The sequence below is a fragment of the Gordonia effusa NBRC 100432 genome (assembly GCF_000241305.1).
Classification (GTDB): domain Bacteria; phylum Actinomycetota; class Actinomycetes; order Mycobacteriales; family Mycobacteriaceae; genus Gordonia; species Gordonia effusa.
In genome coordinates this window covers 57,672-139,026 of sequence record NZ_BAEH01000018.1, presented here as the reverse complement: position 1 = coordinate 139,026, position 81,355 = coordinate 57,672, and the positions used below count along the sequence as shown (strand labels likewise).

Here is an 81,355-nt window from a genome sequence, read left to right as displayed (position 1 = left end):
TGGTCGAGCGCCGTCGCGCGAGCCTGCGAGCACGCATCCCACACCGATGGCCGAGTGCGCCCGACGAGCGCTAGCGAGACGCGCGTGTATCGAGACCCCGCAACACAACACCGAAAACTCAGTCAGTGCCCCGGCAGATCGCATCGAGTAGCCAAATAGCTTGTGCGCGAAGGGTTTCCACTACCGAACCGTCGCCAGACACGTAACGGATGAGACAGTTCTCGAAGAGCCCGTCGAACATGGTGTATGCGGCGAATTCGTCGACGCCCGGTTCGGCACCGCGTAGCCCCGCGTACGTCCGCACGACCCGCCAAATCATCTCTTCCAGTTGATGATCGAGGTCAATTACAGTGGGCCGCAGCACTTCTTCGAACGCCGACTGCGTGCGCAGGTCGTACCAGAGCCGGTGCATCGCGGTATCCACCAGCAAGGTGTCCACCAACGCGTCCGCGAAGCCGGCCGCCAATTCGGCCGGGGTCGTGGCCAGCGCAATCGCCTCGTCGTACCGAGTGACGCAATGCTCCTTGTACCGCCGCACACCGAAAGTGATCAGCTCGATCTTGTCTTTGAAGTAATAGTGCAGCACGCCGTGACTGAACTCGGTCTTCTGCGCGATCTCCCGCAAGCTGGTGCGCGCATATCCGAGCTCACCGAGCGTGGCCAAAGTCGCGTCGGCCAACTCACCACGGCGACGCTCGAATTTGTCGACGCGCTCAAAGCGGGCCGGGGATTGCACGAGGTCAGTCATGCCAATCCCCCTTTCTTTCGCGGTACCGACTGGCCATTGTGCCAGACGCTGCCGTCGAATCCCAGGTCAGGATGCTTCCTTAACGAGTGTCAAGGTTTTCCTTGACAACTGTCAAGCTTTTGGCGATGCTGATTTGGCACGTGACTCACCTCACAACTCGCCACAAGTTCACTTGTCTGCGCAAAGGAGCCAACAATGACCTCGATCGATCTCACCGGCAGAAAAGCCCTCGTCACCGGCGGTGCGCAGGGCCTCGGCGAAGGAATGGCGCGCGCACTCGCTAGCGCCGGAGCGGCCGTGATGATCGCCGACATTTCCGACGCGGGCGCGGAGGTTGCGGCATCCTTCGGCGCCTCCTTCACCAAACTCGACGTCACCGACGACACGAATTGGGCAGCGGCGATCGACGACACGGTGGCAAAACTGGGCGGGCTCGACATCTTGGTCAATAACGCCGGCGTGGAGATCACCAGCCTCCTCACCGAAGTGACAACTGACGAAATTCGCACGATGCTCGACGTCAACATCCTTGGCACAACACTCGGGATCAAGAACGGCCTACGCGCGATGCGACCCGACGGCGCCGCGGGATCCGGTGGCACGATCATCAACGTCGCATCGGTAGCCGCGACGATCGCCTTCCCGGGCATCGCCGTCTACTCGGCGACCAAATCCGCCGTCGACCGATTGACTCGCGTCGCCGCGATGGAGTCCGGGAAACTTGGCTACGGCGTGCGGGTGAACTGTATTTACCCCGGTCTGGTCCCGACCGCGATGGGCGCTGGCCTCGCCAACGATGTCGCCGAACTCGGTCTCTTCGAATCTCCCGAAGCCGCAGTCGGCGGCGTTGTAGAACTAACGCCATCGGGCCGGCTCGGACAGGTTGACGACATGGCCGACGCCGTAGTCTTCCTCGCCTCCGACGCGGCCAAGTTCGTCAATGGCGCCGGCCTTCCGGTCGACGGCGGCATGGGTATGTGACCGTATCCCCTTCTGATTCAACAGATTCCGTTCAACTTTCACTCGATCCGTCCGAAAGGCTTTCCATGACCACCAAACCCGTTATCGTCTACGGCGCTTCCGGCTACACCGGCCGACTCGTCTGTGAATACCTGCGCGAGTACAACATTCCGTTCGCCGCCGTTGGCCGCAGCCAGGAAAAGCTCGAAGCCTCGATGAAATCCAATGTGCCCGGCATCGAGACGGCTGACTACGAAATCGTCGCCACCGAGCACTCCGTCGAAGCCCTGACCGAACTCTTCACCGGCGCATCGGTGGTCTGCAATATGGTCGGCCCATTCGCCACCTACGGCCACGAAGTGGTCCAGGCATGTCTGGCCGCCGGAGTCCACTACCTGGATACCACCGGCGAGCAGGACTGGCTGATTACACTCGACGAGCGCTACGGTGCCGACTTCGCCGCGAAGGGACTCCTACTTTCCCCCGGCCTCGCGCAGATGTACACGACCGGCGAGATCGCCGCCCAGATCTCTTTGGAAACACCGGGTTTGGATACTCTCGACATCGCGGTGTTCTGGGGCGGCAGCCCAACCATCGCCTCGACACAAACCATCCTGGTCAACGCCGCGATGTCGAAGGCGTACTACCTCGAACAGAACAACTACGCGGAGTGGGACCCCGAGGCGGGTCTCTACAATCTCGCGATTCCCGGTCAGCATGAGCTCGCACTCGCACTCCCCTGGGGCGGAACGTCGCATCCGGTCTGGTTCCGTAAGGATCCACGCGTCGCGAATGTCAAAGCACTTGGCGGTGTGTTCAATAAGCCGCTAATGGAGGGCGTACCGCAAATCGTCGCGGGCGCACTGGAAGCCACCAAGGACCTACCACCCGAGGAGCGACTCGCTGCCCTCCAGGCGACCGCGGCCACGGTGATGAACGAAATGCCGCCGCGGGAGTACACCCGAATCAACCGAACCGTCGACTCGGTCCACGCGACCGGTCCACTCGGACGTTCGCATACCGTGCTCTACGGCAACTCCAACTACAAGCAGACCGGTCTGCTGCAAGCATTCGGCGCGTACTCCCTGCTCCAAAAGGCTCCTAACGCAACGGGATTGGCCTCAGGATGTCAGGCATTCGGACATCGTGAGCTACTCGGTGTACTCCGTTCCTTCGGCCTGGTGCAGAAACCGATCGTCACGATCGAGGACTGAGTCGTATGCGCATCGTCGACTTTCTCGACAAGGGCGCCTCGCTAAATCGCGAGGCGCCCTGTCTCACCACCGATGGCGAATCGATGTCCTATGCCGACGTGGTGGCCTTGTCCAACACGATCGCCACTGCACTGGCAGCACACGGCGTTTCTCCGGGCGACAAAGTGGGCATCCTGTCCGCCAACGATCCGACATCATTCACCTGTGTATTCGGTATCAGTAGGGCCGGCGCGGTGTGGTGCCCGATCAATCCGCGTAACGAGGCGACCGAGAATCAACAACTCCTCGACCAATTCGATTGCAGCGTATTGATTTACCAGGCGTCCTTCGCTCCACTCGTCGCCAAAATCCGACCAGCACTGACCAAGGTGCACACGTGGGTCTGTCTCGACGGCAGCGACCACGACGCACTGAGTTGGCCGGAATTCCTCTCCGCCGCATCAGAACCCGCCGCATCAGAGTCAACGCCGGATGCCCGCACCGGTGACGACTTGGCGATGATCGCCGGGACCGGCGGCACCACCGGCACCCCGAAGGGGGTGATGCTAACCGGCACCAACCTGGAGACCATGTCAGCGATCACGTTGATGAGCTATCCATTCGCCGGACGGCCGGTCTATTTGGCGTTAGCTCCGTTGACACACGCCGCTGGCGTGCTGTGCTTCCCGATCCTGTGCCTGGGTGGTGAGGTCGTGATCATGCGCAAGCCTGATGTCGGCGACTTCCTGACACATCTGGAACGGCATCGGGTGACACACACCTTCCTACCGCCGACATTGCTCTATATGGTTCTGGCGAATCCGGCGCTAGAAACGACGGATCGCTCCGCACTGCAGTGCTTCTGGTACGGAGCGGCTCCCATGTCACCGGCCCGGCTGGAGGAGGCGCTGAGCCGCATCGGTCCGGTGATGGCTCAACTGTTCGGGCAGACCGAGGCGCCGATGATGGTATCGACGATGGCTCCGGCCGACCATTTCAGCGACGATGGTTCAGTTGCGACGCAACGACTTTCGTCGGCCGGGCGGCCATCACCGCTGGTGACTCTGACCATCATGGACGCCAAGGGCAACCAGTTGCCACGCGGCGAGCGAGGCGAAATCGTCATCCGATCATCCTTGGTGACCCCGGGCTACTATCTCAATCCGGCGGCGACCGCGGAGGCATCCGAATTCGGCTGGCATCACACCGGCGATATCGGCTACCTCGACGACGACGGTTATCTGTTCATCGTCGATCGCGCGAAGGACATGATCATCACCGGCGGCTTCAACGTGTATTCGGTTGAGGTGGAACAGGCGCTGCTGGCACATCCAGATGTTCAGGACTGTGCGGTCATCGGGCGGCCCGACGACAAGTGGGGTGAACGTGTCGAAGCGGTGGTGCAACCACGGGCCGGCCACACGGTCGACTCCGACGCTTTGACCGCCTTCGTCAAAGAGCGGATCGGCAGTGTCAAAACTCCGAAGGTCGTACACGTGTGGTCCGATCTACCCCGCTCAAAAGTCGGAAAGGTCGTTAAACCCGAAGTTAAAGCCCAACTGGCGCAATCTGATTGATAGCGGAAGCGCTGTCGTCGGATTCATTGACTCGGCCGTCGTCGGTGCCGCCGCGCGTTCCCCGCAACGCCCAGCCGCCGACGGCGGCCGATACCAGTGAGATCCCCACCGCAACCCACGTCGCCTGTTGCAGGCCGTCGATGAAGACGTCGGAGACGGCGGCGTGGACGGCATCGGCAGCCTGCTGCGGGGCGCGGATGGCCACTTCGACACCCGCCATCACGGACTGTTGCGCGATATCGCGGGCGGGCGCGGGGACACCCAGATCAGTAAGCCGCACACCGACATTCGCGGTGTAGACAGACGTGAGTACCGAACCCAGTACCGCTACACCAAGCGTGCCGCCGATTTCTCGAGTGGTGTCGTTGATCGCTGATCCGGCACCGGCCTGCTCCGGTGTCAGCGCATCCATGATGACCTGCGTGCACGGCCCGGAGATCAGCGCCAACCCAGCAGCCATCAGCATCATCGACCAGATGATGAGTCCGAAATAGGTCGAGTACCGATCCGTAAATTCGACGAGCCCAAATCCCGACGCCATCAACAGCGCGCCAATGACGGCGACGACCCGTGGACCGAAACGATGCGCGGCCATCATTGCCACTGGCGACAGGGCCGCCACCACAAGCGCGAACGGCAAGGTACGGATGCCGGCCTGTAGTGGCGTGTAGCCCATGACTGCCTGGAAGAATTGGGTGATGAGGAAGATGAACCCAAATAGCGCGAAGAATGCGACCGCGATCATGGCCGCGGCGCCGGCGAAGCGACGATTCGCGAATAGCGCGACATTGAAGATCGGATGAGCGATCCGGAGCTGATGGACCGCGAAGACAGCCAGAATCGCAACCGCCACAACAAGTCCGCCGATGGTGCGCCACGTCAGCCAACCAACCGACGGACCTTCGATCACTGAGTAGGTAAGCAGGCCAAGTCCCGCGATGGATAGGGCGACACCCACGGCGTCGAAGCGCGGCAAGGTGATTCGCCGGTCGACGGGAGCCGGGATGACCAGCAGGACGGCGCCGAGTGCGACGGCACCGAACGGAACGTTGACCCAGAACACCGACGCCCAGGAAAAGTGGTTCAACAACCAGCCGCCGAGCACCGGGCCGATCGCGACGGCCATACCCGAGGTGGCGGCCCATACGCCGACTGCCGCCGCGCGTTCCTTGGCGTCGGTGAATGTCGACACGATGAGGGCGAGCGTGGCTGGAAATACCAGTGCGGCAAACATTCCCAGTCCAGCACGAGTGGCGATCAACTGCCCCAACGTGGTGGACAGCGCCGCTGCGACGGAGACCGCCATGAACCCGACGACACCGATCGCGAGCATCTTGCGATGTCCGAACCGGTCGCCGAGATAGCCGCCGGCGAGGAGCAGACCGGCGAAGACAAGCGTGTAGGCATCGACAATCCACTGCAGACCAGAGATGCCGGCGTCGAGGTCACGCCCGAGGGTCGGCAAGGCGACGTTGATGATCGTGTTGTCGACCATCACCAATAGCTCCGCGAAGCACAGGGCCACCAGTGCGATCCATTTGTTCTTCATGAGTCCGTTCCCATCGACGTTTAATAGAACGCTGTGCTACACATATAGAACACCGTTCTATTGCGAGTGTCAAGAGTCTTGTAGAACAATGTTCTGTAAGGTGGTTGCCATGTCCGACTCCCCCATCAAACGCACGGTCTCCCGCACTCCTGCCAGCCAGGTTCGCTCGTCGCTCGTCGCGGCAGGGCGTCGAATCCTGGAAGACACGGGCCAGGCGGGGCTTACCATTCGTGCCGTCGCGGCGGCCGCCAGCGTCGCGCCGATGGGTGTCTACAACCATTTTGACGGCAAGGAAGGCCTGCTCAATGCGGTCGTCACCGATGGCTTCCGCGAGTTCGGGACGACCATCGCTGCGACCGACGACGATCCGGCACAACGGCTCGCCAACGCCGGTCGCGGCTACCGGCTCTTCGCGCTCGCCAATCCGACCCTGTACTCGTTGATGTTCATCAACGACTGTCACCCCGACGCCGAGATCGCCACCAAGGCCTTCGACACACTAACCGAAATCATCCGGTACGGGCAGAACGGCGGAATCATCCGAGACGGCGACGCCCAGTCAATCGCGCTGCAGGTGTGGTCGTGTGTACACGGCGCGATGAGTCTAGAACTCGGCGCGGGGCTGCCCGCCTTCATCGACGCCGATTCCAATTTCGAGAATGTGATCGCTTTGGTCGCGCGGGGACTGGCGCCAGAGTAGGACCAGCCGCCGAACGTTACTCGGTCACAGCGGTATTCACCTTCGTCATCCTTCGCGCACCGGACCGCACCTGCCACGACTGAGCGTGAAACCGTGCCGTGTTCCGAATGGTTCGATCGACGACGAAATACCAATCCATCTGTGCCGCACCAGGTGTCACCGTGAATATGCCATATCCGTGCGAATCGGTCTCCACCCATCGGGTGTTGCGGTTGGTAGCCACGATCGCGGCGGCGGCTGGAATACCCAGGGTATTCTCCGGCACTTTGACATCGTCGTCGAGATTATTCGACGTCACCGACGGAACGACGAATTCTGTTGCCACACTTCCGGCTCCGGGGTAGTCCGCCGGCTTGCGTGGCACTTCGCAGGCCCACGACATGTGAATATCTCCGGTGATAAACACCGTGTTGCGTTTGCCCGAGTGGTCGATCGCGTCGAGCAGCCGCTTACGGTCAGCGGCGTAACCATCCCATGCGTCGGAGTTAAACCGCGCGCCGTCGGCGGGCAATCCAATCAGCTCGGTAAGGATCCGAGTGCGATCCGGGTCCAACGGCGGCAACAGAATTGGCGAAATCATTACCGGGTTTCCGACGATCTGCCAGCGCGTCTGAGACGTCGAGATTCCGTTGGTCAACCAGTTCATCTGCGCGCGGCCGGTGATCGTCGAGCGCGGATCATCGATCTTGGGCGACAGTTTGGTCGGCGACTCGTCGCGGTAAGTCCGCAAGTCGAGCATCGACAACTCAAGTAGGGTTCCGTACCGCAGCCGTCGATACAGGTGTCGACCCGCGGCATCGGCAGCGGGACGAACCGGCATCCATTCGTAATACACCTTCTCCGAGTTGGCCTTTCGCACCGACCAGGGCCCTTGCGACGGTTTGTGATTCTCCGCGCCGCCGCGCCAGGAATCATTCGCCGACTCGTGATCATCCCAGGTACAGATGAACGGAAGCCGCCCGTGCAGGCGCTGCAGATCAGGGTCGGACTTGTACTGCGCGTGTCGAATTCGGTAGTCGGAAACACTGACGATGTCATGTCGTGGCCGATGGTCGCGAACCGGCCCATCTTTGGCCGTGTACTCCCCGACGCCGTATTCGTACAAGTAATCACCAAGGTGCACAACGGCATCCAAATTGCGCGCGTCCCCGAGATGACGGTAGGCCGCGAAGTAGCCGGCCTCCCAATTGGCGCAACTAACCACGCCGAAACGAACCTTCGCAACCGCGTCATTGTTACGCGGCGCCGTCTTGGTACGACCGACCGGCGAAACACTGCCCGCCGCGGGCCCAGGGCCGGTAACGCGAAATCGATACCAGTAGAAGGACTTCGGCGACAAGCCGGTGACATCAACCTTGACGGTGTGGTCGGATTCCGACCCTGTCGTCACTACCCCCGACGCCGCTATCGAACCGAACGACTCCGAGGTCGACAACTCCCACGCCACCGACACCGCGGCGCCGCGTCCCGAGCCGGGCGTCGCATCAGGAGTCGGAGTGATTCTGGTCCAGATGATCACGGCGTCGGGTAGCGGATCCCCCGAAGCCACACCGTGCGCGAAGACCTTATGCCCAACCGGGGCGGCGGCCGCTGCTCCGGCCAGAATGGGGCCGGCCAAACCGGCCGCGATGGCACCGGCTCCGGCGGCGCCGAGCACAGTCCGCCGATTGACCACACCACCGAAATGACTTTCTTCGAAATCAGACATCGGATAGATCCTGCACCGTCGTATTTTCGCGGGTACGAACAAGAGGTGAACAGCAGGCTTTCCGCGCGATTCGCCGACCTGACAAGATTGTTGCATGACCGAGTACCGCATCGACGATTTGGCCCGCGCCGCCGGCACCACCACCCGGAACGTGCGCGGCTATCAGGATCGCGGATTGTTGCCGCGACCGGCGCGTCGCGGGCGGATCGCCATCTACACCGACGCGCATCTCACGCGGCTGCAAGTCATCAATAACCTGCTGCGCCGGGGTTTCACCATCCGCCACATCAGCGATTTCCTCTTGGGCATACAACGCGGGGACGATCTCGCCGACGTACTCGGCCTAAATGAGGTGGTAACCGAGCCATGGTCGACCTCGACATCGACGACGATGACCGCGGCCGACTTGAAAGAACTCCTTAACACCGCCAGCCCAGTCCAGATGGAACGTCTGGTGGAGTTCGGGCTTATCGAGCCGATCGTCGACGCCGACCCGCCGGCCTACCAAGTCAACGACGCCGACACGATCTTCGCTTACTCCCGCTTGGTCAAACTTGGCATCCCACTGGCGAATATCAGCGAGATCCACGGACGCGTCGACGCCGAGATGAGCGGTATCGCGGCGACGCTGATCTCGTCGGGCCGCCGGGCGATCACCGACCAGTATTCGGACGGCTGGCTACCTCAGACCGATAGCGAATCTGATTGGGCCGCAGAACTTCTCGGCGAGTTGCGGCGCGCCGGCATGATTTCTGCACATAACATGCTGAACAGGGCGCTCGACCGCGATATGGCGCGGCAGTTGAGTCAGTATCTCGAGGCGAGTAAGAACGACGGGGCCGAATAGCCGCTACGGCAACCGGATCGGCGGCAATCCAGGAATCGGATTGGGCACCGTGCGTGGCTTCGGTGCCGAGCGCTGCGGCTGCCGCCGTGGTTCCGACGTCGTGCGTCGGCTGTTGTTTGGCGATGCAGACGTTTCTGAACGTTGGGTCGTCGTCGGCTGCGGCGCCTTGTAGGTCGCGGCGGGGCGTCGTGCGAGAGCGACGTCCTGTGCCTTCGCAGTCGGCACCGTCGTCGGGACGGTTGACGTAGCGGCGTGAGTTTGCGTCTGAGCGACGGTCTGCGCGACCGGCTCGGAATCCGGCGACCACGCGGCGATGAGCACGGTGCCAACAGCGGCGGCCAACAGTGCCGAGGCGGCACCGAACAACATCCGCGATGCCACCGTCGGCTTAGGCCGCACCCGCGGCCGACGCGGCGGCCGGACTTCACTCGGCAGCGGCTCCAGATCGGCTGGAGTAGGCATCCGTCCGCGCGGGATCGAACTGCGCGGCGTAAATTCCGGATGCGGCTGCATCAGTGCAATCGGCTGTGTCGGTGCGTCATCCGCCTCGCCGCGCGACGGTGTGCGAGGTCGCGAGCCTTGTCGGGCAGCGACAGCGATGTCGTTGCGAGTCACGCGGAACAATCGGACGAACTGCTCGCCCATCACGAAGGTTCCCTCTGAGTGAGCCAAATTGCGACGCGCCACGACGGTCAACCCGAGTAGCTCCGACCGCCAAGCGTCGCTGTCGGGTTGGGCCACTCGCCCCACGGCGACCAGGTAATTCATCAGGTCTACGTCGTCGTCAGTTGCCGCATCCAACGCCGTGCCACCGCGCCGCGCGGGCGACAGCGAGTTCGGCGAAGTTACGACGGTCATGCCCTAAACTAACATGCCGGTTGATCTCGAATCACGTGTTTGCCTCACCAAACGGCCTCGTGAACTGCTCGAAGCTGCCTCAGCAGCGGCATCCGGCTTGCTTCCGATCGCGAGATATCGCCACCCCGCGGCCCGCCACGCGTCGGAGTTGAGACAGCGGCGACCGTCGACGACGACCCGCCGCGCGACGGTCGGTGCCAGTTCTTCCGGCGTCATATGCACGAACTCGGCCCATTCAGTTGCGACGACCACCACGTCGGCTGCCTCGGCCGCCTCGGCCGCACAAGAAGCGAAACGCAACGTCGGGTACAGCTTGCGCGCGTTATCCATTGCTTTGGGATCGAAGACGCTCACTTGTGCGCCACGGAGGGCGAGTTGACCCGCGACATTGAGTGCCGGCGAATCACGCACGTCGTCGCTCTCGGGTTTGAACGCGGCGCCGAGTATCGCCACATTCGCGCCGAGAACTGTTCCACCGCAGGCCTTTTCGACGAGGTCGACCATCGCGGTGCGGCGGCGCATGTTGACCGCATCCATCTCGCGGAGGAAAGCCAGACTGTCCCCGGCGCCGAGTTCTTCGGCACGGGCAGCGAACGCCCGGATGTCCTTGGGTAGGCAACCACCGCCAAAACCGAGTCCGGCGTTGAGGAATCGCCGACCGATTCGGGCGTCGTAGCCGATCGCGTCGGCGAGGGTGGAAATATCGCCGCCGACCACTTCGCAGAGCTCACTGACGGCGTTGATGAACGAGATCTTGGTGGCGAGAAACGCGTTGGCGGAGACTTTCACCAATTCGGCGGTCGGCCAGTCGGTCCGCACAAACGGGACGCCAGCTTCGAATATCTCTCGATAGAGTTCGGAGACAACGCCTTCCGCCTTCGAGTCGGCGTGGCCGGCGTCGACCCCCAACACGATCCGGTCAGGTGACAGCGTGTCCTCGACTGCGAAACCTTCCCGCAGAAACTCTGGATTCCAAGCCAACTCGACGCTGGCATCGACGTCGGCGGTCATCTCGATGATGCGTTCATTCAGTTCGGCCGAGGTGCCGACCGGCACCGTCGACTTGCCGATGATCAAATGCCGACCGCGCAGGCGGGAGACCAATGCTTCGACCGCGCCGAATACCTGACTCAGATCGGCCCGTTGCGATCGCTGTTGCTGCGGAGTCCCGACGCCGAGGAAGTGGACCGAGGCGTGATCTGCTGCATCACGATAGTCGGTGGTGAAGCGCAGTCGTCCGGCATCGATATTGCGTCGCAACACATCTGAAAGCCCCGGTTCGAAGAAGGGAACCTCGCCGCGGGATAGTCGCTCGATCTTGGCGCTGTCGGTGTCGACACCGAGGACGTCGTGCCCCAATTCGGCCATACAGGCCGCATGGGTGGCACCGAGATAACCGCATCCAATAACTGTGACCTTCATACCCTTGTGACTACGCGCCCAGACTGTCATCTTGGCTGCGACGACATGGCCTAGCGGTGAATGCTCTTGGCGCACAAGGTTGCAGTTGGCTTCGACGCCAACTGCCGTTAACTCTGCGGTGCGGCGGGACGCGTGAAGTTCAGGTAGGCCTTCGATGGCGTCGGGCCACGTTGCCCCTGGTATTTCGATCCGACACTGTCGCTGCCGTACGGATGCTCCGCGGGCGAGGACAGTCGGATCAGGCATAACTGACCGATCTTCATCCCTGGCCACAGGGTGATGGGCAAGTTCGCGACGTTGGACAGTTCCAAAGTGATATGTCCCGAGAAGCCCGGATCGATGAAACCCGCCGTCGAATGGGTGAGCAGACCGAGGCGACCCAACGACGACTTGCCCTCGAGGCGGCCGGCCAGATTATCGGGCAGCGTGCACACCTCCAAGGTGGAGCCGAGCACGAATTCGCCGGGGTGCAGCACGAACGGCTCACCCGCGACCGGCTCGACGAGTGAGGTCAACTCGTCCTGACGCTGCGCCGGGTCGATATGGGTGTACCGGGTGTTGTTGAACACCCGAAACAGCCCGTCTAGTCGAACGTCGACGCTCGACGGCTGGACGAGAGCGGCGTCGTAGGGTTCGATCGCCAGCGCACCCGCGGCGATCTCGGCGCGAATATCGCGATCTGAGAGCAGCACGCCAGCCACCCTAGCGGACGGACTCGCCGACACTGCCACAAGTTGAGCGGGAAGTGAACAGTTGGGCGCGCGACAATCCTCGAGTCGCTGTAACCATTCCGCGCCCTTATCGTTACCAATGCTGTCTAATACCGGTAGGTACCGAACGACAGTGACTGTCCAGCCCTGTAGTTCGTCTGCAAAGTTCATAAGGTCGGGAAAACCATATGCCGCGGTCCAATCGCCGCCTGCCGTCGATACGGCGGGCGCTCGTCATCTCTGTCTCAGTTGTCCTAGCAGCGGCATTGGCTGTCACGGCGGTCGATAGGACCGTTAGTGTCGCCAGCGCGGCGCCGCCGTCGGCTCAGGAGGATGCTCCGAAAGAATGCGTCGGATCTCAGTTCGCGACGCTGGGCAAGGTTTACGACTCACTATTCGATTCGTTCGTACCTAATCTGCCGAAGGCGGCCCGCGATCAGGCACCCGCCCTAAAAGCCAAGGCGCACAAGGATATGGCGGCCATGCGGGTGTCGACGCTGTGGGTCTCCAACCATCCCGCGCAGCTCGGGGCCGATGACAAAGCGCCGATCCTGACCTATCGGGATCCCATCTCGCAGTGGATCGTCACTCAGTTGATCAATGTGCGCGAAGGCCAAGCGACCAAAGCGATCTCGGTCGAAAATCTGACGCTGGCTCAGGCAGTGGAAACGGCGTGGCTCTATCTGTACGTGACGGTGATCGTGCCGTTGACCATCGCCCGGCGCACCATGCCGCCGATCGGCACGGTGTTCGGTCCGATCAGCATCGGCACACTGGTTACCCTGCCGATCTTCCTGGGCATCTTTGCGGCGACGCAGCTCTACAAGGCAATCTCCGCCAAACTGATCGACTCCTGCATCGTCTCGGTCACCAAGGCCGAGAAAGACCAGGCGGGAAAGCCGATCAAAGATCTCACCTTTACCCGAGACGTACCGGGAATCGTGAAAGACCTTGCCGGACAGGTGATGCTGGCTGATCCGGACCATTGCCCATCGATCGGGACGCTGCCGTTGTCCCGAATCGCGACCCGGACGTCGAACTACCTGCGCTACCTCAACAAAGACCCGAGGGTAGATAAGCAGATCGTGCGGCTGACACAGCAGTTACAGGACGGCATGAAGCGGGCGAAGGTGCCGCACAACATGATTCCGGCGGACCCCGCGGACTTCAACACCGCCGAGACGATTCTCTCGAGCGTCCTCAGCCTGGTGCCCTACGTCGGTGGCGCGCCGTCGGATATCGCGATCGGATTGACCCATAACTACCACGATGGAGCCGACTTCTCGAAGACCAAGTCGTTGTCAGATCTGTCGGTGACCAAGTCGCTCACGGCGGCGTACTACGCCTACGCGATCTCGACGCATCTGCTGATCGTCGCCTGGGATAACGCGGGAGTAGATCCGGCGGCACAAGCCGCCAATCTGCTGTTTCCCGGTCTGAATATCACCGGAGATATGTTGCCGCGCAGTTCGGGAATCATCAGCGCACCAAATATCTATGGCCTGGTGGTATTCCACAATGTGCTGCGCTCGATGTGCCTGACCGAAGATTACGACGAGTCGGCAAATCGCAACGCACCTAACGCGAAGACCAAACGGCTGCGCCGCTTTTGAGGCATCGGCTTTGCCTGGTTTCGGTCGCGGTGACCAAAACCCGCCCGCCGAATGGCCTCAGATGGCAGACTGCCCAGATGCGATTCGGGTACCGATGGCGGCTGCCCGTCGTCGTGATGATGATCGTCGGGGTTGTCTGTGGTGCCATCTACGCTCCGACGGCCAGTGCCGCACCGCTTGCGTCGCCGGCATACGACTTGGCCGGGCGATGTCTGAAACTCAGCGACGCCGCCGGACATCAGATCGGCGCAGGTCCCCTGACGGCGAAGGCAGCCGCACTGGGGCAATTCCTTCTGTATCGCACCGACGGGAAAATCGTCGACGCCGATACCTCGCGCGGTTTCGTGGCCTCGTCCACACCGTCGTCGCGATCGGTCTGGTCGATCGGGCGCATCGGCAACAGATTTCGACTGACATCGTCGGCTCTACCCTTGTCCCACAACGGTGTCCGGATCGATTTTGCTACTGGCTGTCGGCCGTTTCCGGAGGCCGAGCTGAATGTTTCCGGGACCCCGTTTGCCGGTACCGATAGTGCTGGCAATCTCCGCGGCTTCGTCGACTCACATGCGCACCTGATGGCCAGCCAGTACCTTGGTGGCGAATTGCTCTGCGGCACACCGTATAGCCCGCTCGGAATAGTGGCGGCACTACGTGACTGCCCCGACCACCAGCCGGCCGGCCTCCCGGCGATCGGTGAGATGGTGCTGTCCCGACCAGGCCCGCATGACACCTCCGGCTGGCCGTCCTTCTCTGGTTGGCCCCGTTGGGATTCACTGACTCACCAGCAGACGTACTACCGATGGATCGAACGAGCCTGGCGGTCGGGCCTGCGCATGATTCAGAACTACTACGTTCAGAATCGCATTCTCTGCGAACGCTATCCGCTGCGGGATCAGCCGTGTGACGAGATGGAGTCGGTGCGCATTCAACACCGGATGCTGCTCGGCCTGCAGAGCTACGTCGATGCGCAAGCCGGTGGACCCGGCAAGGGCTTCTTGCGGATTGTCTCGACCGCCGCCGACGCACGACGCGTCATTGCGGCGGGCAAGGTCGCCGTGACACTTGGCATTGAGGTATCCGAACCGTTCGGTTGCCGGGAGACCGGTCGCTCGTGTTCTGCCGCTGCCATCGACCGGAGCCTGAACGAGTTGAGCGCCATGGGGATTCGACAGATTATCCTCACCCACAAGTTCGACAACGCGTTGGGTGGCACTCGATTCGATCAGGGCACCACCGGCGTCGCGGTCAATGCTGGCGAAGTCCTCGCCACCGGCCATCCGTGGCAGACCGAGCGTTGCCGTACCGCACAGCGTGACAACCCCGTCGTCGGCTATCCGCGCAACCAGTGCAATGTGCGAGGGCTCACCTCACTGGGCGAGTACACCGTTGCCGGAATCATCAAGCGACATATGGTGATCGACGTCGATCATCTCAGCGTGAAGTCCGCGACTCGGGTGCTCGACCTGGTCAGTTCTCGTGGCTATCCCGGCGTCGTGTCGTCGCATACGTGGACTGACAAGACCAACTATCGACGAATTCTGGCCGATGGTGGAATCGTAGGGCTGTTCGCAACACCCGCGCAGGCTGATCCCGGGGAGATCGGCCGGCATGGTGATATGCCGCCGGACTTTCTGTCGGCGTGGAAAGTGCTTCGCGCACAGCACAGTTCCAAGTACTACTTCGGTTTAGGCTTCGGCCCGGACATGGGAGGGCTTGGGAAGCAGGCACATCCGCGGCCGTCGGCGCGGACCTCGCCGGTACGCTACCCGTATGTCAGCGCAGACGGCGGCAGTCGAATCGGTAAGCAACACACCGGAACCCGCTACTTCGATGTGAATACCGACGGTACCGCGCATTACGGGTTGCTGCCCGACTGGATCGAGAGCCTGCGCATCCAGGCGGGGCCAGATGGTCCTGACGTGGTGAGTGATCTCTTCCGCGCGGCGGAGGCCTATACCCGGATGTGGGAACGTGTGGAAGCTTACCGGCGGTGACCAGTTCCACTGGCACCCAGCACATCTCACGACTTACCTACGTCGGGTACGCCGCAGGAAGCGTCGGCACCGGCGGATTCGGTGTGCTTCCGGGGTTGGTACTCGCCTTTTATCTGACCGACACGCTGGCCGTCACCGCGATCCTCGCATCATTCGTGGTGCTCTTGCCGAAGATTATCGACGTGGTGCTCAATCCGGTTATCGGGTCACGTAGTGATGCCGATATGCAACGGATAGGGACCAGACGGCGACTTATGCTGTTGGGCGCCTTGGCCATCGCGCCACTTTTCCTACTTACCTTCTCGGCTCCGACAGCTTGGCCGCCGTGGGCCGCCGCGATCTGGGTGCTAGTCGCCTTCTCGTTGACCGCGGTGGCGTTCAGCTGTTTTCAGGTGCCCTACATCGCGCTACCCGCCGATCTGACCGACGATTACCACGAACGTACCCGGCTGGTGTCCGGTCGTATCGCGGTTCTCGCGGCGACCATCCTGGTGGTCGGCGCTGGTGGCCCGGCAATACGTGATGCGGTTGGCGGCGCCCCCGGGTACGCCGTGATGGGCCTGGCTGTCGGCCTATTGATAAGTGCCGGAATGCTTCTCGCGACTCTCTGGGCCGCCTGGCGGAGGGCCATTCCGCACCGCGAGACGTCTCCGCACGGCTCATACCGGGCTGCGTTCAGCGCTGTCACCGACGGCGGACGATTCCCGATTCTATTGTCCGTCTATGTGATTCAGGCGCTGGCCTCGGCGATTCCATTGGCCGGAGCACCGTACCTGGCGAAGTATGTGCTCGAACGTGACGGCGCGGTCACGCTGCTGTTCGTCGCGCTAGTCGCACCCGCGATCGTGGTGATGCCGGTGTGGTCTTTCATCGGCCAACGAATCGGGAAGTTGGCCGCATTGCGTTGGGCATCAGTTATTTTCGCGGTGGCTATGCTAGCTCTGCTCGGCGCTGGCTGGTGGGACGGACCGTGGGTATATGTGCCGATCTGCATTGCCGGCGCCGGGTACGCCGGGATGCAGATCTTCCCACTCGCACTCTTGCCCGACATCATCGATGAACGTTCGGATCGAGTGGGTGCTGACCAGGGTGGGGCGATATCGGGATTGTGGACGGCATGTGAGGCAGTAGGTTTGGCGCTTGGGCCCGCGGCATTCTTGGCGGTGCTCGCCGCGACCGGATTCATTTCGTCGAGCGGCGACGAGACGGTGGCTCAACCGGACACTGCGGCGTGGGGAATCGTCATCGGATTCTCGGTACTGCCCGCAGCTCTTGTCCTGGTAACGCTCGTGGTGCTGCGCCGAATGACCGATACCGCTTTGGAATCGTTGGGAGACAACCGATGACAGATGATTCGCGCGCTACGCGCATCCTGGGACGGCTCGAAGCGCTACGAGAGGCCGATGCTCCGACACACGGCGGTCGGGTGCTGTCGTATGTGTATGACTCCGGGCTCACCGAACTCGACGACCTTGCCGCGGCGGTTACCCGGCTGGTTCAGCCGGTCAATGGCCTGGATCCCACGGTATTCACCTCGGTAGCCGCGATGGAACGTGAGGTTATCGCCTTTGGCCGCACAATCTTTCATGGCGATCAGACCGTCGGTACGGTGACGTCGGGCGGGACGGAAAGTTGCGTACTCGCCGTCAAGGCGGCTCGTGATCATGCTGGTGTCGTGGCTGGTTCCGGGGCGATCGTGGTGCCGTCAACGGCGCATGCCGCCTTCGATAAGGCGGCGAAACTGCTTGGTGTGCAGATCATTCGGGTGCCGGTGGATGTGGTGACGACCGCGGTCACGGTCGACGCCGTTGCCTCAGCCTTGCGCGACGACACGTTCTTGATCGTCGCGTCGGCGCCGAATTACCCGACCGGCACCGCGGATCCCATCGTCGAGTTGGGACAGCTCGCGGTGGAACGGGAGCTGCCGCTGCATGTCGATGCGTGTCTGGGCGGCTTCGCCCTCGCATGGTGGCCGGATGAATCGTTGGCACCGTGGGACTTTCGCGTGCCTGGGGTGAGCAGTCTTTCGGCGGACCTACACAAGTACGGCTATACGCCGAAGGGGGCATCGCTGCTGCTGCACGCAGATCGGGACCGGCATCGTGCTCAGTATTTCGCCACGACCGACTGGCCGGGCTATCCGGTGGTCAACCCGACGTTGTTAGGGTCGCGGTCGGTCGCAGGGCTGGCGGCGTCGTGGGCGATCATCGAGTATCTGGGCGAAGACGGGTTCGGTGATCTGGTTGCGCGCGTTGCTGATTCGTCGCGTCAGCTGATTTCGGCGGTTGAGAGCATTGACGGACTGCGCGTTGTCGGGGAGCCGGTTGGCCCGGTGTTTGCGGTTGCTAGTGACCCGACGTCGGGGACTGTAGTCGATACGCACCGATGGTCGCAGGCCGTGACTCGGCGGGGATTCGCGCTGCAGGTACAGCCCCGGTACCCGCAGGCTGATGGCACGGTGCTGCCGCCGACGACCCACTTGACCATCACTCCGGTCACCGAGCGAATCGTCGACGAGCTTGTCGATGTCTTTGTCGAGGCTGCCGACGAGGTTCGTGGTTTACCCCCACAGAGCCCGCCGCAAGCGCTGGCAGATCTAGCCGAGCTGTTGGCCAATGGTTCGCTCGATGTGGATGCCGTACTTGGGCTGCCGAGCGAGGCGACCGCAGCAGCGCTGGTGGCTGCGGGCGTCGACCCGCACGGAGCGGGCAGCAGCGAACTCGATATGCCGGCCATTGTGGCTGCGGTGCAAGCACTTCCACGGTCGGTGACCGCGAAGATGCTGGCCGAATTCCTGGCGTCGTTCACCAACCCGGCGTGAGGGGGCGTAGTTGTAGCGCTGGCCCCTCAATCCCCTCAAACTTGGAGAAGCTACCGTCGCGAGAGTGGCTTCTCCAAGTTTGAGGGGATTCTGCCCGACGTCGGAACAGTCGTCGCACGAGCGTTTGCTAGGCTTTGCTGGCGAGTTAGCTCGCACGCCGATGTAGTTCAATGGCAGAACATCAGCTTCCCAAGCTGAATACGCGGGTTCGATTCCCGTCATCGGCTCCAGTATCGCCGCAGCTAGAGCGGTTTTACGCAGCTCCCAAACCTCGCCGCATTGGGCGCGTACTACCCCCGCCCCGTCGCTCGGGGTAGTCCAGCCCTGTTCCACCCGCGCTTCGGCTTCGTCCAGACGGCTTTCACTATGCGTGAAGATTGATTGCACGCCTTCGATTCCGACATCAACTCCATTCGGAGGGTCAGCCCCAGACTGGTTCGCCGATTCCAAACCCTCTAACTGCATTGCAGTTCCCGCTAAGTGCAGTACACTTAGCCACGCTGATCGAGTTCATCGCAAACGCTCGAAAACACCGCGTTAGCGACGACGAGATCCGCAGCGTGATTTCATACCCACGCGTACCGATAGCCTCTCGGCGCTTCACCGATGCGACGCCGACGTTGTACATCGGCCAGCTTTCCGAAGACGCGCCGCTAGTCGACGTGATCGCCGAAACCATCGCCGGCACAGCCGTTCTCGTGTTTCACGCGATGTTGCTTCGCATGAGCACGGTTCGCGACGCGGGTATCACGGCCTTAATCGACCTAGCGAATATCGCCCCGAAGCAACGCCGATAGGGGAAGTCATGACGACGCGACGTTCAACCGAAGACTATGCGGCGATGGCCGACGAATTCGAGCACGAGTCAATCACTCCTGTTGGCGCACCAGAGGTGGGCGCGGGCGCCGGTATTCGGCTGCGCGACGGCCGCCAGGTTGGCCGCAAGACTCCCGGCGGCAACACCCCAACCACGTCAGTGCGGTTGCCCGCGTCGATCCGCAGTCGACTTGACCGGCAGGCCGGGCGAGAGTCGATCAGATCTGGCGAACTGATTCGCAAAGCCGTCGTCGAATATCTCGACCGACACGGCGCCTAACGCCCGCCCGCAGAAGATCCACCTCATCTGCCCGGATTCACCTCACGCAACAGGCGAGGTGAATCCGAAGAAACGAGGTGGATTCGCGGCAGGCCCTCCTCACGCCCCGGGTACCGTAACCCCATGAGCACCGACTGGCGCGAAACCCTCGTCTCCGAGATCCGCGAACTGATCAATCAGGCAGAGCCCGACATCAGCGAAGAAGTCAAGTGGCGCAAGCCTTCTAACCCCGACGGCGTGCCGACCTTCTCGCTCGACGGTCTCGTCTGCACGCTGGAAACCTATAAAGACAAGATTAAAGTCACCTTCGCGCAGGGCGCATCGCTCCCCGACCCCGCCAAGGTCTTCAACGCCAGCCTCACCGCGGGCACGCGGCGCGCGGTCGACATCAAAGAGGGCGACACCCTCGACGCCGACGCCTTCGCCGCCCTGGTCAAAGCGGCCGTCGCGTTGAATCAAAGCTAACGCCACGCAAACACCACAAACTGGGCATTCATGCGTCTTGTCGCACGCATGGCTAAAGAGTGTGAGAAAGTAGGGCACTTGAGCCACGATTCGACATCGCCTGACCATGATGGCGAACTTATCGGGGCTGGGGGAACACAAGAGGTGAGTAGGACACGACGGCAAAACCGCTGTGCCTAGTCCACTGAAGCCGGCCGAACGGCCGACTCACACGGAGGTAGTGGTGAGAAGACGAAGTCGTCTGACCGCAGCGCGAGCGATCCTCGCAATCGCGGCAACGTCGAGCCTGGTACTAGCGGGCTGCAGCATGGAGGGCGCCAAAGGCGTCTATGGCAGCGGCCCCAACGCGATAATTCGCGTAAACGCCGGCGAACCCCAAAGCGGGCTGTTGCCGACGGATACCAACGAGAATATGGGCGGACGCGTTGTCGACTCCCTGTTCACCGGGCTCTACATCTATCGCGCCGACGGTACGCCCGAACTCGCGAACGCCGAATCCGTTGAGACCACCGACAATCAGCACTTCGTCGTCAAGCTCAAGCGCGATTGGACATTCACCGACGGCACCCCCGTGAAAGCGTCAAACTACGTGCGGGCGTGGAACTTCGGCGCTTCGATCGAGAATCTACAGAAACAGCAGATCTTGTTCTCCGCGATCGCCGGCTACGACGACGTGGCCGAGAAGGGCGCGACCACAAATCAGATGCGCGGACTGAAGGTGGTCGACGACTACACCTTCACCGTCGATCTCACCTCGCCCAATATCGACTTCAAGCTGTCCCTCGGCTTCACCCCGTTCAAACCATTACCCGACATCTTCTTCGTCGAAGGCAAAGACAAGTTCGGGCAGAACCCAGTGGGCAACGGGCCATACAAGTTCAAACAGTGGCGGCACAACGTACAACTCGACGTCGTGCGCAACGACGATTACAAAGGCGCCAAGCCGAAGAATGGCGGCATCGCGTTCATCATGTACGAGTCCTACGACTCGGCCTACACGGACCTGTTGTCCAACAACCTCGACGCGCTGGACACCATCCCGAACAGCGCCTTGCGCTCGTTCCGAAAGACGCTCGGCGACAAGGCAATCACACAGACCACGGCTCAAATGCTGGCGCTCGCGGTTCCGGAGTATCTCGATCATTTCCAGGATGACGACGAGGGACGTCTACGGCGACAAGCGATTTCGATGTCGATCAACCGGCAGCAGATCATCGACGTCGTGTTCCGCGGACTCCGCAATCCATCGCTCGACTTCACCGCGCGATCGGTTCCCGGCTGGGACGGGAACATCCCAGGCAACGAAAACGTGAAGTACAACCCCGACATGGCACGTCAGAAATGGGCGCAGGCCAACGCCATTCGACCGTGGGGCGGAACCTTCGGGATCGCCTACAACTCCGACGGCGACCACAAACAATGGGTCGACGCGGTTGCGATTCAGATCAAGAACACTTTGAAAATCAACGCCGAAGGTAAGCCCTACGCCACCTTCAAACAGATCCGCGACGAGATGACCAAGCACACGCTGAAGTCAGCGGGTCGTAACGGCTGGCAAGGCGACTACCCCTCGCTGATGAACTTCTTGCAGTCGCAATACCTGAGCGATGGCGGCTCAAACGACAGTGTCTACAAGAACCCCGAATTCGACGCCAAAATGGCCCAGGCCCAGCAGGCGGTTGACCCCGCTGAATCGAGCCGGCTCGTGAACCAGGCTCAAGCCCTGCTCCTTCGCGACCTCCCCGGGATTCCACTCTGGGACTACATCGGCGCCGCTGGCGTGGGTGACGGCATCAAGGGCGCACTCGGCTGGAACGGCCTCTTCGACTTCCCGAACCTCACGAAAGAGTAGCGCGATGGTGAGATACATCCTCAGCCGAATCGGGCAGGCGGTGATCGTGTTCTTCGGCGCCACGCTGCTCATTTACGCCCTGGTATTCCTGGTGCCGGCTGACCCGATCGCCGCATTGGGCGGCGACCGCACCCTGCCACCGGAAGTAGTGGACGGGCTGCGCGCTCAGTATCACCTCGACCAGCCATTCCTGGTCCAGTACTGGTACTACATCAAGGGCGTCTTCTCATTAGATTTCGGCACTTCCTTTTCCGGCCAACCGGTCTGGGATGTGATGAAACGCGCCTTCCCGGTAACAGTGAACCTGGCGCTGATCGCGCTAGCGGTAGAAGCGATACTCGGCGTCGGATTCGGTGTAGTCGCGGGTATGCGCAAGGGAAAGTGGTTCGATACCTCGATCCTGTTCGTCTCCCTGATAATCATCGCTATCCCGATCTTCGTCCTCGGCTTCGTCGCCCAATTCGTCTTCGGCGTCAAGTTAGGTTGGTTCCCGGTGACCGTCGGCGGCAATCTGGATTTCTACCATCTGATTCTTCCCGGAATCGTGCTCGGACTGGTCTCATTCGCCTACGTCGTCCGCCTCACCCGCTCGCAGGTGTCGCAGAACCTGTCCGCCGACTATGTGCGCACCGCGACGGCGAAAGGTTTGTCCCGCCCGCGAGTAGTCACCGTGCACGTACTGCGGAACTCACTGATCCCGGTGGTGACCTTCCTGGGCGCCGACATCGGCGCGCTCATGGGCGGCGCGCTGGTCACCGAGGGCATCTTCAACATCCCCGGCGTCGGCGGCACCATCTACCAGGCGATCATCCGCGGCGAGGCGACCACGGTCGTCTCCTTCGTCACCGTCCTGATTCTGATCTACCTGCTCTGCAATGTGGTGGTCGACCTGTTGTACGCCGCCCTCGACCCGAGGATTCGCCATGCCTGAGAATCACACCTATCCCGGTCAGGAACGATTTGTCGCCGACCCCGAGGACGTGACAGTCGGAGCGATCGACGCGGTCGATCAAGATGTCCAGCCGGCCGGCTTCTGGATGACGGCATGGTTGCAGCTGCGATCGAAACCGTTGTTCTGGGTCTGCGTCGCGATGCTCACGATCATCGTGCTGGTCGTCCTCTTCCCGTCCCTCTTCGCCTTCGGCAAGGACCCGCACGCCGCCTCCCTCGATCGATCCTTGCTCCCGCCGAGTTCCACCTATTGGTTCGGCACCGATCTGCAGGGCCACGACATCTACGCCCGCACCATTTACGGTGCCCGCGCATCAGTATTGGTCGGCGTACTCACGACACTCGCCGTCGTGGTGATCGGCGGACTGCTCGGCGCGGCAGCAGGATACTACGGTGGTCGGCTCGACTCCCTGATCGCACGCGTCTCGGATATCTTCTTCGGCATTCCGCTCATGTTGGCCGCCGTGGTGGTGATGCAGATGGTCACCTCACGCACCGTCTACTCGGTGGTGCTGGTCCTCACGATCTTCAGTTGGCCACAACTCGCTCGCATCGCGCGTTCGGCCGCGATCTCAGTCCGCAACGAGGAATACATCACGGCGTCGAAGTCGTTGGGCGCCTCCAAGTTTCGAACACTCTTCACCCATGTGATACCGAACTGTCTCGGGCCAGTCATCGTCGTCGCGACCGTGGGCCTTGGCATTTACATCGTCACCGAGGCCACTCTGTCCTACCTCGGGATCGGCTTACCCGCGAGCGAAGTCTCGTGGGGTATGGACATCGCCGACGGACAACAGCTCCTGCGCGAGGGCACCCCGATCCTGTTCTTTCCCGCGACCGCACTAGCGATCACTGTGCTCACATTCATGATGCTCGGCGACGTCCTAAGCGATGCGCTCGACCCGAAGGCGAGGACCCGCTGATGTCCGACAAGCGTACGGAGGACGTAGCGCCTCTACTTGAAATCCGGGATCTGCTAGTCGAATTCACTGTCCAGGGCAAGGCGGTACCCGCGGTGCGGGGTGCGAATCTCACCGTCTATCCCGGCCAGACGGTAGCCATCGTCGGCGAGTCGGGATCAGGCAAGTCCACTACCGCTGCGGCGGTGATGGGCCTGTTGCAAGGCACCGGAAAGGTCGCTGGCGGACAGATTCTGTTCGACGGCCAGGACCTGTCGAAAGCCACCGAAAAGGAGTTTCGAAAGATCCGCGGCGACGGCATCGGCCTGGTGCCACAGGACCCCAATACCAACCTGAACCCATTGTGGCGGGTAGGTTTTCAGGTTCGCGAGACGCTGAAAGCAAACGGTGCCGAGAAGGGCGACGCGCGCAAGAGAGCGGTCGAGCTGTTGGCCGAAGCAGGCATGCGCGACCCGGATAAGCGGGTCAACCAGTACCCGCACGAGTTCTCCGGCGGAATGAAGCAACGCGCCTTAATCGCCATTGGCCTAGCCTGCCGGCCAAAGCTGTTGATCGCCGACGAGCCGACGTCGGCGTTGGATGTCACCGTGCAGCGGCAGATCCTCGATCACCTCGACTCGCTGACCGCTGAGCTGGGCACTGCCGTCCTGCTCATCACTCACGATCTGGGGCTGGCGGCCGAACGCGCGAGCCACCTGGTGGTGATGTACAAGGGTCGTGTCGTTGAATCCGGTCCGGCACTTGAGATTATGCGTGATCCACGGCATGCCTACACCAAACGACTAGTGAACGCGGCGCCGTCTCTCGCGGTTCGGCACACCGACGCACCAAACCTCACCAAGGTGACCGAACCGCTGCCGGACGACGCAGCAGCGACTGACTCGCCCGCACAGGTTGTCGTAGCATCGCACCTTGTCAAAGACTTCCCCATCCGCGGCTCAATACCCTTTCAGAGCAGCGACTTTCGCGCCGTCGACGACGTCAGCTTCACCATGTTGCGCGGAACCACGACGGCCGTGGTCGGCGAATCAGGTTCCGGTAAATCCACTGTGGCGCAGATGGTCCTCGGACTGCTCGAACCTACCAGTGGCACAGTCGAATTCGACGGTGTCGACGTTTCCACATTAAGGGGCGCCGACGCGAAACAGTTCCGACGCCGCGTACAACCGGTATTCCAAAACCCTTACGGCTCACTGGATCCGATGTACTCGGTCTACCGAGCGGTATCCGAACCTCTTGCGGTACACAGCGTCGGAGACAAAGGCCAGCGCGTCGCACGGGTGCGCGAGCTGCTAGAGATGGTTGCGCTTCCCGCGAACACGATGCACCGCTACCCCAACGAACTGTCCGGCGGCCAACGGCAGCGCGTAGCGATCGCGCGAGCGTTGGCACTCAACCCCGAAGTCGTAGTTCTCGATGAGGCCGTTTCTGCTCTCGACGTACTGGTGCAGGCTCAAATTCTCACCCTTCTGGAGAATCTGCAGCGCGACCTCGGCCTCACCTACCTGTTCATCACACACGATCTGGCAGTGGTGAAGCAGATCGCGCACCAGACCGTGGTGATGTCACGCGGCAAGGTAGTCGACTCCGGCCCGACGGACCAGGTATACAACCAACCGAAGTCCGCCTATACGCGTGAACTTATCGACGCGATTCCAGGTAATTCTATCGAATACACAATTGGCTGATCATAAACCTGCGCGAATAAGACAGTCATGGCACAGTAGTCCCGTGAATCGCGATTCGGACAGCCCCGCTCCATCTTCTGCCCCATCGACAATCGACCGTAGGCGCTTCCTGGCCGGTGCAGCGGCGGCCACCGCAGGCGCGGCGGTAATCGCCGGCACCGGCGCGGCAACAGCCGCGGGACGCTTCCCCCTTCCTTCCCGTACGTCGGAGACGCTGCGCGTACTCGTCACCGGTGATGCGGGAACCGGCGCGGCCCCACAGTACGCCGTCACAAGTCTGGCGCGAAAGATTCACGGGCACAACCCTTTTGATATCGCAGTCGGTCTGGGTGACAACATCTATGAAAGCGGCCCGAACGGACCGGACGACGCTCAGTTCCATGCCAAATTCGAGAAGCCGAACGCAGGCCTCGACTTTCCCTGGCTCATGGCGCTCGGCAATCACGACAACACCGCGATATTCCCCGGCGACGGTGGTTGGCTACTGCGCGGCGACACCGAAGTCGCGTATCACCAACGCTCGCGACGCTGGTACATGCCGTCGCGGTTCTATTCGGTATCACTCGGTGTCGCGGAATTCTTTGTCCTCGACCTCAATCCTCTTGCCGCCTACATTCCGCCCTTCCTCTCGCCGTATTGGGAGCCGGGCGGGTCGTATATGACGCGGCAGGCACGATGGCTCGACAATGGATTGCGATCCTCGAAGGCTCCGTGGAAGTTTGTGTGCACACATCATCCGTATCTGAACAACGGCCCGCACGGACCCGCCGGCGCATACGACGGTTTGCCCGCGCCACTCAATGGTGTTGCGCTGAAAGGCTTTGTCGAGCGGCACGTCGCCGGGCGGGCACAATTCTTGATGTCCGGGCATGACCACAGTCAACAAGTTTTCGACCCAACACCGGCACTCAAAGGCACTCGCCAAATCGTCTGCGGCGCAGCGTCGAAGACTGTGCATTCACGGTCGACCAAGATGAACCGAGCGCGGTATGAGAATTACACCCACCGCGGATTCATGACGCTGGACATCACCGCTGCATCGGTAACACTCAACGCATTCGAGGTTGGTGCGTCGGAACCGAGTCGTGCTGCGTATTCGACGACGTTCCGTCGGTAAGCGTCAGTCCCTGAAAACTGCACCGTACGGCGTGGCCGGGGGCACTGTGCCCTCGGTGTCGTCGTGCGGTGCGGTTTTCAGGAATGTTGGGTGTATTCCATTGGCCGGGTTGAGCATTCGGCTTGCGGGGTCTCGATACACCGACGGGCTCGCAAGCTCGCACGACGGCACTCGACCAACGGAGGAAGGTGCGTCTCGCTTCGCACCGCCGCACTCGACCAACGGCAGGGGGTTGCGTCTCCCTCGCACCGCCGCACTCGACCAACGGAGGGAACTGCGTCCTGAAAGCTCAGACTTTGTGCCCGTCCCACTCGTGGTCGTGCATGAACGCTTCGGCAAGGCCGACTTTGTATTTGATGCACGTACGCAGGATCGCCGCGTAGGACGGCACGAGCATCAGTGCGGGGCGCTCGTCACCTTTGCGGGTAATGACGTCCTGCGCCCGACGAAACTCCTTGCCGAATCCGCGCATCGAGTTGTTCGGGAACGCTTCTTTGCGCCAGCCGTAGAGCAGCATCCCGACGCCGATCATCTTGTCGACATCGTCATCCGGCTCGATCAGTTGCACTTCGCCCTCGGCATCGACATTGGTGCCGAAGAACGCGCGATCGACGCCGTTGTGTTCGCGGAACATCATGATGCCGCTCGTCGCGCGCGGGTTGCATTCGATGCAGCGCAGGCCGGTCTCCGGGTTGTCGATGAAATCGAACCCAATCTGGCCGGTGAAGTTGGTCTCAGCGACGATCTTGGTGACCCAGTCGAAGATCCCGGGGTGTTTGACCTGTTCGAAGGTGAGACAGGATTTTCCGTCGATGGCATACCGGACCGGGTAGGTCGCGTGGGCATAGATCTTGCCCTCGTGGCAGATCGAGTAGGTGCAGTAACTCGTGCCCGACGTCCACTCCTGCGCTAGCCACTCGTTGCCCTCCTCGTAGAGCGGACTTGGCAACGGCTGACCGGGAATCACCTTGTAGATGTTCTGCGAGCCCCGCGAGTAGGACTGCTTGAGCGCGAACGGCGTCCCGAAGTCCACCGCGGCGAGCTCGGCATCATTGCTGACTGACGCGAAACGCAACGTCGGCAATTCCATTTCAGCGAGTTTCTGCTGGAAAGTGACCTTGTTGTGCAGCATGTCGAGGGTGGCGAAGTCAGTCAAAAACAACTTGACGGACGGGTCGAACAGGCCCACCATCATCGAGAGGATGTCCGTCTCCTCGTGGATGGGAATGACCAGGTCGATCCCTTCCTCGACGACAATCTGCGAGAGTTTTCGGCAGTACGCCTGTGGTTCAAACTTCGGCGGTGGCACTCGCACGAACTTCGACGTCGAGTTGGAGTAGCGGCTCACCGTGACGGCAATACTGTCTACGACGGTGACTCGATGTCCGGCGGCGGCCATCAGCCGCGACAACTCCAGTGTCAGAAACGAGCGCGCGAAGGTGATGAGGACGTGTTTTCCCGCGGAAGTATGCATCGCAGGGAGTGTAACGCCGCCTTGGAATCAGCGAAGAATCAGACTTCGACGGGAATATCCAGTTTCGCGACCTGGTTGACAATAACTACTGTTGTCCTGTGCACGGACGCGCCCACGTCGAGATTTGGGGAGGTTAAGCGCCTATGTTCGTAATCGGCGTGATCGCAGCCAGCCTGGCCGCAGTCGCGTACGGAATGTCGACGGTGCTTCGTGCCCTCGGCGCTCGGCGTACCGCGCAGGAAGCTCGTGAACAGGGCCGCACCGATCAGGTGACTGCCACCGGCGGGCCATCGGTCCAATCGACCGTTTCCACTTTCCTAGACCCCTCTTTTGTGCTCGGCACAATGATGGTTGTCGTCGGTTTCGCCGGTGGCGCGATCGCCGCGCGGTTCCTGCCGTTGTTCCTTTCGCAGACGATCGTCTCGGCCAATTTGGTCGTCACTGCCCTACTCGGCACCGTCCTACTTGGCATCGTGTTGCACGGTCGCGACTGGATCGCGATCGGAATGGTCATCGTGTCGCTATGTCTGCTGGGCGCGTCGTCATCACATTCAACTGGCGGCGGCGAGGAAATCAGCTTCCACTGGGGACTCTTTCTCGCCACCATCGCGGTATGCGCGCTCGCGCTCTGGGCCGTCTACCGTCTCGGCACTCGCGGCGCGATCGTCGGCGGTGCGGCATCGGGGCTGTTGTTCGGCGTCATCGCGATCGCGGTGCGAGTTCTCAACGGCGTTCATCCGCTCGACGTCGGGGCGCTGCTCCTGGACCCGGCGGCATGGACGATCGCCATTGCGGGCGCGGTCGGCTTCTATGTTCAAACAGTCGCCTTGCAACTTGGCGCGGTCAACGGCGTGACGGCCGTGCTGGTCGTCGGTGAGACGGCTGGACCAAGCCTGGTCGGCGTCGTTTTCCTCGGCGATACCGCCGAGCCGGGATTCGCGTGGCTTGCCGTCGTCGGCTTCATAGGTGCGTTTATCGGTGCGGTTCTGGTCGCGTGGTATGGATCGGTCGACGCCGACCACTTCGCCGAAGAGCCGCCGATGAAAGGCGGGTGGCGGCGAGGCCGCGAGGATGCCGGCGAGGGCTCGCGGCTGGCGGAGCTGTTCTCCGACACCTCATTTCGGTCGACGGCCCCCAAGGAAGCCGATATCGATCCCACTCCGAAACTGCCCGCATCCGAACCTGGCGGTTCGGGCTCCGACGACACCAGCTCACCTACCGGTGAAAACTCCGGAAAGGTTGACAGTCGTCGGCGTTCGTGACAAACGTTGACGTATGACCTCACCCGACGCGGGGGCGCTCTCCCCAGCAGCCATCGCCCGCAGCGCGTACGAAACACTCGAGCCCTATCACGTACTGGCATATTTCAACCCCGGTCTCGGTGATGCCCAACGCGATACGGGCCTGGACGCGCATGCGTTCTACGTCGGTGCTCGCGGTGGTGTCCTCGGCGAATGTTCGCCGTCGGTGGTCGCCGCAACTTTCTACAACTTTGCGCCGCAGATGATTTCGACGTCGTGGGCGGCGGCCCGCGAAGCCGGGCTCGAACGCGTCATGGCGCGTCGCGAAGAGATGCTCGATGCGCTCTACCGCGAGATCCTGGGTGATCTGATCAACGACACAGAGCTTGCCAAACTCGTCGCGTGGTACGGCGCGCAGGTCGCCGAGCTTCCGCTGAGCGGACGTCCACTCGCCGCCGCATGGGCCGCGACACCGATCCCGGATGCACCCCATCTCGCGCTGTGGCGACATTTGTCGGTACTTAGAGAGTGGCGCGGCGATCACCATATCGCGGCACTCGTCCTCTATGACCTCAATGGCATCGACGCCGCTGCCCTTCACGAAGCAGAACTGCCCGACCCGACCGTCACACGAAGGGCGTTGGGACACAAGTTCTTTCTCATCAGTCGCGGCTGGACCGAAGACGACTGGCAAGCATCGATCGACCGTCTGGTGGATCGCGGACTGGCTACGCGAACGGAAACCGAACATCGGCTAACCGATGCCGGCTTCCAGCTCTACCAGGCCGTCGAGCGCCGCACCGACGACGCTACCGGCGCGGGCTGGACCGCACCGGAGGCTGCTGAAATCATCAGCCGCACAAGACCTTATGTGAAAGCCGTGATCAATGCCGGCGTCCTGCCCGGCACTCGTAAGAAGGAAGCGCCTTCGAAGTGACCGATTCGCACGCTGACGATCTCGCGGCGATCAAAGCCACCAAGTACCGCTACTTGCGGGCGTTGGACACCAAAGACTGGGATACCTTCGCCGATACGTTGACTGTCGACGCGACCGGCAGTTATGGCGAACTCGATCTGAAGAGCCGCGACGAGATAGTCGCGTTCATGCGCAAGAATATGGGCCCGAGTCTGATCAGTGAACACCGCGTGGCCCATCCGGAGATCGAGGTGGACGGCAACATCGCCAGCGGCCGTTGGTATTTACAGGACAAGGTGATCGTCGCTGAGCTGAACTTCATGCTCGTCGGCGCGGCCTTCTACGCCGACACCTACCGCCGCACCGATGACGGCTGGCGCATCAGCTCCACCGGCTACGACCGCACCTTCGAATTGTCGATTCCCCTCGGCGAACTGCCGGGGTTCAGCCTGAAAGTCGGTCCGGCGGTTCACATCTAGGCCAGGTCGTCTTCAGGCCAGGTCTTCCAAATACAACGTCAGCATCCGTTGCACCGCCTCGGGCGGATCATTGTCACCAAGCACCAAATGCATTGCGGCGCCGTCGATCAGCGCATGCAGGCGCATCGCCTCACCCTCGACGTCACGCCGCTCGGCGACGAGTCCGTAGTCCCGCAGGCGCCCGATCACGTTGCGGCACAACTGACGCAGCCCATCGTGGGCACGCACTGCTTCTGCGCGCAGCGTCGGGCGCGTACCCGACTCGGCGATCAGTGCCATGTTGACGTGCATCTCGACTCGACGCTCGTCGTCGAAGGGCAGGACCTCCGACAGCACCGCGACCCCATGCTCGACCGGGTCGTCGATCTCGACGTGCCCGGCGATACGCGTCGCAGCCCGGTGATAGACGAGCTGCATCGAGAACAGCAGCAACTCGTCCTTGGTGGCGAAGACGTGGCGGAGCGAGCCGGCGGAAATGCCTGCCTCGGCGGCGACTTCTCGGATCGAAACACCGCCGACACCATCACGCAGGACGATGCGCCACAACGCCTCGCCGATCTGAGCACGGCGCTCATCGTGGTCAATCAGCTTTGGCACCTAGCTATGGTAGCCCAGCTGTGCTAACTTACGTTGTCGGCACAACTGTGCTATCAAATCTAGGGATGGAGGACTGCTCGTGGCCCCGACGACTTCGACCGATACATCCGCCGTCGCTGCCGCCCCACGTTCGCGCGCGCGGTATGCGAGTCTGGACGTGCTTCGCGGTATCGCGATCCTCGGCACCCTGGGCACCAACATCTGGATTTTTACCAATGCCGAAGGCCTGGTCGGCTACCTCAATGGGACCGGCCATGCGATCGGCAGTTGGGGGATTGCCGAAGACATTCTCAAGCAGCTCGTACAAGGTAAGTTCCTCGGATTGCTCACCTTGATGTTCGGCATCGGGCTCGCCATCCAGCAGATCTCGGCGCACCGTCGCGGGGGCCGCTGGCCAGGCCGCTACCCGTGGCGGGCGGGGCTGCTCTTCCTCGACGGCCTGCTCAACTACTTCTTCTTCGCCGAGTTCGATGTCCTGATGGGCTACGCGATCACCGGCCTGGTCGTCGCCTACCTGCTGTCTTGGCGGATTCGACGTCAACGTGTCGCGGCCGTCATCGCAGTGGGTGTGCACGTGGTATTGCTTACCTTGGCAGCGGTCGGGCTGTGGCTACTCGAGCGCACCGCAACTACATCCGATCCAAAACCGTTGTCGCCCAATCCTTATGCCGATGGCGGCTTCCTCGATCTGGTCGCGTTCCGGGCACAGAACTTCGTCATGTTCCGGTTCGAGATGGTGTTCATTCTGCCGATGTCGGTCGCATTGTTTCTCGTCGGCGCTGCCCTCTATCGCCGGGGCATCCTCACCCCAGACGCGGCTAGCCTCCGTCGGAAATTGATGTACCTCGGATTCGGCGTCGCGCTGCCACTCGACTTCATCGTCGGCCTCTTCGGTGGCGATGCGGGTCTCGTGCTGGGTCGCTACGGATTCGCTCCGATCGTCTCGCTCGGCATCCTGGCCGCAGTCGCCCACTTCTACGCCGACGCCCGCACGCCGGGTGCTATCGGGCAGGCCCTCGCCCCAGTCGGCCGCATGGCCCTGAGTTGCTATGTGGCACAGAACATTCTAGCCGGCGCCATCTGCTACGGCTGGGGCCTCGGACTTTCGGCGCACCTGGGGCCAGACATCGTTGTGCCCGCGACGATCGGGGTCTTCATCACGATCAGCGTGGCGATGATGGTCTTTGCTCGACTGTGGATGCGACGCTTCGATCGTGGGCCGTTGGAATGGCTATGGCATGAGTCGTATCTGACGCTGAGCCGCAGCCGATGAGGCTACTTCTGCCAGCCGACGTCTTCGACCGGGCCGACGTAAAACAATCCAGCGCCATAGTTGGCGAGGCCGTGTTTCACCGCAACCATCTGCGGTCCATTGAATAGCGGGAGATCCGAGTATTGCGCGAAAGCCTTGCGCTCCAATAGGTTGCCAGCCTTGATCTGTTCAGCCGGATCCGCTATCGCGGCGACTCGGGCAATCTCCGCATCAAGCTCAGTCGATCCGGCTCCAGCCTTATTCAGCTGGGACCCCTTACACCACACCTGGCAGAAATAGGCCATGCCGTAGGGATCGCCGGAGGAAAAGCCCATCAGAAAGACGTCAAACTCCTTGTTGATAATCACTCTTGAGAAGTCGGAGCTGGGGCGTACGACGAGATCCAGATTAATGCCGATCTGCTTGAGCATCGCCTGCAGTGCCCGAGCGACATTCGTGATCACCGGAGAATCGCCGAGTAGCGGGAGCGTCAGCTTCAGTTCCTTGCCGTCCTTGCGCCGAATCTCGCCGTCTTCCGGTCGCCACCCGGCTTCATCGAGCAGTGCCCGCGCTTTGACCTGATCGTAGGTAATGGAAGGAGTGACGTTGTCGGTGTATCCCGGCTGGAACGGGTACATCACCAGCGACCCCGGCAAGGGCTCACTATAGTTCAGCCCGGTAAATCTGATGCGCGCCAACGTCTCTCGATCGACGCCGCGTAATAGAGCCTCACGTACACGACGATCGCCGAGAATGTCCGCGTCCAAATTGACCACCATCAAGGCCTTTTGCGGCGTGGCAGACGTTCGGATATCGACCTTGGGCATCGTAAGCACCCGCGCACGACTGTCCTTTGTTGAGACGCCGATGGCGTCCAATTCGCCGTTACTGAACGCGTTGATCGAAGCCACGTCCTCCATTTGCCGAAACACGCGTCGATCTAGCTTGCCGGGTTTGCCCCACCACTTGGGATTCCGTGCGAACACGACGATGCCAGCGTGAACGTCGTAGGAGGACACGATATACGGTCCCGCGCCCCATTCATTGTGCGGCGCTTGCAGATACGCCTTGTTGAACAAGTCCGGCGTATTCACCTTCGGATGAACCAGCATATTGAATAGGCCATTCGGCCACGCCCACACGCCATTGAAACGAACTACCGCCTGACGGTCGTCGACGCCTCGGGTCACCGAAGCGATCTGGTTATAGCCGTCCGACGAGCTGACTACGTAATTCGGGTCGACGCCGCGGTTGGTCAGCCAGGTGTTGACGAACGCCCGCCAATCGATGGGAGTTCCATCGTTGTACCGCGCCTTGGGATTGATCGTGTAGGTCACCCGCGTGTTGCCATCGACCAGGTCGGTCTGCACATCGGTCAGATAGTCACGGTTGAATGAGTACTCCCCGTCCGGGGCGAAATAGGCCAACATCGGGTTGTACCAGCGCCACAGTGTCTGCGTGTAGGCGGATCCGTCGGCGTGGAAAGTATTCCACTGCGGGCTCACCTCATCGATCGCGGTTGTCAGGCTACCGCCATCACGCACATTCTCCCTCGGCTGGAAATTCATCTGCGGCTCGGTACTCGTGGTGCTGCCGCCGCCACTAAGGTCGACGCCACAACCTGCCACGAGTGCAGCACTGGTCGCCAGTGCAACGACCAGGATCAGCCACCGCGCTCTCATACCGGAGCCTCCTGTTCCGTACCACCCAAATCAGCGGCTAACTCGTGAGCCGCGAAGTGGCAGGCATACGCGTGACTTCCGTTGGCCAGCATAAGTTCTGGCGCCTCATCCCGGCACCGCGACTGCTCCGTGGGGCCGAGCTTCGCGAACAAAGGACAGCGCCCAGCAAATGAGCACCCCTCCACCGCATCTCCGTCGCCGGCTACTTCGCCCCGCAGCAGAATCGGTCGGCGTTCCCGCTGCGCCGCCGGGTCAGGTACCGGCACGGCCGACAATAGTGCTCGCGTGTACGGATGCGATGGCGTGCTGAAAACTTCTGCAGCGGTGCCGGTTTCGACGAATAGCCCACGGTACATGACCGCGATTCGATCGGCGATATGCGCGACGACAGCTAGATCGTGCGCGACCAACAGGAATGCGACGCCGGTTTCGCGTTGCAAGTCCCCGAGCAGATTCACCACCCCCGCCTGCACCGAGACGTCCAGCGCCGACAGCGGCTCGTCGAGTACGACAAGTTTCGGTCCCAGCGCCAATGCGCGCGCTATCGCGATACGCTGCCGCTGGCCACCGGAGAATGCCGTCGGAAAGCGGTCAGCGTGCGCCGCGTCAAGCCCGACCTTGGCCATCAGATCACCGACTCGACGTGACGTCTCCGCCTTGCTTATTCCCAACGCGCGCAGGGGCTCAGCAATGATGTCATAGGCGGTGAAACGCGGGTCCAATGCCTGCGCGGGGTCCTGGAAAACCATCGCCAGGCTGCGACGCAGACCGCGTCGCTCCCTTCCGGTCAGTGTCGCGGGGTCGATACCGTCGAGGCTCATCACTCCAACCGGCTGATCGAGATCAACGAGTTCGGTCAGAGTTGTCGTCTTTCCACTGCCCGACTCACCGACGATCGCAAAGGTCTCGCCCGCCCTCACCTCGAAACTCACGCCGGCCACCGCGGCCACGGTGCCCACCCGCCTTTTCAGCAGCCCCGAGGTGAGCGGAAACTCGCGTCGCAGCCCGCTGACCGCGAGGACAGGTGAGGGCAAGCCCTTGCTAACCCGTTCCGGCATAACAGTTTTGGTCGACTCGTCGCCGGACGGAAAAATCGGCCTGCCATCGATGAGCCCCTGGCCGTCGATCTCGTTCGACCGGACACATGCCGCCAAATGCCCCTCCTCCACCGGGGCCAGAGCCGGCTCGCCCGCGGTACAGGAGTCGATGGCAAGAGGGCAACGCGGCTCGAATTGGCACCGGTCCACGACGTCGATCAAGATTGGCGGCGTGCCTTCTACCGGCGTCAATGGTTCACCGCTGCCGAGGTTTTGGAGATCCACTCGCGGCATCGCCCCCAGCAGGCCGACGGTATAGGGCATACGTGGCCGCGCGAATAGGTCGTCAACTCCGGCACGCTCGACGATCCGCCCGCCATACATCACGGCGACCTCGTCCGCCGTTGTGGCGACGACGCCAAGATCGTGGGTGATCAGCACAAGTGCTGCGCCAGTTTCGATTTGGGCAGTTTTCAGAAGCGTCAGAATCTGCGCGGCAATGGTGACGTCGAGCGCGGTCGTAGGCTCGTCGGCGATGATCACTTCGGGATCGTTGGCGATGGCCATCGCGATCATCACGCGCTGACGCATACCGCCGGACAATTCGTGCGGATACGACCGGGCGCGGCGACCGGAATCGGGAATTCCGACCAGATCGAGTAGCTCCTGTGCGCGTTGCCACGCCGCGGATTTGGATATCGACTGATGAATCCGTACGGCCTCTACCAACTGCGCGCCGACCGTATACACCGGAGTCAGTGACGACAGCGGATCTTGGAAAATCATCGAAATCCGTTGTCCGCGAATACGAGACAAATCCTTGTCGCTACGTCCTAGAAGCTCTTCACCAGCCAACCGGACCGATCCTGACACCTGCGCGGCATCGGGCAATAATCCCATCACCGACATCGCGGTTACCGATTTCCCCGATCCGGATTCGCCGACGATTGCCAGGGTTCGGCCGGCCTCCACGTCAAGAGAGACTCCTCGCACCGCCTGGACTGCTCCGGCTTCACTGTCGAAGTCGACGCGTAGGTCACTGATAGTCAGCACGGGGGTCATACCTGGCCCTCCGTCTCGGTCCGGTCGGTTCGTCGCCGGCGCGGTCGCCGAGCGGCGTTGGGGTCCAACGCATCTCGTAGTCCGTCGGCCAGCAATGTCATCGAGACCGTCAGTAAGGTCAATACCCCGGCCGGAAAGTAGAACAGCCACGGCGATGCCGCCAGTGCTCCAGCGCCCGACTGCAGCAGCGCGCCAAGAGTGACGTCGGGGATCTTGACGCCCAGCCCCAAGAAGGAAAGTCCAGTCTCGGCAAGCACTGTTGCGACCACACCTAACGCGAAGTTGATCACCAAAAGCGAGCCGAGATTCGGGATGATGTGGCGGATCACGATAACCCACGGCGACTCACCCAGATATCTTGCGGCAGTGACGTAATCCCGACTACGGATCGACTCGGCCAACGAGAATATGACGCGCGCCAGCATCATCCAGCCGGTCAGGGTGAGCACCACGATAAGCCAGCGCCAGTCGCCGCCGGTTTTGTTCGAGATCAGGGCGAGGATCAGAAAGGTCGGCACCACAAGCAGTAGATAGCAGGTGCCCAGTACGACTCGCTGCACCCAGCCGCCGAAGTATGCAGCCAGGCAACCGATTACGGCGGCCAACGTGGTGGTTCCCAACGCGACGGACAGTCCGATGATCAACGATCGACCGAGCCCATGCACCACTTGCGCGTACAGGTCGTTCCCGGCGTCATTGGTGCCGAACCAATGGCCGCTCCCAGGCGGAAAGCCGATCGCGAGAAAGTCGGTGTCGGTGTAGCTGTATTGGGTGAATAGCCCGCCGAAAAGAGCGAAGAGCATCAGCAGGGCGAATACGACCAAACCCAGTAGGGCAGAACGATTACGTGCGAAGCGGCGGGCGAACAGCCGCAGCCGCCCCGACGGACGCGTCGCCACCGGTGTTAGGTCAAGTGCCGACATTACGACAGACCTCCTTTGGATATGCGAACGCGCGGATCGAGATACACCACGACGACATCGGCCAGAATCGCTCCGACCGCGGTCGCGACCGCCCCGAAGGCGGCCACCGCCACCGCCCCGTAGACGTCGTTGTTACCGATCGACGTGACGAAGTAACGCCCCATCCCCTCCCAGCCGAAAATCGTCTCGGTGATGACCGCGCCGGTAAAGACCGCGGGCACCGCGAACGCGACACCGACGGCCACCGGAATGATCGCGGTGCGCAACGCGTGACGCCGCACGGCTTTGCCCCGAGTGAGTCCCTTGGCGCGAGCAGTCCGGACAAAGTCGGCATTAATGTTGTCCAACAACAATGTTCGCTGCAAGAAATGCAGTGACGCGTACTGCACGACAACGAGCGTGATCGTCGGCAACACGAGGTGAGCGATGCGATCACGCAACGTCGGCCAGAAGCCATGCACATCGATACTCGACGAGCCCGAGACGTAGAAAATCGTGTCGCCGGCTTGTTGGTTGATCGCGATGCCGATCAGCACGACGGCCAGGCCGGCAACGGCAACCGGCACATTGATCATCACGATGGAGACGAATTGCCATGCGCGGTCTGCCAATTTGTACTGCCGCAATGCGGTGTAGACGCCCAGCGCGATACCCAAGACCGTCGCGATCACGGTCGCACCGGCAACTAGCTGCACCGATGACCAGATTCGGAATGACACCTGGTCGTTCACGCTGACGCCAACCGGCGTCGAACCCCAATCCCAATGGAAAAGTATGCCCGACAACCAGTTCCACCATCTTTCGAAGAGCGGCGTCTTGTCGTTGAGATTGTAGGAACTGAGCGTCGTGTCGACGACTTGCTCGGGAAGCGGTGGGCGGCGGGCCGCATAGTTGGAGCGTGGGTCGAGGAACGCCGTCGCCAAGAAGAACGCGAGATTGGTCGCGATGAAGACGAGCACCGCCCACGACGCCACGCGTTTGGCGACATATGCGATCACGGCGGGCTCCTGCGGGTGTGACGAATTGACCCGACCCCTCGACAGACGGTCGTGGGCTGGCGCACCCGCCGTGAGATCTTGCCGAGACAATAGCAGCGGGCGCCCGCCACCGTGTGGTGACAGGCGCCCGGCCGCGAAAGTCAGTTAGGTCAACTCAACGCTTTGGCCTTCAACGCGTCGAACTCCTCCTGATTAATCGCTCCAGAGTCGAGCAAACCCTTTGCTTCTGCTATCTGTTGCGACGGGCTGGTGCCCGCTACCGACTGGATATAGGCGTCAGACTGCTTCTTCGCATCGTCGAACGCCGCCCGCTGCCGTTCGGCCATTCCTTTGCCCTTGGCGAGCAGGTACACGATGGCCGTCAGATACGGGAAGATGATGAGGAAGACGACCCACACCGCCTTGGCCCAGCCCGAGGAAGCCTTGTCGCGGAAGAGATCTCCGATGATGTGCCAGAGCACGATCAGGTAGGCGACGAACGCGAAAATAACGATCGTGTACCAGATGAAGTCCCAGAACGAATCCCACATAGTTCATGCTCCTTAGCTCGACTCGGCACGACGCCGCATCGTCACCGCCAATGCTCGCATGGCCGACGAGCGCTGTCCTCACCCGATTCGGACGATTTGCCGCTCTACCGGCGAGCCAGAATCACGGCGAAATCATCATGGGAATCGGTCCATACCGCCTCTTGCGAAAATCCGGCAGAGCGTAATTCCGCGCCAAGCGACTCGATGTCGAATTTCGTACTGATCTCGGTCAGTATCTCGGTACCGGCCGGGAGCCGCCAACTGCGGTCGAGCGCAGCGAAATACACCTCGATATCGCGCCGCGCCCGCAACCACATCTCGATACGGTGCTCAGCCGGATTCCACCGCGCCAGATGCGCGAAATCGTCTGGGTAGAGCCCAGTGGCATCCAGCGCGGTTCGCAGAACTTCGATGATATTTCGGTTGAAATCCGCGGTAACCCCGGCCTTGTCGTCATACGCGGCGACCAGACGCCCGGTGTCCTTAATGAGATCGGCGCCGAGCAGAAAGAAATCTCCCGGCACCAATCCGTCGGCGATACGTCCGAAGAATTCGGCTCGCCCGGCGGTATCGAAGTTGCCGATCGTCCCGCCCAGGAATATCGCGAGACGGGGCCCGTCCGCCGGCGGCAAGTCGAGCGGTTCGGTGAAATCCGCTAGCAGCGGTTCAACGCTGACAGTCGGATAGTCCAGTGAGAGGTCGTGGCTCGACTGCGTTAAGACCTCGGGACTGACGTCGATCGGCACATAGCGCAGCGAACGGGACTGGCTCGCGGCACGATGGGCGAACGCGGTCAGCAGTAGTCGCGATTTTGTCGATGTGCCAGAACCGAATTCGGCGACCATAGCAGCTTCGGTTCGTCGCGCGATGTCGACGCTGTGCGCGGCGAGAATCTCGGTCTCACGTCGGGTCGGGTAGTACTCGGGCAAGCGGGTGATCTCGTCGAAGAGTTTGCTGCCGCGTTCGTCGTAGAGCCATTTGGTGCCAACGGTCGGCGGATTGTTCCACAGTGTCGCGGCGTCGGCGGCTAGCCCCGCGTCGATTGTCGTCATCGCGCCAACCGCACGCCGCTGAACGCCCAGCGGGAGGCCGCCGGGAAGAAATTTCGGTAAGTGATGCGTTCATGCCCGCGCGGTGTCACCGCACCCGCACCACGCAGAACATGCTGGTCGGACATGAACTTTCCGTTGTACTCACCAACCGCGCCATTGGCCGGGGTGAAACCCGGATACGGCAGATACGCACTCGCCGTCCACTCCCACACATCGCCGACCATGGCATGGGCCGCGCGACTCGGGTGGCACCGTGCCGGATCGAGTAACTCGCCACGTAGCGGCTCCAGATCCCGTGCCGCGACTTCCCATTCGAATTCGGTGGGCAATCGCGCACCGGCCCAACGCGCGTACGCATCTGCTTCGTAGAACGAAATGTGGACTACCGCTTCGTCTAGCACGATCGGACGACGACCGGACAGCGTGAATGTCGTCGACGACGCGGGGTCGTCGGGGTTCAGGTCCCAGTATTCCGGTGCGTGCCAGCCTAATTCGTTGACGGCCGCCCAACCGTCGGAGAGCCACAAGTCCGGGCGTCGATATCCGTCATCGACGATGAACTCCAGCCAATCCTCATTGGTGACCGCACGCGAAGCGATCTCGCCACCCGGCAAGTAGACCGTATGGCGCGGCCCCTCGTTGTCATACGCGAAACCGTCACCGTCCGAACCAATCTCGGTCAGCCCTTGCTCGATTGCCCGCCAATGAATTTTTTCCGAGGATGACCGCGCCGCCGCACGCGATTCGATCGGCCGGTCGACGTAGGCCCGCGCGAACGCTTGTCGCGATAGCAGATGCTTGAAGTCCATGAGCAACAACTCCTGGTGTTGTTGCTCATGGTTACAGCCCAATTCGACTAGCGCGCAAGCAGATTCGTCAAGCTCACCCCGGAGTAATAGATCCGCCAGTGCCGCATCGACATGCTCACGGTAGCGAGTGATCTCCACCACGCCCGGTCGTGTGACGAGCCCGCGATCTGGCCGGGGATGCCGTGGCCCGACTGCCTCGTAGTAGCTGTTGAATAGGTAGCGGAAGGTTTCGTCGTAGACCGAGTACCCGGGTTGCCTCCGCAAGACGAACTCTTCGAAGAACCAAGTGACGTGTGCCCGATGCCATTTCACCGGACTGGCCGCGGTCATCGACTGCGGTGTTTGATCTTCGGCGGATAGGTTCGCGGTCAACTCGTCGGTCAACGAACGCACCGAGGTGAACGTGTCGAGAAGGGATTGCGGCGGTGCAACGGTGCTCATAGGACTCCCAGCATTGTCGGCCCGGATCGACGCCAAAATCCACCGTATGCGCTTATCCGCTCGCCGACAACCGATTACGAGTTGCTGCCACCAAACGACAACGCCAACGGCCTCAACGCGGTCGCGAACCGCTCCGGCGGATATTCCTCGGGCTGGGTGAGCGTCATCCGTGCGGCCCATTCCAACATCCCGACCAACATTTCGGCCGTGAGCATCGCATCGGCGTCGGGAAGGTGGGCGGCAACCGACTGGGCAAAGGTATCGACGATACGGAACCGGACGGCGTCGCGAGCTGCGTGGAACTCGACTGGCATCCCCGGTACCTGCATGACGATGCAGAACCAGCGGGCAGGTGCGGCACGAACGGATTGCAGGAATTGTGTCACCAAGTCGGCGAAGCCGGTACTCAATGCCACGGTAAGATCGGTATTGTCCCGCCCAGGGCTCAGTTCGGCGACCTGATGCGCCGCTGCCGCGCTCTCCCGCTCCAGCAATGCGGCCAGCAACTCCTCGCGATCAGCGAAGATGCCGTAGACAACCGGGCGAGTGACGCCCGCCTGAAGTGCAACACTGCCCATCGTCGCAGCACTGTGTCCCCGCGTCACCACGATCTCCAACGCGGCGTCGAGGAGCTGGTCCCGGCGCTCGGCTTCTGGCATCCGCGCTGCGTATGGTCGCCTGCTTCCAGGTTTTACAGCCATCGCCGAATCCCCTCCCAAACCGATCTCTTGACTGTCACGAGTCAAAGCTACATGATTGTAGTAATTTCCTACAAATATGTAGCAAGAGTCCCAGAAAGGGCATCCCCATGAACGCATCGGCTCCGTCAGCTCATGTCCGGCCGCCGCTTCGCGCCAATAACTACGGCTTCTTTGGTCCCGACTCACCGTCGTGGAAGGTGTGGGCAGCACCGACGGCCTTGATCGGCTTCCAGCGGTCGGTGGTCTTGGAACATTTCGATCCGTTTTTGGCTGCCGCAGTTGCCAATTCACAAGGCATCTATCGCAAGCCGGCCGCCCGGCTGGACCACACTCTCGCCTACTTCCTGACGGTTGCGGTCGGCGACGGCGAGCGCGCAATGCTGGAATCCGAGCATCTGATGGGTATTCACGCGGCGATGACCGGCATCGAGCCGATCACCGGAAAACGATTTGCGGCCAACAACCCCGCATCGCAATTGTGGATTCACGTCACTGGCTGGCATTCGGTGCTCAAATGCTACGAGATGTTCGGCCCTGGCCCATTAAGTCCCGAGGAGGAGGCACAGTACTGGCGGGAATGCGTCATCGCCGCCGAGTTGCAGACCTGCAAACCGTCGGATGTACCAACCAGCCGCGACGAGGTTCGCGAGTACTACGCCCAGGTGCGTCCGCAGTTGTGCACCTCCGAAGTAGCCCGGCGCGGGATGCGTTACCTGCTGCGCACCGACTATCCGACCGCAGGCGCTAAGTTCTGGCTGGGCAGTCGCCTAATGGCCCCCGTCACCATCGCGACGCTACCGCAGTGGATGCGCACGTTAGGCGGGTTCAACCAGCCAGGCTTCATGGATCGAGCCGCCATTGTCGCCGCGAAAACTACCGTGATAGCGGCCCGCGAACCCCGGGTGAGAGAACTCGCAATCAGCACGATCGCCCCCCTGACCGCGAAAACATTGCGCGAGCACCGTCGCAGTGCACCACCGGCCGATCCGCGCGTCGTGACACCGGCCGAAATTCGCGACGCTAGAGCCGGAGCGTCAACCGCTAGTTGACGAAGTTCATGCGTCAACCTATGGTTGACGCATGACCGAAAAGAAGAACCTCACCAACGTCCGTCTCGGCGACCTCATCGACTCGATCCGCAAAATTCACGACGATCCGCTCGAACAACTATCCGACGCCGTGACCGCGGGCGAACACCTCGGCGAGGTCGCCGACGCACTGATCGGACACTTCGTCGATCAGGCGCGCCGCGCCGGCGCATCCTGGACCGCGATCGGCACCAGCATGGGAGTCAGTAAACAGGCCGCGCAGAAGCGGTTTGTCGGACAAACGCCGAGCGCACCCGACGACACCGCCTCAAATCCGTTCGCGCGCTTCACTCCTCGCGCTCGCAACGCAGTGGTGACCGCGCATAATCTAGCGGTTCGCGAATCGGCCGAATACGCCACACCGGCCCACCTGGCTCGCGGGGTTTTGGCCGAGGAGAAGTCGCTCGGCGTGCTCACACTCATCGCGCTCGGCGTCGATGTAGACACTGTGGCACAACAGCTTTCATCAGACGACGGCGGTCGGGACGCGGATGCGTCGACCGTCGTGCCCTATGACGACGCCGCCAAGAAAGTACTGGAAGACACGGTGCAACACGCGTTGCGACTTGGCCATAACTACGTCGGCACCGAGCACCTATTGATCGCGCTGTTCAGTGACCCGCAGATAGGAAAGATTTTGGAATCAGCAGGCCCACAAGCTGATTCCTTCGAGAAGGCAATACTCGACCAGCTACACGAGTTGAGCTGAGCCGACTACTCATCCCCTTCGTCGACATAGTGGACCGCGGCTTCCTCCGCAGAGGCCGCGGCCCCGTCGATTCCGACGTCGGAAGCGAGAAGTTCAGATTCGGTATCCTCGCCAGTGCCCTCGTCCGGTGCGACGAGTCGACCGGCACGCGCACCTGAGGCACCTTCAAGCGGCTCGACCGCGTCGAATTCGGTGACGTCGGGTTGTTCTTCGGCTAGTCGCTGATCGAGATTCTCCGGGCCGTCGAGCCGACCGTTGCGCGCCGCCCACGGTTCACGTTCGGGCGGCGAGTACCCCTCGTCGAGGACATCGTCGATGCCGTCGTCTACCAGGGTGTCTTCGGGCTGCAATTGATCATCGTCGTCGATGTCGTAGTCGGTGCCACCAATATCGTCGCTCATATAGCCAAGTCTGCCACGCAATCGGCCAGCATGACCGGTTGCGCGGAACCTCCTGCGAAACGCCGCTGGCCAGGTCAGAATGACACCATGATCGAAGAGATGCAGACCGACGCCGAGGAGTTCGAAGCCCACGGCGAATATGTGCACGCTCTTGCCGAATATTCGGTACTCCGGGAGATCCGCGGCCGGCGCGAAGGTCCGTACTCGCCGATGTACCTGGCCAATCTGCATTCCTGCGTGCGCTGTATGTACCACCTCGAGCTGTGGTCGGACAGCATGCCGCTCTGTAAAGAGCTGCACGGCAAGTACATTCGCACACATGGCCGAGCGCAAAGAGACACCGTCGACGTCGCGAAGCGGTGGGCGTGGGCCATGCTTCACATCGGCCAGCTACCACCCGCGCTGACGCTGTATCTGTCGACCGCGGATGCGTTGTGGGACAACGATCCCACCGCTGCCCGCAGACTCCTCGGCGCGGTCGCGGCCCATCGCGCCGACGTTAATCCGGCACCGCTGATCGACGCGGCCTCGCTCGCGCATTCACTCGATGTGGTGACGGCACTCAACGACCTCATTGGGTCGGTAGCCGCGGACGCGACATCGGCAAAAGCGGCGCTGACGGTGGACGGCCTAGCTTTGTAGCGGCGACCCGGCCGTTCCGCTCCCGTCGAGACCGGCCACGTCAACCTTCTTGGGAAGCGTGAAAAGGCTCGCGATACTCACGGCAATCAGCAGAATCGCACCTACCCATAGGAATGTTGCCAACGCGAGGCCTGGCATCGCAATCATCACCACGCCGGCGACTATCGAAATGATGCCGGACACCACCAGCAGCCACGTGGGCGAGTGTTTCGCACCGCTGCCGATCGCGAAAAGTTCCCCGATACCCTGCATCAGCCATCCGACGCCGATGAATATGGCGAGCAGGTAGAGCGATTCGGCGGGATGGAACAGCGCCACAATGCCAAGCACAAGGATGGCAATACCGAAGACACCCAACAGGATTCGCCATCCGGTAGACAAGAATGACGCCACCGCCGCCTGATAGATCCGCAGTAGTCCGGTTGCGATCAACGAGAGCCCGAACAGCGTCGCCGCAACGATGAGAGTTGCCTTGGGCCACACCAGAATCGCCACACCCAACGCGATTCCCAGCACAGCGGTCACGATGATCGTGGTACGAACCATATTGATCAACTCGCCCGGGTACTGTCTGACGTTGATTGCAAATGTCATAGGGGACAGCATAATCCCGCAGTCTTCTGCCCGCCCCGTCTACGACCAGTTTGCTATGACGATGCGATGATGGCGGAATGGCTCCCACCGCTTTCTTCGAACCGTCCGACGACGGCCGGTTATATCCGACGAGGTATTCCCACAGTTTGTGGGCGCCGAATACTCTGCACGGTCCGGCGGTATGCGGTGTCGCGGCCCGCCGGGCAGAGGCGGAATTCGGCCGCAATGGATTTCGTCCGGCGCGCTTCACCATTGACCTGTTCAAAGCCGCCCGCACGGACCCGACCGATACCGTCGGGCGGGTGGTCCGCGACGGTGGGCGGATCCGCGTGGTCGAAGTCGACGTAGTGCAGTATCGCGCCGACTCCCCCGAGCCGGTAACAGTCGGACGGTCGACCACGGTATTCGTGCGCGAGTCGACCAATCCGCCGGGCGAACGTTGGGAGCGACCCGCCGAGTATCCAACTGGGCCAGAAGTACCCGCTGACGACCTCCTCAGCTACTTCAGCAGAGCCGACGACGCCGATCCGGTGTGGTCGCATGACATGTCGCCGATGCAGGCGCCGGTCCGCAAACGACTGTGGACAGCTGGTGTTCCCATTGTCACGAACGAACCACTCACTCCATTCGTGCGTACGGTGATCGCGGCGGAATCAACCAGCCTGGTTGGAAACTGGGGCAGCGGCGGCATCGGGTTCATAAACTGCGACCTCACCGTCGTACTCGCCCGCCTGCCACATGATGGCCGGGTCATCGTGGAAACCGATTCGCATGTCGAGTTCGATGGTATTTCCACAAGTACGGCAAGCCTTTACGACGCTAGCGGGCAGTTCGCGACCGGCGCTGTTGTCGGCGTCAATAATGCGGCAGCGGAAATAGATTTCACCGTTGTGGATACCCGTGAAAGATATGCCGAAGGATAGTTTCAACGGCGGGTAAGGCCTCTACCGGAACTTGGTCACGACAATGTGTAGACCGAGACCATTCCTTGATAAGGTCCCTCGCATGGTCTCACGATTCGCCAGACTAAGGACAGCTGCCACGATCGCCACGATCAGTGCCGCGATGATGCTCGGAATGGCTTCCGCGCCATCCGCATCGGCAGCGCCGGGTGCCGCGGGTAAGGGGACGATCGTCGCGCGCCTCACCGGTCCGGGCGCGATCAACGACACCATCGGCAAGTACAACGTCTTCGGCACCGACCTTGGCGTGCTGTGGGACAACGGCCACGGCGAGATCATGGCGGCCTTCGGCGATACCCAGTCGATCAACGGTTGGTCGTGGCTGTACGGCGAAATGTTCTACTGGCGCTCCAACGTGCTGCTCAAGAGTCGCGACCACAACCTCGCGAACGGCATGACCTTTTCCGGTCACGTAGGACGGCCAGGTCACGCGAAGCGTCTACTCAAGCCAACCGCACGAGAAATCACCATCATCCCGACGGCCGGCGTCGCCGCCAACGGCAAGCAGTACATGTCGATCATGGCTGTTAACCACTGGGGCAATCCGGGTACCTGGAAGACCCGCTTCTCGGGCCTGGCGGTCTCGAGTAATAACGGTCGTGACTGGAAGGCTGTCAACGCTTTTCGGCCCAACGGTGGGGGTAACCGAAAATTCCAGATGAGCGCCTTCATGAAAGAGGGCGGTTATGTCTACATCTACGGCACCCCACCCGGCCGGGCCGGCGCCGTGTACCTGGCGCGCGTCCCCGAAGCCAAGATCGAGAACCTCGGCGCCTACGAATACTTCTCGTGGGGTAAATGGGTAAAGGGCAACACCGGTGCCGCGACTCCGGTGATGTCGGCGCCGACCGGCGAACTCTCGGTGGCCTACAACAAGTATCTGGGCAAGTACATCTCGCTGGCCACGCGGAACGGCGTCGTGCTGCGAACCGCGGATCGCCCGGAAGGACCCTGGACCAGCGGTCAAACCGTTGTGCCAGAGAATGATCCGTACTCCGGCTACGCGCCCTATATCCACCCCTGGTCACTAAGTAGCCCGACGTTGTACTTCACCTACTCGATCTCGCTGGGCTACCAGGTGTACCTGATGCGGCTGTCGCTGCGAAAGTAGTTGCCGACCAACACTTTTGACGAAGGGGCCCGCCTGATCGGCGGGCCCCTTCATTTTCTCCCGTCTGAGTTTGTGCCCGTTCGAGTTGCTATCCGTTCGAGCCCTACTGTCCGAGCAAAGCGGTCATCTGCTTTATCTCTGCCTGCTGCGCGACCTTGATCGCCGACGCCAGTTTTCGGGTATCGGGATCGGTTCCGTCGGTGAGCACGGCATTAGCCATCGTCACCGCGCCTTCGTGGTGACGCACCATCATCTGCAGCCAGAGTCGATCGAAGGCCGTGTCTCGTGCCGAGGTCAGTTGGGCCATCTCATCCTCGGATATCATTCCGGTCATTCGGTGCCCACCGTGTTCGGCCAGTTCGGTGGGTTGGCCCCACGCACGCAGTCGGGCGGTCATCTGATCGATCTCGGGTTGCTGCGCGGCCTTGATCGCCGACGCCAGTCGTCGGACTTTCTCATTGCTCGTTCTCGTGGCCACCAGCGCGGCCATCGTTACGGCCTGCGCGTGATGGGGGATCATCATCTGGTTGAACATCACATCCGCCGAATTATGTTGTGCGACTGACGAGGCCGGCAGCGATGTCGACGTAACCGACATCGGCGCCGAGGAATGGTCGGTATGAGTCGAATCCGTATCGGTGCCGCAGCCGGCGACCAGAATTGCCGCGCCACCGATTATGAGGGCAGCACGAATTGAATTGCGTTTGAAAGACATTGGTTTCCTTAAGCCAAAGGGGTGATTTTCTCGAATCGACGAAGCCGGTCGAACGAACGCCTAATTAGATCGACGCGTCCACCGGTGCGTCGATCAGCGCAATAACACCCCAAGGCTCAGGTGCGTCGCGATAGCCCAGGGCGGTGGCCGCCCAAGCACGACACGACGCGGAATCACCAAGCGTATGAATAGATCTCGCGGCCCGAAGACGGTCAGAACCAGGATCGCCAAGACTATGATCGCGGTAGCACCGGGCAGGACGAAGGTGCACGAGCCAGGCATGACGCAATCAGATGGCGCACTGGCCTTTTCGACAGTGCGGGCGTCGGCCACCGAAGTCATCGAGGCGCCATGATGGACGTCCATTGTGACGACGTCGGGCATCGCCGACTCCGCGTGGTGCATCGGCATGGCGCCGGCGCAGTGGCTGCCAAATGCCGAATGCATCAGGAATACCGCCCCCGCCGTCGCCAACAACAGCAGCAGCCGCGGCATCTGCGATCGCTGACGACGAAACCTCACGCCACAAGGGTAAGCGACATTAGGCTGGTGACACCGATCACACTCGCGGCAGGAGGCCAACGTGCCCAACCGGTATCTCAACTACGCGGGCCACAAATACTTCCTCAACAAGGAGGGAGAGGCCCGGCTCAACCGCACGCTGAACTCCGTCTACGGCGATCAAGCACAACGCCACCAGTGGCTGACGCTATATCCGGACACTTCGACACCATGCAGTCTGCTGATCGCTCAAGGAGTACCGATCAGTATCGAGACGGAATTATGCATCGACGATTGAGACCGCTTTAAGGTTGACGTATGCGCATTGGAGCACACCTTCGTGAAGACGCCAATCCCGTTGCAACGGCCGAGGAGCTGGGGATCGACATCTATCAGATGTTCGTCACCGACCCGCAGAGTTGGAAGAAGCCAGAATCCCATCCACACGCCGATGAGATTCGTAACTCGCCGATCGACGTCGTCGTGCATTCTAGCTATCAGATCAACGTCGCAAGCTTGAACAACCGGCTCCGCATGCCGTCGCGAAAAGCGGTCGAACAACAAGCGGCGGCCGCGGCTGAACTCGGCGCAATCGGGCTGGTGGTACACGGCGGACATCTGCGCGACGGCGAAGACTCGGCGAAAGGATTCGAGAACTGGGCCAAGCTCTTCGAACGCCAGGCCGACAAAGGCGGCTTCGGCGTTCCGATTTTGATCGAGAACACCGCGGGGGGCGATCATGCGATGGCGCGGACACTCGAATCAATCGAGCGACTCTGGGACGCGGTCGGCCACTTCGACGGCGTCGGCTTCTGCCTCGATACCTGCCATGCGTGGGCCGGCGGCGAAGATCTGGTCGGGCTGGTCGAGCGGGTGCGCGGCATAACCGGGCGCATCGACCTTATCCATCTAAACAATTCGCGCGACGAGTTCGATTCCGGACGTGACCGGCACGCGAATCTGGCATCGGGGCATATCGATCCCGACGTGCTCGTCGAGGTGGTTCGCAGCGCGCAGTCACCGGTCGTGCTGGAAACTCCCGCCGAAGGCGTCGCCGACGACCTGGCCTATCTGCGCGAAGTTCTCCCGGAGTGACTCACGCCACCTAGCGGTGTCAGCTTGTGCAGATCACAGCAGTACCGAGTTGTCTGATCTTTTCCGTGGGAGTATTCTGACCTTATTACTGGCGAGTAACATAGCTCGCCTGGGACTCAGCCCGCGAGTAAAGGAAAGCCAGATATGGGCCATTACAAGAGCAACGTACGCGATCTACAGTTCAACCTCTTCGAACTGTTCAACCTGGACAAGGTGCTCGAGACCGGCGAGTTCGGCGACTTGGACCATGACACCGCGCAAGAAATGCTGCGCGAGGTCAAGGCGCTCAGTGAAGGCCCGATCGCCGAGCCATTCGCGGAGATCGATCGCAATCCGCCGGTCTTCGACCCGGAAACCCACTCGGTCTCGATCGGCGAAGGTTTCAAGAAGGCAGTCGCGACCCTCGGGGAATCCGGATGGGCCATGACCGGTCTCCACGAGGAATTGGGTGGCATTCCGGTTCCGTCGACTCTCAAATGGGCCATCGGCGAGTTGTTGCTCGGCGCGCAACCCGCGGCCTTCATGTACATGGCCGGACCGTCGTTCGCGCAGGTCTTCTACAACAACGGCACTGACGAGCAGAAGAAATGGGCCCAGATCATCGCCGAGCGCGGCTGGGGCGCGACCATGGTCCTAACCGAGCCCGACGCCGGATCCGACGTCGGCGCCGGCCGCACCAAGGCCACCCAGCAGGAAGACGGCACCTGGCATATCGAGGGCGTGAAGCGGTTCATCACCTCGGCCGACGCCGACGACATGTTCGAGAACACCTTCCACCTCGTCCTGGCTCGTCCGGAGGGTGCCGGACCGGGCACCAAGGGCCTATCGCTGTTCTATGTGCCCAAGACGCACTTCGACTTCGAAACCCAGGAATTCGGCGAGCGCAACGGCGTCTTCGTCACCAATGTCGAGCACAAGATGGGCCTCAAGGCCTCGACCACGTGTGAGCTGTCTTTCGGTCTGCACGGCACTCCGGCCAAGGGCTGGCTCGTGGGTGAGATCCACAACGGTATTGCGCAGATGTTCGACGTCATCGAGCACGCACGCATGATGGTCGGCACCAAGGCCATCTCGACGCTGTCGACCGGTTACCTCAACGCACTCGAGTACGCCAAGGAGCGCGTCCAGGGTGCCGACCTCACTCAGATGACCGACAAGACCGCCCCGCGCGTCACCATCACCCATCATCCCGATGTGCGTCGCTCGTTGATGACCCAGAAGGCATACGCCGAGGGCCTGCGCGCGGTCTATCTCTACACCGCATCGCATCAGGACGCCGCCGCGGCCAAGATCGTCTCCGGCGCCGACGCCGACCTCGCGTTCAAGATCAACGACCTGCTGCTCCCGATCGTCAAGGGTGTCGGCTCCGAGCGTGCCTACGAAAAGCTCACCGAGTCGCTGCAGACTCTCGGTGGTTCGGGCTTCCTGCAGGATTACCCGATCGAGCAATACATCCGCGACTCCAAGATCGACTCGCTGTACGAGGGCACCACTGCCATTCAGGCGCAGGACTTCTTCTTCCGCAAGATCATTCGCGACAAGGGCCAGGCTCTGGCCCACGTCGCCGGCGAGATCTCGACCTTCATCGAATCCGACGCGGTCGACGGTCGCCTCAAGGGCGAGCGCGCGCTGCTGAAGACGGCACTCGAGGATGTCCAGGGAATGGCAGCGACGCTGACCGGCTTCCTGATGGGCGCCCAGGAGAACCCGAAGGAACTGTACAAAGTCGGACTCGGTTCGGTGCGCTTCCTGCTCGCCGTCGGCGATCTGCTCATCGGCTGGTTGCTGCTGCGTCAGGCCGAGATCGCGCTGGCCGCGCTCGACGGTGGCGCATCGGGCGACGACAAGGCCTTCTACGAAGGCAAGGTCGCGGTCGCGAGCTTCTTCGCGAAGAATATGCTGCCGCTGCTGACCTCTACCCGCGGCATCGTCGAGAACATCGACAATGACGTGATGGAGCTTGACGAAGCGGCATTCTGATCTGAATCCGCTTCAAAAGCTAAGAGCCACTTCGCGATTCGCGAGGTGGCTCTTTGCTTTTGGGGTATGCGGTTTCGGGCACAGCGGTTGAGGTGCTCGGCGTCGGTCAGCTGCCAGGGATTCGGCTGCTCAGCAACTCGACTCCGCCGTCGAATGTATCAGCGAATCGCCCAATCTCGTTTGACCCAATCCCGTTGTCCGCGGCGATATCTCGCCATGTCGCAACAGCGTCGGCAATATCGGCGACAAAAGAATCCCGCTGGTCTGAGGCGTCGAATAGTGGCGCGTACTCACACAAGTACTTAAACTCCTCCGCCGGCCCGCTGCCGCCAGCAACAGAAGTCATTCGCTGCCCAGGCGCAGGATTCGGATTGACGTCGAACAGTGGCGATAGCTGCCATCCTGTTGTCCCCCAAAGGAATCCATGGTTCCGCAGATGATCGTCGGTGTTGTGGATAGCAATCGAGAACGCGATCCGACGCCACAACTCACGAAGGTCGGTTGCAGCATTCACCACCATTTCCGGCATCGTCTCGGCCAGTTCCAGGTAATCGTGTCGTGACCCATCGGATGCCCGTAGTAATGTCATCGCGCTGATATACCCCACCCTTCGGTCGCCTTCCCGATCAAACCGTTTGACCAGCAAAACCGCCGAACCATCGACATCGATGAGCCGAGAATCTGGCGCGTTCAACCCCGCGCGCTTCGCGAGATCCAGCGCCACCTTCTCCCATCTGATCACCTCCCACTCATCCCCGGGGTGCGGAAATTTCGCGATGAAGAGCTGGCTTCCGTCAACGACTGCAGCTTTGGGGCGCGCGCCGCCCAATGATCCTGTCCCCGCGCCAAGCAAAGTCTTGACTGCCGCCAATTCATCCGGCCCGTGCCGCGCGACTACGTCGGCGGCACGCAACAACTCTGGCAGTCGAATCAACTTCGGGATGTCGACTGAATCGCCGCGGAAGGGGCCACTGACGTCTGTCTTGAAACGTAGCGCCCCCTGACGCGTCGCGTCGCTCACCCCGAGCAGAAAAGCCCGCTCATCGAGTTGCGGCAATGGGCCACCCACAGCTGCGGCTTCGGCTCGTAACTTTGCCGCGATTAGATTCCTCCCCCAGCGATCGGGGGCCGAGTCCGCGAAAGCGCCCGGGAGTTCGCCGTCGACCGGCCACGTCCCCGCACTGAGGTCCAACGTGGGGTCCAACGAGTAAGCGTCAGCCCGACGTACGTAGCCCGGGTTGTACCCGTAAGACGAAACGACGTGCCCACGTCGCACGGTGGAGTACAACTGACCGGCCTCGACGGGCTTGCCGGCCAATTCGACGTACGTATGGATGACGCTCACTGCCGCACCCGCTTTGGCAAAACCTCATCCGCTCGGGCTCGTCCACGATCGGTTTCGTAGGGGTCGGTGGCGCTGATCAGCGCATCGAGCACGCCAAGTACACGAGCGACCTTCAATATCGCTACGAAACTGACGCCCGCGTCGCCATTCTCAATCTTGCTCAATGTGCCACGCGCGACGTCGGCACGCTCGGCGACCTGCGCCGCGGTCAGTGATTGAAGTTTTCTCCAGGCAGCGAGTTGCTGCCCGATATCGTGCGCGGCGGACGTAACCCGGCGCGGCGTCGGACGTGGCATCGCCTCTCCTAAAGATCATAATCTCAATGTCTATCCCGTTTAGTGATCACAATTGTAGTCGTAAAATTCTTCTGGGACCATGCTTACGACCCACGATGTCAGCGTGGCGACGTCGGCATGCTCGGCCTTCGTGGGGTTGTCATACCGTCGCGCTAGTGTCGAGGAAATGGTTAACAGGATGGCCGGGGAGGGGCGTCGTGGAGGGTTCTGTTGGGTCGACGATGCCGGACGTCGCGGGGCTGTCGATAGCCGAACTGTATTCGCTCGCTGAAGCAACAATTGATCGTTTGGCCGAGGTGTCAACGACGTCGTTGTCGTCGAAAGATGTTGCCGGGCTTGCCTATACCCATGAGCTGGTTGCCCGCAAACTTACCGGCGTCGGCTACCAGCGGGTCCTCGACGTCGAAGAACGCAGCGCATACACCGTCGCCGGATACACCACCCTGAGCATGTTCCTGGCAGCCGGACTACGACTTGGCCGAAGCGCAGCCAACCGACGGCTCACCGCAGCTCGAGCCACCGGCGAACGCCGAGGCATCACCGGTGAAACACTGCCACCCAACCGACCAGCAACCGCCGAAGCCGTCGAGCAGGGCGCCATCTCCGAGGACCACATCACCGTCATCGAATCAGTCCTGGACAAACTCCCCTCCGCCGTCCCTCCCGACAGGGTCACCGCCGCCGAAACCCAACTCGCCGCCAACGCTTGCCTCCTGTCCCCCACCGACCTCGCCAAAGTGGGCGACCGTATCCTTGCCCACCTCGACCCCGATGGCACCCTCACCGACCATCGCGACCGGCAACGCCAACGCGGACTTACCTTGTCGCCACAGGATCGCCAACTGATGTCTTCGATGAAGGCCCACCTCACGCCCGCAGTGCGCGCGCAATTCGACACCATCCTCAACGCCTGGGCCGCCCCCGGCATGAACAACCCCGACGACCCAACCCCATTGTTCGGCGCTGTCGATGACCCCGACCTCGACCCACACGCCCTCGCCGACGCCAGAACCCGCGACATCCGCAGCCAAGCCCAACGCAACCACGACGCACTTGCCGCGATATGCCGATACGTGTTGGGCCACAAGGGACTCGGTGAACCACACCGACTGCCCACCGAACTGGTCATCACCACCAGCCTGTCCGAACTAGCCAGTCAGACCGGATTCGCGACCACCGCCACCGGCACCGACCTACCCATCGGAGACCTGATCGAACTCGCCGCAAATGCTCATCCCTGGCTCGAGGTATTCAAAGACCACACCCACGAAATCCTCCACCTTGGCCGAGCCAACCGATTCGCCTCCAAAGCCCAACGCCTCGCACTCTTCGGCCGCGACCGCGGCTGTACCAGCCCCAACTGCGACGTCCCGTTCTCCCGGACCCAAGCCCACCACGCCCCCGACTGGGCACTGGGCGGCGCCACCGACATCGACCACCTCGGCGCCGCCTGCGGAAAACACAACCGCGCCGTCGGCACCCAACCCGGCCACTGGGAAACAACCATCCTCACCCACGGCCCACACACCGGACGCATGGCCTGGCGACCGACCGGCAGTCACGACACCTGGCAGGTCAACCCCATCCACCACCCGCACCTCGCCGTCAAGCGCATCGAGACCGTCAGGCTCCAAACCTGAAGAGCCACAATCATATTCGTGAACACGTCCATCGTTCGACGGACAGTCGCCTCCGATAGCTGGTTAGCATCTGGACATGACCGGCCAGACAGCAGCTTCCCGACTGCTCCCGCGCGCGATGTGGCTGTTGCTTGTCGCCGCCATCATCGGTGCGATCGTGGTGTGGGCCGCCCATCGCAGCGACACCACATTGACCGTGACGCTATTCATCATCACCGGTATTCCGACGGCCATCGGTTGCGGTCTGCTCGCTCTCTTCGTTGTTCTGCAGGCGTTCGATTCGAACTCGGTGCTGCGTGGCCGGGCGTTGGGGCCGGTGGCCGTCCTCCTGGCGTTCGTCGGCATCCTCGCCGAGATCATCGCGATCTCGCAAGCCAGCCACGCCCCTGATCCCACGTGGCATTATCCGTTGATCGCGATGGGAGTGGCTGCCGGCGCTGCGGTCTTGATCGTCATCGTCGGTGTCCTGGCAGACGGGTAGGCATAACCGAACTAAACGCAACGGGCCCGACACCTAGTAGGTGTCGGGCCCAACTGCTGCGAGCTAGTTCGTGTCTACTTCGGTGGCATCCGGATGCCGCCGTCGACGCGGATGACCTCGGCGTTCATGTAGGAGTTGGTGATCAGCTCCTCAACCATCGACGCCAGCTCGTCCGGCACGCCGAGACGCTTGGGGAACAGCACGCTCTCGCCCAGCTTCGCCTTGAACGCCTCCGACTCGGGGCCGGTGCCGTAGATGGGGGTGTCGATGAGACCGGGGGCGATGCAGTTGACGCGCACGCCGACGGCGGACAGGTCACGGGCGACCGGCAAGGTCATGCCGACTACGCCGCCCTTCGACGACGAGTACGCGGCCTGACCGATCTGCCCGTCGAATGCCGCGACACTGGCGAGGTTGACAATCGCGCCGCGTTCGCCGCTCTCGTTGGGCTCGTTGCGGCTCATGGCGGTGGCACTCAGGCGGACCGTGTCGAAGGTGCCGACCAGGTTGATCGCGATGACCTTCTTGTACAGATCCAGGTTATGCGCGGAGGCGAACTCACCGTCTTTGCCGACGGTGCGCTGCGCCCAGCCGATGCCGGCCGAGTTAACGACGGCTTTCAGCGGGCCGAGTTCAGTGGCTTTATTGACCGCTGCCTCGATCTGGGCGGTGTCGGTCACGTCGACCGTGACGAAGGTGCCACCGATCTCCTTGGCCAGGGCCTCGCCGTCTTCGGCTTTCAGGTCGGCGATGACCACCTTGGCGCCACGAGCCGCCAGACGACGGGCCGACGCCGCACCGATACCCGATGCACCACCGGTCACAATTGCACTTGCTCCATTGATATCCATGTGACCGAGCATACGTTCGGTGCAACACGTGTCAGCGCCGGACCCCTAAAGCTGTTCGGAAAGACTACTTACACACGACATTCGGTTCGGGGTCATACTTGACCGTCCGAGTGTGCCGCGACCGCTCCGCGCCGGTTTTGATATCGGTGATGACCCGCGTGTTCGACGCGGTGAACCCGCGCTGCCCGCTCGACGCCAAACAGTCGTCACCCCGGGGCAATTCGATCTTGGACGGATCGGTGTAGGCATACCTCTCACCGGTAATCGATTGCACCTCAACAGTTTTCGTCGACCAGAAACGAACCATCACCGACGACGGCGTCCACTGCGTCTCGATGTAGATCCCCGACTTGGTGTTATTTCGGAACACCAGGTCAATGGCGCCCTCGAAGACCGTCGCCTCCCGTGCCTCGGGATACCGCGAGATGTAATAGGCGTGTTCGGTGTGGTCGACATCTTCCAGTCCGGCGAAATACGAGGCGTTGTACAGCGTCGTCGCGAATTGAGAAATGCCGCCTCCGACGGCCTTCGCGGCCCGACCGTGGTCGATGATCGTCGAGTCAACATAGCCCTGCGCGGTTCCGCGCGGTCCGGTGTAGCCGTTGAGTGAAAACTTCTTGCCCGGCAACACAATTGCGCCATTGACCTCTTGCGCGACCAATCGGATATTCTCCCCCGATGCCGAGCTGAATCCGCCGGTGGTGAAGTCGCTCACCACCTCTTTGATGCCGAGCCCGCGCGCCTTTGCGGTATCAAGCGCGGGTTTGCGCTGTGTGTAGGCGACCGTGACGCGACGGTCTGACGCCGCAAGGCCGACGACACCGAGTTGCTGGCTGGTTTTCGACCAATCGACGCTCTGCCCTTCGCGCGACGGCACCACCTTTGGCGCACCTCCAACGAGGCTGAAGGTCGCGTTGACCGGACGACTCTCGGTCTTCCCCAAGGCGGCACCCGCCACCCGGGTCAACTTCTTAGGATCGACGTTCGGCCGCAAGCCGCCCTTGCCATCCGGGCCGAAAGTCGTGACCTCACCCAGTTGCGCCGCGCTCAGTGTTACCCCAGAGCCACGACCGTCGAGGCGGACCGATTGCGCCACATAGGTCTTCGCGGGGCCGTCCACGGTCTGCTGCACCACGGCGGAACTCACCGTCGGCGAGAACGACTCCATCGGCAAATCCACGACGTGCCCCTCACTCGCCCTCAGCCAGTTGGCCACCACGACCTGCCTGGCTGCCGCACGGTTGATCCGCAGTCCAGCCGACGGCAGGTCGCCGACCGGCGTGACGCCGTCGCGTGTAACCGCGAAATGAACGCCACCCTCCACCGCGGCCTTCTCCAACTCGGCCCGCTTGGCGTCGAGTGCGGCATCGAACTTGGCATTGTCGAGGCTGATCGCGGGTTGCACCTCGGTATCTCGGCCGAACAACGACATCAGTCGAGTCCATAGCCCTCGAGGTTGTTTCATGGCGCGATCGACGGTGGCGTCAGCATCGAATGACAAACCGAGCTCGTCGGCGGTGAAAGTCACCGAACCCGACGTCGTTCGGAGTTGCACTGGACTGGCGGCCACCGCGTGCAGCCGGTCGACGGCCGCGGCGACGTCGGGACGTTCCTTATTGCCGACCGAGATGCCCGCTACCGTGGCGCCGCGCGCACTATGTCCATGCGTCGCAACCAAATCGACCGACAACACCAAGGTCAGAGCTAACACCAGGGCGATCGCGCACTGCGCGGCGCGTCTGCCTCGCCGAGTTCGTCTCACCTTCTACACCTTCGGGTCGACGCGATCGCGCCGGGAGTGAATTGTCGATTGACTACTGCCCAAGATATAGAGGCTCCGACCAAGCTGCCGGGTCGGGGGTCTGGCAGCTCGATCGGAGCCACCCGGTATATCTGCCGGGTGACCACGTTCGTTACATGGTTGGGGAAAGTTTTTCGGTCGATCTGCGATCGGGCGCTGAGCAGCATCATCGGGGGACAAAACCGGCCGCCTCTGACATCCAGAAGCGGCCGGTTTGTCGTTGTATCGAACGCAATCAGCCTTCGATGATCGCGGTGACGCCCTGGCCGCCTGCCGCACAGATCGAGATCAGCGCACGACCACCGCCGTTCTCCCGAATCCGCTTGGCCGCCTGCGCGACGATGCGTCCGCCGGTCGCCGCGAACGGGTGGCCCGCAGCGAGAGAGGAGCCGTTGACGTTGAGCTTGCTGCGGTCGATGGAACCGAGCGCCTTGTCCAGGCCGAGGCGTTCCTTGCAGTATTCCTCGGACTCCCACGCCTGCAATGTCGCCAGCACGACGGACGCGAAAGCCTCGTGGATCTCGTAGAAGTCGAAGTCCTGCAAGGTCAGGCCGTTGCGCTCGAGCAGACGCGGCACCGCGTAGGTCGGAGCCATCAGCAGGCCGTCGGGTCCGTTGATGTAGTCGACCGCAGCGGTTTCGCTGTCTACGAAGTAGGCGAGGACCGGCAACTTCTTCTCGGCGGCCCATTCGTCGGTGGCCAGCAGAACTGCCGACGCACCGTCGGTGAGCGGCGTCGAGTTGCCCGCGGTCATCGTCGCGTCGCCGAGCGAAACACCGAAGACCGGCTTCAGCTTGGCGAGCTTCTCCGCGGTCGAATCGCCGCGCAGGTTCTGATCACGAGTCAGGCCCATGAACGGAGTGATGAGATCGTCGAAGAATCCGTCGTCGTACGCCTTGGCCATGTTCTGGTGGCTCGCGGCGGCCAGCGCGTCCTGCTCATCACGCTTGACGCCGAATTCCTTGGCGGTGATCGCCGCGTGCTCACCCATCGACATACCGGTACGCGGTTCGCCGTTGCGGGGGATCTCGATACCGAGCTTGGTAGCCAGCTTGGCTGCGGCGAGCAACTGGTCCTTGGTGCTGCGAGCGCGGTTGACTTCGAGCATCTGTCGGCGCATCGACTCCGAGACACCGATCGGGGCATCGGAGGTGGTATCGACGCCACCGCCGACTGCGGAGTCATACCGACCTGCGGCGATGCCGTCGGCGACGATGGTGATCGCCTGTAGGCCGGTGCCACACGCCTGCTGGACGTCGAGGCCGGGGGTGTACGGCGAAAGCGCCGAACCGAGGACACTCTCCCGGATCAGGTTGAAGTCGCGCGAATGTTTGAGCACCGCGCCGCCGGCAACCATGCCGAGTCGCTCACCCTGCAGGTTGAACCGGCTGACCAGGCCCGACAGCGCGGCGGTGAACATGTCCTGGTTACTCGCGGTGGCGTACGCCTTGTCCTGGCGCGCGAACGGAATGCGATTGCCACCGAGGATGGCGACGGGGCGTTGCTGACGCGCGGCGGGCTTCGCCGCCGTCTTGCGAGATGTGCTGTTTGCCACGGAAGGCTCCTTGAGGAGTTGAATGTAACTGCTATGGAGTATTCTTACTCATCAGTAAGTTCCCTGTCGACCTAACCCCCCGGTCGCTTTCATCACAGCCGACCGCACACACCCCTCGAAGGAGTCGCAGTGTCCGCCAAAGGCAGCACCGATCTGTACTCAACATTCGTCACTTCGGGCCCCGGTTCGTTCATCGCGAGCCGCGTCGGCCTGCCCCAGCCCCCGAGCCTGCGCCGATACTCGGCGTCGAAGCCCGCTCTGGGCGGACCGGTTCTGCTCGGCGGCGAAGGCCGTCTGGTCGAGCCGCTCCGGGAGATCCTGGGCTCCGACGGTTCAGGCTACGACCTGATCAGCAACAACACCACCGGCCGTGGCGCCGACAAGCTCGGCGCCGTCGTCTTCGACGCCACCGGCATCACCGACTCGGCCGGCCTGGCCGCGCTGTACGAGTTCTTCGCGCCCGCGATGCGTTCGAGTGGGAACTCCGCACGCTTCGTAGTCCTGGGCACCACACCGGAACTGACCCGCAAGCCCGACGAGCAGATCGCCCAGCGCGCCCTCGAAGGCTTCACCCGCTCACTCGGCAAAGAACTGCGCAACGGCGCGACCGCCCAGCTCGTTTACGTGTCGCCCAAGGCCAAGACCGGCCTGTCGGGTGTCGAATCGACTATTCGATTCCTGCTGTCGGGTAAGTCGGCCTACGTCGATGCCCAGGTGATCCGGATCGGCGACGCCGATTCCACCGCCCCCGCGGATTGGGACAAGCCGCTGGCCGGCAAGGTCGCCGTGGTGACCGGCGCCGCCCGGGGCATCGGCGCCACCATCGCCGAAGTCCTGGCCCGCGACGGCGCCCACGTCATCGCCGCCGACATCCCGGGCGCCGGTGAGGCACTGTCGGAGACCGCCAACAAGGTGAAGGGCACGGCATTCCCGCTCGACGTCACCGCCGACGACGCCGGCACCAAGCTCGCCGAGCACGTCCTGGAGCGTCACGGCGGCGTCGATATCATCGTCAACAATGCCGGCATCACCCGCGACAAGCTGCTCGCCAACATGGACGACGCTCGCTGGAATTCCGTTATCGGTGTGAATCTCATTGCGCCGCAACGTCTAGTCGACGAATTGGTCGCTAAGAATGCTCTGCGCAAGGGTGGCGCCGTCGTCGACGTCTCCTCTATCGCCGGCATCGCGGGTAACCGCGGCCAGACCAACTACGGCGCCTCCAAGGCCGGTGTCATCGGCCTGGTCGACGCCTACGCGCCGATCCTCGCCAAGAAGGGCATCACCATCAACGCGGTGGCACCCGGCTTCATCGAGACCGCGATGACCGCGGCCATCCCGCTGGCGACTCGCGAGGTCGGTCGTCGGATGAACTCGCTGCAGCAGGGCGGTCAGACGATCGACGTCGCCGAGACTGTCGCATATTTCGCCAGCCCAGCGTCGAATGCGGTGACTGGCAACGTGGTTCGCGTTTGCGGCCAGAGCCTCCTGGGTGCGTGATGAGTAAAGTGATCACGCTCGATAAGGCGCCGTCGAACGCCGCGCTATACAGCCGCGCTATCCAGGCACTGCTTCCGATAATCGGCAAGTCGGGACCGATCAAGGCTGATGCCAACCTGCCCGACGTTGTCTACAAGTTGACGAACGTACCGACCGATCTGGGTCGGCAGCAGGAATATTGCCGCACGACCGGCTTGCAGTTCGGTCCGCATCTGCCGCTGACCTACCCGTTCGTTCTCCAGTTCCCACTGGTCATGAAGACACTCGTCGATCCGAAGTTCCCGTTCGGCGCAGTAGGTTCGGTCCACGCGGAGAACAAGATTCGCCGCTACCGCCTGATCGAGAATGGTGAGCCGCTGTCGATTTCGACGCGAGCGCATGATCTGCGCGAGCATCGCAAGGGCATGCTGATCGACATCACCTCGCGCTTTCACGTCGGCAACGAGTTGGTCGCCGAACAGACCGGCACCTTCCTGTCGCAGCAACGGACCAGCTTGTCCGGTGGCGAGCGTGGACCGGTCCCCAAGGAGACCACTCCCCCGCCGCCGGACGCGGTTTTGGCGGTCAACCTCGGACAGATCCGCAATTATGCGGAAGCGTCGGGCGATCGCAACCCGATCCACATGTCCAACCTGTCCGCCAAGGCTTTTGGCTTCCCGCAGGCCATCGCCCACGGAATGTGGAGTGCCGCAGCGTCGATCGCCAACGTCGAGGCTCAATTGCCCGAGGCGGTCGAGTACAAGGTGCGCTTCGGCAAGCCGATCCTGTTGCCCGCCAAGGTGAATTTGTACACACACAAGGCAAGCGACGCCGACGGCATCGGCTACGACATCTCGTTGCTGAACCGCCGCAAGGGATATCCGCATCTGACCGCGACAGTGCGGGCACTGTAGGTATCAGTTCTGGTTCGTAGAAACGCACCGAGGGTTACTGCCCTCGGTGCGTTTTTCGTTGGTGGTCGAGAGTTTAGGCGGTGGTTGCGGGGTCTCGATACACCTCGTCGCTAGCGCTCCTCGGCACTCGACCACCGGTTGGGGGTACTCGACCACCGGTTGGGGGTACTCGACCACCTGAGGGGGTACTCGGCTAGCTGTGGGGCACTCGACCACCGGCAGCCAGAATCAGCTATTCGGCAGGTTCTACATTCCCGTGCGTCCCAACGCCTTTCAGTCCGCGCCAGGTGATCCCGACCAGTAGGTCGGTTGCCGTCTCCAGGTCAACGTCACCTTCGGAAATTCGGTCGGCGACCGCTTCGCCTGCTCCGACGAGCGCGACGGCGGTGAGTTCGAAGTCAATCTCCTGCGCGCTACTCACAGTGGTTCCACGTCTGATGAGTTCGGCGACCATCTCGGTGATCCGCTGACGACTGGTCGCGACAAGATCGGCAAACGTCGTCGTGCCGACCGCGACTCGGTACAGCACTCGCCACGATTCCTGATTCTGATCGACGAACCTCAGGAATTCCTTGATAACGGTGCGTGCCTGATCACGTTGCCGCAGAGCCGGATTGAACCCGACGGCCATCGCATCCATGAACTTCGACGACTCGCGATCGATGCAGGCCGCGAACAACTCTTCCTTTGAGCCGTAGTACAGATACAACATCGGCTTGGAGATCTCGGCCTTGGCGGCGATGGAGTCCATCGACGTCTCCCGGAAGCCGTTGTCGGCGAAGACGGTGACCGCGGCGTCGAGCATCTGCTGCTCGCGTACAGCCCGTGGCAGGCGTTTGGTTCCACCGGCCATCGGGTCACCTCCAACGAAGATTCAGTCGTACCTTGTCGTCCAAACTTACCAGTCAGTAATATGTGATGGGCCTCCCACGCCGAAACAGACCACGACTCAGCAGGTCAACACGCCCTTAGCCCGCAGAATCCGCACCACCGAGCGATCAACCCGCGCCGACGACAACGTCCCGCGATCCATCGCGCGTTCCAGCGCATCCAGAACGGTCGGCACCTTATCGGTCGACAGCCATAGGGCGATGTCGCTGCCAGCACGCAACGCCATCGGAACCGCCTGCTCAATCGGATATTTGGCGCTGATAGCGGCCATCCCCGACAGATCGTCGGAGAAGACAACGCCGTTAAACGGCGGCCCGCCGTACCCCTTGCCGGTCCGCAGCATGCCGATGGCGCGTGCGTTCACACTCGCGGGCAACTCGGTACCGGTCAGACCCGGCACGATGAGATGGCCGACCATCGCACCGACGCCGGGCATCTTGAGCAGCGTCCGATAGGGCACCAAGTCGCTGGTGCGCAGTTGCGCGAGCGGTGGCGTACGCACGGTTCCCGTATGCGAGTCCCCCGATCCGTGGCCGTGACCGGGGAAGTGTTTGAAGACCGGCATGATGCCGGCGTCCTGCAGCCCCTGCGCGAACGCCTGCGCGTATTTGGTCACTGTCGCCGGATCATTCGAGAATGACCGGTCGCCGATCACTTCATCGGCGGACTCGTTGCTGACGTCGGCGTCCGGTGCGAAGTCGACGGTGATTCCGAGTCGTTTGAGCTGTTTGCCGACCGACGCCGCGAGGGCTCGGGTCTGCGCCGGGGTCTTGGTCGCGGCGAGTTCCCGCGCCGACGGGCTGTCGACACCGATCTTGCTGAGCCGCGACACCCGACCGCCCTCATGGTCGACAGTGACCATCAAGGGTGTTTTGGACTTACGTGAAATACGTTGCACCGCACCGGAAGTCAAGATCGACAGATCGGTCCAGCTGCCGATGAACAACCCGCCGACCTTCTCCGACTGAACGATCCGCTCGGCGTCGGCGGCCCCTGTCACGCCGACGACAAGCATCTGTGCGAGCTTTTCCCGCCGGGTCATCTTCGCGAGTTCCGTTGCACCACAACCATTGGCGACCGGCAACGCGGACGGCGCGGCACTCGAACTCGACGCTGCCGAGGTATACACCGATGTACTCGACACCGGACTCGGTCCGGCTGAATCTCCGCTCGTACAGGCAACCGCCGTGGTTGCCGCGATGCCCACGCTCACCGCGCACATCGCGGTACGACGCAGCTTCGCAACCGTCATCCTGGAAAATGCCATGCCCACGAGTCTGACATGTACCCACCCGCCGCGGGTACCGGCGTCGAAACCGCCACCGTCGATCCCGTCCCTGCACTACCCTGGGGCCATGAGTGGCGACCACTCGCAGGAAAATCCCCGAACCGTCATGATGATCGCCTACGACGGTTCATCGAACGCTGATCGTGCCATCGAGTACGCCGGCAGGTTCCTCAACTCCAACGACGCCTACGTGGTGACCGCCTGGGAACCGGGGTCGGCGAGCCCGGCACGCCTGTCCAGCCTCGCGGCCGGATTTGGGCCATTGCCGGACACCACCCTCGATGCCGACATCGACGAAGCTATCCGCGCCGAAGCGCAAACGATCAATACCCGCGGTCTGGAATTGGCCGCGGCAAGCGGGCTGACGGCGAAAGGTTCGCTGGTCGAAGTGGAGTCGACGGTGTGGGGCGCACTTGTCGCGGCTGCCGACGCGCTGAAGGTCGATCTGCTGGTCACCGGCACGCGGGGCTCGTCGGGATTACGCGCTTTGTTGCACAGCAGCGTCGCGCAGCGGGTCCTGCAACACTGTCATCGACCGGTATTCGTGGTCCCCGAACACTGTGATCAGCCGCCCGTCGTGCATCCCTAAGCCCGCGCGCATCATCAGACACACAGGTTCGGGATGGTAACTTCGTCGCCATGACCTCGAACCGACTGATAGCAGGTGCCGTCGCCGCAGTGGCGGGCGTCATCATCGGGTTGGGTTCGGTTGTTCTGGGTGGACTGCTGAGCGCCGACAACAGCCCGGCAACAGACCTCAACAACGTCAATCCCAATAACGGCTTCATTCAGGGGTCCGTCGACTACGGTTCGCGCGGCGACGGCGGCAATAGCAACAACTAGCCGATGGCGCAGCCGGCATTGTCACGTCGCGGCGTGGCATGGGTAGCGCTGGCGGCACTGCTTCTGTCCTTCGCCCAGGCTCCCGGACGCCTGGCCGCGGACACCAAACTCGACCTGACCGCTAATCCATTAGGTTTCCTTCAGCGCGCAGTACATCTCTGGACACCGACCGCTCCGATGGGTCAGGTGCAGAACCAGGCCTACGGCTACTTCTTTCCGCACGGCGCCTTCTACGCACTCGGCGAACTGTGCCACCTGCCTCCGTGGGTGACGCAGCGGCTGTGGTGGGCGGTGCTGCTCTTCATCGGCTTCGTGGGGATCGTGCGGCTCGCCGAACTGATCGGCGTCGGATCGCCGACGTCGCGGCTGATCGCGGCCACCGCATTCGTCTTGAGTCCTCGTGTCTTGACGACGCTTGGGTCCATCTCGTCGGAGACGTTGCCGATGATGTTGGCCCCCTGGGTGCTGATACCCGTGATCCGCGCACTCGATTCCGACCGTTCCGACGCTGATCCACCGTTGTGGCGTCTGGCTTTTCAGTCGGCCGCTGCCATCGCACTCATGGGTGCGGTCAATGCGGTGGCGACCGTAGCCGCCTGCGGCGTATCGATTCTCTGGTATCTGATGCACCGCCCAACCGCGCGTTGGGCTCGATTCGGCGCCTGGTGGATCAGCGGCGCCGTCGCGGCTTGCGCGTGGTGGGTCGTGCCGCTGCTGATTCTCTCGCGAGTAAGCCCACCATTCCTCGACTACATCGAATCCTCGCGTGTCACAACAGAATGGACCTCGCTGTCCGAGGTCTTGCGCGGAACGAGTTCGTGGACACCATTCGTCTCCCCCGAGCGAGTCGCCGGGTCGATTCTGGTGACCCAGCCGGCCGCCGTCGTGGCTACCGGCATAGTGGTAGCCGCCGGTCTGGCCGGATTATCGATGCGGCAGATGCCTTTTCGACGTCGGTTCGTTGTCATCGCGACCGTCGGGATTGTGCTGATCTGCATCGGTTACGTCGGCGGGCTCGGATCACCGATCGCCGAACCCATCCGGGTATTCCTCGACGGCGCCGGCGCGCCACTGCGCAATGTACACAAACTCGAGCCGCTGATTCGGATTCCCGCCGTACTCGGCTTGGCACACCTACTCGCGCGCGCACCGCTTCCCGGCGCAGTGCCACTTCGAAAATCGTTGTCCGCCTTGGCACATCCTCAGAAGTCGAAGACTGCCGCGGCGAGTATCGTCATTCTCGTCGCGCTACTCGGCGCCGGCTCGGTCGCCTGGACCGGCGGCCTGGCCGGAAACGACACCTATCGCGATCTGCCCGGCTACTGGCGCGATACGGCACGGTTCTTGGATCAGCAAGCCGCAGGCGCGAACTTCACACATCCCAGCCGGGCGCTAGTGGTACCCGGATCACCCTTCGCACAACAACTCTGGGGTTTCACTCGCGACGAACCGATCCAGCCGCTCGCGACTACACCGTGGGCGGTTCGTGACTCCATTCCGTTAGTGCCGCCCGAAGCCATCCGAGCGATGGACTCGGTACAGCGCGCCATCGCCGACGGTCGCCCCTCCCCGGGACTCGCCGCCACCCTCGCACAGCAGGGCATCGGATACGTCGTCCTTCGAGCCGACCTCACCCCGACTGAATCACGTTCGGCCCGACCACTATTGGCGCAGCATGCCCTGGCAGGGTCACCCGGACTGCGTAAGGTCGCGCAATTCGGACCCGACGTCGGTCCGACAACCGTCGACGGAGTCGTCGTCGACGACGGGTTACGGCCAAAAATGCCGGCGATTCAGATTTTTGCCGTGACCGGCGGTGTTGCGTTCGACGGCACCGGACCGGTACTTACTGATCTCGATAGCCTGCCGCGGATAAGCGGTGGCCCCGAATCCCTTGCCGCCCTGCAGGATTATCGCGCTCGCCGGGGATTTCCCGCTCTCGGCCCGGTGATCTTCGACGCCGATGCCCGACGCGCCGGACTGTCCAGGGCACCGCTGACCGTCACCGATACTCCCGTCAATCGCGAAACCGATTTCGGTCGCGTCGATGATCACAACTCGTCGACTCGATCGGTGACCGATCCGCGCCGAACAAAGAATGCCGTAGCCGACTACCCGGTTGCCGGCCAATCACTGGTGACCGGACGTTGGCTGCTGAACAACGAGCCCGACCGGGTCTGGGTCACCACATCCGGATCCGCCTCGGACGCAACACAACCCGGACAGACCTCGCCTGCAGACTCGCCGGCCGCAGCGTTCGATCACAACATCGACACGTCGTGGATCAGCGCAGGTCTCGACGCCGCCGTCGGCCAATGGCTACAGCTGAACTTCGACGCCCCCCGGTCAAATCTCGCGCTCACCCTGACCACCCACAAGGCCATCGGTCCCGACGTCACCGGCATCGTGGTCGCCACCGATACCGGTACCGCGGTTGCCCAGGGCATCGAACCAGGTGAACCGGTAACCGTAACCTTGCCCGGCGGACCTACCTCGTCCATCAAGATCCGAGCGCTACGAGTACAGGGCGGCGTCGCGGGTAATCAGTTCGCGCTCAGCGAGATCGGGGTTCGTGACCTCGCAAGCGGCACACCGCTGGACATCCGTTTTCGCGCCGACCTACCGTCGCTGCCCACCGACACTCGCGTCGCCCGCTGGTACCTGTCCCAGGAATTGGACGGCCGCGCGGCATGTGTGCCCGACGCGACGGCGATCCGCTGTTCCCCCGCGGTCGGTCGTAGTGCCGAGACATCCGGCGTGTTTTCCCGCATGCTCTCCGTGCCGGCTACGACAGACGTCGGCGCGGCTGTTGCACTTCGCCCCAAAGCGGGCACTGATCTCAATGCGGCGCTGACGGTTTCGGGAACAACGACCGCAAGCGGTCCGGCCGCGGTGACCGATCCGCGCGGTAATGCGATGGCTCTCGTCGACGGTGATGCCACCACTGTGTGGACCGCGCCGGAGTCGCAAGATCCGAAGAAGCAACCGACCGTTGTACTCAACCTTCCTGCGCCACAACGCGTTGATCGGCTCCGACTGGTCAGCCCGCGAGGCTATCCGGCGCGGCCCGTTGAAGTATTAGTCGACGCCGGCGATGGTAAGCATATTCGCCGAGTCGACCAGGACGGCTACGTCGACGTCGAAAGTGCTCGTACACAACGTATTTCGATTACCGTCCGCAAGTCGTCGGCGCTCATCGATGTCAATGGGCTGGGATTCGCTCGTCCGGCCCCACCTGGGATTGGCGAGATCGAAGTCTTTCCGGCCGCGCCGCGACCGGCACCGCTGGACCGCCAGATAGAGATCGGGTGCGATCGGGGTATTGGCATCACGGTCGCCGGTCAGGTTATGCGACTGAAGGTTTCGACCACCGCGCGCGCACTGCGTGACGGCGTCCCGGTCATCGCGCAGCCGTGTGACGCGATGCCCATTCATCTTCCGGCCGGACGCCAAGAAGTTTCGGTCAATCCATCCGGCCTGTTCAACGTAGTGGGAGTGGACCTCTCGGCACTCGACTCGGGCGCGGCAGCTGAGTCGACCTCGGCCACGATCCGCACGCCGCAGACGCCGAAATGGGATGAGGCGCATAGGCAACTAGCGGTGACCGCCACGCGTGGTGCTCAGGTGATCGTCGTGCCAGAGAGCGCCAACTCCGGGTGGCGAGCGAATCTCGGCGGGTCGCCGCTCACCTCGATCACGGTTAATGGCTGGCAGCAGGGCTGGATTGTGCCGGCCGGAAAGTCGGGCGTCGTTGACCTCACATTCCGCTTCGACAATCTCTACCGCTGGACGCTGGGCGTCGGCCTGGCACTGGTGGCCCTGCTATTGGCCGCCGCTTGGTGGCCGCGCCGCCGACCACCAGCGAGCGTCGTGCCGCAGCCATCCGAGCAATCGTCAACGGTCGCGCTCACGGTTGTAGGAACGCTAGGTGTCGCCGTATCTTCCTGGCTGTTATGCGGATGGTGGGGACTGGGTATCGCCGCGGTCGGCGCACTGGGGTACCGCTGGATACTGCACCGTCGGCGTGAACAGGCGATCCCGGTAGTCGCCTTCGTCTGCATGATCGCAGCCACGTGGTATCTCGCCGCCGGACCCTGGCATTCGCCCAGTGGCTATCACGGATTCGATTGGCTTCCACAGTTGTTCGCGCTGGTCGCCCTGAACTGTGTGTGGTGGTCGACGGTCTGTCACCGGAGCGAGCCGCACGGCGTTGACCCCTAACTCGCCAGCCCCAACCGCGAAGTTGTGGCACCATCGGGATTGTGTCCGGCTCAATCGAAGACAGTGGCGGTGCGCGAGTGCGCATCGCCCTCTCGCAGGGTCCGGCGCTCGCAATCACCGCTGAGGACAACTTGGCCGCGATCACGACGGCGGTACGTTCAGCGGCCGATGTCGGCGCCGATGTACTGGTGACACCCGAGATGTCCGCGACCGGCTACAACATCGGCGAACTATCCGGGCAGCGGGCGGAACCACCGAACGGCCCTCTCGCGTCGGCGATTTCCGAACTCGCTCAACGCCATGGCGTCGCGATTCTGTACGGATATCCGGAAATCGGTCCCGACGGCAATCGAAATACCGTCGTATTGGTCGGTCGAGATGGGATGCCGCTGGCCCGGCACCACAAGACGCATCTCTTCGGCGAACTCGACCACAGTCTGTTCGTAGCCGGCGACCAACTGGTCACCCAGACGCGATTCGCCGGCCTCACAGTCGGTTTGGCGATCTGTTACGAGGTGGAATTCCCCGAATTCGTTCGCGCGCATGCTGATGCGGGCACCGACGTGCTCCTCGTGCCGACCGGGTTGATGACTCCGTTCGACGTGGTGAGCCGGGTCGTCGTGCCGGCCCGCGCCTACGAGAATCAGATATTCGTCGTCTACGCGAATCGATGTGGCGTCGAGAATGGGCTCGAGTACTGCGGACAAAGCGTGATCGTCGGGCCGGATGGCGTCGATCTCGCCCGGGCCGGGCTGGGCGAAACACTTCTCGTCGCAGATGTCGATCCGCATGCCTTGCTCACCGGGCGTAGGGACAACACTCACCTCGCCGATCGCCGAACCGACCTTTACTAGGAGTCATCCGTGTCGATTCCCATCGCGCCCAATGGTATTGGCTCAGATGACGTGACGACGCTGACCATGTTCGGTCCCGACTTTCCGTTCGCCTACGACGACTACGTGACGAGCGGCGCGGGTATTGGATCGGTTCCCGACTACGCGCATGGCACCCGAGTCGCGGTAATCGGTGCCGGATTGTCGGGCACGCTGATCGCACATGAATTGGTCCGAATGGGTTTGCGGCCGGTGGTATACGAGGCCGATCAGATCGGCGGCCGGATGCGGTCGGTTCCGTTCGACGGCCATCCGGGGATCACCGCGGAGATGGGAGCGATGCGGTTTCCGCCGTCGTCGACAACGCTATTCCACTACCTCGACGCGATGGGGCTGCAGACCACCCCGTTCCCTAACCCGCTTTCCGAGGCGGCGCCGAGCACGGTGGTAGATCTCAAGGGCCGCAAGCATTTCGCACGTGTCCTTGATGACCTGCCCACCATCTACGCCGACGTTTCCGACGCCTGGAATCGCACCCTCGACGAATACGCGCGCGCCAAAGAGCTCGGAGCGGCAATCCGCAATCGCGATGTGGCTGGTGTTCGCGCGATCTGGTCCGACCTGGTTCGCCGCCACGACGACACGACCTTCTACGGGTTCCTCTGCCAGTCCGAAGCATTCAGCAGTTTCGCCCTGCGGGAGATCTTCGGCCAGGTGGGATTCGGCACGGGTGGCTGGGATACCGACTTCCCCAACTCCATTCTCGAGATACTGCGCGTCGTATGCACAGCGTCCGATGATCACCATCGCGGCATCGTCGGCGGCTCCAATCAACTCCCCCAACGACTTTGGTCGACGCCCGTCCAGAATGCCGCCCACTGGCCCGCTGGTACATCCGTGCAGTCGCTACACGACGGCGGCATCACTCGGCCCCGCGTGGTCGAATTGCGGCGGACACACCCCGACAAGGTCACCGTCGCCGACTCGTCGGGTCGTATCGACACCTTCGACGCCGCGGTATTCACCGGCCAGGGCTGGATGTTGCTCAACACCATCCGCACCGATGAGCGACTTCTGCCAATTGATCACTGGACCGCCATCGAGCGGACCCACTATATGGGATCGTCGAAGGTGTTCGTTCTCGTCGACCGACCGTTCTGGAAAGACATCGATCCGCGGACCGGCCGCGAAGTGATGAGTATGACCCTTACCGACCGAATGAGCCGCGGCACTTACCTTCTCGACTACGGCGACGATCGTCCCGGGCTAATCTGTCTGTCGTATACCTGGGCTGACGACTCGCTCAAACTACTCCCACTCGACGCGGTCGAACGCATGGATCTCATGCTCAAATCGCTCGCCGAAATCTATCCGGGCGTCGATATCCGCAGCCACATCATCGCCTCGCCGGTCACCCTGTCCTGGGAGACCGAGCGGGACTTCATGGGTGCGTTCAAGGCGAATCTACCCGGCCATTACCGCTACCAGCGACGCCTCTTTACTCATTTCATGCAGGACCGGCTCCCGGCCGAATACCGTGGTTTCTTCCTCGCGGGCGACGACGTGTCGTGGACCGCCGGCTGGGCCGAGGGAGCCGTCCAAACCGCACTTAATGCGTTGTGGGGCATCATGACTCACTTCGGCGGACATACCGCCGCCGAGAACCCCGGCCCCGGCGATGTTTACGACGACATCGCTCCGGTGGAACTCGATTAACAGCAGGAGGCACCCGCAGATGAAATTTCACCACCCGGCCCTGCAGACCCCGCGCATCGTCGAAGGCGGCCATATCGGCCCGGTCGACTCTTCCCAACTGCCCCGATTCGCCGGACCGGCCACCTTCGCGCGGCTGCCCCGACTCGACGAGACCGAGCATGTCGACGTGGCGGTGATGGGTGTTCCCTTCGACAGCGGGGTCTCTTATCGGCCGGGCGCGCGATTTGGCCCGGCCGGTATTCGGGAGGCCAGCCGACTGCTGCGGCCCTACAACCCAGCGAGCGATATCTCACCATTCGCCACCGTGCAGGTGGCCGACGCCGGGGATGCGGCGATAAACCCTTTCGATATCGCCGATGCCATCGACACGTTGGAACAGGCGTCGGGTGAATTCGCCCGCAGCGGAGTCAAACTCGTCACCATCGGCGGTGATCACACCATTGCGCTACCGCTATTGCGTTCTGCCGCAGCGGTTCACGGGCCGGTGGCATTGATCCACTTCGATGCCCACCTAGACACCTGGGATACCTATTTCGGCGCCGAGTACACCCACGGCACGCCGTTTCGCCGCGCCGTCGAGGAAGGAATTCTCGACACCGAGGCACTGTGCCACGTGGGCACCCGCGGACCGCTCTACGGACATAAGGATCTCGAGGTCGACCGCCGGTTCGGCTTCGGCATCTATACCAGCGCCGACGTGTTCCGACGCGGCGTCGACGAGATTGTCGATGCCCTGCGGCAGCGGGTAGGTGCCCGGCCGTTGTACGTCTCCATCGACATCGATGTGCTCGATCCCGCACACGCTCCCGGCACCGGCACCCCCGAAGCCGGCGGTTTGACCAGCCGCGAACTTCTGGAAATCCTGCGCGGGCTACGGGGTTTGCACCTGGTCGGCTCCGACGTCGTCGAGGTGGCGCCCGCATACGACCATGCCGAGATCACCAGCATCGCGGCATCACATCTGGCATATGAGTTGGTGTGCTGGTACGCGCACCTGGCAGCCCACTGAAAATGTCCCCGTGGCGTGAGCAGACGGCTATATAGCGCCTGCCCGCACCACGGGGACAGTTCCAGCAGATCGCAGCCGCGCGCGAGCGGGCTCCTCGACAAATGCGTAACTAGCCGCGGCGACGCCGACACTGAGAATCACCGTCAGCACCCACACGAGCAGAGTCGAGCCGCCGAAGGGCAAGATGCCGAATAGCCCGAAGACCACCGCCAATACCGCGACATGCCAGATGAAGATGCCATAGGACCAACGTCCGAGTGCCTGCATGACCGGCGAGTCCAGGAAACGAAAAGTGCTGTCGGCCAAGACCAATGGGGCCAAGATCGCATACCCGCAGACCGCGCCGAGAAGAATCTTGATGACGAACTGACCACTGTTCACCGCGCCAAGGCCTGTTGGGCCCGCCAACGGCGTACAGGCCAAGCCATAGGCGATAACCAGCACGGCGAACATCAGCCAGCGGCGTCGGCTCAGTTCGACAATCGCTCGCAGGGGTCGTGGCAATGGTTCGTCACCGTGGACTCGGCCGACGAGTTCGGCGAGCAGCAGCCCCGCCCCGAACCACGGGAGATGCCCGATGACCCAGTTCTTCGGCTCCAGCCCGGGTTGGGTCGGCAGTATCGACGCGAGCGGACCCCACAGCAGAGTCAACGCGAAGAACGTACAGAGAATCGGAATACGTTGTCGGGCAAGCGATCCCGATAGCCTGAGCATCGCCCACCCGATCAGCGGCAACAGCAGATAGAACATCACCTCGACCGACAGACTCCACATCTGCGTAAGTCCAGCCGTCAGCGATAGCGGCACAAAGATCTGAGTGAGCGTCAGATTCGCGCCCCATACGACGACGTCGGCGTTACGCGCCTCGGGGAGCAGCGTCAGCACAGCGACGACGACCACCACATACGCCGGCCAGATCCGTACGAACCGATGAGTGAGATATCGCCGGACGTCGGGACGCGGTCCGCCATGCGCGGCATCGACATACGGTCGCCACAGCAGAAAACCCGATAGTCCGAAGAATAGGGCGACGGCAAGATCGAGGCGGCCGAGAATCGGACCGAGCACTGGGGTCTGTACCTCACCGGTCTGAAACGCGACGTGGGTTGACAGCACACCCAGTGCTGCGACGGCGCGCATACCTTCGAGTTGCGGATAGAAGCGGGGTACAGACATCGTGAGTCAATCTACCCACTACCCTCGCCAGTATGTCGACGCCCGCGGCCAGCCATTTCTCCACGCGCGACCTCATCGGACCGACATTGATCTTCCTCGCGGCCTTCCTGCTGGCCGTGACGGTCGCGGCTCCGACCTTCCTGGTAGACAAATTCCGCAAGGTATCACTCGATACCGACGTGACCGTCGTCGCGACGTCGGCGCCAGGCACGAAATTCCTCGACGCTTGCGCCCTTGACGCCCCGGTCGCGCTGGTGCGCACAGGAGATCTACTAACCGGCCAGCGCGTCGTCGCGGTACGGCCCGCCGACGCCGATCGCGTAACGCTCCAAGCGGGAACGTCAGTCCGAGTGGCCGGTGGCAAGGCAGCAGAAGATTGCGACAACCCGACCGTCACCGCCTTCAAGGATCGCGTCACGCTCGATCGTCGGAGCGCCGCGCCCATCGCTAACCCGGTGTCGGCCGTCCAGTACGACAGCAACCGTGCCCCGGTGCCGCTGCCCCAGCGTGCGGGGGTGACTTATCTATTTCCGCGTGACCCGGCTTCCGGCCTGTCCTTCTACGACGTCGCTACCCGACGATCGGTTCCGCTGCGCGCTGCCGGCGACGCCAACGTCAACGGTCTCGACGCCGTTCGATTCACCGCCGATATCCCCGATACCGATCTGTCGACGCAGTACGGCGTCGACAACCGACCCGAACCCGGAACACTAATCACCCGACCGGCCAGGTGGTTCGGGTCGATCGACGGCGTCGCACCGTCGACACCGCTGACGGCCGCATTGCATCGCAGCGGCCAATGGTCGCTGTCGGTCGACCCCAAGACCGGGATCATCATCGACGCCGACTTCACCATCGCGCAGGAGTACCGCATCGTGAACCCAGGCACGAATGCCGCGCTGAGTGGCCTCCGATTGCCAAGTCTCGTCGCGTCATTCAGCTATGACGACACATCCCAGAAGGAACTGACCGACACCGCGCGGGCACAGTCACGACCGCAAATCATCTGGGGCCGAATCGTCCCGTTGATCGCTGGCATGCTCGGAGTTATCGCGCTGGTGGCCGGGGTCGTGCTGTTGCGACGCGGCTCCCGGCGCCCAGTTAATCGGGCCCGCTCGCTCCGCTCCCGGCGCCCAGCTTCGAAAGGTGACCCCGTACGCGAGCGTCGAGACGGTGGCAGCTACCGCGGCGATGGTGATGAGACCGGTGACGCTGTCGGCGACGAACAGGATCGCGACGGCCTCGCCGAGGATCACCAGCCACGCGATCAGTGACCAGCGGGTGCGGCCCGCCGCGATCGTCGCCAAGAGCAATACCTGCAGCAAAGACAGCGCAACGCCGGTATAGGTAAACAGCCACAGCACACCGACGACGTCGTCGTATTTCGCCCCGACGACCAGCGGCACGACACCACCACCGACAAGGGCCGCGACAATGAGCATCGCGCCGACCGCGCCCACCGCGATAAGCGCTCCGCGCACCGATCGACGGGTATGCCGAACGTCGGCCATCTGTGGGTAGAACACCACTCCGACGGCCTGCGGCAGCCAGAAGGCCACTTTCAATGCGACGGCACCGACCGCGTACACACCCGCGTCAGTTTCACTGAGCACGGTCCGCGACATGAGCAGATCCAATGACGATGCGACGACGAGTGCGAGCTGCACCTGTGACGCGGCGACGACGGTCCAGACCGCCGGCGTCGCGGTGGGGGTGGGTGCGGGTACATCGGTGTGGCTCGCCACCCAGACAACACCTGCGGCAACCCCGGCTCCAACCATGCCGGCCCACAGCGCGCCGTCGACGCCAAGCCCCGCCGCGACACCGACGACCATCGGCACCGACCTCAGTACCCCGGTTGTCGCGAGCACAATACCGAGAGTTTTGAAGCGGTACCGGCCCTGCAGAATGCCCTGCCCGGTAGCGATGAGGGTGAGCATCGGCGCGATGAGTACGCCGGGCAACACGGTGTTCAGTCCGATGTCGGCGACCGCGCTGGCCACGGGTGCGACCGCCAATGCCACGGCACCGACGAGTGCGGTCAGTCGCAGGCCGAGGAGGCGCAGCGCCGCGTCCGACACTCCGCGCACTGCCTCGCGGGCGATCACCGCCTGGCAGGCCAGGGCGGGCACCGCGACAACCAGCAGCCACGCGAGGACGACAGCGAACTCGCCGTATTCGGCTTCGCTGAACCACCGGCTCGCCGGCAGATGCACGAGGTAGGAGCACGCATTCGCGGTCATCGTGCCCGCGGTGACCCAGCCAAGCGCATGCGCGGTGCTACGGGTGATCGACGCAGGCATGACCACAAGAGTATTGATGCCGGGCACGGGAGGTTTCACCGCTGCGGGACAATCGTGCACATGTCTGACCGTCGCATAGTGTTCACCGCCTGGCTGGTGTCCGCGGTGGCGACGTTCGCGATCATGGCCCCCCTGTGGCGTCCCGGCTATCTGCTGTACCGCGATGCGGTGTCGACGCCGCGCACCTTCCTCACCGATTCGACGCTCGGCATTGGCGGCAATCCGCCCCGCGCGGTACCGCAGGACGGGCTGATCGCGTTGCTGTCCAGCGTCGTTAACGGCGGAACGGTGGTCGTCGCGATCCTGACGCTGTCGCTGCTATTGGCGGGCGTCGGATACGGGCTGCTGGCCGGCCGCGTGGTACGCGGGGCGGGCGCCACGGGGGTCGCCGCGGCCTCGATCATCGCCCTGTGGAATCCCTTCGTGGCAGAACGCCTTCTGCAGGGACATTGGAGCCTGTTCACCTCGTACGCGGCCCTGGGGTGGATTCTGTTGTCGGCGTTGCGAATCAAGGAGTCATGGGATTCCGATGTCCGGCCAGCGGGCAAGTGGCATAACTGGGCGATTCTGTTCCTGGCGACGTTGGTGGCGGCGCTGACACCGTCCGGCTGGCTCATCGGGAGTGTCGTTGTCCTAGCGGCACTGTCGATTCCGTTGCTCATCCGACGACGGTGTATCGCCGCCATGCTCAGCGCGGCGCCGATCGTGATCGGGTCACTGCCGTTGCTGGTATCGGCCGCCGTCGGGACCTCGGTTACCACCGCACCGGCAATTTCGGTGTCAACATTCGCGTTACGTGCCGAACCGGGGCTTGGCCGACTGCTGACCGCCGTCAGCCTCGGGGGTATCTGGAATGCCGACGCGGAGCCCTCCAGTCGGCAGTCAGGCTGGGCGACGGTGGCCGCCCTCTTGTTCACCGCCGTTGTGGCGGTGGGTATTTGGTGGCTGTGGCACACCAGAAATGCACTAGATTCCTCGGCGAGATCCGTCATCGTGACGGCGCTAGCCCTTGCTGGCGGGGCGCTTACCGTGATTGTTTGCGTGTCGGCCGGTCCAGGTATGTCGGCGCTCAAATGGTTGACCGAATCGGTAGCTGGCGCTGGACTGCTCCGGGACACGACGAAGTTCGCTATTTTCGCGATTCCACTGATCGCCCTTGCCGCAGCGGGTTTCGTCGATGCGTTGAAGCGTTGGGTACCAGCGGGTTTCGCCATCGCCACGGTGTTGGTATTGGTGGTGGCCCCGTTGCCCGACCTCGTCTGGGGAGTCGGCGGGGCAATCACCCCGGTTCGGTATCCGGACGAGTGGCGGGCGGTTGCCGACCGGATCTCGGCTGACGAGGGCGCCATCGCATTGTGGCCGGGAGATACCGTGCGGCGCTTCGACTTCACCGACGGCCCCTCCCTTGACCCGACGGCACGGATGGTTCGGGCGACTGTCGCCGAGTCCGGGGAACTGCGCGTCGACGGCGTAGTCATCGACCCGGGATCTGCCTGGGCCACCGACGTTCATCGGATGCTGGCCAGTGGCGGAGACCTTGGATCGCTCGGCATCGGCTGGGTCCTCGCATCAGCTCCGGTGCCGAGCTTGTCGAACGAAGTTCCGGTCTTCCGTGGCCCCACGCTGACTCTCTATCGAATCAGTAACCCGCACAACGACTTCGCCGCATCCACGACGTCGCGCGGCGCGGCACTCACCGCGCTCGGCGGGTGGATTGGCGCGATCATCGCGTCCGTCGTCGCACTGGTCGGCGCAGCTATTCGTCGGCGCCTCGCGCCGCGGCCGCGATAACTCCCACTGCCGTCGACTCCCACGAATAGTCTTGTGCGCGTTGGTATGCCGCATCGCCGAGTCGACGAGTTTGACTCGGGTCGTCGACAAGTTTGCGCGTAGCACTGACCAGCTCATCGACACTGTCGACCAGATATCCGGTCTCCTCGTGGCTAATCGAGTCCACCAGCCCGGCCGCCCGCCGGTACCCGATGGTGGGCACCCGATGTTGGGCCGCCTCGACAACCGCTATCCCCCAGCCCTCCTTCTGGGACGGCATCAGGTGCAGATAAGCCCCGGCCAGCAACTCGTGTTTACGTTGATCGGTGACGTGGCCGTGGAAGACAACCCGATCGGTGACACCGAGTTTTGTTGCACGCGTGCGTAATTGGTCATCCCACCAGCCGCTGCCAACTATGTCGAGGACCAGTTGCGGGTGGCTGCGCCGTAGCTGGGCGAGGACTGTGAGCGCGTGTTCAATCTGCTTATGCGGGACCAGCCGGGACAGGGTGAGCAGATGTACGGCACCGTCGGGCGACGGGGCTGCGATGGCCGGAACCGGATCGATCCCCGCGCGCACCACCGTAATTCGCTCGGCATCCACACCCAATTCGGCAAGCTCGGTCGCCGACGGCCCGGACACCGTGAGGTAACGGTTGTGGCGGTGGACCCACGGCGACAACCGCGATTCGATAAACCAGCCCAGCCGTGCGAGCAGAGGTCCGGCGACCGGCCATTGCTCGCGGTGACAGTGGTGGACGAGGACCAGCGTCGGCGCGGTGGAAACCAACGTCGCGAAGAATGGCACCCCGTTCTGGGTGTCGATGATCAAGTCGGGCGAATAGTCGGCCAGCGGTCCCCGACCCACGCGTCCGGCGACGATGGTCGCGAGAGCACTCGGATAGACGCTGAGCCGGCCTCCTCGGCGGATGATTCGAATTCCGTCGCGGTCTTCGACGGTCGGCGCACCCGGATAGGCCGCGGTCAGCAGCGTCACCTGTGCGCCACGGTTAGCCAGCAGCTGGCCGACACGCTGGAGGTATAACTCGCTGCCGCCGCCCTGCGGGTGCCCGGTGTCTCGCCAGCACAGCAGCAGGATCTTCGCTGGAATCGGCGGTGAGAAGTGCCCGGAGCTTGTCGACATCGGTGACCAGGGTACCCGCGGGATAGGATCGGCGATTATGCCTGACTACCTCGTACCGCATTGGCACCGCGCGGCTTTGGTTGTCATCGATATGCAGCGCGATTTTGTCGACGGTCCCCAGGCGGTACCCGGCAGCACGCAGATTGTCGATTCGCTCAGCCGGCTTCTAACCGCCTTTCGGGCGGCCGGGCGGCCCATTGTGCATGTCATTCGTCTCTATTCCCCCGGGGGCGCCGACGTCGACCCGGTACGCCGGGATGCCGTCGAGTCCGGCGCGCTGATCGCCGCACCCGGGAGTGTCGGCGCACAGATCACACGCGGATTGCTTCCGAGCGAAGTCGACCTGGATGTCGAAAATCTGCTGAAGGGGGCTCATCAAGAGATTGGCCCGCGCGAGATAGTGCTCTACAAACCCCGGTGGAGTGCCTTCTACCGCACCGATTTGGAACGCTGGCTCCTCGATAATAATTGCGACACAGTGGTTGTCGCCGGCTGTAACCTCCCGAATTGCCCGCGCGCAACACTTTTCGACGCCAGCGAGCGCGACTTTCGCGCTGTCTTGGTAACCGACGCGGTGTCACAGGCGACCGTCGAGCGGTTGGCAGACCTCGATCTGATCGGCGTGCGAACGCTCACCACATCGGACATCGCAGCCGAGTTGAGCGTCGATCGTCGGGGCGTCGCGTTGTATCCGTTTGGCCCGGAATTCGCGGCCGATTCCTTCGCTCAGATGACACCGACACTCACCCGGTATATGAGCTGGGAGCCGCCGGCCTCACTGGCCGAGTTCGAGCCTATCTGGCACAGGTGGATCGAAGATCGCAGCGCGGGAACAGATTACGTTTTCGCGGTCACCGATCCAGATAGCGGTGAGTTCCTTGGCCAGGTCGGCGTTCATCAGGCGAACACCGATGTACCGGAGTTGGGTATCTGGATTCGCGAGGATCGCCACGGACTCGGCTATGGCCGCAAGGCCGTTGCAGCCGCGCGCGACTGGGCGAACGAGCAGCGCGACAACGTCGTCGCATTCCGCTATCCCGTCGCCGAGGACAACATTGCGAGTCGTCGCATAGCGGAAGGCCTCGGAGGAGTGGTAGTCGATCGGTACGCCGGCGACAAATTCCCGGTCGCCGTATACCAGATTCCGGTCGAACAGTGAAGGTTCCCAACAAGTTTCGTCGCTACGCCACACTTCGCCGGTCGGTCGGATTACTCAACGACTTCCGGTTCGAACAGTCCGACCCCGACCGCTTCTACGGTGCGCTCGCTCTCGACACCGCCGAAATGGTCGCCGGCGTTAGCCCCACGTCGCTCGACGGTGCGGTCGTACTCGACGTCGGGGGTGGGCCGGGCTACTTCGCGGACGCGTTCACTGCCGTTGGGGCACACTATCTTTCGGTCGAGCCGGATGCGTCGGAAATGCACGCGGCCGGAATCGACCAGCGGGCCAGCGTCCGGGGCTCGGGCCAGCAGTTGCCATTCGCCACCGACTCGATGGATATCTGTCTGTCGTCGAATGTGGTTGAGCACACGCGATATCCCTGGCAGATGGCCGACGAAATGGTACGTGTCACCAAGCCCGGCGGCATCGTCGTCGTGAGTTACACCCTGTGGTGGGGACCGTTCGGCGGCCACGAAATGGGTCTGACACATTATTTCGGCGGGGCCCGCGCCGCACGGTTGTATACCCGCCGCCACGGCCATCCACCGAAAAATCTCTACGGCACTTCACTATTCGCCGTCACAGCCACGTCGGGGCTGCGTTGGGCGAACGGGCAATCGGACGCGACAGTACTGGCCGCGTTCCCGCGATACCTGCCGGGCTGGATGTGGTGGGTAATGAAGGTGCCGCTACTTCGTGAGATCCTCGGCACGAATCTTGTTGTGGTACTTCAGAAGAAGTAGCGCTATCCGGAGGATGGCAGGTCGGCCAGGCAATGCAGCGTACCGATGGCGCTCGTTGATTCCGACAAAACTTCATCGCCGCGGGAAATCGTGCAGGTGAGCTTGCCGCGAAT

73 protein-coding genes, 1 tRNA gene and 1 pseudogene (1 of these 75 running past the window's edge) are annotated in these 81,355 nt (G+C 62.4%); 45 read left to right on the top strand and 30 right to left on the bottom strand.

Going from position 1 to position 81,355, the window contains the following annotated elements:
- Positions 1–118: 118 nt before the first annotated feature.
- Positions 119–748 (bottom strand): TetR/AcrR family transcriptional regulator, encoded by a 630-nt coding sequence (locus GOEFS_RS03140; protein WP_007316425.1) that lies wholly within the window; start codon positions 746–748, stop codon positions 119–121.
- Between the two features lie 195 nt (positions 749–943).
- On the opposite strand from GOEFS_RS03140, the gene GOEFS_RS03135 reads away from it, so the two are divergent.
- The 3 genes from GOEFS_RS03135 (at position 944) to GOEFS_RS03125 (ending at position 4,478) form a co-directional block, all read left to right on the top strand.
- Complete coding sequence (locus GOEFS_RS03135) at positions 944–1,729, top strand: SDR family NAD(P)-dependent oxidoreductase (protein WP_007316424.1); 786 nt, start codon at positions 944–946, stop codon at positions 1,727–1,729.
- Positions 1,730–1,794: 65 nt separating this feature from the next.
- Complete coding sequence (locus GOEFS_RS03130; protein WP_007316423.1) at positions 1,795–2,922, top strand: DUF5938 domain-containing protein; 1,128 nt, start codon at positions 1,795–1,797, stop codon at positions 2,920–2,922.
- 5 nt (positions 2,923–2,927) lie between these two features.
- Positions 2,928–4,478 carry an AMP-binding protein gene (locus GOEFS_RS03125; RefSeq protein ID WP_007316422.1) on the top strand — a complete coding sequence of 517 codons (1,551 nt, stop codon included), beginning with the start codon at positions 2,928–2,930 and terminating at the stop codon, positions 4,476–4,478.
- On the opposite strand, the gene GOEFS_RS03120 is transcribed toward GOEFS_RS03125, so the two are convergent.
- Positions 4,450–6,027, bottom strand: a complete 1,578-nt coding sequence (locus GOEFS_RS03120) for a DHA2 family efflux MFS transporter permease subunit (protein ID WP_007316421.1) — start codon at positions 6,025–6,027, stop codon at positions 4,450–4,452. The genes GOEFS_RS03125 and GOEFS_RS03120 overlap by 29 nt on opposite strands.
- Before the next feature lie 109 nt (positions 6,028–6,136).
- Between GOEFS_RS03120 and GOEFS_RS03115 the strand changes: the two genes are divergently transcribed.
- Positions 6,137–6,727, top strand: coding sequence for a TetR/AcrR family transcriptional regulator (locus tag GOEFS_RS03115; protein ID WP_040524394.1), 591 nt, complete (start codon positions 6,137–6,139; stop codon positions 6,725–6,727).
- A gap of 16 nt (positions 6,728–6,743) precedes the next feature.
- Here the strand turns inward: GOEFS_RS03115 and GOEFS_RS03110 are convergent, their stop codons facing one another.
- Entirely contained in the window at positions 6,744–8,435 is a 1,692-nt protein-coding gene (locus tag GOEFS_RS03110) for an alkaline phosphatase D family protein (RefSeq protein ID WP_007316419.1), read from the bottom strand.
- A gap of 94 nt (positions 8,436–8,529) precedes the next feature.
- Between GOEFS_RS03110 and GOEFS_RS03105 the strand changes: the two genes are divergently transcribed.
- Positions 8,530–9,282 (top strand): MerR family transcriptional regulator, encoded by a 753-nt coding sequence (locus GOEFS_RS03105; RefSeq protein WP_007316418.1) that lies wholly within the window; start codon positions 8,530–8,532, stop codon positions 9,280–9,282.
- 3 nt (positions 9,283–9,285) lie between these two features.
- On the opposite strand, the gene GOEFS_RS03100 is transcribed toward GOEFS_RS03105, so the two are convergent.
- From GOEFS_RS03100 to dcd, 3 genes are all read right to left on the bottom strand, one after another.
- Entirely contained in the window at positions 9,286–10,140 is an 855-nt protein-coding gene (locus GOEFS_RS03100; RefSeq protein ID WP_007316417.1) for a hypothetical protein, read from the bottom strand.
- Between the two features lie 3 nt (positions 10,141–10,143).
- Entirely contained in the window at positions 10,144–11,562 is a 1,419-nt protein-coding gene (locus GOEFS_RS03095) for a UDP-glucose dehydrogenase family protein (protein WP_040524390.1), read from the bottom strand.
- 107 nt (positions 11,563–11,669) lie between these two features.
- Positions 11,670–12,254 carry a dCTP deaminase gene (gene dcd, locus GOEFS_RS03090; protein WP_007316415.1) on the bottom strand — a complete coding sequence of 195 codons (585 nt, stop codon included), beginning with the start codon at positions 12,252–12,254 and terminating at the stop codon, positions 11,670–11,672.
- Positions 12,255–12,460: 206 nt separating this feature from the next.
- Between dcd and GOEFS_RS03085 the strand changes: the two genes are divergently transcribed.
- The 13 genes from GOEFS_RS03085 (at position 12,461) to GOEFS_RS03025 (ending at position 26,789) form a co-directional block, all read left to right on the top strand.
- A complete protein-coding gene (locus tag GOEFS_RS03085) occupies positions 12,461–13,885 on the top strand; it encodes a hypothetical protein (protein ID WP_007316414.1) in 1,425 nt (474 codons plus the stop codon).
- A gap of 77 nt (positions 13,886–13,962) precedes the next feature.
- Positions 13,963–15,879, top strand: a complete 1,917-nt coding sequence (locus GOEFS_RS03080) for an amidohydrolase family protein (protein WP_007316413.1) — start codon at positions 13,963–13,965, stop codon at positions 15,877–15,879.
- Positions 15,876–17,225, top strand: a complete 1,350-nt coding sequence (locus GOEFS_RS03075) for an MFS transporter (RefSeq protein WP_007316412.1) — start codon at positions 15,876–15,878, stop codon at positions 17,223–17,225. The genes GOEFS_RS03080 and GOEFS_RS03075 overlap by 4 nt, the downstream gene beginning before the upstream one ends.
- Positions 17,222–18,700, top strand: a complete 1,479-nt coding sequence (locus tag GOEFS_RS03070; RefSeq protein ID WP_007316411.1) for a pyridoxal phosphate-dependent decarboxylase family protein — start codon at positions 17,222–17,224, stop codon at positions 18,698–18,700. Before GOEFS_RS03075 ends, GOEFS_RS03070 begins: the two co-directional genes overlap by 4 nt.
- 156 nt (positions 18,701–18,856) lie before the next feature.
- A tRNA-Gly gene (locus GOEFS_RS03065) sits at positions 18,857–18,930 on the top strand.
- Positions 18,931–19,260: 330 nt separating this feature from the next.
- Positions 19,261–19,497 carry a hypothetical protein gene (locus tag GOEFS_RS03060; protein ID WP_138917859.1) on the top strand — a complete coding sequence of 79 codons (237 nt, stop codon included), beginning with the start codon at positions 19,261–19,263 and terminating at the stop codon, positions 19,495–19,497.
- A gap of 8 nt (positions 19,498–19,505) precedes the next feature.
- Positions 19,506–19,796 (top strand): YlcI/YnfO family protein, encoded by a 291-nt coding sequence (locus GOEFS_RS03055; RefSeq protein ID WP_007316409.1) that lies wholly within the window; start codon positions 19,506–19,508, stop codon positions 19,794–19,796.
- Positions 19,797–19,919: 123 nt separating this feature from the next.
- Positions 19,920–20,261: a DUF1801 domain-containing protein gene (locus tag GOEFS_RS03050; protein ID WP_007316408.1), complete on the top strand. Its 342-nt coding sequence runs from the start codon at positions 19,920–19,922 to the stop codon at positions 20,259–20,261.
- Positions 20,262–20,481: 220 nt separating this feature from the next.
- The gene (locus tag GOEFS_RS03045) at positions 20,482–22,113 is read left to right on the top strand and encodes a peptide ABC transporter substrate-binding protein (protein ID WP_050949750.1); all 1,632 of its coding nucleotides are present in this window, start codon (positions 20,482–20,484) and stop codon (positions 22,111–22,113) included.
- A gap of 4 nt (positions 22,114–22,117) precedes the next feature.
- Positions 22,118–23,044: an ABC transporter permease gene (locus GOEFS_RS03040; RefSeq protein WP_007316406.1), complete on the top strand. Its 927-nt coding sequence runs from the start codon at positions 22,118–22,120 to the stop codon at positions 23,042–23,044.
- Positions 23,037–23,987 (top strand): ABC transporter permease, encoded by a 951-nt coding sequence (locus GOEFS_RS03035; protein ID WP_007316405.1) that lies wholly within the window; start codon positions 23,037–23,039, stop codon positions 23,985–23,987. The genes GOEFS_RS03040 and GOEFS_RS03035 overlap by 8 nt, the downstream gene beginning before the upstream one ends.
- Positions 23,987–25,672: a dipeptide ABC transporter ATP-binding protein gene (locus GOEFS_RS03030; protein ID WP_007316404.1), complete on the top strand. Its 1,686-nt coding sequence runs from the start codon at positions 23,987–23,989 to the stop codon at positions 25,670–25,672. The genes GOEFS_RS03035 and GOEFS_RS03030 overlap by 1 nt, the downstream gene beginning before the upstream one ends.
- A gap of 43 nt (positions 25,673–25,715) precedes the next feature.
- The gene (locus tag GOEFS_RS03025) at positions 25,716–26,789 is read left to right on the top strand and encodes a metallophosphoesterase (RefSeq protein WP_007316403.1); all 1,074 of its coding nucleotides are present in this window, start codon (positions 25,716–25,718) and stop codon (positions 26,787–26,789) included.
- Positions 26,790–27,078: 289 nt separating this feature from the next.
- Here GOEFS_RS03025 and GOEFS_RS03020 read toward each other — a convergent pair whose 3' ends face one another.
- Positions 27,079–28,263: an ATP-grasp domain-containing protein gene (locus GOEFS_RS03020; protein ID WP_007316402.1), complete on the bottom strand. Its 1,185-nt coding sequence runs from the start codon at positions 28,261–28,263 to the stop codon at positions 27,079–27,081.
- A 143-nt stretch (positions 28,264–28,406) separates the two neighbouring features.
- Between GOEFS_RS03020 and GOEFS_RS03015 the strand changes: the two genes are divergently transcribed.
- From GOEFS_RS03015 to GOEFS_RS03005, 3 genes are read left to right on the top strand one after another with little or no spacing between them, the layout of a single operon-like run.
- The gene (locus GOEFS_RS03015; RefSeq protein WP_007316401.1) at positions 28,407–29,525 is read left to right on the top strand and encodes a DMT family transporter; all 1,119 of its coding nucleotides are present in this window, start codon (positions 28,407–28,409) and stop codon (positions 29,523–29,525) included.
- Between the two features lie 13 nt (positions 29,526–29,538).
- Positions 29,539–30,441, top strand: a complete 903-nt coding sequence (locus GOEFS_RS03010) for an SCO6745 family protein (RefSeq protein WP_007316400.1) — start codon at positions 29,539–29,541, stop codon at positions 30,439–30,441.
- Positions 30,438–30,899, top strand: coding sequence for a nuclear transport factor 2 family protein (locus GOEFS_RS03005; RefSeq protein WP_007316399.1), 462 nt, complete (start codon positions 30,438–30,440; stop codon positions 30,897–30,899). Before GOEFS_RS03010 ends, GOEFS_RS03005 begins: the two co-directional genes overlap by 4 nt.
- 12 nt (positions 30,900–30,911) lie before the next feature.
- On the opposite strand, the gene GOEFS_RS03000 is transcribed toward GOEFS_RS03005, so the two are convergent.
- Positions 30,912–31,496 (bottom strand): TetR/AcrR family transcriptional regulator, encoded by a 585-nt coding sequence (locus GOEFS_RS03000; protein ID WP_007316398.1) that lies wholly within the window; start codon positions 31,494–31,496, stop codon positions 30,912–30,914.
- Between the two features lie 79 nt (positions 31,497–31,575).
- Between GOEFS_RS03000 and GOEFS_RS02995 the strand changes: the two genes are divergently transcribed.
- The gene (locus GOEFS_RS02995) at positions 31,576–32,769 is read left to right on the top strand and encodes a DUF418 domain-containing protein (protein ID WP_007316397.1); all 1,194 of its coding nucleotides are present in this window, start codon (positions 31,576–31,578) and stop codon (positions 32,767–32,769) included.
- Between the two features lie 2 nt (positions 32,770–32,771).
- Here GOEFS_RS02995 and GOEFS_RS02990 read toward each other — a convergent pair whose 3' ends face one another.
- The 8 genes from GOEFS_RS02990 to GOEFS_RS02955 all read right to left on the bottom strand — a co-directional run bounded on the left by GOEFS_RS02990 (position 32,772) and on the right by GOEFS_RS02955 (position 41,941).
- Entirely contained in the window at positions 32,772–34,430 is a 1,659-nt protein-coding gene (locus GOEFS_RS02990; RefSeq protein ID WP_007316396.1) for an ABC transporter family substrate-binding protein, read from the bottom strand.
- On the bottom strand, positions 34,427–36,529 hold the full coding sequence (locus tag GOEFS_RS02985; protein ID WP_007316395.1) for a dipeptide ABC transporter ATP-binding protein: 2,103 nt from the start codon (positions 36,527–36,529) through the stop codon (positions 34,427–34,429). Before GOEFS_RS02985 ends, GOEFS_RS02990 begins: the two co-directional genes overlap by 4 nt.
- Positions 36,526–37,452 (bottom strand): ABC transporter permease, encoded by a 927-nt coding sequence (locus GOEFS_RS02980; RefSeq protein WP_007316394.1) that lies wholly within the window; start codon positions 37,450–37,452, stop codon positions 36,526–36,528. The genes GOEFS_RS02985 and GOEFS_RS02980 overlap by 4 nt, the downstream gene beginning before the upstream one ends.
- Complete coding sequence (locus GOEFS_RS02975; protein ID WP_007316393.1) at positions 37,452–38,450, bottom strand: ABC transporter permease; 999 nt, start codon at positions 38,448–38,450, stop codon at positions 37,452–37,454. Before GOEFS_RS02975 ends, GOEFS_RS02980 begins: the two co-directional genes overlap by 1 nt.
- A gap of 149 nt (positions 38,451–38,599) precedes the next feature.
- Positions 38,600–38,980 carry an SHOCT domain-containing protein gene (locus tag GOEFS_RS02970; RefSeq protein WP_007316392.1) on the bottom strand — a complete coding sequence of 127 codons (381 nt, stop codon included), beginning with the start codon at positions 38,978–38,980 and terminating at the stop codon, positions 38,600–38,602.
- 104 nt (positions 38,981–39,084) lie between these two features.
- The gene (egtD, locus tag GOEFS_RS02965) at positions 39,085–40,032 is read right to left on the bottom strand and encodes an L-histidine N(alpha)-methyltransferase (protein WP_007316391.1); all 948 of its coding nucleotides are present in this window, start codon (positions 40,030–40,032) and stop codon (positions 39,085–39,087) included.
- A complete protein-coding gene (gene egtB, locus GOEFS_RS02960; RefSeq protein ID WP_007316390.1) occupies positions 40,029–41,282 on the bottom strand; it encodes an ergothioneine biosynthesis protein EgtB in 1,254 nt (417 codons plus the stop codon). The genes egtD and egtB overlap by 4 nt, the downstream gene beginning before the upstream one ends.
- Before the next feature lie 74 nt (positions 41,283–41,356).
- Complete coding sequence (locus GOEFS_RS02955) at positions 41,357–41,941, bottom strand: TetR/AcrR family transcriptional regulator (protein WP_007316389.1); 585 nt, start codon at positions 41,939–41,941, stop codon at positions 41,357–41,359.
- Positions 41,942–42,090: 149 nt separating this feature from the next.
- Between GOEFS_RS02955 and GOEFS_RS02950 the strand changes: the two genes are divergently transcribed.
- A complete protein-coding gene (locus GOEFS_RS02950; RefSeq protein WP_007316388.1) occupies positions 42,091–43,032 on the top strand; it encodes an oxygenase MpaB family protein in 942 nt (313 codons plus the stop codon).
- A gap of 31 nt (positions 43,033–43,063) precedes the next feature.
- Positions 43,064–43,780 carry a Clp protease N-terminal domain-containing protein gene (locus GOEFS_RS02945; protein ID WP_007316387.1) on the top strand — a complete coding sequence of 239 codons (717 nt, stop codon included), beginning with the start codon at positions 43,064–43,066 and terminating at the stop codon, positions 43,778–43,780.
- Between the two features lie 5 nt (positions 43,781–43,785).
- On the opposite strand, the gene GOEFS_RS02940 is transcribed toward GOEFS_RS02945, so the two are convergent.
- Positions 43,786–44,181 carry a DUF5709 domain-containing protein gene (locus tag GOEFS_RS02940; RefSeq protein WP_007316386.1) on the bottom strand — a complete coding sequence of 132 codons (396 nt, stop codon included), beginning with the start codon at positions 44,179–44,181 and terminating at the stop codon, positions 43,786–43,788.
- Positions 44,182–44,268: 87 nt separating this feature from the next.
- Here GOEFS_RS02940 and GOEFS_RS02935 point away from each other — a divergent pair, with 87 nt between their 5' ends.
- Complete coding sequence (locus GOEFS_RS02935; protein ID WP_007316385.1) at positions 44,269–44,823, top strand: hypothetical protein; 555 nt, start codon at positions 44,269–44,271, stop codon at positions 44,821–44,823.
- On the opposite strand, the gene GOEFS_RS02930 is transcribed toward GOEFS_RS02935, so the two are convergent.
- The gene (locus tag GOEFS_RS02930) at positions 44,812–45,417 is read right to left on the bottom strand and encodes an HdeD family acid-resistance protein (RefSeq protein WP_050949755.1); all 606 of its coding nucleotides are present in this window, start codon (positions 45,415–45,417) and stop codon (positions 44,812–44,814) included. The genes GOEFS_RS02935 and GOEFS_RS02930 overlap by 12 nt on opposite strands.
- Positions 45,418–45,494: 77 nt before the next feature.
- Between GOEFS_RS02930 and GOEFS_RS02925 the strand changes: the two genes are divergently transcribed.
- Both GOEFS_RS02925 and GOEFS_RS02920 read left to right on the top strand, forming a co-directional pair.
- Positions 45,495–46,340, top strand: coding sequence for an acyl-CoA thioesterase domain-containing protein (locus GOEFS_RS02925; RefSeq protein WP_007316383.1), 846 nt, complete (start codon positions 45,495–45,497; stop codon positions 46,338–46,340).
- A gap of 82 nt (positions 46,341–46,422) precedes the next feature.
- Complete coding sequence (locus GOEFS_RS02920; protein WP_007316382.1) at positions 46,423–47,490, top strand: glycoside hydrolase family 183 protein; 1,068 nt, start codon at positions 46,423–46,425, stop codon at positions 47,488–47,490.
- 103 nt (positions 47,491–47,593) lie between these two features.
- Here the strand turns inward: GOEFS_RS02920 and GOEFS_RS02915 are convergent, their stop codons facing one another.
- Both GOEFS_RS02915 and GOEFS_RS22300 read right to left on the bottom strand, forming a co-directional pair.
- Positions 47,594–48,205 (bottom strand): DUF305 domain-containing protein, encoded by a 612-nt coding sequence (locus GOEFS_RS02915; RefSeq protein ID WP_007316381.1) that lies wholly within the window; start codon positions 48,203–48,205, stop codon positions 47,594–47,596.
- 93 nt (positions 48,206–48,298) lie between these two features.
- Positions 48,299–48,727 carry a hypothetical protein gene (locus tag GOEFS_RS22300; protein WP_138917858.1) on the bottom strand — a complete coding sequence of 143 codons (429 nt, stop codon included), beginning with the start codon at positions 48,725–48,727 and terminating at the stop codon, positions 48,299–48,301.
- 61 nt (positions 48,728–48,788) lie between these two features.
- On the opposite strand from GOEFS_RS22300, the gene GOEFS_RS02905 reads away from it, so the two are divergent.
- The 3 genes from GOEFS_RS02905 (at position 48,789) to GOEFS_RS02895 (ending at position 51,781) form a co-directional block, all read left to right on the top strand.
- A complete protein-coding gene (locus tag GOEFS_RS02905; RefSeq protein ID WP_007316379.1) occupies positions 48,789–49,004 on the top strand; it encodes a hypothetical protein in 216 nt (71 codons plus the stop codon).
- Between the two features lie 20 nt (positions 49,005–49,024).
- Complete coding sequence (locus GOEFS_RS02900) at positions 49,025–49,801, top strand: deoxyribonuclease IV (RefSeq protein ID WP_007316378.1); 777 nt, start codon at positions 49,025–49,027, stop codon at positions 49,799–49,801.
- Between the two features lie 144 nt (positions 49,802–49,945).
- The gene (locus GOEFS_RS02895; protein ID WP_007316377.1) at positions 49,946–51,781 is read left to right on the top strand and encodes an acyl-CoA dehydrogenase; all 1,836 of its coding nucleotides are present in this window, start codon (positions 49,946–49,948) and stop codon (positions 51,779–51,781) included.
- Between the two features lie 106 nt (positions 51,782–51,887).
- Here GOEFS_RS02895 and GOEFS_RS02890 read toward each other — a convergent pair whose 3' ends face one another.
- Positions 51,888–53,126, bottom strand: a complete 1,239-nt coding sequence (locus GOEFS_RS02890) for a type II toxin-antitoxin system HipA family toxin (RefSeq protein WP_007316376.1) — start codon at positions 53,124–53,126, stop codon at positions 51,888–51,890.
- Positions 53,123–53,422 carry a helix-turn-helix domain-containing protein gene (locus GOEFS_RS02885; protein WP_007316375.1) on the bottom strand — a complete coding sequence of 100 codons (300 nt, stop codon included), beginning with the start codon at positions 53,420–53,422 and terminating at the stop codon, positions 53,123–53,125. Before GOEFS_RS02885 ends, GOEFS_RS02890 begins: the two co-directional genes overlap by 4 nt.
- 197 nt (positions 53,423–53,619) lie before the next feature.
- Here GOEFS_RS02885 and GOEFS_RS02880 point away from each other — a divergent pair, with 197 nt between their 5' ends.
- Together GOEFS_RS02880 and GOEFS_RS02875 are read left to right on the top strand one after the other, a co-directional pair.
- Positions 53,620–55,062, top strand: a complete 1,443-nt coding sequence (locus GOEFS_RS02880) for an HNH endonuclease signature motif containing protein (protein WP_007316374.1) — start codon at positions 53,620–53,622, stop codon at positions 55,060–55,062.
- Positions 55,063–55,138: 76 nt separating this feature from the next.
- Entirely contained in the window at positions 55,139–55,543 is a 405-nt protein-coding gene (locus GOEFS_RS02875) for a hypothetical protein (RefSeq protein WP_007316373.1), read from the top strand.
- A gap of 74 nt (positions 55,544–55,617) precedes the next feature.
- On the opposite strand, the gene GOEFS_RS02870 is transcribed toward GOEFS_RS02875, so the two are convergent.
- The 3 genes from GOEFS_RS02870 to GOEFS_RS02860 form a co-directional block, all read right to left on the bottom strand.
- Entirely contained in the window at positions 55,618–56,394 is a 777-nt protein-coding gene (locus tag GOEFS_RS02870; protein WP_040524382.1) for an SDR family NAD(P)-dependent oxidoreductase, read from the bottom strand.
- Positions 56,395–56,458: 64 nt separating this feature from the next.
- Positions 56,459–58,156, bottom strand: coding sequence for a VanW family protein (locus tag GOEFS_RS02865; RefSeq protein WP_050949749.1), 1,698 nt, complete (start codon positions 58,154–58,156; stop codon positions 56,459–56,461).
- 274 nt (positions 58,157–58,430) lie between these two features.
- Entirely contained in the window at positions 58,431–59,750 is a 1,320-nt protein-coding gene (locus GOEFS_RS02860; RefSeq protein WP_007316370.1) for an acetyl-CoA C-acetyltransferase, read from the bottom strand.
- Between the two features lie 129 nt (positions 59,751–59,879).
- On the opposite strand from GOEFS_RS02860, the gene GOEFS_RS02855 reads away from it, so the two are divergent.
- Together GOEFS_RS02855 and GOEFS_RS02850 are read left to right on the top strand one after the other, a co-directional pair.
- The gene (locus tag GOEFS_RS02855) at positions 59,880–61,250 is read left to right on the top strand and encodes a 3-oxoacyl-ACP reductase (protein ID WP_007316369.1); all 1,371 of its coding nucleotides are present in this window, start codon (positions 59,880–59,882) and stop codon (positions 61,248–61,250) included.
- The gene (locus GOEFS_RS02850; protein ID WP_040524359.1) at positions 61,250–62,143 is read left to right on the top strand and encodes a MaoC/PaaZ C-terminal domain-containing protein; all 894 of its coding nucleotides are present in this window, start codon (positions 61,250–61,252) and stop codon (positions 62,141–62,143) included. The genes GOEFS_RS02855 and GOEFS_RS02850 overlap by 1 nt, the downstream gene beginning before the upstream one ends.
- Positions 62,144–62,375: 232 nt before the next feature.
- Here GOEFS_RS02850 and GOEFS_RS02845 read toward each other — a convergent pair whose 3' ends face one another.
- Both GOEFS_RS02845 and GOEFS_RS02840 read right to left on the bottom strand, forming a co-directional pair.
- The gene (locus GOEFS_RS02845) at positions 62,376–62,996 is read right to left on the bottom strand and encodes a TetR/AcrR family transcriptional regulator (RefSeq protein ID WP_007316367.1); all 621 of its coding nucleotides are present in this window, start codon (positions 62,994–62,996) and stop codon (positions 62,376–62,378) included.
- A 96-nt stretch (positions 62,997–63,092) separates the two neighbouring features.
- Complete coding sequence (locus GOEFS_RS02840; protein WP_170323123.1) at positions 63,093–64,301, bottom strand: glycoside hydrolase family 3 N-terminal domain-containing protein; 1,209 nt, start codon at positions 64,299–64,301, stop codon at positions 63,093–63,095.
- Positions 64,302–64,389: 88 nt separating this feature from the next.
- On the opposite strand from GOEFS_RS02840, the gene GOEFS_RS02835 reads away from it, so the two are divergent.
- The 6 genes from GOEFS_RS02835 to speB all read left to right on the top strand — a co-directional run bounded on the left by GOEFS_RS02835 (position 64,390) and on the right by speB (position 72,944).
- The gene (locus GOEFS_RS02835; RefSeq protein WP_245549755.1) at positions 64,390–64,911 is read left to right on the top strand and encodes a universal stress protein; all 522 of its coding nucleotides are present in this window, start codon (positions 64,390–64,392) and stop codon (positions 64,909–64,911) included.
- A gap of 50 nt (positions 64,912–64,961) precedes the next feature.
- Positions 64,962–65,165, top strand: coding sequence for a DUF2613 family protein (locus GOEFS_RS02830; RefSeq protein ID WP_007316364.1), 204 nt, complete (start codon positions 64,962–64,964; stop codon positions 65,163–65,165).
- 3 nt (positions 65,166–65,168) lie between these two features.
- Entirely contained in the window at positions 65,169–69,386 is a 4,218-nt protein-coding gene (locus GOEFS_RS02825) for an alpha-(1->3)-arabinofuranosyltransferase domain-containing protein (protein ID WP_007316363.1), read from the top strand.
- A 77-nt stretch (positions 69,387–69,463) separates the two neighbouring features.
- The gene (locus GOEFS_RS02820; RefSeq protein WP_007316362.1) at positions 69,464–70,240 is read left to right on the top strand and encodes a carbon-nitrogen hydrolase family protein; all 777 of its coding nucleotides are present in this window, start codon (positions 69,464–69,466) and stop codon (positions 70,238–70,240) included.
- Positions 70,241–70,249: 9 nt separating this feature from the next.
- Positions 70,250–71,935, top strand: coding sequence for a flavin monoamine oxidase family protein (locus tag GOEFS_RS02815; RefSeq protein ID WP_007316361.1), 1,686 nt, complete (start codon positions 70,250–70,252; stop codon positions 71,933–71,935).
- A 19-nt stretch (positions 71,936–71,954) separates the two neighbouring features.
- Positions 71,955–72,944: an agmatinase gene (speB, locus tag GOEFS_RS02810; protein WP_007316360.1), complete on the top strand. Its 990-nt coding sequence runs from the start codon at positions 71,955–71,957 to the stop codon at positions 72,942–72,944.
- A gap of 27 nt (positions 72,945–72,971) precedes the next feature.
- On the opposite strand, the gene GOEFS_RS02805 is transcribed toward speB, so the two are convergent.
- Positions 72,972–74,120, bottom strand: a complete 1,149-nt coding sequence (locus GOEFS_RS02805) for an acyltransferase family protein (protein ID WP_007316359.1) — start codon at positions 74,118–74,120, stop codon at positions 72,972–72,974.
- Positions 74,121–74,152: 32 nt separating this feature from the next.
- On the opposite strand from GOEFS_RS02805, the gene pgfA reads away from it, so the two are divergent.
- Complete coding sequence (gene pgfA, locus GOEFS_RS22735; RefSeq protein WP_083837216.1) at positions 74,153–75,394, top strand: cell envelope lipid trafficking protein PgfA; 1,242 nt, start codon at positions 74,153–74,155, stop codon at positions 75,392–75,394.
- 1,089 nt (positions 75,395–76,483) lie between these two features.
- Entirely contained in the window at positions 76,484–78,214 is a 1,731-nt protein-coding gene (locus GOEFS_RS02790) for an MmpA family trehalose lipid delivery protein (protein ID WP_040524354.1), read from the top strand.
- Here the strand turns inward: GOEFS_RS02790 and GOEFS_RS02785 are convergent.
- Positions 78,180–79,337 (bottom strand): glycosyltransferase family 4 protein, encoded by a 1,158-nt coding sequence (locus GOEFS_RS02785; RefSeq protein ID WP_007316356.1) that lies wholly within the window; start codon positions 79,335–79,337, stop codon positions 78,180–78,182. The genes GOEFS_RS02790 and GOEFS_RS02785 overlap by 35 nt on opposite strands.
- 37 nt (positions 79,338–79,374) lie before the next feature.
- Between GOEFS_RS02785 and GOEFS_RS23740 the strand changes: the two are divergent.
- The 3 genes and pseudogenes from GOEFS_RS23740 to GOEFS_RS02775 all read left to right on the top strand — a co-directional run.
- Positions 79,375–80,001: pseudogene (locus GOEFS_RS23740) on the top strand (cysteine hydrolase family protein); the annotation flags it as partial.
- The gene (locus GOEFS_RS23735) at positions 79,996–80,496 is read left to right on the top strand and encodes a GNAT family N-acetyltransferase (protein ID WP_373278182.1); all 501 of its coding nucleotides are present in this window, start codon (positions 79,996–79,998) and stop codon (positions 80,494–80,496) included. The pseudogene GOEFS_RS23740 and the gene GOEFS_RS23735, both read left to right, overlap by 6 nt.
- A complete protein-coding gene (locus GOEFS_RS02775) occupies positions 80,493–81,242 on the top strand; it encodes a class I SAM-dependent methyltransferase (protein WP_007316354.1) in 750 nt (249 codons plus the stop codon). Before GOEFS_RS23735 ends, GOEFS_RS02775 begins: the two co-directional genes overlap by 4 nt.
- A 2-nt stretch (positions 81,243–81,244) precedes the next feature.
- Here the strand turns inward: GOEFS_RS02775 and GOEFS_RS22725 are convergent, their stop codons facing one another.
- A protein-coding gene (locus tag GOEFS_RS22725; protein ID WP_007316353.1) for a hypothetical protein crosses the window boundary here: on the bottom strand, positions 81,245–81,355 show its end. 648 nt of this gene lie beyond the right edge of the window; only the last 111 of its 759 coding nucleotides appear in the window; the start codon falls outside the window, past its right edge — the gene reads right to left on this strand; its stop codon occupies positions 81,245–81,247.

What these genes read in the sequence shown, in the direction of transcription:
- GOEFS_RS03140 (WP_007316425.1), bottom strand. Translation starts at nt 748, where the DNA reads ATGACTGACCTCGTGCAATCCCCGGCCCGCTTTGAGCGCGTCGACAAA.
- GOEFS_RS03135 (WP_007316424.1), top strand. Translation starts at nt 944, where the DNA reads ATGACCTCGATCGATCTCACCGGCAGAAAAGCCCTCGTCACCGGCGGT.
- GOEFS_RS03130 (WP_007316423.1), top strand. Translation starts at nt 1,795, where the DNA reads ATGACCACCAAACCCGTTATCGTCTACGGCGCTTCCGGCTACACCGGC.
- GOEFS_RS03125 (WP_007316422.1), top strand. Translation starts at nt 2,928, where the DNA reads ATGCGCATCGTCGACTTTCTCGACAAGGGCGCCTCGCTAAATCGCGAG.
- GOEFS_RS03120 (WP_007316421.1), bottom strand. Translation starts at nt 6,027, where the DNA reads ATGAAGAACAAATGGATCGCACTGGTGGCCCTGTGCTTCGCGGAGCTA.
- GOEFS_RS03115 (WP_040524394.1), top strand. Translation starts at nt 6,137, where the DNA reads ATGTCCGACTCCCCCATCAAACGCACGGTCTCCCGCACTCCTGCCAGC.
- GOEFS_RS03110 (WP_007316419.1), bottom strand. Translation starts at nt 8,435, where the DNA reads ATGTCTGATTTCGAAGAAAGTCATTTCGGTGGTGTGGTCAATCGGCGG.
- GOEFS_RS03105 (WP_007316418.1), top strand. Translation starts at nt 8,530, where the DNA reads ATGACCGAGTACCGCATCGACGATTTGGCCCGCGCCGCCGGCACCACC.
- GOEFS_RS03100 (WP_007316417.1), bottom strand. Translation starts at nt 10,140, where the DNA reads ATGACCGTCGTAACTTCGCCGAACTCGCTGTCGCCCGCGCGGCGCGGT.
- GOEFS_RS03095 (WP_040524390.1), bottom strand. Translation starts at nt 11,562, where the DNA reads ATGAAGGTCACAGTTATTGGATGCGGTTATCTCGGTGCCACCCATGCG.
- GOEFS_RS03085 (WP_007316414.1), top strand. Translation starts at nt 12,461, where the DNA reads ATGCCGCGGTCCAATCGCCGCCTGCCGTCGATACGGCGGGCGCTCGTC.
- GOEFS_RS03080 (WP_007316413.1), top strand. Translation starts at nt 13,963, where the DNA reads ATGCGATTCGGGTACCGATGGCGGCTGCCCGTCGTCGTGATGATGATC.
- GOEFS_RS03070 (WP_007316411.1), top strand. Translation starts at nt 17,222, where the DNA reads ATGACAGATGATTCGCGCGCTACGCGCATCCTGGGACGGCTCGAAGCG.
- GOEFS_RS03055 (WP_007316409.1), top strand. Translation starts at nt 19,506, where the DNA reads ATGACGACGCGACGTTCAACCGAAGACTATGCGGCGATGGCCGACGAA.
- GOEFS_RS03050 (WP_007316408.1), top strand. Translation starts at nt 19,920, where the DNA reads ATGAGCACCGACTGGCGCGAAACCCTCGTCTCCGAGATCCGCGAACTG.
- GOEFS_RS03040 (WP_007316406.1), top strand. Translation starts at nt 22,118, where the DNA reads ATGGTGAGATACATCCTCAGCCGAATCGGGCAGGCGGTGATCGTGTTC.
- GOEFS_RS03035 (WP_007316405.1), top strand. Translation starts at nt 23,037, where the DNA reads ATGCCTGAGAATCACACCTATCCCGGTCAGGAACGATTTGTCGCCGAC.
- GOEFS_RS03030 (WP_007316404.1), top strand. Translation starts at nt 23,987, where the DNA reads ATGTCCGACAAGCGTACGGAGGACGTAGCGCCTCTACTTGAAATCCGG.
- GOEFS_RS03020 (WP_007316402.1), bottom strand. Translation starts at nt 28,263, where the DNA reads ATGCATACTTCCGCGGGAAAACACGTCCTCATCACCTTCGCGCGCTCG.
- GOEFS_RS03015 (WP_007316401.1), top strand. Translation starts at nt 28,407, where the DNA reads ATGTTCGTAATCGGCGTGATCGCAGCCAGCCTGGCCGCAGTCGCGTAC.
- GOEFS_RS03010 (WP_007316400.1), top strand. Translation starts at nt 29,539, where the DNA reads ATGACCTCACCCGACGCGGGGGCGCTCTCCCCAGCAGCCATCGCCCGC.
- GOEFS_RS02990 (WP_007316396.1), bottom strand. Translation starts at nt 34,430, where the DNA reads ATGAGAGCGCGGTGGCTGATCCTGGTCGTTGCACTGGCGACCAGTGCT.
- GOEFS_RS02985 (WP_007316395.1), bottom strand. Translation starts at nt 36,529, where the DNA reads ATGACCCCCGTGCTGACTATCAGTGACCTACGCGTCGACTTCGACAGT.
- GOEFS_RS02980 (WP_007316394.1), bottom strand. Translation starts at nt 37,452, where the DNA reads ATGTCGGCACTTGACCTAACACCGGTGGCGACGCGTCCGTCGGGGCGG.
- GOEFS_RS02970 (WP_007316392.1), bottom strand. Translation starts at nt 38,980, where the DNA reads ATGTGGGATTCGTTCTGGGACTTCATCTGGTACACGATCGTTATTTTC.
- egtD (WP_007316391.1), bottom strand. Translation starts at nt 40,032, where the DNA reads ATGACGACAATCGACGCGGGGCTAGCCGCCGACGCCGCGACACTGTGG.
- egtB (WP_007316390.1), bottom strand. Translation starts at nt 41,282, where the DNA reads ATGAGCACCGTTGCACCGCCGCAATCCCTTCTCGACACGTTCACCTCG.
- GOEFS_RS02955 (WP_007316389.1), bottom strand. Translation starts at nt 41,941, where the DNA reads ATGCCAGAAGCCGAGCGCCGGGACCAGCTCCTCGACGCCGCGTTGGAG.
- GOEFS_RS02950 (WP_007316388.1), top strand. Translation starts at nt 42,091, where the DNA reads ATGAACGCATCGGCTCCGTCAGCTCATGTCCGGCCGCCGCTTCGCGCC.
- GOEFS_RS02945 (WP_007316387.1), top strand. Translation starts at nt 43,064, where the DNA reads ATGACCGAAAAGAAGAACCTCACCAACGTCCGTCTCGGCGACCTCATC.
- GOEFS_RS02940 (WP_007316386.1), bottom strand. Translation starts at nt 44,181, where the DNA reads ATGAGCGACGATATTGGTGGCACCGACTACGACATCGACGACGATGAT.
- GOEFS_RS02935 (WP_007316385.1), top strand. Translation starts at nt 44,269, where the DNA reads ATGATCGAAGAGATGCAGACCGACGCCGAGGAGTTCGAAGCCCACGGC.
- GOEFS_RS02930 (WP_050949755.1), bottom strand. Translation starts at nt 45,417, where the DNA reads ATGACATTTGCAATCAACGTCAGACAGTACCCGGGCGAGTTGATCAAT.
- GOEFS_RS02925 (WP_007316383.1), top strand. Translation starts at nt 45,495, where the DNA reads ATGGCTCCCACCGCTTTCTTCGAACCGTCCGACGACGGCCGGTTATAT.
- GOEFS_RS02920 (WP_007316382.1), top strand. Translation starts at nt 46,423, where the DNA reads ATGGTCTCACGATTCGCCAGACTAAGGACAGCTGCCACGATCGCCACG.
- GOEFS_RS02915 (WP_007316381.1), bottom strand. Translation starts at nt 48,205, where the DNA reads ATGTCTTTCAAACGCAATTCAATTCGTGCTGCCCTCATAATCGGTGGC.
- GOEFS_RS02900 (WP_007316378.1), top strand. Translation starts at nt 49,025, where the DNA reads ATGCGCATTGGAGCACACCTTCGTGAAGACGCCAATCCCGTTGCAACG.
- GOEFS_RS02895 (WP_007316377.1), top strand. Translation starts at nt 49,946, where the DNA reads ATGGGCCATTACAAGAGCAACGTACGCGATCTACAGTTCAACCTCTTC.
- GOEFS_RS02885 (WP_007316375.1), bottom strand. Translation starts at nt 53,422, where the DNA reads ATGCCACGTCCGACGCCGCGCCGGGTTACGTCCGCCGCGCACGATATC.
- GOEFS_RS02875 (WP_007316373.1), top strand. Translation starts at nt 55,139, where the DNA reads ATGACCGGCCAGACAGCAGCTTCCCGACTGCTCCCGCGCGCGATGTGG.
- GOEFS_RS02870 (WP_040524382.1), bottom strand. Translation starts at nt 56,394, where the DNA reads ATGGATATCAATGGAGCAAGTGCAATTGTGACCGGTGGTGCATCGGGT.
- GOEFS_RS02850 (WP_040524359.1), top strand. Translation starts at nt 61,250, where the DNA reads ATGAGTAAAGTGATCACGCTCGATAAGGCGCCGTCGAACGCCGCGCTA.
- GOEFS_RS02845 (WP_007316367.1), bottom strand. Translation starts at nt 62,996, where the DNA reads ATGGCCGGTGGAACCAAACGCCTGCCACGGGCTGTACGCGAGCAGCAG.
- GOEFS_RS02840 (WP_170323123.1), bottom strand. Translation starts at nt 64,301, where the DNA reads ATGGCATTTTCCAGGATGACGGTTGCGAAGCTGCGTCGTACCGCGATG.
- GOEFS_RS02835 (WP_245549755.1), top strand. Translation starts at nt 64,390, where the DNA reads ATGAGTGGCGACCACTCGCAGGAAAATCCCCGAACCGTCATGATGATC.
- GOEFS_RS02830 (WP_007316364.1), top strand. Translation starts at nt 64,962, where the DNA reads ATGACCTCGAACCGACTGATAGCAGGTGCCGTCGCCGCAGTGGCGGGC.
- GOEFS_RS02825 (WP_007316363.1), top strand. Translation starts at nt 65,169, where the DNA reads ATGGCGCAGCCGGCATTGTCACGTCGCGGCGTGGCATGGGTAGCGCTG.
- speB (WP_007316360.1), top strand. Translation starts at nt 71,955, where the DNA reads ATGAAATTTCACCACCCGGCCCTGCAGACCCCGCGCATCGTCGAAGGC.
- GOEFS_RS02805 (WP_007316359.1), bottom strand. Translation starts at nt 74,120, where the DNA reads ATGTCTGTACCCCGCTTCTATCCGCAACTCGAAGGTATGCGCGCCGTC.
- pgfA (WP_083837216.1), top strand. Translation starts at nt 74,153, where the DNA reads ATGTCGACGCCCGCGGCCAGCCATTTCTCCACGCGCGACCTCATCGGA.
- GOEFS_RS02790 (WP_040524354.1), top strand. Translation starts at nt 76,484, where the DNA reads ATGTCTGACCGTCGCATAGTGTTCACCGCCTGGCTGGTGTCCGCGGTG.
- GOEFS_RS02785 (WP_007316356.1), bottom strand. Translation starts at nt 79,337, where the DNA reads ATGTCGACAAGCTCCGGGCACTTCTCACCGCCGATTCCAGCGAAGATC.